At 65.9% G+C, this 115,343-nt stretch carries 101 protein-coding genes and 2 pseudogenes (2 of these 103 cut by a window edge); 52 read left to right on the forward strand and 51 right to left on the reverse strand.

Annotated features, from left to right (window positions below; all coding sequences use genetic code 11):
- On the reverse strand, positions 1 to 128 hold the start of the coding sequence (locus DB708_RS12015) for an AMP-binding protein (protein ID WP_108922126.1). It extends 1,354 nt beyond the left edge of the window; only the first 128 of its 1,482 coding nucleotides appear in the window; it begins with the start codon at positions 126 to 128; the stop codon falls past the left edge of the window.
- Entirely contained in the window at positions 121 to 1,101 is a 981-nt protein-coding gene (locus DB708_RS12020; RefSeq protein WP_108922127.1) for a phosphotriesterase family protein, read from the reverse strand. The genes DB708_RS12015 and DB708_RS12020 overlap by 8 nt, the downstream gene beginning before the upstream one ends.
- A gap of 165 nt (positions 1,102 to 1,266) precedes the next feature.
- On the opposite strand from DB708_RS12020, the gene DB708_RS12025 reads away from it, so the two are divergent.
- The gene (locus DB708_RS12025) at positions 1,267 to 2,967 is read left to right on the forward strand and encodes an acyl-CoA dehydrogenase (RefSeq protein ID WP_108922128.1); all 1,701 of its coding nucleotides are present in this window, start codon (positions 1,267 to 1,269) and stop codon (positions 2,965 to 2,967) included.
- 25 nt (positions 2,968 to 2,992) lie between these two features.
- On the opposite strand, the gene DB708_RS28070 is transcribed toward DB708_RS12025, so the two are convergent.
- Together DB708_RS28070 and DB708_RS28075 are read right to left on the reverse strand one after the other, a co-directional pair.
- A complete protein-coding gene (locus DB708_RS28070) occupies positions 2,993 to 4,207 on the reverse strand; it encodes a PPE family protein (RefSeq protein ID WP_108922129.1) in 1,215 nt (404 codons plus the stop codon).
- Positions 4,208 to 4,335: 128 nt separating this feature from the next.
- On the reverse strand, positions 4,336 to 6,939 hold the full coding sequence (locus DB708_RS28075) for a helix-turn-helix transcriptional regulator (protein ID WP_108922130.1): 2,604 nt from the start codon (positions 6,937 to 6,939) through the stop codon (positions 4,336 to 4,338).
- A 128-nt stretch (positions 6,940 to 7,067) separates the two neighbouring features.
- On the opposite strand from DB708_RS28075, the gene DB708_RS12040 reads away from it, so the two are divergent.
- Positions 7,068 to 7,757 (forward strand): TetR/AcrR family transcriptional regulator, encoded by a 690-nt coding sequence (locus DB708_RS12040; RefSeq protein WP_108922131.1) that lies wholly within the window; start codon positions 7,068 to 7,070, stop codon positions 7,755 to 7,757.
- Positions 7,754 to 8,689 (forward strand): R2-like ligand-binding oxidase, encoded by a 936-nt coding sequence (locus DB708_RS12045; RefSeq protein ID WP_108922132.1) that lies wholly within the window; start codon positions 7,754 to 7,756, stop codon positions 8,687 to 8,689. The genes DB708_RS12040 and DB708_RS12045 overlap by 4 nt, the downstream gene beginning before the upstream one ends.
- 15 nt (positions 8,690 to 8,704) lie before the next feature.
- Here the strand turns inward: DB708_RS12045 and DB708_RS12050 are convergent, their stop codons facing one another.
- Positions 8,705 to 10,081: an NADP-dependent succinic semialdehyde dehydrogenase gene (locus DB708_RS12050; RefSeq protein ID WP_108922133.1), complete on the reverse strand. Its 1,377-nt coding sequence runs from the start codon at positions 10,079 to 10,081 to the stop codon at positions 8,705 to 8,707.
- An 81-nt stretch (positions 10,082 to 10,162) separates the two neighbouring features.
- Between DB708_RS12050 and DB708_RS12055 the strand changes: the two genes are divergently transcribed.
- The 3 genes from DB708_RS12055 (at position 10,163) to DB708_RS12065 (ending at position 13,990) form a co-directional block, all read left to right on the forward strand.
- Positions 10,163 to 11,809: an acetolactate synthase large subunit gene (locus DB708_RS12055; protein WP_108922134.1), complete on the forward strand. Its 1,647-nt coding sequence runs from the start codon at positions 10,163 to 10,165 to the stop codon at positions 11,807 to 11,809.
- Between the two features lie 5 nt (positions 11,810 to 11,814).
- Positions 11,815 to 12,723, forward strand: coding sequence for a LysR family transcriptional regulator (locus tag DB708_RS12060; RefSeq protein ID WP_108922135.1), 909 nt, complete (start codon positions 11,815 to 11,817; stop codon positions 12,721 to 12,723).
- Between the two features lie 112 nt (positions 12,724 to 12,835).
- Positions 12,836 to 13,990, forward strand: coding sequence for an NAD-dependent formate dehydrogenase (locus DB708_RS12065; RefSeq protein ID WP_108922283.1), 1,155 nt, complete (start codon positions 12,836 to 12,838; stop codon positions 13,988 to 13,990).
- A 10-nt stretch (positions 13,991 to 14,000) separates the two neighbouring features.
- On the opposite strand, the gene DB708_RS12070 is transcribed toward DB708_RS12065, so the two are convergent.
- On the reverse strand, positions 14,001 to 14,942 hold the full coding sequence (locus DB708_RS12070) for a R2-like ligand-binding oxidase (RefSeq protein WP_108922136.1): 942 nt from the start codon (positions 14,940 to 14,942) through the stop codon (positions 14,001 to 14,003).
- 307 nt (positions 14,943 to 15,249) lie between these two features.
- Between DB708_RS12070 and DB708_RS12075 the strand changes: the two genes are divergently transcribed.
- The 3 genes from DB708_RS12075 to DB708_RS12085 all read left to right on the forward strand — a co-directional run bounded on the left by DB708_RS12075 (position 15,250) and on the right by DB708_RS12085 (position 20,280).
- Complete coding sequence (locus tag DB708_RS12075) at positions 15,250 to 18,504, forward strand: helix-turn-helix transcriptional regulator (protein ID WP_201263499.1); 3,255 nt, start codon at positions 15,250 to 15,252, stop codon at positions 18,502 to 18,504.
- 85 nt (positions 18,505 to 18,589) lie between these two features.
- The gene (locus DB708_RS12080) at positions 18,590 to 19,807 is read left to right on the forward strand and encodes a cytochrome P450 (RefSeq protein ID WP_165839809.1); all 1,218 of its coding nucleotides are present in this window, start codon (positions 18,590 to 18,592) and stop codon (positions 19,805 to 19,807) included.
- Positions 19,804 to 20,280 carry a PaaI family thioesterase gene (locus DB708_RS12085; protein WP_108922138.1) on the forward strand — a complete coding sequence of 159 codons (477 nt, stop codon included), beginning with the start codon at positions 19,804 to 19,806 and terminating at the stop codon, positions 20,278 to 20,280. The genes DB708_RS12080 and DB708_RS12085 overlap by 4 nt, the downstream gene beginning before the upstream one ends.
- Here the strand turns inward: DB708_RS12085 and DB708_RS12090 are convergent.
- The 5 genes from DB708_RS12090 to DB708_RS12110 form a co-directional block, all read right to left on the reverse strand.
- Positions 20,273 to 21,697: a lipase maturation factor family protein gene (locus DB708_RS12090; protein WP_108922285.1), complete on the reverse strand. Its 1,425-nt coding sequence runs from the start codon at positions 21,695 to 21,697 to the stop codon at positions 20,273 to 20,275. The two genes, DB708_RS12085 and DB708_RS12090, sit on opposite strands and share 8 nt — an antisense overlap.
- 85 nt (positions 21,698 to 21,782) lie before the next feature.
- Complete coding sequence (locus tag DB708_RS12095; RefSeq protein WP_108922139.1) at positions 21,783 to 25,991, reverse strand: alpha-(1->3)-arabinofuranosyltransferase; 4,209 nt, start codon at positions 25,989 to 25,991, stop codon at positions 21,783 to 21,785.
- Between the two features lie 79 nt (positions 25,992 to 26,070).
- Entirely contained in the window at positions 26,071 to 26,244 is a 174-nt protein-coding gene (locus DB708_RS12100; RefSeq protein ID WP_007769006.1) for a DUF2613 domain-containing protein, read from the reverse strand.
- An 88-nt stretch (positions 26,245 to 26,332) separates the two neighbouring features.
- The gene (locus DB708_RS12105; protein WP_108922140.1) at positions 26,333 to 26,539 is read right to left on the reverse strand and encodes a DUF2613 family protein; all 207 of its coding nucleotides are present in this window, start codon (positions 26,537 to 26,539) and stop codon (positions 26,333 to 26,335) included.
- A gap of 94 nt (positions 26,540 to 26,633) precedes the next feature.
- The gene (locus tag DB708_RS12110) at positions 26,634 to 26,894 is read right to left on the reverse strand and encodes a DUF2613 family protein (RefSeq protein ID WP_108922141.1); all 261 of its coding nucleotides are present in this window, start codon (positions 26,892 to 26,894) and stop codon (positions 26,634 to 26,636) included.
- 157 nt (positions 26,895 to 27,051) lie between these two features.
- Here DB708_RS12110 and DB708_RS12115 point away from each other — a divergent pair, with 157 nt between their 5' ends.
- The 3 genes from DB708_RS12115 to DB708_RS12125 are packed head-to-tail and all read left to right on the forward strand — an operon-like array spanning position 27,052 to position 30,191.
- Positions 27,052 to 28,206, forward strand: coding sequence for a glycoside hydrolase family 3 N-terminal domain-containing protein (locus DB708_RS12115; protein WP_108922142.1), 1,155 nt, complete (start codon positions 27,052 to 27,054; stop codon positions 28,204 to 28,206).
- A 51-nt stretch (positions 28,207 to 28,257) separates the two neighbouring features.
- Positions 28,258 to 28,887: a TetR/AcrR family transcriptional regulator gene (locus DB708_RS12120; protein WP_108922143.1), complete on the forward strand. Its 630-nt coding sequence runs from the start codon at positions 28,258 to 28,260 to the stop codon at positions 28,885 to 28,887.
- A gap of 44 nt (positions 28,888 to 28,931) precedes the next feature.
- Complete coding sequence (locus DB708_RS12125) at positions 28,932 to 30,191, forward strand: chloride channel protein (protein ID WP_108922144.1); 1,260 nt, start codon at positions 28,932 to 28,934, stop codon at positions 30,189 to 30,191.
- An 8-nt stretch (positions 30,192 to 30,199) separates the two neighbouring features.
- Here the strand turns inward: DB708_RS12125 and DB708_RS12130 are convergent, their stop codons facing one another.
- Together DB708_RS12130 and DB708_RS12135 are read right to left on the reverse strand one after the other, a co-directional pair.
- Entirely contained in the window at positions 30,200 to 31,045 is an 846-nt protein-coding gene (locus DB708_RS12130; RefSeq protein WP_108922145.1) for a MaoC/PaaZ C-terminal domain-containing protein, read from the reverse strand.
- A gap of 16 nt (positions 31,046 to 31,061) precedes the next feature.
- Positions 31,062 to 32,426, reverse strand: a complete 1,365-nt coding sequence (locus DB708_RS12135; RefSeq protein ID WP_108922146.1) for a 3-oxoacyl-ACP reductase — start codon at positions 32,424 to 32,426, stop codon at positions 31,062 to 31,064.
- A 123-nt stretch (positions 32,427 to 32,549) separates the two neighbouring features.
- On the opposite strand from DB708_RS12135, the gene DB708_RS12140 reads away from it, so the two are divergent.
- Positions 32,550 to 33,902, forward strand: coding sequence for an acetyl-CoA C-acetyltransferase (locus DB708_RS12140; protein ID WP_409347590.1), 1,353 nt, complete (start codon positions 32,550 to 32,552; stop codon positions 33,900 to 33,902).
- Positions 33,903 to 34,206: 304 nt separating this feature from the next.
- Here DB708_RS12140 and DB708_RS12145 read toward each other — a convergent pair whose 3' ends face one another.
- Positions 34,207 to 36,042, reverse strand: a complete 1,836-nt coding sequence (locus tag DB708_RS12145; protein WP_108922147.1) for an acyl-CoA dehydrogenase — start codon at positions 36,040 to 36,042, stop codon at positions 34,207 to 34,209.
- Between the two features lie 211 nt (positions 36,043 to 36,253).
- Here DB708_RS12145 and DB708_RS12150 point away from each other — a divergent pair, with 211 nt between their 5' ends.
- Together DB708_RS12150 and DB708_RS12155 are read left to right on the forward strand one after the other, a co-directional pair.
- Positions 36,254 to 37,309: an isopenicillin N synthase family dioxygenase gene (locus DB708_RS12150; protein ID WP_108922148.1), complete on the forward strand. Its 1,056-nt coding sequence runs from the start codon at positions 36,254 to 36,256 to the stop codon at positions 37,307 to 37,309.
- Positions 37,306 to 37,794: a flavin reductase family protein gene (locus DB708_RS12155; protein WP_108922149.1), complete on the forward strand. Its 489-nt coding sequence runs from the start codon at positions 37,306 to 37,308 to the stop codon at positions 37,792 to 37,794. Before DB708_RS12150 ends, DB708_RS12155 begins: the two co-directional genes overlap by 4 nt.
- Positions 37,795 to 37,817: 23 nt before the next feature.
- On the opposite strand, the gene DB708_RS12160 is transcribed toward DB708_RS12155, so the two are convergent.
- From DB708_RS12160 to DB708_RS12175, 4 genes are all read right to left on the reverse strand, one after another.
- Positions 37,818 to 38,564: a succinate dehydrogenase/fumarate reductase iron-sulfur subunit gene (locus DB708_RS12160; RefSeq protein WP_108922150.1), complete on the reverse strand. Its 747-nt coding sequence runs from the start codon at positions 38,562 to 38,564 to the stop codon at positions 37,818 to 37,820.
- Positions 38,564 to 40,480 carry a fumarate reductase/succinate dehydrogenase flavoprotein subunit gene (locus tag DB708_RS12165; RefSeq protein ID WP_108922151.1) on the reverse strand — a complete coding sequence of 639 codons (1,917 nt, stop codon included), beginning with the start codon at positions 40,478 to 40,480 and terminating at the stop codon, positions 38,564 to 38,566. The genes DB708_RS12160 and DB708_RS12165 overlap by 1 nt, the downstream gene beginning before the upstream one ends.
- A gap of 43 nt (positions 40,481 to 40,523) precedes the next feature.
- Positions 40,524 to 41,351, reverse strand: a complete 828-nt coding sequence (locus DB708_RS12170) for a hypothetical protein (protein WP_108922152.1) — start codon at positions 41,349 to 41,351, stop codon at positions 40,524 to 40,526.
- A 90-nt stretch (positions 41,352 to 41,441) separates the two neighbouring features.
- Positions 41,442 to 41,738, reverse strand: a complete 297-nt coding sequence (locus tag DB708_RS12175) for a hypothetical protein (RefSeq protein WP_108922287.1) — start codon at positions 41,736 to 41,738, stop codon at positions 41,442 to 41,444.
- A gap of 113 nt (positions 41,739 to 41,851) precedes the next feature.
- Between DB708_RS12175 and DB708_RS12180 the strand changes: the two genes are divergently transcribed.
- A complete protein-coding gene (locus DB708_RS12180; protein WP_108922153.1) occupies positions 41,852 to 42,613 on the forward strand; it encodes an isocitrate lyase/PEP mutase family protein in 762 nt (253 codons plus the stop codon).
- Positions 42,614 to 42,617: 4 nt separating this feature from the next.
- On the opposite strand, the gene DB708_RS12185 is transcribed toward DB708_RS12180, so the two are convergent.
- Positions 42,618 to 43,115 (reverse strand): winged helix-turn-helix transcriptional regulator, encoded by a 498-nt coding sequence (locus DB708_RS12185; protein ID WP_108922154.1) that lies wholly within the window; start codon positions 43,113 to 43,115, stop codon positions 42,618 to 42,620.
- Positions 43,116 to 43,234: 119 nt separating this feature from the next.
- Here DB708_RS12185 and DB708_RS12190 point away from each other — a divergent pair, with 119 nt between their 5' ends.
- Positions 43,235 to 43,771 (forward strand): DUF302 domain-containing protein, encoded by a 537-nt coding sequence (locus tag DB708_RS12190; protein WP_108922155.1) that lies wholly within the window; start codon positions 43,235 to 43,237, stop codon positions 43,769 to 43,771.
- Between the two features lie 58 nt (positions 43,772 to 43,829).
- On the opposite strand, the gene DB708_RS12195 is transcribed toward DB708_RS12190, so the two are convergent.
- Positions 43,830 to 44,270 (reverse strand): Hsp20/alpha crystallin family protein, encoded by a 441-nt coding sequence (locus DB708_RS12195; RefSeq protein WP_108922156.1) that lies wholly within the window; start codon positions 44,268 to 44,270, stop codon positions 43,830 to 43,832.
- A gap of 225 nt (positions 44,271 to 44,495) precedes the next feature.
- On the opposite strand from DB708_RS12195, the pseudogene nirB reads away from it, so the two are divergent.
- Positions 44,496 to 47,026, forward strand: a pseudogene (gene nirB / locus DB708_RS12200) (nitrite reductase large subunit NirB).
- Positions 47,027 to 47,040: 14 nt separating this feature from the next.
- A complete protein-coding gene (gene nirD / locus DB708_RS12205) occupies positions 47,041 to 47,397 on the forward strand; it encodes a nitrite reductase small subunit NirD (RefSeq protein WP_108922288.1) in 357 nt (118 codons plus the stop codon).
- On the opposite strand, the gene DB708_RS12210 is transcribed toward nirD, so the two are convergent.
- From DB708_RS12210 to DB708_RS12255, 11 genes are all read right to left on the reverse strand, one after another.
- Positions 47,394 to 47,843, reverse strand: a complete 450-nt coding sequence (locus tag DB708_RS12210; RefSeq protein WP_108922157.1) for a TetR/AcrR family transcriptional regulator — start codon at positions 47,841 to 47,843, stop codon at positions 47,394 to 47,396. The two genes, nirD and DB708_RS12210, sit on opposite strands and share 4 nt — an antisense overlap.
- 24 nt (positions 47,844 to 47,867) lie before the next feature.
- Positions 47,868 to 48,605, reverse strand: a complete 738-nt coding sequence (locus DB708_RS12215; protein ID WP_108922158.1) for a sirohydrochlorin chelatase — start codon at positions 48,603 to 48,605, stop codon at positions 47,868 to 47,870.
- Positions 48,602 to 49,747 (reverse strand): uroporphyrinogen-III synthase, encoded by a 1,146-nt coding sequence (locus DB708_RS12220; RefSeq protein ID WP_108922159.1) that lies wholly within the window; start codon positions 49,745 to 49,747, stop codon positions 48,602 to 48,604. The genes DB708_RS12215 and DB708_RS12220 overlap by 4 nt, the downstream gene beginning before the upstream one ends.
- A 77-nt stretch (positions 49,748 to 49,824) precedes the next feature.
- On the reverse strand, positions 49,825 to 51,228 hold the full coding sequence (locus DB708_RS12225; RefSeq protein ID WP_108922160.1) for a nitrate/nitrite transporter: 1,404 nt from the start codon (positions 51,226 to 51,228) through the stop codon (positions 49,825 to 49,827).
- A gap of 438 nt (positions 51,229 to 51,666) precedes the next feature.
- Entirely contained in the window at positions 51,667 to 53,076 is a 1,410-nt protein-coding gene (locus DB708_RS12230) for a nitrate/nitrite transporter (RefSeq protein ID WP_108922289.1), read from the reverse strand.
- A gap of 248 nt (positions 53,077 to 53,324) precedes the next feature.
- The gene (locus tag DB708_RS12235; RefSeq protein ID WP_108922161.1) at positions 53,325 to 53,888 is read right to left on the reverse strand and encodes a GNAT family N-acetyltransferase; all 564 of its coding nucleotides are present in this window, start codon (positions 53,886 to 53,888) and stop codon (positions 53,325 to 53,327) included.
- 61 nt (positions 53,889 to 53,949) lie between these two features.
- Positions 53,950 to 54,831 (reverse strand): 5-oxoprolinase/urea amidolyase family protein, encoded by an 882-nt coding sequence (locus DB708_RS12240; RefSeq protein ID WP_108922162.1) that lies wholly within the window; start codon positions 54,829 to 54,831, stop codon positions 53,950 to 53,952.
- A 14-nt stretch (positions 54,832 to 54,845) separates the two neighbouring features.
- A complete protein-coding gene (locus tag DB708_RS12245; RefSeq protein WP_108922163.1) occupies positions 54,846 to 55,508 on the reverse strand; it encodes a 5-oxoprolinase subunit B family protein in 663 nt (220 codons plus the stop codon).
- A gap of 102 nt (positions 55,509 to 55,610) precedes the next feature.
- Positions 55,611 to 56,609: an ABC transporter substrate-binding protein gene (locus tag DB708_RS12250; RefSeq protein ID WP_108922164.1), complete on the reverse strand. Its 999-nt coding sequence runs from the start codon at positions 56,607 to 56,609 to the stop codon at positions 55,611 to 55,613.
- A gap of 56 nt (positions 56,610 to 56,665) precedes the next feature.
- The gene (locus DB708_RS27670; RefSeq protein ID WP_235616735.1) at positions 56,666 to 56,830 is read right to left on the reverse strand and encodes a hypothetical protein; all 165 of its coding nucleotides are present in this window, start codon (positions 56,828 to 56,830) and stop codon (positions 56,666 to 56,668) included.
- Between the two features lie 49 nt (positions 56,831 to 56,879).
- Complete coding sequence (locus DB708_RS12255) at positions 56,880 to 58,160, reverse strand: DNA polymerase domain-containing protein (protein WP_108922165.1); 1,281 nt, start codon at positions 58,158 to 58,160, stop codon at positions 56,880 to 56,882.
- A gap of 59 nt (positions 58,161 to 58,219) precedes the next feature.
- Here DB708_RS12255 and fadD2 point away from each other — a divergent pair, with 59 nt between their 5' ends.
- Positions 58,220 to 59,899, forward strand: a complete 1,680-nt coding sequence (gene fadD2 / locus DB708_RS12260; protein ID WP_108922166.1) for a long-chain-fatty-acid--CoA ligase FadD2 — start codon at positions 58,220 to 58,222, stop codon at positions 59,897 to 59,899.
- Between the two features lie 23 nt (positions 59,900 to 59,922).
- Here the strand turns inward: fadD2 and DB708_RS12265 are convergent, their stop codons facing one another.
- Entirely contained in the window at positions 59,923 to 61,263 is a 1,341-nt protein-coding gene (locus DB708_RS12265; protein WP_108922167.1) for an FAD-dependent oxidoreductase, read from the reverse strand.
- 363 nt (positions 61,264 to 61,626) lie between these two features.
- On the reverse strand, positions 61,627 to 62,013 hold the full coding sequence (locus DB708_RS12270; RefSeq protein ID WP_108922168.1) for an ATPase: 387 nt from the start codon (positions 62,011 to 62,013) through the stop codon (positions 61,627 to 61,629).
- A gap of 613 nt (positions 62,014 to 62,626) precedes the next feature.
- On the opposite strand from DB708_RS12270, the gene DB708_RS12275 reads away from it, so the two are divergent.
- Positions 62,627 to 62,941: a hypothetical protein gene (locus DB708_RS12275; RefSeq protein WP_108922290.1), complete on the forward strand. Its 315-nt coding sequence runs from the start codon at positions 62,627 to 62,629 to the stop codon at positions 62,939 to 62,941.
- 171 nt (positions 62,942 to 63,112) lie between these two features.
- Here DB708_RS12275 and DB708_RS12280 read toward each other — a convergent pair whose 3' ends face one another.
- From DB708_RS12280 to DB708_RS12295, 4 genes are read right to left on the reverse strand one after another with little or no spacing between them, the layout of a single operon-like run.
- Entirely contained in the window at positions 63,113 to 65,287 is a 2,175-nt protein-coding gene (locus DB708_RS12280; protein ID WP_108922169.1) for an acyl-CoA dehydrogenase, read from the reverse strand.
- A 51-nt stretch (positions 65,288 to 65,338) separates the two neighbouring features.
- Positions 65,339 to 66,310 carry a 2-hydroxyacid dehydrogenase gene (locus tag DB708_RS12285; RefSeq protein WP_235616736.1) on the reverse strand — a complete coding sequence of 324 codons (972 nt, stop codon included), beginning with the start codon at positions 66,308 to 66,310 and terminating at the stop codon, positions 65,339 to 65,341.
- Complete coding sequence (locus tag DB708_RS12290) at positions 66,286 to 67,419, reverse strand: alpha/beta hydrolase (RefSeq protein ID WP_108922170.1); 1,134 nt, start codon at positions 67,417 to 67,419, stop codon at positions 66,286 to 66,288. The genes DB708_RS12285 and DB708_RS12290 overlap by 25 nt, the downstream gene beginning before the upstream one ends.
- A 1-nt stretch (position 67,420) precedes the next feature.
- Positions 67,421 to 68,059 carry a TetR/AcrR family transcriptional regulator gene (locus DB708_RS12295; RefSeq protein WP_108922171.1) on the reverse strand — a complete coding sequence of 213 codons (639 nt, stop codon included), beginning with the start codon at positions 68,057 to 68,059 and terminating at the stop codon, positions 67,421 to 67,423.
- Between the two features lie 93 nt (positions 68,060 to 68,152).
- On the opposite strand from DB708_RS12295, the gene DB708_RS12300 reads away from it, so the two are divergent.
- Positions 68,153 to 68,734, forward strand: a complete 582-nt coding sequence (locus DB708_RS12300; RefSeq protein WP_108922172.1) for a VOC family protein — start codon at positions 68,153 to 68,155, stop codon at positions 68,732 to 68,734.
- A 35-nt stretch (positions 68,735 to 68,769) separates the two neighbouring features.
- Positions 68,770 to 69,318, forward strand: a complete 549-nt coding sequence (locus tag DB708_RS12305) for a hypothetical protein (protein WP_108922173.1) — start codon at positions 68,770 to 68,772, stop codon at positions 69,316 to 69,318.
- Here DB708_RS12305 and DB708_RS12310 read toward each other — a convergent pair.
- Positions 69,251 to 69,955 (reverse strand): TetR/AcrR family transcriptional regulator, encoded by a 705-nt coding sequence (locus DB708_RS12310; protein ID WP_108922292.1) that lies wholly within the window; start codon positions 69,953 to 69,955, stop codon positions 69,251 to 69,253. The two genes, DB708_RS12305 and DB708_RS12310, sit on opposite strands and share 68 nt — an antisense overlap.
- Positions 69,956 to 70,037: 82 nt before the next feature.
- Between DB708_RS12310 and DB708_RS12315 the strand changes: the two genes are divergently transcribed.
- The 14 genes from DB708_RS12315 (at position 70,038) to eccE (ending at position 88,967) form a co-directional block, all read left to right on the forward strand.
- Complete coding sequence (locus tag DB708_RS12315; protein ID WP_108922174.1) at positions 70,038 to 70,946, forward strand: oxygenase MpaB family protein; 909 nt, start codon at positions 70,038 to 70,040, stop codon at positions 70,944 to 70,946.
- 98 nt (positions 70,947 to 71,044) lie between these two features.
- Positions 71,045 to 72,610 (forward strand): PPE family protein, encoded by a 1,566-nt coding sequence (locus DB708_RS12320; RefSeq protein WP_108922175.1) that lies wholly within the window; start codon positions 71,045 to 71,047, stop codon positions 72,608 to 72,610.
- 24 nt (positions 72,611 to 72,634) lie between these two features.
- Entirely contained in the window at positions 72,635 to 73,540 is a 906-nt protein-coding gene (locus DB708_RS12325) for a class I SAM-dependent methyltransferase (protein ID WP_108922176.1), read from the forward strand.
- 679 nt (positions 73,541 to 74,219) lie between these two features.
- On the forward strand, positions 74,220 to 76,073 hold the full coding sequence (eccA, locus tag DB708_RS12330; protein WP_108922177.1) for a type VII secretion AAA-ATPase EccA: 1,854 nt from the start codon (positions 74,220 to 74,222) through the stop codon (positions 76,071 to 76,073).
- Complete coding sequence (gene eccB, locus DB708_RS12335) at positions 76,070 to 77,677, forward strand: type VII secretion protein EccB (RefSeq protein ID WP_108922178.1); 1,608 nt, start codon at positions 76,070 to 76,072, stop codon at positions 77,675 to 77,677. The genes eccA and eccB overlap by 4 nt, the downstream gene beginning before the upstream one ends.
- Positions 77,674 to 81,666 carry a type VII secretion protein EccCa gene (eccCa, locus tag DB708_RS12340; RefSeq protein WP_108922179.1) on the forward strand — a complete coding sequence of 1,331 codons (3,993 nt, stop codon included), beginning with the start codon at positions 77,674 to 77,676 and terminating at the stop codon, positions 81,664 to 81,666. Before eccB ends, eccCa begins: the two co-directional genes overlap by 4 nt.
- Before the next feature lie 46 nt (positions 81,667 to 81,712).
- The gene (locus DB708_RS12345) at positions 81,713 to 82,021 is read left to right on the forward strand and encodes a PE family protein (protein ID WP_108922180.1); all 309 of its coding nucleotides are present in this window, start codon (positions 81,713 to 81,715) and stop codon (positions 82,019 to 82,021) included.
- A 2-nt stretch (positions 82,022 to 82,023) separates the two neighbouring features.
- A complete protein-coding gene (locus DB708_RS12350; RefSeq protein WP_201263500.1) occupies positions 82,024 to 83,484 on the forward strand; it encodes a PPE family protein in 1,461 nt (486 codons plus the stop codon).
- Between the two features lie 66 nt (positions 83,485 to 83,550).
- Entirely contained in the window at positions 83,551 to 83,844 is a 294-nt protein-coding gene (locus DB708_RS12355) for a WXG100 family type VII secretion target (RefSeq protein ID WP_108922181.1), read from the forward strand.
- Positions 83,845 to 83,876: 32 nt separating this feature from the next.
- The gene (locus tag DB708_RS12360) at positions 83,877 to 84,167 is read left to right on the forward strand and encodes a WXG100 family type VII secretion target (RefSeq protein ID WP_108922182.1); all 291 of its coding nucleotides are present in this window, start codon (positions 83,877 to 83,879) and stop codon (positions 84,165 to 84,167) included.
- A 10-nt stretch (positions 84,168 to 84,177) separates the two neighbouring features.
- On the forward strand, positions 84,178 to 85,056 hold the full coding sequence (locus tag DB708_RS12365; protein ID WP_108922183.1) for an ESX secretion-associated protein EspG: 879 nt from the start codon (positions 84,178 to 84,180) through the stop codon (positions 85,054 to 85,056).
- An 82-nt stretch (positions 85,057 to 85,138) separates the two neighbouring features.
- Entirely contained in the window at positions 85,139 to 86,554 is a 1,416-nt protein-coding gene (gene eccD / locus DB708_RS12370) for a type VII secretion integral membrane protein EccD (protein WP_108922294.1), read from the forward strand.
- Positions 86,551 to 87,960, forward strand: coding sequence for a type VII secretion-associated serine protease mycosin (gene mycP, locus DB708_RS12375; protein WP_108922184.1), 1,410 nt, complete (start codon positions 86,551 to 86,553; stop codon positions 87,958 to 87,960). The genes eccD and mycP overlap by 4 nt, the downstream gene beginning before the upstream one ends.
- Positions 87,957 to 88,967, forward strand: coding sequence for a type VII secretion protein EccE (gene eccE, locus DB708_RS12380; protein ID WP_108922185.1), 1,011 nt, complete (start codon positions 87,957 to 87,959; stop codon positions 88,965 to 88,967). The genes mycP and eccE overlap by 4 nt, the downstream gene beginning before the upstream one ends.
- Here eccE and DB708_RS12385 read toward each other — a convergent pair.
- Positions 88,954 to 90,156: an alpha/beta hydrolase family protein gene (locus DB708_RS12385; RefSeq protein WP_235616737.1), complete on the reverse strand. Its 1,203-nt coding sequence runs from the start codon at positions 90,154 to 90,156 to the stop codon at positions 88,954 to 88,956. The genes eccE and DB708_RS12385 overlap by 14 nt on opposite strands.
- Positions 90,157 to 90,313: 157 nt before the next feature.
- Between DB708_RS12385 and DB708_RS12390 the strand changes: the two genes are divergently transcribed.
- Positions 90,314 to 91,099, forward strand: coding sequence for a trans-aconitate 2-methyltransferase (locus DB708_RS12390; protein WP_108922295.1), 786 nt, complete (start codon positions 90,314 to 90,316; stop codon positions 91,097 to 91,099).
- 5 nt (positions 91,100 to 91,104) lie between these two features.
- Here the strand turns inward: DB708_RS12390 and DB708_RS12395 are convergent, their stop codons facing one another.
- Together DB708_RS12395 and bluB are read right to left on the reverse strand one after the other, a co-directional pair.
- Positions 91,105 to 92,466 (reverse strand): sulfatase family protein, encoded by a 1,362-nt coding sequence (locus DB708_RS12395; protein ID WP_409347591.1) that lies wholly within the window; start codon positions 92,464 to 92,466, stop codon positions 91,105 to 91,107.
- A gap of 150 nt (positions 92,467 to 92,616) precedes the next feature.
- Positions 92,617 to 93,321 (reverse strand): 5,6-dimethylbenzimidazole synthase, encoded by a 705-nt coding sequence (gene bluB, locus DB708_RS12400; protein ID WP_108922188.1) that lies wholly within the window; start codon positions 93,319 to 93,321, stop codon positions 92,617 to 92,619.
- Between the two features lie 40 nt (positions 93,322 to 93,361).
- Between bluB and DB708_RS12405 the strand changes: the two genes are divergently transcribed.
- Positions 93,362 to 93,646, forward strand: a complete 285-nt coding sequence (locus DB708_RS12405; RefSeq protein ID WP_108922189.1) for a hypothetical protein — start codon at positions 93,362 to 93,364, stop codon at positions 93,644 to 93,646.
- Here the strand turns inward: DB708_RS12405 and DB708_RS12410 are convergent.
- On the reverse strand, positions 93,630 to 94,112 hold the full coding sequence (locus DB708_RS12410) for a hypothetical protein (protein ID WP_108922190.1): 483 nt from the start codon (positions 94,110 to 94,112) through the stop codon (positions 93,630 to 93,632). The genes DB708_RS12405 and DB708_RS12410 overlap by 17 nt on opposite strands.
- A gap of 68 nt (positions 94,113 to 94,180) precedes the next feature.
- Here DB708_RS12410 and DB708_RS12415 point away from each other — a divergent pair, with 68 nt between their 5' ends.
- Entirely contained in the window at positions 94,181 to 94,864 is a 684-nt protein-coding gene (locus DB708_RS12415; RefSeq protein ID WP_108922191.1) for a phosphatase PAP2 family protein, read from the forward strand.
- A 38-nt stretch (positions 94,865 to 94,902) separates the two neighbouring features.
- Positions 94,903 to 95,583 (forward strand): L,D-transpeptidase family protein, encoded by a 681-nt coding sequence (locus tag DB708_RS12420; RefSeq protein ID WP_108922192.1) that lies wholly within the window; start codon positions 94,903 to 94,905, stop codon positions 95,581 to 95,583.
- Between the two features lie 3 nt (positions 95,584 to 95,586).
- On the opposite strand, the gene DB708_RS12425 is transcribed toward DB708_RS12420, so the two are convergent.
- Entirely contained in the window at positions 95,587 to 96,066 is a 480-nt protein-coding gene (locus DB708_RS12425; protein ID WP_201263501.1) for a nuclear transport factor 2 family protein, read from the reverse strand.
- Positions 96,067 to 96,070: 4 nt separating this feature from the next.
- Complete coding sequence (locus DB708_RS12430; RefSeq protein WP_108922194.1) at positions 96,071 to 96,691, reverse strand: TetR/AcrR family transcriptional regulator; 621 nt, start codon at positions 96,689 to 96,691, stop codon at positions 96,071 to 96,073.
- 38 nt (positions 96,692 to 96,729) lie between these two features.
- Here DB708_RS12430 and DB708_RS12435 point away from each other — a divergent pair, with 38 nt between their 5' ends.
- The 4 genes from DB708_RS12435 (at position 96,730) to DB708_RS12450 (ending at position 103,763) form a co-directional block, all read left to right on the forward strand.
- Positions 96,730 to 97,959: a hypothetical protein gene (locus tag DB708_RS12435; protein ID WP_108922195.1), complete on the forward strand. Its 1,230-nt coding sequence runs from the start codon at positions 96,730 to 96,732 to the stop codon at positions 97,957 to 97,959.
- Between the two features lie 154 nt (positions 97,960 to 98,113).
- Positions 98,114 to 100,063, forward strand: a complete 1,950-nt coding sequence (locus tag DB708_RS12440) for an Hsp70 family protein (protein WP_108922196.1) — start codon at positions 98,114 to 98,116, stop codon at positions 100,061 to 100,063.
- Positions 100,064 to 100,154: 91 nt separating this feature from the next.
- Positions 100,155 to 100,541: a hypothetical protein gene (locus DB708_RS12445; RefSeq protein ID WP_108922197.1), complete on the forward strand. Its 387-nt coding sequence runs from the start codon at positions 100,155 to 100,157 to the stop codon at positions 100,539 to 100,541.
- 51 nt (positions 100,542 to 100,592) lie between these two features.
- Positions 100,593 to 103,763 carry an ATP-binding protein gene (locus DB708_RS12450; RefSeq protein WP_261859486.1) on the forward strand — a complete coding sequence of 1,057 codons (3,171 nt, stop codon included), beginning with the start codon at positions 100,593 to 100,595 and terminating at the stop codon, positions 103,761 to 103,763.
- A gap of 6 nt (positions 103,764 to 103,769) precedes the next feature.
- Here DB708_RS12450 and DB708_RS12455 read toward each other — a convergent pair whose 3' ends face one another.
- Complete coding sequence (locus DB708_RS12455; RefSeq protein ID WP_108922199.1) at positions 103,770 to 104,480, reverse strand: DUF3060 domain-containing protein; 711 nt, start codon at positions 104,478 to 104,480, stop codon at positions 103,770 to 103,772.
- Between the two features lie 47 nt (positions 104,481 to 104,527).
- Here DB708_RS12455 and DB708_RS12460 point away from each other — a divergent pair, with 47 nt between their 5' ends.
- The gene (locus tag DB708_RS12460) at positions 104,528 to 105,544 is read left to right on the forward strand and encodes an NADP-dependent oxidoreductase (RefSeq protein ID WP_108922296.1); all 1,017 of its coding nucleotides are present in this window, start codon (positions 104,528 to 104,530) and stop codon (positions 105,542 to 105,544) included.
- 19 nt (positions 105,545 to 105,563) lie between these two features.
- Here DB708_RS12460 and DB708_RS12465 read toward each other — a convergent pair whose 3' ends face one another.
- Positions 105,564 to 106,199, reverse strand: a complete 636-nt coding sequence (locus DB708_RS12465) for a hypothetical protein (protein ID WP_108922200.1) — start codon at positions 106,197 to 106,199, stop codon at positions 105,564 to 105,566.
- A 117-nt stretch (positions 106,200 to 106,316) separates the two neighbouring features.
- On the opposite strand from DB708_RS12465, the gene DB708_RS12470 reads away from it, so the two are divergent.
- From DB708_RS12470 to DB708_RS12480, 3 genes are all read left to right on the forward strand, one after another.
- Complete coding sequence (locus tag DB708_RS12470; RefSeq protein ID WP_108922201.1) at positions 106,317 to 106,736, forward strand: MarR family winged helix-turn-helix transcriptional regulator; 420 nt, start codon at positions 106,317 to 106,319, stop codon at positions 106,734 to 106,736.
- Between the two features lie 12 nt (positions 106,737 to 106,748).
- Complete coding sequence (locus tag DB708_RS12475) at positions 106,749 to 107,576, forward strand: glycoside hydrolase family 16 protein (protein ID WP_108922202.1); 828 nt, start codon at positions 106,749 to 106,751, stop codon at positions 107,574 to 107,576.
- A gap of 125 nt (positions 107,577 to 107,701) precedes the next feature.
- Positions 107,702 to 108,532 (forward strand): glycoside hydrolase family 16 protein, encoded by an 831-nt coding sequence (locus DB708_RS12480; RefSeq protein WP_108922203.1) that lies wholly within the window; start codon positions 107,702 to 107,704, stop codon positions 108,530 to 108,532.
- Here the strand turns inward: DB708_RS12480 and DB708_RS12485 are convergent, their stop codons facing one another.
- Entirely contained in the window at positions 108,533 to 110,035 is a 1,503-nt protein-coding gene (locus tag DB708_RS12485) for a glycosyltransferase family 39 protein (RefSeq protein ID WP_235616738.1), read from the reverse strand.
- Between the two features lie 47 nt (positions 110,036 to 110,082).
- The gene (locus tag DB708_RS12490; protein WP_108922205.1) at positions 110,083 to 110,310 is read right to left on the reverse strand and encodes a hypothetical protein; all 228 of its coding nucleotides are present in this window, start codon (positions 110,308 to 110,310) and stop codon (positions 110,083 to 110,085) included.
- A gap of 119 nt (positions 110,311 to 110,429) precedes the next feature.
- Between DB708_RS12490 and DB708_RS12495 the strand changes: the two genes are divergently transcribed.
- The gene (locus DB708_RS12495) at positions 110,430 to 110,735 is read left to right on the forward strand and encodes a hypothetical protein (protein ID WP_108922206.1); all 306 of its coding nucleotides are present in this window, start codon (positions 110,430 to 110,432) and stop codon (positions 110,733 to 110,735) included.
- 4 nt (positions 110,736 to 110,739) lie between these two features.
- Here DB708_RS12495 and DB708_RS12500 read toward each other — a convergent pair whose 3' ends face one another.
- Positions 110,740 to 112,134: an amidohydrolase family protein gene (locus DB708_RS12500; RefSeq protein WP_108922207.1), complete on the reverse strand. Its 1,395-nt coding sequence runs from the start codon at positions 112,132 to 112,134 to the stop codon at positions 110,740 to 110,742.
- Between the two features lie 123 nt (positions 112,135 to 112,257).
- On the opposite strand from DB708_RS12500, the pseudogene DB708_RS12505 reads away from it, so the two are divergent.
- Positions 112,258 to 112,948 (forward strand): annotated as a pseudogene (locus tag DB708_RS12505) (GAP family protein).
- Here DB708_RS12505 and DB708_RS12510 read toward each other — a convergent pair.
- A complete protein-coding gene (locus DB708_RS12510) occupies positions 112,943 to 113,725 on the reverse strand; it encodes a hypothetical protein (protein ID WP_235616739.1) in 783 nt (260 codons plus the stop codon). The pseudogene DB708_RS12505 and the gene DB708_RS12510 sit on opposite strands and share 6 nt — an antisense overlap.
- Before the next feature lie 60 nt (positions 113,726 to 113,785).
- Between DB708_RS12510 and DB708_RS12515 the strand changes: the two genes are divergently transcribed.
- Entirely contained in the window at positions 113,786 to 115,276 is a 1,491-nt protein-coding gene (locus DB708_RS12515; RefSeq protein WP_108922209.1) for a bifunctional phosphatase PAP2/diacylglycerol kinase family protein, read from the forward strand.
- 9 nt (positions 115,277 to 115,285) lie between these two features.
- Here the strand turns inward: DB708_RS12515 and DB708_RS12520 are convergent, their stop codons facing one another.
- A protein-coding gene (locus DB708_RS12520; RefSeq protein ID WP_108922210.1) for a TetR/AcrR family transcriptional regulator crosses the window boundary here: on the reverse strand, positions 115,286 to 115,343 show its 3' portion. The gene runs 668 nt beyond the window's last position; the window shows 58 of its 726 coding nt (coding positions 669–726); its start codon lies off the right edge, out of view; it ends in the stop codon at positions 115,286 to 115,288.

The following is a 115,343-nucleotide window of genomic DNA, read 5'->3' on the forward strand; positions in this document are numbered from 1 at the left end:
CGGTTCGTCGAGAGGTCGAGCTCGGCGCGCGTGATGGTCAAGCCGTCGCAGGTAACCGCCGGCTCGTCGGGGGCGAGCTCGGCCAGCGCCGAGATCTGCGTACCGATCGGCGGGATCGGTTCACTCATATGCGCCCTGTCGCTCGAAGATGCGCCGCGGATTGTCCACCAGCATGGTGTGCAGTTGCTCGTCGGTGACGCCGCGCTCTTTCAGCGCAGGGATCACGTCGTTGTGGATGTGCAGGTAGTTCCAGTTCGGCATCATCTGCGGCACCAGCTCTTCGGGCAGCGCATCGAAATAGCAGTTGGCGTCGTGCGAGAGCACCATCTTGTCGGCGTGCCCGCGTTCGCACATCTGCGCAACCGTGTTCACTCGGTCCTCGAACGGCAGGTAGGCGTCGATGCCGAACCGGTCCATTCCGATAAAGGATCCGGGTGCGATGAGTTCCTCGAGATATCCGATGTCGGTGCTGTCGCCGGAATGTCCGATGATTACCCGGCTTAGGTCGACGCCCTCCTCTTCGAAGATGCGTTGCTGTTCCAGCCCGCGGCGCAGCCCGGCGTGAGTGTGCGTGGAGATCGGCACTCCGGTCCGTTTGTGCGCCTGCGCGACGGCGCGCAGCACTCGCTCGACGCCGGGGGTGACGCCGGGTTCGTCGGTCGCGCATTTGAGGATTCCAGCCTTAATTCCGGTGTCGGCGATGCCCTCCTCGATGTCGCGGACGAACATGTCGGTCATGATCTCCGGGCCGCCCAGCAACCCGCCCGGGCCCTCGTAATGGAACCGCAGTGGCAGATCGTTATACGTGTAAAACCCAGTTGCCACAACGATATTCAGCTCGGTGGCCGCCGCGACGCGGGCGATTCGTGGGATGTAGCGGCCCAGTCCTATGACGGTGAGGTCGACGATGGTGTCCACGCCACGAGACTTGAGCTCGTTGAGCCGTTCGACGGCGTCGGCGACCCGTTTTTCCTCGTCGCCCCAGGCTTCCGGATAGTTCTGGGCGATCTCGGTAGTCATGATGAACACGTGCTCGTGCATGAGCGTCACGCCGAGATCGGCGGTATCGATGGATCCACGCGCAGTATTCAGTTCGGACACCTCGCTGATGCTAGGCCCGCCCGGCGGTCATTTAACAGAGGCAATTGCGGGGACAATTCGAATTTTCGCTGGCAACCATCCGATGAGTCCCAGATCGCCGGTTAGTGGCGTACCGTCGGCCGCGTCCGTTTCGCTCACCCGTTTGATCGCACCGGGAGTTTTGTCATGTTGCTCAATCCTAACCATCTGCAACGCCGCTACCCCGACCGTCGCTCGGGCGAGATCATGGCCGCCACCGTGGACTTCTTCGAGTCCCGGGGCAAGGCCCGGCTCAAGGCTGACGACCATGCGCGGGTCTGGTACTCCGACTTCTTGAACCACATCGGGCAGGAACGCATCTTCGCTTCCCTGCTCACGCCGTCGCAGTACGGGTCCTCGGACGACTGCCGTTGGGACACCTTCCGGATCAGTGAGTTCGCCGAGATCGTGGGCTTTTACGGGCTGAACTACTGGTACCCCTTCCAGGTCACCGCCCTTGGCCTGGGTCCGATTTGGATGAGCGACAACGAGGACGCCAAACGCAAGGCGGCGGCCCAGCTGGACTCCGGCGAGGTGTTCGGCTTCGGGCTGTCGGAGCAGACCCACGGCGCCGACGTCTACCAGACCGACATGATCCTCACGCCTCGCGAGGGTGGCTGGGTCGCCAACGGCGAGAAGTACTACATAGGCAACGCCAACGTCGCGCGGATGGTGTCGACCTTCGGCAAGATCGACGGCACCGACGAGTACGTGTTCTTCGTCGCCGACTCCCAGCACGACCGCTACGAGCTGATCAAGAACGTCGTCAACTCGCAGAACTACGTCGCCAACTACGGGTTGCGCGACTACCCGGTCACCGAGGCCGACCTGCTGCACCGCGGCCCCGAGGCCTTCCACGCCGCGCTGAACACCGTCAACGTGTGTAAGTACAACCTGGGGTGGGGTGCGGTCGGCATGTGTACGCACGCCATGTACGAGGCGGTCACGCACGCTTCCAACCGCTACCTGTACGGCACCGTCGTCACCGACTTCACCCATGTGCGGCGGCTGCTCACCGACGCCTACGCGCGACTGGTCGCGATGCGGCTGGTCGCCACCCGTGCCAGCGACTACATGCGCAGCGCATCGGCCGACGATCGTCGCTACCTGCTTTACAGCCCGCTCACCAAGGCGAAGATCACCAGCGAGGGCGAGCGGGTGATCACCGCGCTGTGGGATGTCATCGCCGCCAAGGGTGTGGAGAAGGACACCATCTTCGAGGGCATGGCCCGCGAGATCGGGCTGTTGCCCAGGCTGGAAGGCACCGTTCACATCAACATCGGGTTGCTGGCCAAGTTCATGCCCAACTACCTGTTCGCGCCGAACAGCGAGCTGCCGCTGATCGGGCGCCGCGACGACGCGGTCGACGACTCGTTCCTGTTCAACCAGGGCCCGACCGGGGGATTGGGCAAGGTGCGCTTCCACGATTGGCGTGCGCCATTCGAGGGCTTCGCGCACCTGCCCAACGTCGCCCTGCTGCGTGAGCAGATCGACGTGCTGGCCGAGATGCTGGCCAGTGCCACCCCGGATGCGTTGCAGCAGAAGGACATCGACTTCGCCTTCGGGGTTGGCCAGCTGTTCGCGACGGTGCCCTACGCCCAGCTCATCCTGGAGGAGGCGCCGCTGTCCGGGGCGGACGAGGCGCTGATCGACGAGATCTTCGGCGTGCTGGTCCGTGACTTCAACAGCTACGCCGTCGAGCTGGGCGACAAGTCCGCCACGACGGATGCGCAGGCCCGCTTTGCGATGCGGATGATCCGCCGCCCAGTGTTCGATCAGGCGCGCTACGACCAGGTCTGGAAGGAACACGTCCTGCCGATCAACGGCGCCTACCAAATGCGCCCCTAATTATGCTGTACCCCAACTAATTCCGTTACCCGGCAGCGACGGCTAGCGTGTCCATGAGTGCGTCGAGGTTGAGTTGGGGTTGGATTCCCGCGGTTCCCGCCAGGCCAGACGCGGGGGCCGCCGCGGGTGCCGCGGCCAATGCGCTCGACGAGCTGGAGACGACGGGGGCGACGGAGGCGGGGAAGACGTAGGGGGTGGCGGTGACGGGGCCGGTGATGACCGTGCCCGCGTTGATGGCGGTGACCATGCCCGTGCTGGCGTTGATGGTGACCTCGACGCCGGTGCTGCCGGCGGTGACGGCGCCGCTGGAGACGGTGAACCCGCCTGACCCGAAAAACGGGCTGTTGACGGTGAATGAGCCGCCCGTGATCAGGTAATGGTCGATGAAGACGAACGTCCCGCCGGCTCGGGAGCTGCCCGATGCTCCGAAGTCAAGGTTTACCCAGGTGATGCCGTTTGGGCCCGCGGTGAGCGTGCCGCCAGAGGTGTTGGCGACGGGGTAGCCCGGGGTGATGGTGACGGTAGTGCCGGGCTCGAGGGTGGCGCCGCCGGGTGCGATGTTGGCGGTGGCGCCGTTTGGCAGGGGCGGGTCGACGAGGTTGCCCTGCTGAGTGGCGAGGTTTTGCGTCATCTGAACCAGGTATTGGGTGCGGGTGGCGGTGTTGTTGGCGGTGCTTTGGGCCACCGAGCGCGTCTGGGCATCCTCCCCGGCTTCGTTGGTGGTCTGCGGTGGTTCGTCAAACGGGGCGATGGCGCTCGCGGCGGCCGAATCCGCCGCGTAGGCGTACATGGCGGCCGCGTCCTGGACCCACATCTGCAGGTATTCGGCCTCGGTGGCCGCGATCGCCGCGGTGTTCTGGCCGAAAAAGTTGGTGGCGATTAACGCCATCAGTAGCGCCCGGTTGGCCGCGATCACCGGCGGTGGCACCGTCATCGCGAACGCCGCCTCATAGGCCGCGGCCGCCGCATACGCCTGCGTGGCCGTGATGCCGGCCTGGGCCGCCGCGGCCTGCAACCACGCCACATACGGTGCGGCCGCACCCGACATGGCCAGCGACGACGGCCCCAACCAGGCCAGTCCGGTCAGGTCAGACACCGACGCGGAGTAGCCCGCGGCACCGGATTCCAGCTCGGCGGCCACCGCATCCCAGGCCGCCGCGGCAGCCAGCAGCGGCCCCGACCCCGGCCCGGCATACATCAACCCAGAGTTGACTTCTGGAGGCAGTAGCCCGAAATCCATTCCGATCTTGCTTTCGTCGCGACATATGGCCTGCGCGGTCGTCGACCATCGTTTACCGCAACGACAACGAAACGTTCCGGGACGGACTACTGCACTTTTCGCCCGCAACAGCGAACGACTACTGCATTTCAGCCGGCCGCGCCGCCGACGACGCCGGCCAGACCCGTGCGTCCGGCCACGCCGGCCTTGCTGCACGCGCGATAGATGTGGCTTTCGACGGTGCGCACCGACAGCGACACCGCGTCGGCGATCTCACGGTTGGACAGGCCCTGGGCAACCAATACCGCGATTTCGCGTTCTCGGTTGGTGAACGGCAGTGCGAAAGAAGCAGCCTGGATGGCCGGGCTGGTCGCGCCGTTACACGCTTTCGCCAGGCGGCGCGTGCGTTCCGCTGCCGTCATCGCGCTCCCTGCGCGGCCCGCGCGCCGGTGCGACGTGGCGGCTTGCCCCGCGGCGTCGGCGGCCGCGAGAAGGTCGCCCATCGCCTCGAATTCGGCTGACACAGTGTCGAGTTCGACGGCGTTGTCAGCATGCACCGCCGCCGCGTAGCGCGCCGCGACCGCAACACGCGGACCTTCGACGCGCATCGCAAGCTCCGCGAGTCGCTCGGCCGCGTCGCTGTCGTCGAATTGCACGGCGGTCTGCAGACACCAGACCTCTCGGGCGAGTTGATCGTGGTCGCGCGCGAACTCCGCCGCCTGGCGGGCCAGCCGGCGTGCCTCGGTGTACCGCCAGCGCACCGCCGCCAGCCAGGCTTCGGTCAGCAGTTCGGTGGACGTGACGTACACGTAGGCCGGATGCCGATGTGCGCGAGCGGTATTCAGCGCGGCAGCCGCCGCATCAGCGTCGCCGGATCGGGCGAGCGCCTGCGCGCGCAGCAGCTGGAACCGGTAGAAGCTGTTCACGACGTGGAAGCTGTTCGCCATCTCGGGGTCGACTTCTTCCGGCAGATATCGCAGCGCCGCGTCGAGGTCACCGGCGGCCAACTTCACCATGCCGAGGATCTCCGCCGCCACCGCGCGTACGTCCGCGGGCTCCCCGCGGTGGGTGCGGCGGTGGTGTTCGGCCACGTCGACGGCTTCGGCAATGCGTCCCGCCGCCACCAACGCGAAGGTGTGAAACTCGGCCACCGTCTGACGAAGGAATTTGCCCTGCTCGCTCGACGTGAGTGCAGCGTCGGCCTCCACGGCGTTTGCCACGGCCTGATCGGGTTGACCGAGTTCGCCGTAGGCCATGCTCTCGGCGCCATAAGCCATCGCCGCCCCGTACGGGTCGAGGTCCTCGTAAGCGACCTCGGCCATCGTCGCGAGGACCTCATTCGGCTTCGCGGCCAGCGCGAGCTGATTGGCGCGGAACACGCGCACTTGGTGTCGCCGCGCACCGTGCGACGCCTTGAGCGCATCGTCGATGAGCCGCCAGGACCGCTCGGGTGATCGCATGCCCCACATAAGATTTGAGGCACGCATCACCACGTCGTTGATGAACGCCGATTCCGTCGCGTCGTCGACCTCCACGCCGTCGAGTACCTCCAGGGCAAGCTCGCCCTTCTCCAGCATGAACAGCGAGTAGGCCAGCGGTATCCGGGCCTGCGCCCCGATCCCGGTGTCGGCGGCGGCGCGAAAGAGTCGCTCCGCGGTCTCGAAGTCCAAAAGCGAACTCGCCGCGGTGGCCGCCGACAGCAGCACGTCAGGCTCGGGCGGAAGGTCCGACTCCAACCAGAGCAGACCCCGCTTCATCACCTTCGCGGCGCCCCCGCCGTCCTTCATCGCGGTCGCGACCTGGCCGCGCAAGCGTCGCAACCGCGCGGAGCCGCAGCGATTCAGGCGCACCTCGGCGAACATCGGATGGCCGACGTACACCTCGTCGCCGGACAACCGGATCAGTTCGCGCTGCTCGGCATCCTCGATGGTGTCCTGCTCGGCGAGCAGTCGCAAGCACTGCCAGTCGACGGGTTCGGAAACGGCTACCAGATCGACGACGTCGCGCACATCGTCGGGAATGGCGCCGATCTGCGCATCCACCAGCTCGGCGAGGGAACCCGCCAGTCCGAGGTTTCCCTGCCACCGCAGAATTCCGTTGTCGTTCAACAAGTTTCCCGTATGGAGCCCCTGTTCGACCAACTGTCGCAGGAACAACACGTTTCCGCGCGTGAGACGCCACAGTTCGTCGCCGCACCGCGGATCTGGTGGGTATCCCGTCACCGCCAATAACAGTTCGTCGATCTGGCCGCGGGTCAACGGCTCGACCTCGCGCCGGACCACCAGCCCGTCTTTCCAGAGCGCCGTCACTGCCGCCGGAGCCGTCTCGCCCGTACGGATCGTGACGATCACCGTCGCGGCCTGCAACTGCACGAGCTGATGGAGCACCAGGGCTGACAGGTCATCGAGCAGGTGGGCATCGTCGACGAAGACCACGAGGCGATCCGGTTGGGTACCGGCGGTCATTGCGTCAGCGACCCGGCGCGCCATCGCGTGTGGCGCGCCCTCGATGTCGTCGGTCCAGGTGGCGAAGGCGCCCAGCGGAATCGGGCGGCTGGTAACGGTGGCGGCGGTGCTGCGGACGGTCCACCCCGCATCGGCGGCCGCCTGCACGGCCTCGCGGGCCAACCGCGACTTGCCGACCCCGGCCCTGCCCGCCAAGGCGACACCTCGCGGCCCATCGGTGGCGGCGAACAGGCGGCTAACCTCGTCGATCTCCCTGCTCCTGCCGACAATGGGCCAGTGGTCGAGCACCAGCAAATATTAGCTAGCAGCTTCACTTTGCACGCGGGATTTGCCTTGCCGAGCCCGCGACCGCCACCCCTTGACTGTGGCGTGGCTCACAGTAAGATGACCAGTGGTCATTGATGCAAGGAGGCTTCATGCCGACTGTGACGTGGGCGCGGGTCGACCCCGCTCGTCGCGAAGCGATCATGGAGGCCGCAGAGGCCGAATTCGGGGCGCACGGATTCTCCGGCGGCAGCCTGAACGTCATAGCGCGGCGGGCCGGCGTGGCCAAGGGCAGCCTCTTCCAGTACTTCGCCGACAAGCGCGACCTGTTTGCGTTCATCGCGGACATCGCCAGCCAGCGGGTGCGTGCCTACATGGAGGACCGCATCCGCGAGCTCGACCCGAGCCGGCCCTTCTTCGACTTCCTCACCGACTGGCTGGACTTGTGGGTGGCCTATTTTGCGGACCACCCGCACGAGCGCGCGTTGCACGCCGCGGCGACCCTGGAAGTCGACACCGAAGCCCGCGTCAGCGTGCAGAACGTCATTCACCGTCACTACCTGGAAGTGATGCGCCCGCTCGTCCGCGACGCGCACATCCGCGGCGACCTGCGCGCGGAATCCGATACCGACGCGCTGCTGTCGCTGCTGCTGCTGATCTTTCCGCACCTGGCCCTGGCTCCCTACCTGCGCGGCCTGGATCCCGTCCTGGGGCTCGACGAGCCCAGCCCCGAGCAGCCGGCGCTGGCCGTGCGCCGGCTCATCGCGGTGCTGGCCGCCGCGTTCGCGGCATCGAATACTTCTGTTCGCTCAGCCCCAATGCGATCTGAGGAGGTCACATGAACCGAAACCGAATTGCCTCAATGTCCCAAGGCGGACTCAATTGGGATAGCTTGCCGCTCAAGCTGTTTGCGGGCGGCAATGCGAAGTTCTGGAATCCGGCCGACATCGACTTCTCCCGCGATCGGGAGGACTGGGAACGCCTCAACGACGACGAACGCAGTTACGCGACCCGGTTGTGCGCCGAATTCATCGCCGGCGAGGAATCGGTGACCCAGGACATCCAGCCGTTCATGGCCGCGATGCGCGCCGAAGGCCGGCTCGGCGACGAGATGTACCTGACGCAGTTCGCCTTCGAGGAAGCCAAGCATGTCCAGGTCTTCCGGATGTGGCTCGACGCGGTCGGCATCACCGAGGACCTGCACTATTTTCTCGACGACGTCCCGACCTACCGCACGATCTTCTACGAAGAGCTGCCGGCGTGCCTCAGCGCGTTGACAATCGACCCGTCACCGGCCGCCCAGGTGCGGGCGTCGGTCACTTACAACCACATGGTCGAAGGCATGCTGGCGCTGACCGGCTACTTCGGTTGGCACAAGATCTGTGTGGAGCGCGGCATCCTGCCCGGCATGCAGGAGCTGGTGCGGCGCATCGGTGACGACGAGCGACGCCACATGGCGTGGGGAACCTTCACCTGCCGGCGCCACGTCGCCGCCGACGACGCCAACTGGGGTGTCTTCGAGGCGCGGATGAACGAGCTGATGCCGCTCGGGCTGCGCCTGATCGAAGAGGGCTTCGCCCTGTACGACCCGATGCCCTTTGGTCTGTCGGTCGACGAGTTCATGCAGTACGCCTCGGACAAGGGCATGCGGCGGTTCGGCACCATCTCCAGCGCGCGCGGGCGCCCGCTCGGCGAGATCGACCTCGACTACTCGCCGCTACAGCTCGAAGACACCTTCGCCGAGGAGGACGAGCGGGCGCTGGCAAGCGTCTGACCGAAGGGCGAACGGCTAGCCCACCCAGACGGTCTTGGCGTTGCAGAACTCCCGGATGCCCAGACCCGCCAACTCGCGGCCGTAGCCGGACCGCTTGACGCCGCCGAAGCCCAACTCGGGGTAGGACACCGTCATCCCGTTGATGAAGACCTGGCCCGCCTCGATCTCGTCGATGAAGCGCTGCTGTTCGGCCTCGTCGTTGGTCCAGGCGTTGGACCCCAGCCCGAAGGTGGTGGCGTTGGCGATCTCGATGGCCTCGTCGATGCCCTCGGCGCGGTACATCGACGCGACCGGACCGAAGATCTCTTCGGTGTAGAGCGCCATGTCTTTGGTGATGTCGGTGACCACCGTCGGCGGGTAGAACCATCCCGGCCGGTCGGGAGTCTTTCCACCGCAACGGATTTTGGCGCCGGCCGCGGCGGCGTCGTCGACCTGCTTGGCGATCTCGTCGCGGCCCGACTCGGTGGCCAGCGGGCCCACGTCGGTGTCCGGGTCGGTGGGGTCGCCGACTTTCAGCGCCTGCATGCTCTCGATGAACTTGTCGACGAACGCGTCGTAGATGTCGGTGTGCACGATGAACCGCTTGGCGGCGATACAGGACTGGCCGTTGTTCTGGGTGCGGCCGGTGACCGCGGTCTTGACGGCCTCGTCGAGGTCCACCGACGGCATCACGATGAACGGGTCACTGCCGCCGAGCTCGAGCACGGTGGGCTTGATCTCGTCGCCGCAGATCGCCGCGACGGACTGGCCGGCCGGCTCGCTGCCGGTCAGGGTGGCCGCCACCACCCGTGGGTCGCGCAAAATACCCTCGACCGCGCCCGACGAAATGAGCAGCGTCTGGAAGCAGTCCGCCGGGAAACCGCCGCGGGCGATGACGTCAGAGAGGTAGAGCGCCGACTGCGGCACATTTGAGGCGTGCTTGAGCAGCCCGACGTTGCCGGCCATCAACGCTGGCGCGGCGAACCGCACCGCCTGCCAGAGCGGGAAGTTCCACGGCATCACCGCCAGCACCACGCCGAGCGGCTGGTACCGGATGTAGGCCTTTTTCGCGCCTACCTTGCTGGCGTCCGCCGGCTCGTTGGCCAACAGCCGCTCGGCGTTCTCGGCGTAGTAGCGAAAACCCTTGGCGCACTTGAGTGCTTCGGCCTTGGCCGAGCGCAACGTTTTGCCCATTTCCAGCGTCATCATCGCCGCGACCTCGTCGGCCTCTTTTTCCAGCAGGTCGGCGGTGGCGTTGGCCCACTGCGCGCGCTGGGCGAAGGTGGTGTTGTGCCGGTAGTCGAGGAACCGTGCATGCGCACGCGCGATCGCGGCATCGACTTCCGCGTCGGTTGCCGGGGTGAAGGTTTTGACTGTCTCGCCGGTGGCCGGGTTTATGGTCGCGATCGACACGCTGACTTCCTCTGCTCGCGGTGGGTTGATAAAACGTCCAACTCACAGCCTGCCACTATCGTTCCAGTAGGGAGGTGGCGGATGAGTACAGCCGCACGGCTGATGGTCCAGTGCCTGGAAAATGAGGGCGTTTCCGTGGTCTTCGGGCTGCCCGGTGAGGAGAACATCCGGTTCGTGCAGGCGCTGGCGTCCTCGCGGATCCGCTTTGTGCTGACCCGCCACGAGCAGGCCGCGGCATTCATGGCCGAGATGTATGGACGCGTCACCGGCCGGGCCGCGGTCGTCTCAGCGACCTTGGGACCGGGTGCGATCAACATGCAGCTCGGGGTCGCCGACGCCACCACCAACAGCACGCCGCTGGTCGCGATCTCCGCGCAGGTCGGCGAGGATCGCGAGTACAAAGAGTCGCACCAATACGTCGACCTGGTCTCGATGTTCGCCCCGATCACCCGGTGGGCCGACGGCGTGCCCACCGCGCGCGCCATCCCGGAGATGTTCCGCAAGGCGTTCAAGGTCGCCGAGGCAGAGCGCCCGGCCGCGGTGTATCTGGCCGTGCCCGAGCACATCGATGCCGACCAGACCGACTACGACCTGAGCCCGTTGCCCCGTAACGTGGTCCACGCCGAGGCGCCGGCGGCCGGTCAGGTGGCCCGCGCGGTCGATATCCTGCGTAACGCCAAACGCCCGGTGGTGCTGGCCGGGCACGGCGCCGCCCGCGCCGACGCCACCGAGGCACTGATCCGGTTCTCCGAGGAATTCGGCATCCAGGTCGCCAACACCTTCCACGGCAAGGGCGTCATGCCCGACGATCACCCCAACAGCATCGGGACCATCGGGTTCATGCGACACGACTACGTCAACTTCGGGTTCGACCACGCCGATGTTGTCATCGCGGTCGGATACGAACTTCAGGAATTCGACCCCGTCCGGATCAACCCGCAAGCCGACAAGAAGATCATCCACATTCACCGTTTCCCGGCCGAGGTCGACATGCACTACCCGGTCGGCGTCGGGATCATCGGCGACATCAGCGATTCACTCAATGCGGTGACCGACGCACTGGCCGGTCACCGCATCAACCCTACCGACGAAGTACCGGGCGCCGGTTTGCTTGCTGAGGAATTCGCTCGGGGGCAACAGGATTCGCGATACCCGCTGGCGCCACAGCGGATCGTCGCCGATATCCGGGCCGCGCTGGGGCGCAGCGATGTCGTGCTGGTGGACACCGGCGCGACCAAGATGTGGATGGCACGGCTCTACCCGACTTACGAACGCAACACCTGCCTGGTCTCCAATGGCTTGTCCACGATGAGTTTCGCGCTGCCGGGTGCGCTCGGCGTCAAGCTGGCACGGCCCGAGTCGAAGGTGCTCGCGGTGGTGGGCGACGGCGCGTTCCTGATGAACTCGCAGGAAATCGAGACCGCCGTCCGGGAGGAGATCCCGCTGGTCGTGTTGATCTGGGACGATGGCGGTTACGGCCTGATCGAATGGAAGATGGACCTCGAGCTCGGGGATCACTACTACGTGAAGTTCGGCAACCCCGACATCGTGAAGTACGCCGAGAGCTTTGGCGCCAAAGGTTATCGGATCTCTCATGCCGAGGAGCTGCTGCCGACGCTGCGGGCCGCGCTCGACGACGACGGGGTCTCGCTGATCTGTTGCCCGGTGGACTACTCCGAGAATCTGCGGCTCACCGACCGGCTCGGTGAGCTGGACGAAACACTTTAGCTTTCATGCTGTTTCGTCAGCTGGAGTACTTCGTAGCGCTGGCCCGGGAGCGTCATTTCGCGCACGCGGCGGATGCCTGTCATGTATCCCAGCCGGCGTTGTCGGAAGCAATCCGCAAGCTCGAACACGAGCTGAAGGTCCCGTTGGTCCGGCGCGGCCAGAAATTCGAAGGTCTGACGCCCGAGGGCGAACGGCTGGTGCACTGGGCGCGGCGGATCCTGGCCGACTGCGACGCCCTCAAGCTGGAAGTCACGGCATTGCAGACCGGCCTCGTCGGCGAGCTGCGCTTGGGGGTGGTCCCCAACGCCGCCACTACCGTTGCGCTGCTGACAGATTCGTTTTGCACTGCGCACCCGCTGGTGCGGGTACAGCTGGAGACCAATCTGCGCTCGGCCGGGATCATCGAACGAATCCAGCGGTTCGAATTGGACGCGGGGATTCTGTACCCGGACCGTCACGACACCGGCGAACTGTTGGTCACCCCGCTGTATCAGGAGCATCAGCTGCTGATCGTGGGCGGCGACCTGTTGCCCGGCAAGACCGAATCCATCAGTTGGTCGGATGCTCTGGCGCTGCCGCTGTGTCTGCTCACCGTCGGGATGCGCGGCCGCCGGGTGATCGACGACGCGCTGGCCACTCAGGGACTTGCGGTGGCTCCGCAACTCGAAACAGATTCCGTTGCCACACTATTCGCGCATGTCGGTACCGGGCGTTGGGCGAGCATTGTGCCGCACACCTGGATCCGCGCCCTTGGTGTCCCGGCGGGGGCCTGTGTGCTGCGGCTGCACGATCCGGTGGTCACCGCCCCGATGGTGCTTGTCACCAGCGCCGCTGAACCCGGCTCGGTGGTGACCCGCGCGCTGATAGAGATCGCACGCGACGCGGCCATCGGTGAGGTATTCGGCCGGCTTTGAGTTTGATAGGCCAGACCTATCGGCCGGTCGGAACCACGTCTTGGACACCTTCGGTGACATCGGCGAAAGCTGGGACACATCAACTACCGAAGTGCTCAGCGAGGAGAAACCGATGGCCAAGTGTGTGATGGTGCTCTACCCGGACCCCGTCAACAAGTACCCGCCCTCGTATGCCCGCGACAGCATCCCGACGATCCGGAGTTACCCCGATGGCAGCACCGTGCCGACTCCGTCGAACGTCGACTTCACCCCCGGCGAGCTACTCGGATGTGTCTCGGGTGCGCTCGGGTTGCGTAAGTTCTTCGAAGACGCAGGCCACGAGTTGGTGGTGACGTCGGACAAGGAAGGGCCGGACTCGGAGTTCGAACGCGAGCTGCCCGACGCCGACATCGTTATCTCCCAGCCATTTTGGCCGGCATACCTGACCAAGGAGCGTATTGCGAAGGCGCCCAGACTCAAGCTGGCGCTCACTGCGGGCATCGGCTCGGACCATGTGGATCTGGACGCGGCGAAAGAACGCGACATCACCGTCGCCGAGGTGACCTACAGCAACAGCATCAGTGTCGCCGAGCACGCGGTGATGCAGATCTTGACGCTGGTGCGCAACTTCGTGCCGTCGCATCGGTGGGCGGCCGAAGGCGGCTGGAACATCGCCGACTGTGTCGAGCGTGCCTACGACCTGGAGGGCATGGATGTCGGTGTGATCGCCGCCGGCCGGATTGGGCGCGCGGTGCTGAGCCGGCTGGCGCCGTTCGACGTCAACCTGCAGTACACCGACACGCGACGGCTCGCGCCCGAGGTCGAGAAGGCCCTCAATGTCACCTACCACGCGGGAGTCGAGTCGCTGGTGCGCTCAGTCGATGTGGTGTCGGTGCACTCGCCACTGTATGACGCGACGCGTCAGATGTTCAACGAGCGGCTGCTGGGCACGATGCGCCGCGGCTCCTACATCGTCAACACCGCCCGCGGCGAAGAAACCGTCCCCGAGGCCATAGCGGCCGCGCTGCGCAGTGGCCAGCTCGCCGGCTATGCCGGCGACGTCTGGTTCCCGCAACCGCCGCCAGTCGACCACCCGTGGCGGACCATGCCGAACAACGCGATGACACCTCATGTTTCGGGGACCACCCTGTCTGCCCAGGCCCGTTACGCCGCCGGCACCAGGGAGATCCTGGAGAGCTGGTTTGCCGACCAGCCAATCCGCCAGGAGTACCTGATTGTCGAGGGTGGCAAGCTCGCCGGAACGGGAGCCCTGTCCTACCAGAAGTAAGGCTCAGCGGTTATCCCGTGGCCGCCAGGGCTCTCTCGTCCTCCGCGGCGAAGGTGTCCTCGAGCTGTACCGGCGAGTAGTCGACGTCGATCTCGCCGAGCGGTCGCCCGCGGGCGCTGGAGATGGTGCCGAACCGTCGTATCCCCTTGTCGGAGGCATACTGTCGTGACTCGTCCATGCACAGGCCGAACGGGATCGGGTCGGTATACATCGAATAGCTTTGCTCGGTGGCTTGCAGCACCAGCGGGATGAGCTCGTTCATCCGCGTTTCGAAGACGTCCCAATTGGCGTCGTCGGCGGCGACGTGGCGCCGGCAGGTGAAGGTGCCCCACGCCATATGGCGCCGCTCGTCGTCGCCGATGCGGCCGACCAACTCCCGCATGCCGGGCAGAATGTTGCGGCCACTACAGATTTTGTGCCAGGAGTGGTAACCAGTCAGCGCCATCATGCCCTCGACCACGTGGTTGTAGGTCACGGATGCCCGGACCTGGGCTGCCGGTGAGGGATCGGTTATCAATGCGCCCAAGCAGTTTGGCAGCTCGTCGTAAAATATCTGCCGGTACGCCGACAGGGGTTCGAGGTAGCCGTGCAGATCGTCGGTCATGCCGACGGCGTCGAGCCACATGCGAAACACCGCGGTGTGCTTGGCTTCTTCGAAAGCGAACTGCGTCAAATACATCTCGTCGCCCAGCCGGCCTTCAGCCCGCATGGCCGCGATGAACGGCGCAATATCTTCAGTCACCGCCTCTTCCCCCGCGATGAACTGAGCGCACAATCGGGTCGCCAGGTCGCGTTCGCCGTCGGTAAGCTGCTCCCAGTCCGCGCGGTCACGGGAAAAGTCGATGTCGGCAGGATCCCAGAACTTGGCATTTCCCCCGGCAAATAGCCGCAGCGGCAAGCTATCCCAATTGAGTCCGCCTGCACTCAGCGATCCGGCACCTGTGTTTTGCATCTGAAAGACCTCCTCGATTGGCGGGACGTGACCGCAATGATTCGATGGTGACGTTAACTCGGGAATGTGGCCAACCGCATGGACAGAATGCGCACGAGTTGGTCCGCAAAACGCAAGCGCGACGTCGTCCCTGGTGTCAAGGCCGCGGGGCCAGACCTTGTCCTATTACATCTAGGACCTAGCCCCGGGCCTGGGAATATAGGCGATTTGGCTGATGTTCCCTTTGCGACTGGCGATGAACATGTCGAGTATGAGAGGTGCCGATGGGCGAGTGTGCGACTCGCTATCAGAATGCTTCAATCTTGAGGTGGGGGAGTTGGTCCCGACCGGAACAGTGACGCTGCTGCTGGCAGATGTGGAGGCGTCGACCCGGCTGTGGGATTTGACCCCAGGCGAAATGGCAGCTGCGATAGGCGTCCTCGACCGAGCACTGTCCGAAGCGGTTGCGGCGCATCGTGGTGTTCGCCCGGTCGAACAGGGCGAGGGCGACAGCTTCGTGGTGGCGTTCGCCAGGGCCAGTGACGCTGTCGCGTGTGCGTTAACACTGCAGATTGCGCCACTGGCGCCTATCCGGCTGCGCATCGGCGTTCATACCGGCGAGGCGCAACTGCGCGGTGACGCCAACTACGTCGGACCCACCATCAACCGGGCGGCACGCGTGCGTGATCTGGCGCATGGCGGTCAGACTGTGCTCTCCGGCACCACGGCAGACCTGGTTGTCGACCATCTTCCCGCTGATGCCTGGCTGACCGATCTCGGCAGACACCATTTGCGCGATCTGCCTCGGCCCGAACGGGTGGTGCAACTGTGCCATCCCGACCTGCCCAACGAGTTCCCGCCGCTGCGCACAACGAATGCCGATGTGGTCCATGGTCTTCCAGTGCAGCAGACAAGTTTTGTGGGACGTTCCCAGGAACTCAGCGATGTCCGGCAGCTGCTGGCGAACAGCCGGATCATCACGCTTACCGGAGCTGGAGGGATCGGTAAAACACGTCTGGCGCAAAAGCTTTCGGCTGAGCTGGCGGCTGAGTTCTGTGACGGGGTGTGGTATGTCGACCTCGCTCCTATCAGCGCCGCCGACATTGTCGCCGCGACCGTAGTCCGGGTGCTTGGTCTAGCCGACCAGCCCGGCCGCGCCGGGATTGACCACCTAGCTGGTTTGGTGGGCAGTCGGCACATGTTGATCGTGCTGGACAATTGTGAACATCTGCTCGATGCGTGTGCGGCGCTCGTCGACGCCCTGCTGCCCGCCTGTCCCAGAATGACATTGCTTGCCACCAGTCGTGAACCCCTCGGCGTCACCGGTGAGGTCATCTCCCGGGTGCCGTCGCTGCAGATCGCTGACGAGGCCCAAGAGTTGTTCGCCGACCGTGCGGCGCTGGCCAGACCGGACTTTCGCATCAATGACGACAACGTCGCGGACGTGGTTGAGATCTGCCGGCGCCTCGATGGAATTGCCTTGGCGATCGAGCTGGCCGCGGCCCGGGTGCGAGCGATGTCGCTGGCCGAAATCCTCGACGGTCTGCATGACCGCTTCCGTCTCTTGACTGGCGGGGCACGCACCGCCGTGCGGCGCCAGCAGACCTTGCGCGCCTCTGTGGATTGGTCGCACGCACTGCTGACCCAGCCGGAGCAAGTGCTGTTTCGGCGGCTGGCAGTGTTCCTGGGCGGATTCAATCTCGATGCCGCCCAACTGGTCGCGGGCGCCGGCGAACTCGAGCGTCATCAGGTTCTGGATCAGCTGAGCCTGTTGGTGGACAAGTCGCTGGTAGTCGCCGAGGATCATCGGCGCCGTACCCGATACCGACTGCTGGAGACGGTGCGGCAGTACGCCCAGGAAAGGCTAGCCGACTCGGGCGAAGCCGATGCCATTGGCTCGCGTCACCGCGATTACTATAGCTCGCTTGCGGCCGAGTTCAATATCGCAGCGCCCACTGAACTTGAGAGGAACGCCGACCAAGCCGAGCTCGAAATCGACAATATGCGAGCAGCTTTCGGCTGGGCCCTCGATCACCACGACCCGGAGGCGGCGCTGGCCCTTGCGTCGTTTTTGCAGCCGCTCTGGCGTCGGCGAGGCCGGATTAAGGAAGGGCTCACCTGGATCGATGTCGCGCTGGCCGGTGCCGAATCGCAAGGCATCGATATCGCCCCCGCCACCCGGATCCGCGCGCTCACCGACCGGATCATGCTCACCGTGTCGGTGGTGGATCCCGGGAGCAAAGATGTGCCCGCGGAGGCGCTCGCGCTCGCCCGTGAGATGGGTGAGCCGGCCTTATTACTGAAGGCACTGACCGCATGGTGCTGTGTCTCGGCCTACAGCGGGCAGGCTGCCACGGAGTCCTTCACCGAGGCTGTCGACCTTGCCCGGTCGCTGGGAGACCTGCCGTCCTTGAGTCAGATCTTGCTATTCCGTGCTTTTGCGGCCCTCTTCGCGGGTGACGCTGGTGCAGAGCGGGCGGCCGCGCAGGAGGGCCTCGAGATCGCCGAGGCGATCGGTGACGAGTTCCTTGCGCGTCACTGTCGCTGGAACCTCGGAATGGCACTGCTGCATGCCGGTGATCTTGACGGTGCCGCTTGGCAATTCGGTGAAGTGATCGCCGGCGCCGACGAGTGCCAGGATCCGGTTTTCAGCTTCGCCGGGCGATATGGCCGCAGTATGGCGTTGGCATTTCGAGGCGAAAGTGCCGCGGCCCGTGATACCGCCGCAGCCGTCGTCGAGCTAGCAACCGAACTCGGTGGCTTTATGGAAGGCTTCAGCAATGCCGCGCTGGCGGTGGCCACCCTCGCCGCCGGCGATCTCGCAGTGGCGATCGAAGCCAATGATATTGCGCGACAGCAGCTCAGCCAACGACAGGAATTTCTGTCGCTATACGCCAACCCCAGCGCGGAGGTGGCGCTTGCTCATGGTGATTTGGCGGCGGCCCGCCGCCACGCCGACGAAGCTGTTCGCGCGACCAGCGGTTGGAATGCCGCCATGGCGCTGACCGTCCGGGCCCGCATCGCGGCCGCCCAAGGCGACTTTGTCCGGGCCGAGCATGACGCCCACGATGCACTGGCCTGCGTGTCCCGGTCCGACGCGGAGTTGGGTGTCGCAGGCACCTTGGAGTGCCTTGGCGCCGTGCTGTGTGAAAACGGCAGCGGTCGGGAAGCTACCCGACTGCTGGGCTCGGCTGACGCGCTAAGAGACCGGACCGGCGAAGTGCGCTTCGCGGTCTACGAGTCCTCCTATCAAGCATCGGTAGCGGTGCTACGTGACATGTTGGGAGACAACGATTTTACCGACGCTTGGGCCGAAGGTGCGGCGCTGACCACCGAGGAAGCGATCGCGTATGCACAACGAGGTCGTGGCGGACGAAAGCGTCCGTCCAGCGGCTGGGCCGCCGTGACGCCCACGGAGCGCGAAGTTGTGAAACTTGTCAGCGACGGACTAGCCAATAAGGACATCGCGAAGAAGCTGTTCATCTCGCCCCGCACCGTACAAGTCCACCTCAACCATGTGTACCGGAAGCTGGGGCTGTCTTCGCGTGTGCAACTCGCCAAAGACGCCGCACGACAACTCTAATCACGCAAAGCCAGCGCAGGCCCGGCCATCGCTTTGGCCTGTGTGTTCGGTGTATCCGCATCGATAAAGAATGGAAATTGAGGCCATGGACATGCTGCCAACCGTAGATCTGACCGGAAGTCTGGCCGGCGACTTGCATGGTGTGCTGCGAGAGGCCGCGCGCCGCGGCCCGCTGGCCAGAGACGAGATGACGGGGGCTTACGTCGCGCTGCGACAGCGCGACGTCGAACGGCTGGTGCACGATCAGCGGCTGAACGGGATCGGATTGACACTGTTCGACATGATGGGTATTACCATCGGCCCATTGCGTGATTGGTACGGCCGGTTGATGTTCACAACCGAGGGCGATTATCACCGGCGAATGCGAGCGCTTGTCTCGCGTGCCTTCACGCCGCGTGCTGTTGCCGCGCTGCAGAAATCCGCCACCGGGATGGCGGTTGCTGCGATCACGTCGGCCGGGCAGCGCGGGGATCTGGCTCCCGCCGGCGCGACAGTGGCCGCGCGGTTGACTTGCCGTCTTCTCGGAGTTCCGGATAGCGATGTTGCGGTGTTCGCGAAATGGGCTGATGCCTTGAGCCCCGTCTTCTACGTAATGACCCCGGATCAAATCGACAATGCAACGCGCGCCGTCACGGAATTGCAGAGCTACGTTGACGACCTCACCCGGCGACGCAGTGCCGACCCCGGATCGGACCTGATCACCAGCCTGCTCGCCGTCGAGGCCGGCGAAGACCGCCTAACCCACGACGAGACCGTCACTATGATCTCCAACCTCCTTGTCGCAGGCCACGATACGACCGGAAGTCAAATTCCCTGCAGTATTCTCACTGTCCTGCGGCACCGCGACCACCTGGACGGAAGTCGACAGGATAGGGCCTACCTTTCTCGAGTCGCCGCCGAGACGATGCGGCTGGAACCCAGCGTCCCACTGATCCCTCGAACCGCCATCGCACCGATCGAGCTGTATGACACGACGATTCCCGCCGGCTCAATGGTGTTTCCCTGTATCGCCGCGGCTTGCCGTGACGGGTTGGTGTGGCAGGATCCCGATCGGTTTGATCCCGATCGGTTCATCCGCGAAGACTCGCCGAGACTGCTGAATTTCGGTGCGGGAAACCACTATTGCGTGGGGACCGCGCTGGCCAAGCTGGCCGTGGAAGAGTGCATAGGCGCGGTACTGGCCGAAGTTCCACCACTGGATCTGACCGAGGATCCGGCTGATATACCGTGGCTGCAGGTTCTCGGCCGCAGGCCGGCGCGACTGGTGGTGAGTTCCGGCCGGCAGCCCAACGGGAAGGAGTGAGCACCGTGGATATCAGCGGCTATCTCGGCCTGTTCGGCGAACCCGGCGCGGCGCTCACCGACGCGCAGTGGGTCGCGCACGCGAACAAGCACCTGACACCGAACCTCGCGACACTGAATGCGAAGTATCTCGAGGGGAACCGCCAGGAGCGGTGGCTACGCATGTCCTATGAACCTGGCTCCGGCGCTTTCAATTTCGCGCAGCTCAGTGGTGGATCCATGGCCGAGATGCTGGATCAGACTGCCACGCATTGTGGATCGTTGGTGACGGGTTGGCCCTGCCCAACACTGAGCATGACGGTGACAATCCTGCGGGCCGGAACCGCGAAAAGCTATGTGGCGACGGGGTGGGTTCTCAAGTTGACGAAGACGAACGCGGTGCTGGGTGCGGACCTCGACGATGACACGGGCCGCCGAATCGCTACGGTCACGGTGGTGTCCCAGCTGATTACGGATGTCAGCAGGCTTACCTGAGTGTCATCGGCGAAACATACTGGCCCACCAGCGCGCGATGCCACCACACCCGGTCGCGTCGCAATTCCGCCGGCGTGGTGAAGCGGTACTCGTACAGCTGCGCACGCACATAGTGTGGCGGCGAGACGGGGAATGGGTTGTGCCGCAACAACCGCAGCGTGGCACGGTCGCTAGCCAGCAGCCGCTGCAAGAACGAGTTCAGCCATGGCTGGGCATAGCCCGGCGAGATCGCGGCGAACCACATCAGCCAGTCCAGCCGCAGATGGTAGGGGGCCCATTGGCGTGGCACCCGGCGCAGCATGCCGGGTTTGCCCTTGAATTCGTATTCCTTCCATACCGTCTGTGCGGTAATCCGGCGTTCGTCGGTACCCTCGATCACCACCTCCCGGCGGGTACGCCCGACGCTGCCGAATGCACCGTAGCTATTGACTAGGTGAAATGAGTTGAACGACGTGTTCATTCGCTGATGTGAGGACAGCATGTTGCGCACCGGCCAGTACGTCAGGAATAGCACCCCGCCGGTGACCGCGAACACCAGGCCGACAAACCACAGCGGGGGCGTCGACAGGGCTGGATGTCCGGGTATCGGTAGCAGCAGCCCCGCGGCGTCGTCGTCGATAGCGCTGAACGCCAGAACGATCGTCAGCCAATTGAGCCAGGCGAAGTTTCCGGACAGCACCAGCCACAGCTGGGTGGCCATGATGATCGCCGCAGCCACGCTAGCCACCGGCTGGGGTGCGAACAACCCGAATGGCACGACAAGTTGCGCGAAATGGTTGCCTGCCACCTCAATTCGATGCAGTGGTTTGGGCAGGTGATGGAAGAACCAGCTCAGCGGCCCCGGCATCGGCTGGGTCTCATGGTGGTAGTACAGGCAGGTCAGGTCGCGCCAGCACGGGTCGCCACGCATCTTGATAAGGCCGGCGCCGAACTCGACCCGGAACAGCAGCAGGCGCGTCATCCACAATGTCAGCACCGGGGGCGCCGCCCGATCGTTGCCGAGGAAGATCATCAGGAATCCAGTTTCCAGCAGCAAGGATTCCCAGCCGAACGAATACCACGCCTGCCCAACATTGACGATCGAAAGGTATAGCACCCAGATCGCCAGCCACATCGGCATTGCGGCCCATAGTGGTACCAGATCGGCTGCGCCGACGACGACCGCCGCCGACAGCGCCGCGCCGAACCAGGCCACAACCGCGAACAGCCGATCGGAGTAGCGCAGGTGAAAAATGCTCGGCGCCCGCCACACTGTCTGCCGCGCCAAAAATCTTGGCACCGGCAGGATTCCGTGCTCACCGATGAGTGCGCGGAACTGCAGAGCAGCGGCCACGAACGCGATCAGGTAGATGGCGGCCACGCCGCGCTCGAGCACGAATCTGCCCAACCAGTAGTCGGGCGCAGAAAACCATCCCATGGCCATAACTCCTCGGACGGTGGCGGTCACACCATTGCGCGTATCCAGTCAACCAGCCGATTAACGGCTAGCCAACGCCGAATAGCTATTCGTCGTGCGCCGCGGGCCCGCGATCGGGCATCACGACCACCGATGCGGCCACCGCGGCAAGCGAAATCAGTGCCAGCAGTTGCACATTCGCGGAATGCCCGGCGTAACCGTCGACGGACCGCCAGGGATGCCGCGATAGCGCCGCTCCGGCCAGGATCAGTCCGCCTGCGCTGGTTGCGATGGTGGCGCGGTCGCACAACTGCTCGCGATGACGCAGTGCGTATCGCATGCCGAGGGCGCCGCCGATCAGCACGACACCGGCCACCCCGGCGATCACCGCCCCGGCGGTCAGCACCGGGACGGCCGCCCAGGGCCCGGGCGTCCACGGCGGCGCGGCAGCGTCGTCGCAACGCCCGCGCCGACGCCATAACGCGAGCATCGCCAACAGCGGTAGCAGGGCCAAGCCCACCACCAGGCCAACCCGGTACAGCGAATTGGACGCGAACCGCAGCGTGATCGTGCCCGGATCTCCCGCAGGCACCAGCCAGCCCTGCTGCCACCCGTTGACGGCCACCGGTGTCAGCCGGGCCCCGGTGCTGGTGCGCGCCACCCAGCCCGGGTTGATGCTTTCGGGGATGACGAGTACCCGGGGGGCGGCCGAGGCCGGGGCCCGCACCTCGCGACGGTCGGGACCCCATGCGCCGGTCGCGGCGGGAACCGGAGAAATGCCTGTGGCACTGGGTAACTCGGGGGAGTTCGCGGTCGACAACTGTGCTCCGTCCACGACGAACTGGGTGCCGGGGCTGATCAACAGTTCCTGTTGCCCCGTCGGCAGCGCGACCGGCGTGCGATCGCATGCGCTGACGGGAACGGGCTCGCCGGCCAGCAGCGCGCCCGCCGTGGTCCGGATTGAGGTGTGCACGAACCGTCCCGCGACCGCGATGACTGGTCCGTGGTCGCAATCCACGACGATCTCGCGCCCGCGGTTGCGGGCGGCGTCGGCGGGGGCGATCGGGTTGCCGTCGGTGCCCAGTGCCGCGACTTCGGCCAGCCCCGGCGCCTTGAGCTGGTCGAAGCCCAACGCGTTGCGGTCGATGATGTCTTGCCAGTCCAGCAAGCTGATGGTGACCGTGTCGGTCACTCGGGGCCGCAGCGACAGAATTTGTGGCTGTGCGGCTCCCGCGTCGCTTGGCTGGACCTTTCGTACCTGCGGTCCGTCGCCGAGGTTGACGGCCACCATCGTCGGCTGGGCGGGCAACACCGAGCGGCTCGGCATCAGGCGCAGGCCGGCGACCTCGGTGGGCCGCGGCAGCACCAGCGTCAGCGTTGGCGCGGTCTTGTGTTGCACCACCCGCTGCGGCGCCGTCCAGGCGGTCGCCGGGTCGCCGTCGGTGGCGGCGTAGGCCGAGCCAAGGATGTCAACCGTGTCGGAATCACCTTGGGCCCGAGTGGTATTCGGCTCAGCGACCAGATCGGCCAGCTGGGGTCCCTGCCGTGGCCGCACCCACACCCGCGGGGTCACCAACACCGGCGCCGCAACGGTCAGGGTGCGGCTGAAATTCACCGGTTCCTCGGGAGCCAACGCCATCGCCGGCGCGCAGTGCATGCCGTCGGTCGCCGTGGCGCACCCGGGCCGGCCCAGCAATTCCGAGCCCAGGTCCCAGCCCGCGATCGCCGAGCCCGGCGGCGGCCCGGGCACTCGCACGGTGTGGCGCAGGTCGACCGGGTGCGCGAAGCCGGAGGCGTCGTACTGGGTGATCGACAGGTCGGTCATGTCGAACTGCACCCCGCTGGATCCGTCGTCGGTGCCGGCGGCGGTGATGCGCACCCACGGCGTTTCGCCGTAGGGCAGTGCCGCGGTCAACGGCTTACCGGGCTGATCGAACCGCAGCGTGGTGCTGCCGGCGGCGGTATCGATGGCGATGCGGCGGACCTGGGAACCGACGGCGGTCGCGCTGGGTGTCAGGGTGATCGTCGCGTTGGTCACCGGGTGATCGAAATTGACCTGCAGCCATTGCCCGACGGCGGCCTGCAGGGCGTTGGTCACCCACGCCGTTGCCGGGTCGCCGTCGATAGCGGCGGCGGGCGAGGTCGCTGGAGCGACGTCGGGCATGGCGGTGGAATCCGACGACGAACTCGACACGGTGATCCGCCCGCCGTTCCAGGCGCCGTACACCGGGTCGGCACCGGGCACCGGGTAGTCGGGCACCCGGTTGAACGTGTGCCTGGTGTCGCCGTCGGCCCGGATCGCCGACGAATGCTCGTCAACCCGGCCGTAGTCGGTCTCCCGGGCTACCGGGGTGTCGGTCACGGTCACGACGGGTGCCGGCAGGCCGGCAGCTCGGGCGTCGGCGGTCATCAGCACCGGGCCCAGTGGCGGCTGGCCCAGTAGCCGGCGCCGCTCGTCGAGACGCAGCAGCACTTCGGGCCCGCCGTCGACGCGTGCCAACGGCTCGACGTCGGCGAAGTAGGGCGCGCCGGGATTGCCACCACCGGGGGAGCCCACCCGGTAGATTTCGACGGCCGGATAGCGCGGGCGCAGCCCGCTGTCGGCGACGAACCCCGGCAACGCGCCGGGCCCCGCCGGCTCGCCGAACTGCGCCGCCTTCTCTAGTCGCGGTGACCCTTCGATCGCGCGGTGTACCAGGATCGGGCGCGCCGAGCGTGACGACTCGGGATCCAGGTCGTTGCGCACCACCACATACGAAATGCCTTGGCGGGCAAGGGTATCAGCAAGACCGGTCGAAGGAATGCCGGCGGCGAACAGGCGCTGCACGGAATCCAGCGCCCGGATGGTCTGAGGTGGGGTCAACGGGATGGAGTCGCGCACGCCCCACGGGCTGCTGCCGAGCACTTGGAGCGGCTCGTCGTGGGTGGTCCCCCACGTCTGCGTCGCGAACGGAGCTCCGGGAGCCACCAGCACTCGTCCCGGGGTGGGCGTCCCGGTGTTGTGCGCGCTCAGCCAGTCGGCGGCGTCGTGCCAGTATCGGGGGATCGCGCTGAACGTGCCCGGCGGGGTGAGTCGGGCGCTCCACGCCAGCGAGGTGCTGACGGTCAGCGCGGTCAGTAGCACCACCGTCGCGGCGACCCGCTTGTCGCGTTCGGGGTGGGCGAATGCGTGCAGCCACTGCGCCCTGGGCGCGCTGCCCGGTAGCGGGACCCGGCCCAGCAGCTGCGCGATCCCCAGCACGATCGGAATCCGGATGACCGACTCCAGCTTGTGCACGTTGCGCAGCGGTGCGCCCGCGGCGTCCATGAACAGCTGCACCTGATGCGCCAGCGGCGAGCCCAGCCCGCCGCTGTAGCCGGCCGCCATCAACACCACGCCGACCAGCAGCATCGTCACCAGCCGTCCGCGGGCCGGCATCCCGCGGCTGGCCAGCCCGGCCAGCCCGGCCGCGGCGACCAGACAGGTCGCCAGGATGGCCGCCGATCCGGTCACCAGCGGCGCCCCCGCGGTCGCGGTCGGAGCCACGAACGGAGTCCAGCTGTCGGTGCCGCGCAGCATCTCGACCAGCGATGCCCACTGTGTTGTCACACCCGAGGATTCGATGAAGTCCAGGAATGGCGGACTGACGTTGCGCAGCAGCACCAGCGCCACGACCCACCACAGCATCGCCAGCACGAGGCTGAGCAGCCACCACGCGGTGTAGCGCCGCCACAACCGATTCGGCCGATGACATGCCCACCAGATCACCGCCGGCAGGCAACCCGCCAGCGTGGCAATGGCGTTGACCGCGCCCATCAGCGCGACCGCCAGCCCGGCCTGGCCGGCCAGTGCGCGCACCGATCTGTCGGTCGTGCCACGCAAAGCCAGGATCGTCGGCAGCAGCACCCACGGCGCCAGCATGATCGGCAAGGTCTCCGACGAGATCGATCCGAGCGTGGTCAGCACCCGCGGTGACAGTGCGAACGCGGTCGCGGCGAGCAGCCGCGACGACGGGCTGCCGATCCCCAGCGTCTCGGCGATCCGCAGCAATCCCCAGAAGCCGACCGTGACCAGCAACGCCCACCACAGCCGCTGCGTGACCCAGCCGGGCATGCCGAGCAGGTGGCCGATCAAGAAGAAGGTGCCGTGCGGAAACAGGTAGCCGTAGGCCTGGTTCTGCGTCTGGCCGAACGGCAGTTCGCTGTTCCACAGGCTGGTCGCGCGGGCCAGGAAGCGCAACGGGTTGGCGGTGAGGTCGAGCTTGGTGTCGGGGGAGACCTGCCCCGGGGATTGCGCGAACGTCAGCGCCAGGGCGATCGCGCCAACCACAACCAGCCAGCGCCGCGAGAGTGGATCAGCCGAGCAGCCCGAGGCCGAATCCGAAGGCGCCGCCGACGGAGTCGTCGCCGCCGAGCTAGCTACGGTTGCCGTATTCGACCCGGTTGAGCACTGACGACTGAGGATCGCCCCCGGGAAGTGGCGGCTTCGTGTCCTGTTGCACCATCAGGGTGATTCCGAAGATCGCGGCCGCGCCCAGCAACAAACCAACCACCACGCTCGCGGCGGCGGGCGCAACGATCCGGTTCATCGGTGACTCCTTGGGGTTTCGCGGTCGTCACTGAGGACAACCCAGGGCCAACTTAGCAGAACGATTCCCACCTGCCGGTGACCGTGAGTCATGGCCACGGGATGCAGTGACCGCGCCAACACCGGTCGCCGTACTGCACCGGGTACGGCACGGAAAGGCTCCGCGCGGCCGGCTGGGTCTGCACCGGTGCGCGGCTGTGGTCTTCGACGGTGAGTGTGACGCCGACGGTCGCCGCGGCACCGATCGCCAGCCCCGCCGCGACGCCGGCGATGGCAGCCAGCGCGAACCCCGTCATCGCCGGCTCCTCCCTTGCCAGTCAATTGGGTCTACGGCCAACCTAACCGGATCGGCGGCGCGGCGCCGCCGGGCGCGCGCGTGGGTGGGTCGAGTCAGGGCTGCAGGTCCGGCGGCAGGTCCGGCACTGGCGGCAACTGGTTCAAGCAGTCGTCGGGACTGTCGCACGGCAGGCAATAGCCGCCGATGCACCGGTCGCCGTACTGCACCAGGTAGGGCGAGGACGGGCTGGACGGGGCCCGGGCCGGGACCACGGTGTGGTCTTCGGCGGCGAGCGTGAGGCCGACGGTCGCGACCGCACCGATGGCCAGACCCGCCGCGATCCCCGCCGCGGCGGCCAGAGTGAAGGCAGTCATCGCTGGCTCCTCCCTTGCCCGAGGTACTGGGCGTACCGATAAGTTAACCGCCCGCGCGATGGCTGTGCGTGATTAATCGTCGTTCGCCTCCAATTTGCTGGGCGGATCGCCCGGTGCGGCCGCGCCGAGGTGACCGCCCTCGTGACACCATGTCCCGATGCCTTTTCCGCGCACCCTGGCCGTGCTGGCCGCCGCCACGGCGCTCGTCGTGGCGTGTGGCCACGACGCCGCCCGGCCCCCCGCGTCGACCTCGACCAGCAAGGCGGTTGCCGCACCTGCGGCGCCGCCGGTTTGCGCCGACCCGACAACCCTGCCGGCCAAGTTGTCGACCCGCGACAAGCTGGCCCAGCTGCTGATGGTGGGTGTGAAAAACGCCGACGATGCCCGCGCCGCGGTCAACGGCTTCCACGTCGGTGGCATCTTTATCGGCAGCTGGACGGACCTGGAGATCTTCAAGGGCCCGCTGGCCGACATCGCGGGCAAGGCTGGGCCATTGCCGCTCGCGGTCAGCGTCGACGAGGAGGGTGGCCGGGTTTCCCGGTTGAAGTCGCTGATCGGCACCTCACCCTCGCCCCGGGAACTGGCCAAGAGTCAGACCGTCGAGCAGGTGCACGACCTCGCGGCGCAGCGCGGCAAGAAGATGCGCGATCTGGGCATCACCGTCGACTTCGCGCCGGTGGTTGACGTTTCCGACGAGCCCGACGACAGCGTGATCGGCGACCGTTCGTTCGGCAACGACCCTGCCACGGTGACCGCGTACGCCGGGGCCTATGCGCAGGGTTTGCGGGACGCCGGGGTGTTGCCGGTGCTCAAGCATTTCCCGGGCCACGGGCACGGGTCCGGTGATTCGCACAAGGGCGGGGTCGTCACGCCGCCCTTGAGCGAGCTGCAGAACGTCGACCTGGTGCCGTACCGGACGCTGGTCACCGCGACCCCGGTCGCCGTCATGGTGGGTCACCTGCAGGTCCCCGGGCTGACCGGTGACGACCCGGCCAGCTTGAGCCGCCCGGCGGTGCAGTTGCTGCGCGACGGCATCGGCTACGGGGCCCCGCCGTTCAACGGCCCGGTGTTCAGCGACGACCTGTCCAGCATGGCGGCGATCTCCGATCGGTTCGGCGTGGCCGAAGCGGCGCTGCGGGCCTTGCGGGCGGGTAGCGACGTCGCGCTGTGGGTCACCACCGACGAGGTTCCCGCGGTGCTGGATCGGCTCGAAAAGGCCCTAGCCGCAGGTGAATTGGCGCTATCGGCGGTGGATCAATCGTTGGTGCGGGTGGCGACGATGAAGGGCCCCAGCAGGGCTTGCGGACACTAATCGGCCCGTCGATCGTTACCCTGGAGTCAGATGGCTTGAAAGGGCGCAGCGATGGCAGGTGGTACCAAGCGGCTACCGCGCGCTGTCCGCGAACAGCAGATGCTCGACGCCGCGGTGCAGATGTTCTCGGTCAACGGCTACCACGAGACCTCGATGGACACCATCGCCGCCGCGGCGGAGATCTCCAAGCCGATGCTGTACCTGTACTACGGCTCCAAAGAGGACTTGTTCGGCGCCTGCCTGAACCGTGAGCTGAGCAGGTTCATCGACGCGGTGCGCGCCGACATCGACTTCACCCAGAGCCCCCGGGACCTGCTGCAGAACACCATCGGGGCATTCTTGCGCTACATCGACGCCAACCGGGCGTCCTGGATCGTGATGTACGCCCAGGCGATCAGCTCGCAGGCCTTCGCCCACACCGTGCGGGAAGGACGTGAACAGATCATCGAGCTGGTTGCCGGCCTGGTGCGGGAGAACAGTCGCAGACCGCGCACCGACGCCGAGCACCAGATGATGGCGGTGGCGTTGGTGGGTGCCGGTGAGGCGATGGCCAATCAGCTGTCCACCGGAGACATCGACGTCGACGAGGCGGCCGAGCTGATGATCGATCTGTTCTGGCACGGTCTGCGCGGCGTGCCCGTGGAACAAGACGCCGGCCCCGCCCAGCGGCCCGCGTCCTAGGCGCCCCAGCCTCGGGTGCGGGCTAGATTCGTGCAGTGCCCCGCGTGCGTGCTTGGACCTCGGGCCGCAATTTCGAGTTCTTCTGTGCGGTCATCATTGTGGGACTGCTGGCCGGCATCGCCGGGCTGTCGACCACCTTCGTGCTGCGCTTCGTACAGCATCTGACGTACAACTACAGTTTCGGCACGCTGCTGGCCGGGGTCACCGGCAGCAGCCCGGTGCGCCGGGTGCTGGGGCCAATGGTCGGCGCCGCACTGGCCGCGCTGGGCTGGTGGATCCTGCGGCGCCGGGCCGAGGTGCCACCGCTGGCCGGCACCATCGCCCGCCATGAGCCGATACCGCGGCTGTCCTGGAGCATCGACGCCATGCTGCAGGTGTTGCTGGTTGGCTCGGGGGCATCGCTTGGCAGGGAGGGCGCCCCACGCCAATTCGCCGCTGCGCTCGGCGATTTGGCGACCGGATGGCTCAAACGGCTGTCGAGTCGCGACCGCGAGATCCTGCTGGCCTGCGCGGCCGGGGCCGGGTTGGGCGCGGTGTACGCCGTGCCGTTGGCCGGCGCGTTGTTCTCCGTGCGGATCATGCTCAACACCTGGCATCCGAGGGCGCTGGGCGCGGCGTTTCTCACCTCTAGCCTGGCCGTCGCGATCGGTTCGGCCATCACGCGCGATCAGCCCAACCTGGATTGGCCGATCGGGGAGTCCACGTATCTGCTCACCGCGCACGGGCTGCTGATGGCCCCGGTTGCGCTCGCGGTGGGCCTGGCGTTCAACCGGTTGATGGCGGCGGCACGTCCCGCGCGCCAGATCCGGAGCTGGGTGCTGATCCCGGCGCTCGCCGGCGCCGGGTTGGTGATGGGGATCTGCTCGCATTGGTGGCCCGAGCTACCCGGCAACGGTCGCAGCGTCCTGACCGTCAGCTTGGCCAGCGGGCTGACGTTGTCGGCGGCGGCCGCGATCCTGTTGTTGAAGCCGCTGCTGACCGCGTTGTTCCTGCGCGCCGGCGGTGCCGGCGGGATGCTCACACCGTCGCTGGCCACCGGTGCGGCGGCGGGCGCGCTGCTGGTGCTGACTATCAATTGGATTGCCGGGATACACCTGCACGTGCCGACTGTCTCGCTGACCGGTGCCGCCGGGGTGCTCGCGGTCACCCAGGGGTCGCCGATCTGGGCCGCGATCTTCGTCTGGGAACTCGCCCGCCCGCCGCTGTGGCTGTTCGGAGTTTTTCTGCTGACCGCGACCGGTGCCCACGGACTGAAAAGGCTGCTGAGCATTCGGGCACAGAGGCACGACGAACGGGCCGGCTGAGCCGGCAGCTATAGCGGGCGGACGCTGCCGGTCAGATGCGGATAGCCCTTGGCGATATTGCGTAACGAAAGATCCCAGCTGCCCCGGTCGTTTTCGTCGATATACAGGCCGGTGGTCGCGGGCAGGATCACCGGTTTACCGAACCGCACCGAGTACCGCACCTGGTCGGGAAGGCGGGCTTCGATATTAGCCAATACCGCTGCGGCGCTGAACATTCCGTGCGCGATGACGGTCGGGAACCCGAACAGCTTGGCGGCGATCGGGTTGGTGTGGATTGGGTTGTGGTCGCCGCCGACGACGGCGTAGCGTCGGATCTGGGCGGGCGTCACGCGCAACACCGTGCTGGGCGGCGGGAGCTTGGGCTGCTTTTGCGGTGGCGGTTTGGGTTCGTCGGATAAGCTGGTGCGCTGCTGATGCAGGAAGGTCGTCACTTGGTGCCACGCGGTCTCGGTGCCGACGCTGACGTCGGTCACCAGATCGACCAGCAGACCCTTGCGGTGCTCACGGAGATTTTCGGCATGCACCTGCACCCCGACGGTGTCGGTGACCGCGATCGGGCGGTACTGCGTAATGCGGTTCTCGGTATGCACCGAACCCATTGCGGCGAAAGGGAAGTCAAACCCCGTCACCAACGACATCAGCGCCGGAAAAGTCAGGGCGAACGGGTAGGTGATCGGCACGTTGTTGCCGTAGCGCAGACCGGTGATCGCGGCGTACTCCGCCACGTTCGTCTGGCCGATCGGCAGTTCCTCGACGGTCACCGTGCGGCTGGGCAGCTGGTCGGTTCGGGACACCAGGGGCAGCGCCCCGGCCGCCGCTCGCAGCATGTTCCGCAGGCCGCTTGGTTGATTCATCGCGCTCTCCTTGGACCTAGGCGCCCAGCATCGCCTGGCCGCAGACGCGAATAACGTTGCCGGTCACCGCATTTGACGCTGGGCTGGCGAAGTAGGCGATAGCTTCGGCGACATCGACCGGCTGCCCGCCCTGCAACAGCGAATTCATCCGGCGGCCCACCTCGCGAGTGGCCAGCGGAATCGCCGCCGTCATCTGGGTTTCGATGAATCCCGGTGCCACGGCGTTGATCGTGATGCCCTTCTCGTGTAGCTCGGGGGCCAGCGCCTGGGTGAGGCCGATCATCCCCGCCTTCGTGGTGGCGTAGTTCGTCTGCCCGCGATTGCCCGCGATGCCGGCCATCGAGGACAAGCCGATCACGCGGCCGCCTTGGCCGATGCTGCCGTTTGCGATCAGTCCCTCGGTAAGTCGTTGCGGGGCAAGAAGATTGACAGCCAGTACGGCATCCCAGCGGGCATCGTCCATGTTGGCCAGCAGCTTGTCACGCGTGATACCGGCGTTGTTGACCAGGACGTCGGCGTGCCCGGCGTAGTGTTCGCGCAGGTGCTCGGTGATCAAGGCGACAGCATCCTCGGCGGTCACGTCGAGCCACAGTGCAGTACCTCCCACCCGGCTGGCGGTCTCGGCCAGCGTCTCGGCGGCCGACTCCATGTCGATCGCGACGACGCGGGCGCCGTCACGGGCGAACACTTCGGCGATCGTCGCGCCGATGCCGCGGGCGGCGCCGGTCACGATGGCGACCTTGTCATCCAGCGGCCGGTCCCAGTCCGCCGGTGGGGTGGCGTCGTCGGCGCCGAGGTAGAAGACCTGGCCGTCGACGTACGCCGATTTGGCCGAAAGGATAAATCGCAGAGTCGATTCCAGGCCCGTCGCGGCCGGTTTGGCGTCCGGCGACAGGTAGACCAGCGACGCGGTCGTGCCGTTGCGCAGCTCCTTGCCCAGCGACCGGGTGAAGCCTTCCAGCGCGCGCTGTGCGATCCGCTCGTCGCTGCTGGCGGCGGCGTCGGGTGTGGTGCCGACCACCACAACGCGCGCGCAGTGGCCCAGGTTGCGCAGCAGCGGCGTGAAGAAGTCATGCAGTGCCTTCAGTCCCGCGGGCGCGGTGATGCCGGTGGCATCGAACACCAGACCGCCGAATCGGTCGGCCCAACGACCACCCAGGTTGTTGCCGACCAGGTCGTAGTCGCTGTCCAGCGCCGCCCGCAGCGGCTCGACGATCCGGCCTTCGCCGCCGATCAGCAGGGAGCCGGACAGCGGCGCGGCACCGGCGGAGTAGCGGCGCAGGTTCTCGGGTTGCGGAACACCAAGTTGCCTGGCCACAAAGGATCCGGGGCCGGAATTGACAACCTGCGAGAACAGATCGGACGAACGATTGGGAGCCACTGAGCTGCCTTCCGTTTCTTGAGTGCCGTACAAGCCAACCGTATCGGGGACGAACTTACTGCAGAGTAAGAACCGTGGGTAGTATGGGTCCCAACGGCCAATCCCCCAAACTGAAAACTGGAGATGAACGTGGCCCCTGCAAGTTCTGAGGCAATTGATCAGGCTGCTCAGACGAGTTTGAAGTCCCGTCGACGCGTCGCCGTGTTGGGCGGTAATCGCCTTCCCTTCGCACGGTCGGACGGTGCCTATGCCGAGGCGTCCAATCAGGACATGTTTACCGCGGCCCTGGGCGGGCTGGTGGACCGATTCGGTCTGAGCGGCGAGCGGCTGGGCGTGGTCGTCGGCGGTGCCGTGCTCAAACACAGCCGAGACTTCAACCTGATGCGTGAGTGTGTGCTTGGCTCTGAATTGTCTTCGTATACACCGGCATTCGATATTCAGCAGGCCTGCGGCACCGGACTGCAAGCGGCCATCGCCGCGGCCGACGGCATCGCGTCGGGTCGCTATGACGTCGCCGCCGCCGGCGGGGTGGACACCACGTCCGACCCGCCGATCGGCCTGGGGAACAACCTGCGCCGCACCCTGCTGAAGTTGCGCCGGGCCAAATCCAACCTGCAACGGCTGAAGCTGGTGGGCACGCTGCCCGCCACCCTGGGTGTCGAAATCCCGGCCAACAGCGAGCCGCGCACCGGGCTGTCGATGGGCGAGCATGCCGCCATTACCGCCAAGCAGCTGGGGATCAAGCGGGTCGACCAGGACGAGTTGGCCGTCGCCAGCCACCGCAACATGGCCGCCGCCTACGACCGAGGCTTTTTCGATGACCTCGTCACACCTTTCCTAGGGCTGTACCGCGACGACAATCTGCGAGCCAAGTCCAGCGTGGAGAAGCTCGCTACGCTGCGCCCGGTATTCGGCGTGAAGGCCGGTGACGCGACGATGACGGCAGGCAACTCGACGCCGTTGACCGACGGCGCCTCGGTCGCCCTGCTGGCAACCGAACAGTGGGCGGCCGATCACTCATTGCCCGCGCTGGCATTCCTGGTGGATGCGGAGACCGCCGCGGTCGACTACGTCAACGGGCGTGACGGGCTGCTGATGGCGCCGACCTATGCGGTGCCCAGGCTGCTGGCTCGCAACGGGCTCAGCCTGCAGGATTTTGACTTCTACGAGATCCATGAGGCCTTTGCTTCGGTGGTGCTGGCGCATCTGCAGGCGTGGGAGTCCGAGGAGTACTGCAAGGAGCGGCTGGGTCTGGACGCCGCTCTCGGCTCGATTGACCGCTCCAAGCTCAACGTCAACGGCTCGTCCTTGGCCGCCGGCCATCCGTTCGCGGCTACCGGCGGCCGGATTCTCGCCCAGGCCGCTAAGCAGCTTGCCGAGAAGAAGGCGGAGCGCAAAGGCGAGGGACCGGTCCGCGCGCTGATCTCGATCTGTGCGGCCGGCGGCCAGGGCGTGGCCGCCATTTTAGAGGCTTGACCTGCGCATCCGCTGCGGCGGTCTAGCCCACGCAGCGACGAATGAAGTTCGTCACAGCGGATTAGTAACGCCGGGGGATGGGTAACCGATGTCCGGATTGCCTTGTGTTGTGGTCTGACCCCCGACTCCGACTGCAGCACGAGCCATCCCCGATGCCGCGCCTGGATGAAAAGACGGGCGTACGAAAAGGGCCGCCGCTGGAGTGAGGGGATCCAGCGGCGGCCTTTTTGGTATCGCGCCCCAAAGACCCAAAATCCCCCGCTTCAGCGTGGAAGCGGGGGATTTTGCGTGTAGTCCAGCCGGCTTAGAAGGCGGCCTCGTCGAGCTCCATGATGTCGTTGTCCAGTGTCTCGATCACCTCGCGGGTGCTGGCCAACAGCGGCAGGAAGTTCTTCGCGAAGAACGACGCCACCGCGACCTTGCCCTCGTAGAAGGACCGCTCGGTGCCGCTGGCGCCGGCGTCGAGTGCGGCGACGGCCACCGCGGCCTGACGCTGCAGCAGCCAGCCGATGACCAGGTCGCCAACGCTCATCAGGAAGCGCACCGAACCCAGGCCCACCTTGTAAAGGCTGGTGACGTCCTGCTGTGCCTCCATCAGGTAGCCGGTCAGCGTGGCCGCCATCGATTGGACGTCAGCCAAGGCCTTGGCCAGGTGTTCCCGTTCGGTCTTCAGCCGCCCGTTACCGGCCTCGCTGTCGACGAACTCCTGAATCTGCTCGGATACGTGCGCCAGGGCCTGACCCTTGTCGCGCACGATCTTGCGGAAGAAGAAGTCCTGCGCCTGGATGGCCGTGGTGCCCTCATAGAGCGAGTCGATCTTCGCGTCGCGGATGTACTGCTCGATCGGGTAGTCCTGCAGGAAGCCGGACCCGCCGAACGTCTGCAGGCTCTCGGTCAGCTTCGCGTAGGCCTGCTCGGAGCCCACACCCTTGACCACCGGAAGCATCAGGTCGTTGACCCGGACAGCCAGGTTGGCGTCCACACCGTGCAGCGCCTCGGCGACCGCGGCGTCCTGGTAGGTCGCGGTGAACAGATACAGCGTACGCAGACCCTCGGCGTAGGCCTTCTGAGTCATCAGCGAACGGCGTACGTCCGGGTGGTGCGTGATGGTCACGCGCGGCGCGGCCTTGTCGGTCATCTGGGTCATGTCGGCGCCCTGCACCCGCTCCTTGGCGTAGTCCAGCGCGTTCAGGTACCCGGTCGACAGGGTGGCGATCGCCTTGGTACCGACCATCATGCGGGCCTGCTCGATGACCTCGAACATCTGCGCGATGCCGTGGTGCACCTCGCCGACCAGCCATCCCTTCGCGGGCACGCCGTGCTGACCGAAGGTCAATTCGCAGGTCGCGGAGACCTTGAGGCCCATCTTGTGCTCGACGTTGGTGACGAAAGCGCCGTTGCGCTCGCCGATGGCACCGGTCTCGAAGTCGAACAGGAACTTGGGCACGAAGAACAGCGACAGACCCTTGGTACCGGGACCAGCGCCCTCCGGACGGGCCAGCACCAGGTGGAAGATGTTCTCGAACAGGTCGCCGGAGTCGGCCGAGGTGATGAACCTCTTGACCCCGTCGATGTGCCAGGAACCGTCTTCCTGCTGCACCGCTTTGGTCCGGCCGGCACCGACGTCCGAGCCGGCGTCCGGCTCGGTGAGCACCATGGTCGAACCCCAGCCGCGCTCAGCGCACAGCACGGCCCATTTCTTCTGCTCCTCGGTGCCGAGGTGGTACAGGATGTTGGCGAAACCGGCGCCGCCGGCATACATCCACACCGCCGGGTTGGCGCCGAGGATGTGCTCGTGCAGGGCCCACAGCAGTGACTTGGGCGCGGGCACGCCGCCGAGGGCCTCGTCGAGGCCGACCTTGTCCCAGCCGCCATCTTGGACCGCACGAACCGACTTCTTGAATGACTCGGGCAGGCTCACCGAGTGAGCCTCGGGGTCGAAGACCGGCGGGTTGCGGTCACCCTCGACGAACGAGTCCGCGATCGGCCCTTCGGCCAGTCGGCTGACCTCGTTCAACATTTCCCGGGCGGTGTCGGCGTCCAGGTCGGTGTATTCACCTTCACCTAGCATCTTGTCGACTCCCAGCACCTCAAAGAGGTTGAATACCTGGTCGCGGACGTTGCTCTTGTAGTGGCTCACTACTCTCCTCCTCGTTGAGAATGCCACGCTGTGGTTGGGTACTTGGCTAAGTTACCCACCAGTAACTCCGCTAAAAATATATCGGGCTGTGACATCAGCGCAAGTGACTGTGATCTAGATTTCACTGCCTAATTAACCAACCGGTTGGGATGGCCCAGCTCACGCCTTCGACAGGCGATCTACCTGCGGCGATAATTGAAGCGTGACTGGTGTGAAGAGCGTCACCGCCTTACCCGTTGTCGATCTCGCGGCCCCTACCGGCGTGTTGCGCGAGGGTCTGCGCGAGGCCGCCCACGAGGTGGGCTTCTTCTATCTGACCGGCCACGACGTACCGCAGACGCTGGTGGCCCGGGTGTTCGAGGTGGCCCGCAAGTTGTTCGCGCTGCCGCAGGCCGACAAGGACGCCGTGGCGATGGTGCGCAGCCCGCATTTCCGTGGTTACACGCGGCTTGGTGGCGAGCGGACCCTGGGCGAGGTGGATTGGCGCGAGCAGATTGATATTGGACCCGAACGCTCGCCGATCGGCGGTCCGGGCGAGCCCGACTACCTGTGGCTGCAGGGCCCCAATCAGTGGCCGGCGTCGCTGCCCGAGCTCCCGGCGATCATCGCGGAGTGGGATGCCGCCCTATCGCGGGTGGCCCGCACCCTGCTGCGGCACTGGGCGGCATCGCTGGGCAGTCCGCCTGACGTGTTCGACGACGCCTTCGCCGAGACCCCGGCCACCCTGATCAAGGTCATCCGCTATCCCGCCCGCGCGGCCAGCCCACAGGGTGTGGGTGCGCACCGGGACTCCGGGGTGCTCACGCTGTTGCTGGCCGAGCCGGAAAGCAAGGGCCTGCAGGTGCGACGGGGCAGCGATCTGGCGCAGGACGGCTGGGTTGATGTGGCGCCGCTGGACGGGGCCTTCATCGTCAATATCGGCGAACTGCTCGAGGTCGCGACCGGCGGCTACTTGCGCGCCACCGAGCACCGGGTCAACCTGCGGGAACCGGCGGCCGAGCGGATTTCGGTGCCGTTCTTCTTCAATCCCCGGCTGGACGCGCAGATACCGGTGCTGTCGCTGCCCGGCGAACTCGCGGCGCGCACCGATAAATACTGGACGCCGACCGAGAATCCGTGCGACCCGATCTTCTCGGTCTACGGTCGAAATGCCTGGAAGAGCAGGCTGCGAGCACACCCTGATGTGGCCGAGGCGCACGGATACTCGGCAGGTAGGGTCAGACAGGCGAAACCGTCGTCGGCTCAAGGGGCGAATGAAGTCCAGTGAATGCACCGAACAACCTGACTCCATCCACACTGCGTGATGCCTTCGGCCACTTCCCATCCGGTGTGGTGGCGATCGCGGCGGAGGTTTCGGGAACCCGGGTGGGACTGGCCGCCAGTACCTTCGTCCCCGTCTCGCTGGACCCGCCGTTGGTGTCATTCTGCGTGCAGAACACGTCGACCACCTGGCCCAAGCTCAAAGACCTGCCGATGCTGGGCATCAGCGTGCTCGGCGAGTCCCACGACGAGGCCGCGCGCACCCTGGCCGCCAAGACCGGCGACAGGTTCGCCGGTATGGACACGGTGTCGTATGACTCCGGCGCGGTCTTCATCAAGGGCACCGGACTATGGCTGGAGAGTGCGATCGAGCAACTGATTCCGGCCGGGGACCACACGATCGTGGTGCTACGGGTCAGCGAGGTGACCGTGGATGCTGGCGTGGCACCAATTATCTTCCACCGCAGCACGTTTCGCCGCCTCGGTATCTGATCACCCGCCAACACCACCCTCGGTCAGCGGCGGAACAGCTTGTTGCCCAGCCAGACGATCGGGTCGTATTTGCGGTCGGCAACCCGCTCTTTCATCGGGATCAGTGCGTTGTCGGTGATCTTGATGTGTTCCGGGCACACCTCGGTGCAGCACTTGGTGATGTTGCAGAAGCCCAGGCCGTGTTCTTCCTGCGCGTCGTTGCGGCGGTCCCGGGTATCCAACGGGTGCATCTCGAGTTCGGCGATGCGCATCAAGAAGCGGGGCCCGGCGAACGACTCCTTGTTTTCCTCGTGGTCGCGGACCACGTGGCAGACGTTTTGGCACAGGAAGCACTCGATGCACTTGCGGAATTCCTGCGAGCGCGCGACGTCGACCTGCGCCATCCGGTATTCCCCGGGCTGCAGGTCCTTGGGCGGCGTGAAAGATGGGATCTCACGGGCCTTTTCGTAGTTGAACGAGACGTCGGTGACCAGATCGCGAATCACCGGGAAGGTCCGCAGCGGCGTCACCGTCACGACCTCGTCCTCCTCGAAGGTGGACATCCGGGTCATGCACATCAGCTTCGGCTTGCCATTGATCTCGGCCGAGCACGATCCGCACTTGCCGGCCTTGCAGTTCCACCGCACCGCGAGGTCGGGCGTCTGGGTCGCCTGCAGGCGATGGATGATGTCGAGCACCACCTCGCCCTCGTTGACCTCGACCGTGAAGTTCTCCAGCGAGCCGCCGGCTTCGTCGCCGCGCCAGACCCGCATTGTCGCGTCGTAGCTCATTAGCCTCTCCGTCCTGGGTGGTCGGCCAGCTCTTCGTCGGTGAAGTACTTCTCCAGCTCGGAGACCTCAAAGAGCTCCATCAGATCGGACCGCATCGGCACCTGGTCCTCGCGGGTGACGGTGACGTCGGGAATCACGTCGTCGCCGCCGGCGGCGCGGCACACCAGCAACACCTTGCGCCAGGTCGAGTCCATTCCCGGATGGTCGTCGCGGGTGTGTCCGCCGCGGCTCTCGGTGCGTTGCAGTGCGGCCTTGGCCACGCATTCGCTGATCAACAGCATGTTGCGCAAGTCGATGGCCAGGTTCCAGCCGGGGTTGTACCGCCGATTGCCCTCGACGTGGATGTGCTTGAACCGCTCGCGCAGTGTGGTGAGTCGTTGCAGGGCCTCGGAGATCTCCTCCGATTTACGGATGATGCCGACCAGGTCGTTCATCGACTGCTGCAGTTCCTGTTGCAGCGTGTACGGGTTCTCGGCGGCGTCACCGTTCGTCGGTCCTGCGAAGGGTGCCAGCGCCCGCTTCGCGGCTTCCTCGACGGCATCCTCGTGCACGGTCGGGCGGCTGGCCAGAGCGCGGGCGTAGTCGGCGGCGCCCAGCCCGGCACGCCGGCCGAAAACCAGCAGGTCTGACAGCGAGTTGCCGCCCAGCCGGTTGGAGCCGTGCATGCCGCCGGAACACTCGCCCGCGGCGAATAGGCCGGCAACGGTGGCCGCACCGGTGTCGGGGTCGACCTCGACACCGCCCATCACGTAGTGACAGGTGGGCCCGACTTCCATTGGCTCCTTGGTGATGTCGACGCCGGCCAGCTCCATGAACTGGTGGTACATCGACGGCAGCCGCCGCTTGATCTCCTCGCGCGTCAACCGCGAGGCGATGTCGAGGTACACGCCGCCGTGCGGGGTACCGCGGCCGGCCTTGACCTCCGAGTTGATCGCGCGGGCGACCTCATCGCGGGGCAGCAGGTCCGGGGTGCGGCGGGCCGAGTCGTTGTCTTTGAGCCACTGGTCGGCCTCTTGCTCGGATTCCGCGTACTGGCCCTTGAACACCGGGGGGATGTAGTCGAACATGAAGCGCTTGCTGTCGGAGTTCTTCAACACTCCGCCGTCGCCGCGCACACCCTCGGTGACCAGGATCCCCTTCACACTCGGCGGCCACACCATGCCCGTCGGGTGGAACTGGATGAACTCCATGTTGATCAGCGTCGCGCCGGCCCGCAGCGCCAGTGCGTGCCCGTCGCCGGTGTACTCCCAGGAGTTCGACGTGACCTTGAAGGACTTGCCGATCCCGCCGGTGGCCAGTACCACCGCGGGCGCCTCGAAGACGACGAACTTGCCGCTCTCCCGCCAGTAGCCGAACGCCCCGGAGATCGCGTCGCCGTCCTTGAGCAACTCGGTGATCGTGCATTCGGCGAATACCTTGATCCGCGCCTCGTAGTCACCGAGCTCGGCGAAATCCTCCTGCTGCAGCGAGACGATCTTCTGCTGCATGGTGCGGATCAGCTCCAGGCCGGTGCGGTCACCGACGTGCGCCAGCCGTGGGTAGGTGTGCCCACCGAAGTTGCGCTGGCTGATCTTGCCGTCCTTGAGGCGGTCGAAGAGTGCGCCGTAGGTTTCCAGCTCCCAGACCCGGTCCGGTGCCTCCTTGGCGTGCAGTTCGGCCATCCGCCAGTTGTTCAGAAACTTGCCACCGCGCATCGTGTCGCCGAAGTGGGTCGACCAGTTGTCCTTGGGGTTAGTGTTGCCCATGGAAGCCGCGCAGCCGCCCTCGGCCATCACCGTGTGGGCTTTGCCGAACAACGACTTGGACACCACCGCGACCTTGAGACCGCGTTCCCGCGCTTCGATGACCGCGCGCAAACCCGCGCCGCCGGCACCGATCACGACCACGTCGTAGGAGTGCCGTTCGACCTCAGACATAAATCCCTCGCTAGCTAAATTTTGGTTTTTTCCAAATGGCGATTCAGCCAACAAATCTCAGGTCAGAAATTGCGCCGCTGGCCACCAGCGCGACGTAAAAGTCGGTAAGCATCAGCGTGCCCAGCGTGATCCAGGCGAACATCTTGTGTCGGGTGTTAATAACGCTGACCTGGGTCCAGATCCAATAACGCACCGGGTGCTTGGAGAAGTGCTTGAGCCGCCCGCCGGTGACATGCCGGCACGAATGGCACGACAGCGTGTAGATCCACAGCATGATGACGTTGCCGAGCAGGATTACGTTGCCCAAACCGAAGCCGAATCCGCCCGGTCCCTTGTCGGAGTGGAACGCGACGATCGCGTCGTAGGTGTTGATCACCGAGATGACGCCGGCGATGTAGAAGAAGTACCGGTGGGTGTTCTGGATGATCAGCGGGAGCTTGGTCTCGCCGGTGTAGTGGACGCGGGGTTCGGCCACACCGCACGCGGTGGGCGATTGCCACACCGTTCGGTAGTAGGCGCCACGGTAGTAGTAGCAGGTGAGCCGGAACAGCAGCAGGAACGGCAGCGTCAGCGCCGCATACGGCACAAACCACCAGTTCGGCAGGATCTGCGGCCAGAATTCGCTGGCCTCACCGCATGCCTTCGCCATGCACGGCGAGTAGAACGGCGTCAGGTAGTGGTACTGCGGGACGTAGAAGTAGTCCTTCTGCAACCCGCGCGCCGTCGCGTAGATAAGGAATGCGGCGAATCCCAGGTCGATCCGTAACGGCGACATCCACCACCGGTCGGTGCGTAGGGTCCGTTGCTGGATGCGGGCGCGGGTAGGTGAAAAGACACCGGACGCAGGACGGTTCGCAGTGGGAGCGCTCATCAAGTGTTCCTCTTCGAACGGGCTGTTGAACGAAGCTTTGGTCGAAAGGGTACACAGAGAGGGCCCCCGAATTTTCGGGGGGCTTGGCTGTCAGGACCTGTTGTGACCTCCGACACCCTCGTCGTCGACATCGCGCCAGAAATCGGTGTCGTATTGGGTGTCGGGAATGGTGATCTTTTCGCCGGAGTGCTGCACAGTTGCGCGCGCCAAGTCCAATTCCGAAACATCGGTGTCGGGTAATTCGACGTCGCTGATGATCCGGTCGGCGTCGATAACGATGCGGCGCATGGCCGGGCTGTCGCCGTAGCGCGACTTCAAGGAGCTCACGCACCGCCGCAAGCCGCCGATGAGGTCGTGTAGTTCGGCGAGTTCAGTGGTGGTGGACAAGAGATCTCCTTGGGCCGAGGGTGGCACGAATCACAGTATGACTTTCGATACTATCCACCGGACCCGACTGATGTCGGAGTAAACGACTCGGCCAGATCGCGGAGCAAACAGCCATGACAGGTCAGAACAACGCCGCGCTGCGCGCGTCGGCACTGCTCGAATTGCACCAGCCAGGCAATCCCGTAGTGCTGCCGACCGTATGGGATGCCTGGTCGGCACGCCTTGCCACGGATGCCGGATTCGTCGCCCTGACCGTGGGCAGCCATCCGATGGCCGGCTCGATCGGCAAACCTGACAACGAGGGTATGTCGTTCGACGATGTACTCACCCGGGTTGCCCAGATCACGGCGGCGGTCGACGTCCCGGTGTCGGTGGACGTCGAGTCCGGCTACGGTCAGCCGCCCCGGCGCCTGATCGAAGGCCTGCTGAGTGTGGGCGCCGTCGGGCTGAACATCGAGGACACCGTGCACTCCGAGAACAAGCGCCTGCGGTCCGCCGGTGAGCACGCGGAATTAGTAGGTGCGTTGCGGTCGGCGGCCGACGCCGCCGGGGTGCACGTCGTGATCAACGCCCGTACCGATCTTTTCGTGCGCAAGGACGGTGATGACTCCGACCGCGTCGAGCGGGCGGTGGCGCGATTGACGGAGGCGGCCGACGCCGGCGCCGATGTGCTCTACCCGGTGGGCCGCCACAGCCCGGAGACCCTGCGGCGGTTGGCCACGGAGCTGCCGCTGCCTGTCAACGCGATCGCGCTGCCCGACCAGGACGACCCGGCGTCGTTCGGTCCGCTCGGTGTCGCCCGGATCAGTTTCGGACCGTACCTGCAGGCCGCGCTGTCCCCGCGGGTCAAGGAGCTGCTGGCGCGCTGGGCCTGAGGGGCTAGATCGGCTCCAGCATCCGGTGCGGTCGCCGAAGCGCCACAGTGACCGAGTCGTCGCGATTCGGATTACGCGGGCCCCGCGGCGGGTGCACAATCAGGTCGGCGACGTCAGGGATCTGATCGCAACGCCCGCAGCGGCGATCCTGCCCGATCGCACCGCCACACTCCGCGTGCAAATAGGTTCGCCTGCTCGGCTTTTCGAGATAGTTCTCGTTGCCCCAACTGATCATTGACCAGATCATCGGCCACAACTGAGCGCCCTTGGCGGTCAATTCGTACTCGCTGTCCGCCTTGGCCAGCACTTCCTCCTTGACGAGGAAGGTGAGTCGGTCGGCCAGGACGGCTTTCGGGATGCCGAGATGGTTGCGAAAGTCGCTGAAGCGCCGAACCCCGAAGAAGGCGTCGCGCATGATCAACAGGGTCCAGCGCTCGCCGACGATCTCCAGAGACCGGGCGATGGGGCAGCTTTCGCTGGGGTATTCGCGGGGGAGAGCCACGGCCTCGATGATACGCCTTGATAGTTCATTCACCGAACCGTATAGTTCAGTTACTTAGTTCATTCACCGAACCACTAGGGTGAGCGCGCAATGAAGGTCGATCAATCTTGAGGAGTGCCATGACAAGCAGCGTCAAAACAGCAGAATTCACCGTGGCCTCGCACACCGTGAACCGAATCGACATCGCCACCGGCATCGAATTCGACCAATTCATAGCGGCTTTCGAGAAAGCCGCGCCGCCGGTCGACCGGGCCGTGGTGGCCGAGATCGCCGAGCGCGGCGGCAGCTGGGACGACGTCCTTGCGGCCGCGGCGACCAACGCGCCGAACGGTCTGATGGTCTACGGCAAGATCGACGGACTGGCTTTTTTCAGGCTGGCCGGTCATGCCACCAAATCGGTGGAGTATCTGCTCGGCAATCACACGATCGCCGAGACGATGTTCCGCCATGACCCGAAAGCCTTGCTGTATGCGCCATTACGTCTTCTGATCCACGCCGACGCCGATGGCAACGCGATCTTTTCGATGGACCAGCCCAGCGCTGCGTTCGGCAGCCTCGGCATCGACGAGGTGACGAAGGTCGGCGAGAGTCTGGATCGCAAGGTAGTAAACCTGTTGCGAGTCATCGGAATTGACGCCGCTCAAGCGTTCCGCTGATAGGTACGGCAAGAGCCGGCGAGGCTGGTGGCTCCGCCGGCTTTGGCCGTCTGCGAAATTACTTGGTGATGTCGATGCGCTGCGCCTGGGTTCCGGCGTAAGCGCTGGTGACCCGCACGGTTAACACACCGGCATCGTAGGAAGCCTTGATGGCTTCACCGGTGACGTGCGCGGGCAGCTGGAACGACCGACGGAACGATCCGTAGCGGATTTCCCGCAGGATACGGCCATCCGTCTCCTGGTCGAACTGGTCGCGGTGTTCGCCGTGGACTACCAGGCGGCCCTTGTCGACCTCGACGTTGACATCCTTCTCGACATCAACACCAGGCAGTTCCAGGCGTACCACCGCGTCGTCGCCGTCCTTCACGATCTCGGCCGCAGGGTTGAAACCGCTGGTCACTGGCTTGTACCAGTCCGCCGTCGCGGCCGGGCCGAAAAAGTCGCGCAACCACCGGTCGGTGTCCCAGGCCGAACGCGACCACAACGCGAGATTGCTCATGTCGTCTCCTCTTTGCTTCCTTGAACTTCATTGTGAGTTTGCTGTGACCGGCGCATTGTCGGCCGGCTACAGATAAAAACTTGAGTTGACCCCGCTTAAGTTCCACCTACTCGTTCGCCCGCAGCGAACACACATCACACAGGAACTTGTGAGGTGTGAGACCCACGTCATACGAGCGATACATTGGGCGATTTTTCCTTAATTTCTGACCCCTAATCTCGTGGCATGACCCCGACCCCCGACTCGCGTGCGCAGTGTGCTGCCCGTCACTTGGTTGTGGTCGGGCACGGCATGGTCGGCCACCGTTTGGTCGAGGCGCTCCGTGCCCGCGACGCCGACGGATCTTGGCAGATCACCGTTTTGGCCGAAGAGTCCGATGCCGCCTACGACCGCGTTGGCCTGACCTCGTACACCGAAAGCTGGGACCGGGGCCTGCTGGCACTGCCCGGTAACGACTACGCCGGTGATCAGCGGGTGCGGCTGCTGCTCAACGCCCGGGTCGCCGAAATCGACCGCGCGACAAAGTCAGTGGTGACCGCCGACGGCGAACGGCACCGCTACGACGCCCTTGTCTTAGCCACCGGCTCTTACGCGTTTGTGCCGCCGGTGCCCGGGCACGATCTGCCCGCGTGCCACGTGTATCGGACACTGGGCGACCTCGACGCCATCCGCGCCGCGGCCGAGAGTGCCCGTGACGGCGGTCACAATCCGGCCGGTGTTGTGATCGGTGGCGGTCTGCTCGGGCTCGAAGCCGCCAATGCGTTGCGGCAATTCGGGTTGGAAACACACGTCATTGAGATGATGCCGAGGTTGATGGCCCAGCAGATCGACGAGGCCGGCGGCGCGCTGCTGGCCCGGATGATCGGCGAGCTCGGGATCGCGGTGCATGTCGGCACGGGCACCCAATCCATTGAATCCGCCTCGCGCGCAGACGGTTCGACGTCGACGACGGTACGGCTGACCGACGGCCAGGAGATTGACGCCGGCCCGGTGATCTTCGCGGCCGGCATCCGGCCTCGCGACGAGCTCGCTGCAGCGGCTGGGCTGACGCTCGCTGAGCGCGGCGGCGTACTTACCGACTTATCGTGCCGGACAAGCGATCCCGACATATATGCGATCGGCGAGGTCGCCGCGATCGACGGACGGTGCTACGGCCTGGTCGCACCGGGCTACACCTCCGCCGAAGTCGTGGTGGACCGGCTGCTGGATGGCGCCGCGGAGTTCCCCGAGGCGGACCTGTCCACCAAGCTCAAGTTGCTCGGCGTCGACGTCGCCAGCTTCGGCGACGCGATGGGAACGACCGAGAACTGCCTCGAGGTCGCCATCAACGACGCGGTGAACCGGACCTACGCCAAGCTGGTGCTGTCCGACGACGCCAAGACCCTGCTCGGTGGGGTGCTCGTCGGCGACGCTTCGACCTACGGCGTGCTGCGGCCGATGGTCGGCAGCGAGCTGCCGGGCGACCCGCTCGCGCTGATCGCGCCGGAGGGAGCCGGCGGAGGCGCTTCGGCATTGGGCGTCGGCGCGCTGCCGGATTCGGCACAGATCTGCTCCTGCAACAACGTCACCAAGGGTGATCTGAAGTGTGCGATCGCTGATGGCTGCGGTGACGTCGCATCGCTGAAATCGTGCACCGCGGCCGGTACATCGTGTGGGTCGTGCGTGCCGCTGCTGGAAGCCGAGGGCGTGGAACAGTCCAAGGCGTTGTGCGAGCACTTCGGCCAGTCTCGCGCGGAGCTTTTCGAAATCATCTCGGCCACCGAGATCCGTACCTTCTCCGGTTTGCTGGAGCGGTTTGGTCGCGGAAGGGGTTGCGACATCTGCAAACCCGTGGTCGCCTCCATCCTCGCCTCGACCGGCTCCGATCACATCCTCGAAGGTGAGCAGGCCTCCTGGCCAACATTCAGAAGAACGGCAGCTACTCGGTGGTGCCGCGGGTTCCCGGCGGCGACATCAAGCCCGAGCACCTGATTCTGATCGGCCAGATCGCCCAGGACTTCGGGCTTTACACGAAGATCACCGGTGGCCAGCGGATCGACCTGTTCGGCGCGCGGGTGGATCAGTTGCCGCAGATCTGGCAACGGCTGGTGGACGGCGGCATGGAATCCGGCCACGCCTACGGCAAGTCATTGCGCACCGTGAAGAGCTGCGTGGGCACCGACTGGTGTCGCTAAGGCCAGCAGGATTCGGTGCAACTTGCCATCGACCTGGAGCTGCGCTATCGCGGCTTGCGGGCGCCGCACAAGATCAAGATGGGCGTCTCGGGTTGCGCGCGGGAGTGCGCCGAGGCACGCGGCAAGGACGTCGGCGTCATCGCCACGGAAAAGGGCTGGAACCTCTACGTCGGCGGCAACGGGGGCATGACTCCCAAGCATGCCCAGCTGCTGGCGAGTGACCTCGACACCGAAACGCTGGTTCGCTACGTCGACCGGTTCCTCATGTACTACATCCGCACTGCCGACCGGCTGCAGCGCACCGCGCCGTGGGTCGACTCCCTATACGGCGGTCTCGATCACCTGCGCGAGGTCGTGTGCGAGGACTCCCTGGGCCTGGCCGAGGAATTCGAGGCCGCGATGGAGCGGCACGTGGACAACTACCAGTGCGAGTGGAAGGGCGTACTCGAAGATCCGGACAAGCTCTCGCGGTTTGTCTCCTTCGTCAACGCGCCGGAAGAAATCGATTCGACAGTCACATTCACCGAGAACGCCGGACGCAAAATCCCTGTGTCCATTGGCATGCCAAAAGTCCGTTCGTGAATTCAGGAGGCAGCGTGACAATTCTCAACGACATCGAGGTGTGGACCACCGCGTGCACCTATGACCACCTCATCCCGGGTCGTGGAGTCGGCGTGCTGCTCGACGACGGTTCCCAAGCGGCGCTGTTCCGTCTGGACGATGGCTCGCTGCACGCGCTCGGCAATGTCGACCCGTTCTCCGGTGCGGCCGTGATATCCCGTGGGATCGTCGGCGACCGCGGCGGTCGTGCAACCGTCCAATCACCCATCCTCAAGCAGGCTTTCGCGTTCGACGACGGTTGCTGCCTGGACGATCCCCGGGTGTCGGTTCCGGTGTACCAGGTGCGCGTGAACGATGACGGAGAAATCCAGATCGCGCGATTGGCTGCTTAGCCGATATCGCCGGCCAGGTATCGCTGCATCGTCGGCCCGATCGCGTCGACGAGCGCGTCGACCGACATGGAGTGCAGCGGCTCGGAGCGCACCCCGTAGCGCATGATGCCGAGGCCGACCAGCTGTGAGGCGCACAACGAGGCCCGCACCGCGGCTTTGTCGGCACCCAGCATTTTCAGCATCGGGCCGAAAACCGGTCCGATGAACATGCTTTGCACCACTTCGGCCGTCTTCGCCATGCCCGTGGAGGCGACCGCGCTGGCCGCAAACGGTCCACCGCCGGCGGCGTCCCACGTGGTAATCAGCATGTAGAGGGTTTGCCGTCCTACCTGGTTGACCCCACCGGTGATGATCCGATCGATGAATTCCGGTGTGCCGAATGGCAACCGCAGCATCTTCGCGACTGGATCAAGGAGCCCACGCGATGGCTCTTCGCGACGGGGCATGCTGCCAGGATCACTCCTGCGTGATCAAAGATCAAGCATTGCCGGCGTCGGCGCGCCCGGCCGGTAATGGCGCACCGGGTGCCGGGCCGCCACCGGTACCGCCCTGCGGAATCGGCTCGCGATCAACCGGGCCAGCTGCGGGTGAGTCCCCAGCGGCCGGGTGATCAGGTCGGCGCCGCACCCGCGCAGCCTTTCCTGAAACAGGCCGTCGGCGAGCAGGTAGGAGGCGACCGCGACGCGACGCGCACCGTCGGCCCTGGCCATCCGAACGGCCTCGTCGATATGCGGATCGCCAATGGCCGCAAACCCCAAGCTGACTCGTGACCCGGTGAGCGCGGACAGCAGTGTCGCGGTGGTGTGCAGGTCGGCGCGGGCAATGGGGTCCGATGTTCCGGCGGCTCCGAGGATCACCGAATCACCGGGGCGCCAACCGGAATTCATCAGCTGGTCGGCGACGATCCGGGCGATCTCCCCACCCGGACCCAAAGCCGGAGTGACGATGACGTTGGGATGTCCGCTCGCCGCGACATGGGCAGGGACATCCGTGCGGACGTGGTAGCCGCGGGACAAGAACGCGGGTACCACGATGGCCTGGTGGCCACCGGCCGCGGAAAGTACTTCGCTCGGTGTGGGTCCCAGGACGTCGACGAAGGCAACCCGCACCGGGCGGCCGAGATGCCGGCTCACCTGTGCGGCCAGGTCGCCGATCATCGCGACACCGCCCGGCCGGCGGGTACCGTGCGCGGCAAGGATCAGGCTCACGACGATACCGCCGGTTCGTCGATCGCGAGCCGGTAGCCACGCTTGACCACGGTCGCGACAATGTTCTTGTCGCCCAAGGCTGTTCGTAGTCGTAGCACGGCGGTGTCGACGGCGTGCGGGTCGTTGCTGTTGCCGGGCAGTACCCGCAGCAGATCACCGCGGGCGACGACATCGCCGGGCCGGAGTGCCAGCGCGCGCAGCACCGACATCCCGGATCCGGACAGCGATTGGACCGAACCATCGACCAGCACGCAGTTTCCGCGGATCTCGATCGCGTGGCCCGCGGCCGTCACGCTGCTCGATCCGAGCAGCGGAAGTTTCTGGGCGATATGGCGAGCCAGGGCCCCCAGCCGCATTCGCTCGGGCGCTGTCGTCGGAATCCCCTTACGGTGCAACGGTTGTGCTGTTACCGGGCCGACACACATCGCGTGCACACCGGTGCGCAGCGCCTCGATCACCTGGTCTTCGAGATTCAGGTCGCGGCTGCGTTCCAGCACCGCGGCCGCAGCGGGTGCAGAGGTGAAGCTGACCGCATCGAATTGGCGTCGCGCGATTCCGGTGACCAGCTGGTCGAAGTTGCCGCCCATCGCGGTGGACTTCCATCGGTACACCCGGATGGGCACCACGTCGGCACCGGCGGCACTTAACCCGCCGACGAATTCGGGGAACGGATCCCAGGCGTCGGCGGCGCCATGCAGTTGCACGGCGATGCGCGTGCCGGAGACCCCCGATTCGAGCAGGTACTTGAGGAGCTCTTGGGAGGACTCGGATTTCGGCGACCACTCTTCGTGCAGACCGGCGGCGCGAAGCGCGCCGGTCGCTTTCGGTCCGCGGGCCAGGACCCGCGCCTTGGACAGTGATGTGAGGAGTTGGTTGGACAGGCCCCAACCCTCGGCCGCGGCCACCCAGCCGCGGAAACCGATGCCGGTGTGGGCGACCAGGATGTCGGGCGGGTCGGCGATCACGGCTTCGGTATTGCTCTGCAGTTCGTCGTCTTCGGGCAGCGCGATCATGGTGATCGCGGCGGCGCTGGAGACCTCCGCGCCTTGACGACTCAGCAACGCGCACAGCTCCTCGGAACGGCGCGCCGACGTCACCGCTATCCGGTATCCGGTAAGCGGTGACGAGCCGGGCTGGTCCATACGACCTGTGTATTCCTGTGACATTTCGGCGGCGTTACCTGACGATTGCTGACGCATTGCCCGTATTGCGGCGGTCGTCACACACTGGCGGTTTCGGTTTCGGTTTCGAGGACCGGGCTGGGCGCGTGGCGTGCCGACGCCGGGCGGCGCACGTACATCGCCCACGTCAGGATCGCCGCGACGAGGTAGGAGGCCAGGAACAGCCAGTACGCACCCGTCTCGGTACCGCTGCGCAGGTACGACTCGCGCAGCACCAGATTGATGCCGACGCCGCCGAACGCGCCGACCGCGGAGCAGATACCGATCAGCGATCCCGACTTCACGCGCGACCACTGCCGGCGCTCTGCCTCGCCGGCCTCCAACGCGCGACTGCGCGCCTCGAAGACCGACGGGATGAGCTTGAACACCGAGCCGTTGCCCATCCCCGACAGCACGAACAGAACGATGAACCCGATGACGTACCCGAGGACCGCGGTGGACGACGTCGTACCGCTGCGGTCCTCGACCGTGCTGATGCCCACCAGCAATCCGGCGCCCACAATCATGCCCACAAACACGCCCAGGGTGACGCGGCCGCCGCTGCGGCGGTCCGCCAGCCTGCCGCCGTAGATCCGTGCCAGCGAGCCCAATAGCGGCCCGACGAAGGCGATTTCGGCGGCGTGCAGCGACGCGTGCCTGACGCTTTCTCCGTTGGCCATGAAATTGACCTCCAGCACCTGGGCGAAGGCGAAGGAAAATCCGATCCAGGAGCCGAAAGTGCAGATGTAGAGCAGCGAGATCACCCAGGCGTCGCGGTCGAACAGGATCGACCGCATGTGGTTGAGCTCGAGGCCGTGGTCGAGATTGTCCATGAACAGCGCCGCGGCGATTCCGACCGCCGTGAGCAGCACTAGGTAAACCGCGCACACCCAGTACGGCGCCTGGTGGCCCGCGGTGGCCAGCGCCAGCAGCCCGGTCAATTGGATCCCCGCGACACCGAGGTTGCCGACACCGGCGTTGATTGCCAGTGCGGTGCCTTTGAGTCGCTGCGGATAAAACGCGTTGACGTTGGCCAGCGATGCCGCGTAGTTGCCGCCGCCCAGTCCGGTCAGCCCCGCGCACGCCACGTAGGGCCATAACGGCAGCCCGGGGTTGGCCAGCAACACGATGGTGCCGACGGTCGGGATCAGCAGCACGAACGCGGAGAACGTGGTCCAGTTGCGGCCGCCGAACTTCGCGATGCCCAGGGTGTAGGGGATTCGCGCGCAGCCGCCGGTCAGCGCCGCAACGGCGCCCAGTAGCAACTTGTCGCTGGCATTGAAGCCGTAGACCGACATCGGCATGAACAGCGCCATCACCGACCAGAGGGTCCAGATCGAAAAGGCGACGTGATCACCCGCCACAGTGCACAGCAGATTGCGGCGGGCGATCTTGTTGTTGCCGGCCTCCCAGGCCCCGGTGTCTTCCGGGTTCCACTCCGTGATGCGGTGGTTGCGGCCCATGCGATCTGTACCTTTCAACGAAATCCCGTGGGCGCGTGGAGAAGCCGCCCGTCTGAACCGCGCACCGACCTCGTGCCGGCGCCAATCGGCCCGACCCGCAAGCGAGCGGGACGAGCTGTTGTGAGTCTGGACTTCAATGCCCCTGTGGGCGCCTCGAATTGAGAGGCATGCCCTGCCGCAGTTCCGATGCTCACATTCAGAACAGAACTGCGTCAACTCAATCCGACCCATATCGCCTGTAAGTTGAATCCCAATTATCTGGTAGGTCGCTGAGGGGTTATCCGAGTCGGCATAACCACAGCTCAGCCCGGACGTTACACCCAATCGTCACAGCCAAAGATCATAAATACTCGACGGTTCCAGCGCGCCTGGGGAATTCGGTGTGAGGTGGAATACATTTCGTGCTACGCGGCTATCGGTACGGCACGCATATCGGGCCTATACGTGAGCCAGTCGGGCGGGCGATGCGGCCTGTGCAGCCGCCGGGGCGGTGACCTCGAGTGGGCGGCGTATGTACACCGCCCAGGTCAGCACCGAGGCAGCCAGGTAGCACACCGTGAAGGCCCAGAACGCCGACGTCGCCGTGCCGCTGTGTATATACGACTGGCGCAGCGCCAGATTGACGCCCACGCCACCGAGGGCGCCGACCGCACCGGCGAGTCCGATCAGTGCCCCAGACATGGAACGTGACCACTGCCGGCGCTCCATCTCGCCGACCTGCAGGGAGTAACTGCGCGCCTCGAAGATCGACGGAATCATCTTGTACACCGACCCGTTGCCGATGCCGGACAGGACGAACAGGGCAACGAACCCGATCACATAGCCGACCATCGTCGCGGTGGAAATGTGACCCGTGCCGCGGCGACCGAAAGTGCTTGCGCTGATCAAGATTCCGGCAGCCAGGATCATCGAGCAAAAGACGGCGAGGGTGACTCGGCCGCCGCCGATGCGGTCGGCAAGCTTGCCGCCGTATACCCGCGACATCGATCCCAATAGCGGCCCCAGGAAAGCGATCTGGGCGGCATGCAGCGATGCCTGCGCGGTGTTCTCGCCGCTGGCAGAAAAGTTCATCTGCAGCACCTGGCCAAACGCGAACGAGAATCCGATGAACGAGCCGAAGGTGCCGATGTACAGCAGCGCGATCACCCAGCTGTGCGGTTCGCGCAGCACCGCGCGCATGGTGTCCATCTCGATGCGGTACTGCGGCAGGTTGTCCATGTACACCGCGGCGCCGATACCGGCGATCGCCAGCAGCACAAGGTAAATCGCGCAGATCCAGTACGGCTGCCGGTTGCCTGCGGCCGCGATCACCAGCAGGCCGACCAGCTGGATCACCGGCACGCCGAGGTTGCCGCCGCCGGCGTTGACCGCTAACGCCCAGCCCTTCAGGCGTTGCGGGTAAAACGCATTGATGTTCGTCATCGACGACGCGAAGTTGCCCCCGCCCAGGCCGGCCAGGGCCGCGCACACCAGGTAGGGCCACAGCGGCAGGCCGGGGTGGGCCAGTAGCAGGATGGTGGCGACGGTCGGGATCAGCAGCACCAGTGCGGAGAACACCGTCCAGTTGCGCCCGCCGAACTTGGCGGTGGCAAACGTGTAGGGGAATCGCAGGCAAGCCCCGACCAGTGTGGCGGTAGCGCCGAGCAAGAATTTGTCCCCGGCGGAAAAGCCGTACACCGACGCAGGCATGAACAGCACCATCACCGACCAAATCGACCAGATCGAGAAGCCGATGTGTTCGGCGGCCACCGACCAGATCAGGTTGCGGCGGGCGATCTTTTTGTTGCCGGCTTCCCACGCCTGGATGTCTTCGGGGTCCCAGTCCGAAAGGACATGTGAACGGCCCAGCGGTAATTTCATGGGACTCCAATCGCCATCACTCTTGGCGATAACGCTAGGAATTCATTGTTGCCCGGGCGCTGCCCGCAATGACCCGGGCGTGAATTTCCGCTCACCTTTGCACGGCCGGCAGTGTGAGGGCTGTCAATCAGTGTGGCGTGCACCACAATTACGGGATTGAGCGCCGCATCAGCTCACATCGTAGCCGACGGGGCTGTGATGAATCACGCTGATATGGAAGAGATTTCGCAGCACGCCTACCACGCGTCGCCGGCGCGCCAATCGCATATCAGCTCCGCGGACGTGTCCAAGCCGACTACGACCGGGAAGACGAAGATCGATCCGTCGTCGTCGGGCGTGCGAATGGGGCCGGTCGGGGCCAGCACCGACGTCGGGCCAAGCCAGGGCACCCAGCCGCGCGCCGAATAGACGCCGCGGGCGCGGACCGAGGAACTCAGCGCCCCCATCTGATAAGCGCCACGCATCACCTGCTCGACTCCATCCAGCAGCGCGTGCACCAGCCCCTGGCCGCGGTGGTCCTCGCGTACCGCGACGCCTTCGACGTATCCACAGCGCAGCGCATTGCCTTGATAGAACAAACGCCGCTGCACCACGGCGGCATGCGCGATGATCGCGCCGTGATGCCAGATCAGGGCGTGCATGCCGCCCAGGGCATGCTCCCAGTCGTTCTCGGTGAAATCACCCGCGAAGGCGTCGGTGACCATCTCGTGGACACGTTGCCGGGTATCGCTGTCGAGATCGGCAGTGTGGACCAAGCGGGCGGTGTGGACCTGGCGTGTGGTGTGGACCTGAGTGGACACACGTCCTGTCTACAACTTTGTGGCCGGAATCGCATCTGGACAACACCCGATATCAGTTTGACTAAGCGCCTGCCGGGGATCGTGGCCGCGCCCAGTGCAGCCGTACCTGCTGACCCGCCCGCACCTGAGCGACCTTGTCGATGTCCTCGTCGATCACCACGCCGACGACCGGGTAACCGCCGGTGATCGGATGGTCGGGGCCCAGGATCACCGGTAATCCGTTGGGCGGCACCTGAATCGCTCCGCGGGTGGCGCCCTCACTGGGCAGCTGCCGGTCGGGGAAGCGGTACTGCAGCGGGCGGCCGACCAATCGCATCCCGACTCGGTCGCTACGGTCGGATGCCACCCAGTCGGTGTGCACCAGGACATCGGGGTCGACGAACCAGTCGTCGCGTGGTCCGGGCACCACCAACAGCTCGACCGCCTCGAGGCTGATGGCGGCCACCGGCGCCTGGTCGAGCTCGGGGTACTCGTCGGTGTGCGCGCCGACCGGCAGCTGGTCCCCGGGGGCCAGCGGCGACGGCCCGATCGCCGACATCACGTCGTAGCTTCGCGAACCCAGCACCGGTTCCACGGAAATGCCGCCGCGCACCGCCAGGTAGGTCCTCAAACCCGCCCGCGGGGTGCCCAGCGAAATCACCTGGCCGTCGCGGACATGATGAATGCTGTTGGTGCCGAACTTGATTCCGTTGACCGACGGATCGGTATCGGCGCCAGTCACCGCGATGTCGACATCGCCGCCGTGCACCCGGGCCGCGAAGCCACCGAAGGTCACTTCGACGGTGGCACGGTCGTCGGGATTGGCGACCAGCCGGTTGGCGAGCTTGTGCGAGCGGCGGTCGGCGGCGCCGGACCGGCCGACGCCGAGGCGGGCCTGCCCGACCCGGCCGAGGTCCTGGACAATGGCGAGTGGTCCGGTGCGCAGGATTTCCAGGGTTGTCACTACATGCTCCTTGGTTACGCGGCCCGGAATTGAACCCACATGCCCTGCGTCAGCAACGCCGGTTCGGATCGCACCAGGTCCCACAGGACTGCGTCGGTGTGACCGATGAGTTGCCAGCCGCCGGGGGATCGGCGTGGATATATCGCGCTGAATTCACCCGCGAGCGCTACTGAGCCGGCCGGTACCGCGGTCCGTGGTTCGGATCGGCGCGGCACCCGCAGGCGCGGGTCGCCGTCGACCAGGTATGCGAAACCCGGTGCGAATCCGCTGAACCCGACTCGCCACATCGTGGACGTGTGTGCGTTGATGACCTGTGCGGTCGTCAGCCCGGTGTGGCTGGCGACCTCGGCGAGGTCTGGGCCGTCGTACACGACGTCGATCACCACGTCGGCGGTGCGCTCGGCGTAGCCGGCCGTATCGGCGGTGACCCGAAGTTTCCGCAGCCGCTGACGGATGACGCCCTGATATCGAGGGCCATCGAGCTTGACCAGCACCGTGCCGACTGCGGGAACGATGTCAAGCACACCGGGCAGCGCCGCCGCATGCAGCGCATCCGCCCATGCCAGTACCTCGGCGGTGCTCCCACATTGCACCAACAGGGCCTGGTCGCCGTAATCCAGAACGACATTGCCGACCAGTTCGGTCGACACGTCCGCGGGGAGATCCGTCACGCTCATTACTGAACGGTAACCTCGGAATCGGGCCAGGCGGGAGGGGGCGGCGCGAGATTTTCGAGCACTGCCAGAGGTGCCTTAGCGAACGCTCAAAGAGACCGGGATCTAACCGAGGATTTTTCCGATCAGCGGGGGCAGCTGATCGGCGACCATGGGGTAGCTCAGCACCGACCCGAAGGCGATCGCACCCGCCTGGTCCTTGGTGGTGAACACGTGGCGGTTCTGCACGGTCGCCTGCGATCCCGCTATCTCGGGGTCGGCCAGCAGCGCCTTCTGCTGGTCCGGATTCTCGGTCGTCCAGATCACCACGTCGGCGGCATCGAGCACCGTTTTGATCTGATCGCGGGGGATGACGGCGCGGTGATCGGTGACGAAAGGCTTGATGCTGTCGGCGATCACCAGACCCATCTGGTTTAGGAAGTCGGTTCGCCAGCCCGCCGCGGTAGCGACCACGGTGCCCCCAGAAAGGGTGCCCTGCATCAGCAACGCCTTTTTGGTCCTCCACTGCGGATGATTCTGGGCGACGGCGACGAACTGCTTGTCGACGGCGTCGATCAGCGCGTTCATCTGGTCAGCCTGAAATACCGCCTGTCCGATCGTAATGGCCTGGTCCTTCCACGGCTCGAAGAAGGCGTCACCACCGGACTGCGCGACGGTCGGTGCGATCGCGGACAGCTTCTGGTAGGTGTCGGCGTCTACGCCGGCGTTGATCGCCACGATCAAATCGGGTTTCAGGCCGGCGATCTGGTCGACGGGAATTCCGCTGTCCAGGTTCAACACCACAGGTTGGGCGCCGCCGAGCTTGGACTGGGCCCACGGCCACACCGCGAACGGCTGGTCACCGAACCAGTTGGTTACCGCGATCGGCACGATGCCGACCGCGAGCAGATCGTCTTGCTCGGTGTAGCCCGCGCTGACCACACGTTTGGGCGGAGCCTTGATGACGGTCTGACCGAAAAGATGGGTGATCGTCACGCCTTCGCCGGCGGGGGCGTTCGACGTAGGTTTGGGCGACGAGCACCCCGATGAGGCCCCGGCGGCCGCGGTGACCGCGGCGGCACCGGCGAGCTGCAGGAACCCCCGCCGATTCCATCCGTGTCGCATCGCGTGAGAGTATCGCGTCGCCGACTCTGACCTGCATCGCCGCGCGGTTTCGCGGCTCAGCCCAGCGGCATGCCGGCATCCACCAAGTCCACCGGGCGATAGGTCGTCTCAGCCGTTCGCGGCGCGCTGCCGAGCACCGCGATCATGGCGCCGGTCAGCGCACCGGCGAACGCTCGGGCTTCGAAATCGTCTGTGGAACAGTCGATTCGGCGCCCGGTCAACTCGGCGACGGCGTTGACGGTGCGGCCGCACTCGTCGTACCTGGCCGCTTTAAGTTCCGGCGGCGCCCGGCCGGGAAGCGGGCGGTGTGTATCCCTGCCCCCCTTGTTTCCAAGGGCTGTAATCGGCGATCAACTCCTCCTGCGGCGGGCGCTGGTCGACCGCGACGTGCTGCAGGTTGATCCGGATCCGGTACCAGATCGAGCTCGGCCCGCGCATGCCGTCGACCAGCACGTCGGCCGGCCGCAACCGCTCGGCGACGGCAGGGTGGCGGTCACGCCAGGTGTCCAGCGCGGCCATCGCTTCGTCCTTGGTCTTGGTCCGGGCGATCTCGATCAGCGGCATCGACGACAGGCGCCGGCCCTCGGCACGCTTCCCGGAGCCGCGCGGCGCCCGCTCCGGCGGGCCCAGTTCCTCGGCCAGCATCAGCAGCCGGTCCAGCCCGCCGACCGCGTCGTCCATGCCCGCCCACGGGTCGCCGATATCGGCGAAACGCCCGGGGACGGTGGCAATCGTGAACGACTCCGGCCGGCAGCCGGCGACCTCGTCCCAATGCAGCGGCGTCGACACCCGGGCATCCGCAGTGGCTCGCACCGAGTAGGCCGACGCGACCGTGCGGTCCTTGGCGTTCTGGTTGAAGTCGACGAACACGCCCTCGCGCTCTTCCTTCCACCAGCGGCTGGTCGCCGCTTCGGGCACCCGTCGCTCGACCTCGCGCGCAACGGTCTGGGCGGCCAGCCGGACCTGACGGAACTCCCAGTGCGGAGCGATCCGGGCGTAGATATGAAAGCCCCGCGATCCGGATGTCTTCGGCCACCCGGTCAGGCCGTAGTCCTCGAGCACTTCGCGGGCCACCAATGCCACGTCGACGATCCGCTGCCAGGAGACCCCGGGCATCGGGTCCAGATCGACGCGCAGCTCGTCGGGATGGTCGAGGTCGTCGGCGAGCACCGGGTGCGGGTTGAGGTCCACGCACCCCAGGTTGATGGCCCACGCCAGGCCGGCGGCGTCGTGGATGACGGCCTCCGCCGCAGAAGTGCCGCGTGCGTAGTGGAGTTCAGCAACGTCGACCCAGTCCGGCCGCTTGGTCGGTGCCCGCTTCTGGAAGACGGCCTCTTGCGCTATCCCCTTGACAAAGCGCTTCAAGATCATCGGCCGGCCTGCTACCCCCCGCAACGCTCCGTCGGCGACCGAAAGGTAATAGCGGACCAGGTCGAGCTTGGTGTAAGGCCCTGTGTCACCGCGGGCTTCGAAGACGACCTTGTCGGGGTGGCTGATGGCGACCTGGTGCCCGGCAACCTCCAATGACGCCGGGCCGGTCATGGGATTCATCGTAATTCCGCGAAAATTTTCTGGCCGCGTTGCGACCCTCGTCACATAGGGTGAGGTTTATGCCTAATCTTCCTGGCCTGCCCGGGCAAGCCGTTTCCAAGATCCAGCAGTACGTCGAACGCGGCTCGGCCGAGTTGCACTACGTCCGGAAGATCTTCGAGGCGGGCGCGTTTCGGCTGGAGCCGCCGCAGAACTACACGGGGCTGGCCGCCGACATCGTCAAGTGGGGCGAGTTCGGCATGCTGCCCTCACACAACGCGAGACGCACCCCCGACCGCGCGGCGCTGATCGACGAAGACGGCGAGTTGAGCTATCGGGAACTCGACGAAGCCGCCCACGCAGTGGCCAACGGCCTGATCGAGAAGGGTGTCAAGGGCGGCGACGGTGTCGCGATCTTGGCCCGCAACCACCGCTGGTTCATGATCGCCAACTACGGCGCGGCCCGGGTCGGCGCCCGCATCATCCTGCTCAACAGCGAATTCTCCGGCCCGCAGATCAAAGAGGTCTCCGAGCGCGAGGGCGCCAAGATCATCATCTACGACGACGAGTACACCAAGGCCGTCAGCCAAGCCGAGCCGGAGCTGGGCAAGTTGCGGGCGTTAGGCGTCAACCCGGACAGCGACGAGCCGTCGGGCAGCACCGACGAGACGCTGGCCGAGCTGATCGAGCGCAGCAGCTCCGAGCCCGCACCCAAGGCGACCAAACACGCCTCGATCATCATCCTGACCAGCGGGACCACCGGAACGCCCAAGGGTGCGAACCGCAGCACCCCGCCAACTTTGGCGCCCGTCGGCGGCATCCTGTCGCACGTTCCGTTCAAGGCGAACGAGATCACGTCGCTGCCGGCGCCGATGTTCCACGCACTGGGTTATCTGCACGCCACCATCGCGATGTTCCTGGGTTCGACGCTGGTTCTGCGTCGCAAGTTCAAGCCGCCGCTGGTGCTGGAAGACATCGAGAAGCACAAGGTGACGGCCATGGTCGTGGTGCCGGTGATGTTGTCCCGGATCCTGGACGCGCTGGAAAAGATGGACTCCAAGCCCGACCTGTCCAGCCTGAAGATCATTTTCGTGTCCGGTTCGCAATTAGGCGCCGAGCTGGCCAACCGCGCGCTCAAGGACGTCGGTCCGGTGATCTACAACATGTACGGATCGACGGAGATCGCGTTCGCGACCATCGCCCGGCCCCAGGACCTGGAGAAGAACGCCTCGACGGTCGGGCCGGTCGTCAAGGGTGTGAAAGTCAAGATCCTCGACGACAACGGCAACGAGCTGCCGCAGGGCGACGTCGGACGCATCTTCGTCGGCAATGCCTTCCCGTTCGAGGGCTACACCGGTGGCGGGCACAAGCAGATCATCGATGGCCTGATGTCGTCCGGCGACGTCGGCTACTTCGACGAGGACGGTCTGCTGTACGTCAGCGGCCGCGACGACGAGATGATCGTCTCCGGCGGCGAGAACGTCTTCCCGGCCGAGGTCGAGGATCTGATCAGCGGACACGAAGCCGTGGTGGAGGCCACCGCGATCGGTGTCGAAGACAAGGAGTGGGGCCACCGCCTGCGTGCCTTCGTGGTGAAGAAGGAAGGCGCCGACGTCGACGAGGACACCATCAAGCACTACGTGCGCGACCACCTGGCCCGCTATAAGGTGCCGCGCGAAGTGGTCTTCCTTGAAGAGCTGCCGCGCAACCCGACAGGCAAGGTCCTCAAGCGTGAGCTGCGCGAAATGGAGATCGACTAGCGGGCCGGCGGCTTACGCGAGTCTCAGGTCCGCCCAGCGCTGATCATTTCTCGGCGAGGCACGACCTTGATGCGCTCGCGACCTCGCGCTTTGCCCAACGCCATCTCGTGTAGGTCAAGGCGTTCCCATTCCTCCCAGGTTGTGTAGTCGATGCCGTTCTGCGAGAGACACGCCAGGATCGCGTCGCGGTCGGATACGACGGGTGGGCGCAGACCCGGGAGGTCGGCCAGCAGGCTCGCGATTGTTTCGGCGGCATCGGATTTGGTGTGACCGATGAGCCCCACCGGGCCGCGCTTGATCCACCCTGTTACGTACACGGAGTCGATCATGGCGCCGTCCATGTCGAGCACTCGACCGGCATCATGCGGCACGATACCGGCGTGGTGGTCAAAGGGGAGATCAGCCAAGTGCGACGAAAGGTAGCCGACCGCGCGGTATACAGCCTGCACTGGCCAGTCGGTGAAATCGCCTGTCCCCCCGACCGTTCCGTTACCCAATAGTTCGGTTCTCTCGGTACGCAACCCCTCAACGTGTTCGGTTCCGAGGATCGCCACAGGTGCCTGGCATAAGTGGATATGGATTCGGCGCGAAGCGTCGGTCGGATCCATCTCCATGTACCGGAATAAGGTGTCGACCACGAGTCGCGTCGACTTGTTCGAGTTGATCGCTCGTTGACTGGCGTCGTCGATCTCGAAGCCGTCTGGATGCACGACCACATCGACGTTTGGCGAGTGCGACAACTCGCGAAACTCCATTGGGGTGAACTTGATCTGAGCTGGGCCGCGGCGGGCGAAGACGTGCACGTCGGTGGCGTGGTTGCCGGCGAGTCCGCGATAGACGTTGTCCGGTATCTCCGTGGTGAGCTGTTCGTCAGCTGGTTTCGCTAGTACACGGGCAATATCGAGAGCGACATTGCCCGCGCCCAGCACCGCGACATTCTTCGCGTTGAGGGGCCACTCACGCGGGACATCGGGATGGCCGTCGTACCAGGAAACGAACTCGGCGGCCCCATAACTCCCTGGCAAATCGATGCCCGGGATATCGAGATTTCGATCGGCCCGTGCGCCGGTGGCGAAGATGATCGCGTCGTAATGGTGCCGGAGATCGGAGAGCTTGATGTCAGTTCCATAATGGACATTGCCGATGAAGCGAAGCTCCGTCCGTGTAAGGACTCGCCGCAGCGCCTTGATGATCTCTTTAATGCGTGGATGATCTGGTGCAACGCCGTACCGTACAAGTCCGAAAGGCGTAGGGAGGCGGTCGAATACGTCCACCTGAGCATGTCTGTATTCGTTTGCGAGAATATCGGCGGCATAAATGCCCGCTGGACCCGCACCGACAACCGCAACCCTGATCTGCCGCATTTCCACCTTCCCTAGTTAGGTTAGGCAACCCTAAAATACTGTGAGGATGCGTCCAAGCTCAGCGGACGAGATTCCTGTCACATCGCCCGCCAAGCAACGGCCTTGGCGTCGCGGCCACAGCGAACGGGTTCTCTATCTTGAGGGCCGTTGACATCGGTTCGCGGGCTCAATCAGCTTCAACCCGAACAGGTTCCAGTGACTCACGGCTGCTGAACCAGCACCTCGCCGGTCAGTAGGTTTCGGTTCAGGGCGGATGCAGGCCGTCACACAATCTGGTGTCGTCGAACCGCCGGGACGGCGCTACGCGCGGGTGCGGGTTTGATCCGGTCAATGCGTGCACGCCGCGCCGGACACACCGCTGCGCTAGCGCCGGTCCTGGATAGACCGGATGATCTGGGTTGCGAGTTTGGGATCGGCCAGAAGTTGGTCGATCAGCGCGGTCAACACCTCTTGTCCGGTCACCCGGGCGACACCCAGGCGGTCGGCGGCTTCGCGCTGCCAGATGTCGAGGGCCCGGTGGGTGGCGGCCGGCAGGTCGACGGTGCGACGGGTCCGTTGGATGCGCGGCGCCTGCTCGCCTCCGGATCGTGATCGGGAATCTGCCGGCTCGGCGACTACTCGTTGAGGACGCGGCTGCCGAAAACCGGTGAGACGCTCGGTTGGTGTTGCGTCTCCGGAGGGTGACGTGGCGGACATCTGCGCGCGAAACGCGCTGGCATCGGGCCCGGCGTGGTCGGGGTTGAAGCTCACTGAGGCGACCGTCCCTCCCGCGGGTGCAAATCAGTAAATCAGTACTTACGTTCGCACGTTATCTACTGATTGTCTCACTGACACCAGCGTAAGTCGCGGCGCACAACGTCGGGTGTCACCGCCCGACCGTACTCGGCGTGGGTGTGCCTGGCGCTGACCTGGGGCTCTACCAGGAGAAATTCATGGCATTTGCTATAGATAAATAGATGCATGCGCGTCGGGCCATGCTATCTCTAGCATTAACTTGCCAGTATTCGTCACAAAAAGTGGCAATCAATCATTAATTAAGTGATTGCAGCGACGTGCAAATGCGGATCTACTGAAGCGCAATAATGCGTATCTCAGTACTTCAGTATAGCTAGTACATGCAGTACAAATGCTGGCTTCAGCGGACACTGATCTCAGTATTGGCAGATATTCTGAATGCCACAAGTAAGTACTTCTGGATATGCGATCCGGCGATACGCGAATATGACAGTCAGTTTTGACAGATCTACGCCGCCTGACATCAAATTCACAGCACGAATTAGCCCTACTTCTATTGTTTGCCTAGTTATTTATGCGTAGCGTTCGAGATGTCGGGGAAATGAGGTCTCGGAAGGAGCTCACCAAGATGAATTCACTGCGATCGATCCGCGGCGCGGTGGCCGGCGCACTGCTGTTCGGCGGCGCCCCTGCGGCGCAGGCCGCGCCGGCGCCCGCTCTCACTACAGGTTTCGCAACTGCCGGACCGCACGGCGACGTGCCGCTCGGTCCTGGCGTCCTTCCGGACCGGCCCGGTTGGGGCCACGGAGGCTGGGGTCACGGTGGCCGGGGCCACGGCGGCGGCTGGGGCCGCGGCTGGGGTCACCACGGTTGGGGTCACCACGGTTGGGGTCGCGGTGGCTGGGGCTGGGGCCACGGAGGCTTCTGGCGCCCGTGGTTCTGAGCCGCCATAGGCGCGGGATCGGCCAGCCTCGTCCTGCCAGAGTTACTGGCTGGCCGGCCCGCTGTTAAGGGGGGTGAACCACGCCGGTCTGACAATCTCAGGCCGGCGTGGCCCCCACTCCACAAACATCCATGCCGACCCGGGACCGGCCCCGGGTCGGCATGGATTTGTTTACGGGTCGCGGGGCAGGCCCAGCAATCGCTCGGCGATGATGTTGAGCTGTACTTCCGAGGTGCCGCCATAGATGGTGGTGGCCCGGCTGGCCAGCAGGTACTCGCCCCACTTGCCGGCCAACTGATCGGGGTCTCCGATCGCGGCGTCGGTGCCGAACGACGACACCGCGAATTCCGCGTAGCCCTGGCCGGTGCGCATCGACAACAGCTTCGAGATCGCCGCCGACGGCATGGCGTCACCGCCGGCCAGCGTCAACAGCGTCGAGCGCAGGTTCAGCACCTTGGCGGCATGCCCCTCGGCGATCAACTGTCCGGCCCGGTGTTGGGAGACCTGATCGAACTGGCCGTCGCGAACGAACTCGACGAATTGGGGAAGAGTGGCCAGGAAATTCGCGTCGCTGCTGCCGATCGACACCCGCTCGGCGGTCAGCGTGTTGCGGCTGACCTCCCAGCCGCGGTTGACCTCGCCCAGCACGCACTCGTCGGGCACAAACACGTCGTCGATGTAGACGGTGTTGAACATCGCGTTCCCGGTGAGCTCACGCAGCGGCTTGACCGTCACACCTTCGCTGCGCATGTCGAGCAGGAAGTAGGTGATGCCGTTGTGCTTGGGAGCCGACGGGTCCGTCCGGGCCAGCAGCGCACCCCACTGCGAGTACTGCGCGGCGGTGGTCCAAATCTTCTGGCCGGTAATGCGCCAGCCGCCGTCGGCCCGGGTTGCCTTCGTGCTCAGCCCGGCCAGATCCGAGCCGGCGCCGGGCTCGGAGAACAGCTGGCACCAGATCATCTCGCCGCGCAAGGTCGGCGGCAGGAAACGTTGCTTTTGCTCCTCTGTTCCGAACGCGACGATGGACGGGATGATCCAGGCGGCGATGCCGACCTGCGGCCGCTTGACCCGGCCGGTGGCGAACTCCTGGGCGATAATGATCTGCTCGATCGGGTTCGCCGCCCGGCCCCACGGTTTGGGTAGATATGGCAGCCCCCACCCGGCTTCGGCGATCGCGATCGTGCGCTGCTCGCGTTCCATGGCCTTGAGGGCCGCGACCTCGGCCCGGATCTCGGCCCGCAGCTCTTCGGTTTCGGGATCCAGGTCGATGTCCACCGCCCGCATCCCGGTGGTGGTCGCGGTGTTGACCACCTTCTGCGGGTAGTCGGCGCCGCGACCGAAGCAGGCGGCCAGCATCAGCGCCCGGCGGTAGTAGACGCCTGTGTCGTGCTCCCAGGTGTAACCGATGCCGCCGTGCACCTGGATGCAGTCCTGTGTGCATCGCTGGGCGGCGGCCGGTGCCAGCGTCGCGGCCACCGCGGCGGCGAACTCCACGTCCGGCGACGCCTCGTCGATCGCACGCGCCGCGTCCCACACCGCCGCGGTTGCCCGCTCGGTATCGGCGATCATCTCCGCGCACTTGTGCTTGATGGCCTGGAACTGACCGATCGGCCTGCCGAACTGTTCCCTGATCTTGGCGTACTCCGACGCCGTATCGGTCGCCCAGCGGGCCACACCGATCGCCTCGGCGGACAGCAGCGTCGACATCAACGCGTAGGCGGTGGTCACGGTCAGGCTGCTCAGCAGGGCATCGTCGCCGACCTCGACGGCGTCGGCCCGCACGTGCGCGATGGGCCGCAGCGGGTCCAGGCTTTTCACCGGCTCGATCTCGAGCTGGTCGGCGCGCAGCACCACCCACTCGTCGCCGCTGTCGATCGCCACCGGGAGCACCAACACCGAGGCCTGTGCCGCGGCGGGGACCGCACGAACCTCGCCACGGATCACCAGCGCGTCGCCCTTGCGGGTGGCGGTCAATCCGGAGTCCAGGGCATAGGCGGCTATGGCCCCGCCCGACGCCAGCTCGGCGAGCACCTTGGCCTGCGGGTCATGCGCGGCGATCAGCGCACTGGCGATCGCCGACGGCACGAACGGCCCGGGTACGGCGCCGTAGCCGAACTCGGCCAGCACGATGGACAGCTCGAGGAGGCCGAAGCCCTGCCCGCCGACGGATTCGGACAGGTGAACGCCCTGCAGACCCTGTTCGGCGGCCGCCTGCCAGTATGGCGGCGGGTTCTCGATCGGGGTCTCCATGGCCGCGTGTAGCACCTCTGACGGCGAGACACGCGCCACCAGGGACCGCACTGAGTCCGCTAGGTCTTGATGCTCAGGATTTATTGCGATCGGCATTGGTCGCCTTCCCATGCGTTCGGGGCTTGTTTCGGCCAAGCACTGATCAATCTAATAACCGGTGGGTTGGTTGACCACATTGGCCAGGGGCTCGCCGTCGTGCAGGCGCCGGCAGTTACCGATGGCCTCGACCAGATAGCGCCGCATCGTGTCGGCCGTGTACCAGGTGACGTGCGGTGTCAGCACCACGTTGTCCAGATCGAACAGCGGATTGTCCGGCGCCACCGGCTCGACCTCGAATACGTCGAGCCCCGCTGCCGCCAGCCTCCCGTCGCGCAGCGCGACGAACAGTGCGCTTTCATTGACGACGGGTCCACGTGACGTATTGACCAGCACTGCGCTGGGCTTCATCAAGGCGATCGCATCCCGATTGAGCAGATGATGGGTGTTGGCTGTCAACGGTAGGTGCAGCGAGACTATGTCGCTAACGGCCAGCAGTTCGGGCAGCGGCACCCAGCCGGGAAGCCCGTCGTCGCGGGTGCTGGTGTGCACCACGGTGGCTCCCATCGCGCCGACGAAGGCGGCGACCCGCTTGGCGATATTCCCGTAGCCCACCAGGCCGACGGTGCAGCCGCCGATGTCGCGGACCGTCTCACCAAGTCCGGGATCCGACGGCCAGCCGCGCCCCTGCCGGGTGGCGCGATCCAGCGCCGGCAGCCTGCGCAGCGCGGCGAGCATCAACAGCACCGTTCCCTCGGCCACCGACGGCGCATTGGCGCCCGGCATGTTGGCGACAGCGATGCCGCGTTCCGTCGCCGCCTCGATGTCGACGGTGTTCACTCCGGCCCCGAGTTTGTGCACCAGCCGCAGCCGTTTGCCACGGCGAAGGTCCGCGCCTGACAACGGTCGTAGTACGTGCCAAATCACGTCGGCTTCGGGCAATTCACGGTAGAAGTCGGTGTCGTCATCGGCGGCACACCATCGAATGTCAAGCCAATTTGCTTCGGCAGCAAGGAAATCGAGGACTTTGTCGCCGGGGACGAAGTGGGCGAGAACTCTCAGTGCCACCGCTTGCTGATCCACCTGGCGATGGTATCCGCCTGCTCGCTGCGCGCGCCCGGGGTGGTGAAGTAGTGGTCGCTGTCGATCGATACCTGTGACTTGTCGGTGCCGGCGAGTGCGTCGTGGATGCGTTGGGCGTCAGATGGAAAAACTCCGGTGTCGGCCTCGGCGTTGATCACCAGGGCCGGGCAGCTGATCCGGCTCAGGTGTGGCTCGGCCCGGGTTTGCGCCGTCCGCAAACTCCACATACCCAGCCAGCTCCGCAGGGTGCAGAATGCGGCGATGCCCTGCGCGGAGCGGTTGGCCTTCGCCGGCACGCCCGCGTAGCACTGGTTGGCTGCGCGCTTGGTGGGCTCGATGCTGGGATCGACCATGCGGGGGTCGGCCCAGGTTCGCATGACCGAGAACGGGCGGTCGGAAAACCCCGCAGCGCGAACACGTTTGAGCTCCGTCTCGGCCCAGTCGGTAATGGCGTGGTTGCGTGCGGTCTGCGCCGCGCGGTAGCGCGCGACGAAGTCCGGCGAATACGGCGGACCATTGACCTCGTCGAACAGATCGAGGTCGGGATCGGTAGCGACGGGATCGTTTTCGTCGACGACGGACGCGTCCATCCAAGCCGTCAGCACCTCCGGGCGTCCGGGATGAGCCGCGGTGGCGACATAGCCGTCGGCAGGGAGCAACTCCGTCAGCCCGGCCGCCGGGCGCATGCCCTGCAGCGGGGTCACATTCGGGTCGACGGCCTGCGAGTGATAGGCGGCCATCAACGAACCTCCTCCTGAATTACCCAGCAGCACAACGGTATCGACACCCTGAACTTCGCGCAGCCAGCGCACCCCGACGCCGATGTCGACCAGCGCGTGGTCGAGCAGGAAGTTGGATTCGAAGCCGCGGAACCTGGTGTTCCAGCCGAGAAATCCGATGCCCCGGATGGCCATGTAGTCGGCGAGATAGTGCTCGGAGAAGTCGATTTGATAATGCGCGGCGATCATCGCCACCTTCGGCTTGCGTCCCACGCCGCGGTGGTACAGCCCCTGGCACGGATGCCCGCCGGCGCCAGCCCGCTCGGCAGTGCGCGACGGCAAGCCGACGAACTCGCGGACAACGCCGGTACTGCCGCTATTCGGCGTCAATTCAGCGACCTTCCTTCGTGTAGATCGCCCGGTAGTAGATGTTGGCGAGGGTTTGGATGCACGCCTGGTCGTCGAGCTCGTCTGTCCCGGCCCGGCTGACCTGGATGTAGCAGAACTGGTTGAACATCGCCACGATCGCCTCGGCGATCAGCTGCGGGTCGTCGCCGGAGCAAAACCCTTTGGTTTGGGCGCGCCGGACCGTCTCTGCAATGAAAGAGATTGGGATTTCGCAGATTTCGGCCCAATACTGCGCGAAGTCGTCGTTGACCATCGCCAGCTGAGAAACGCTGGTCACCTCGGCGAGCCGGTTGCGGTAGGTGTGCCAGTGCGCGGTCGCCGCCTCATGGGCGCGTTGCCGGTTGGACAAACCGTGGCCGGTGACTGAGCGTGCGCGCTCATTGGCCTCGTCGCGGAAGCGCAGTGCCCACTGGCGGACCATCGCCTCTTTGGAGTCGTAATAGTTGTAGAAGGATGCCGGCGAGCGGCCCGCTTCCGCGGCGATGTCGGCGATGGTCGTCGCCAGGATTCCCTTGCGCGCGATGACCGTTCGCGCCGCTGCGTCGATCGCTGCCTGCGTGCGCCTGCCGCGGTGGGTCGGGAACTCGGCCGGTCGGCCGTTGGACTCCGCCGCGATCGACATCTGAGCATTCCTCACCCTGGAGCAAAACTGAATCTGATGTTAGATTCAGTTTTGCATCTTGGCCAGGCCCAAACGGTCGATCGGAGCTGCAACGTGATCAAGCCGAACAACACCAACTCCGAGTTCGAACTGGGCGGCATCAACCATGTTGCGCTGGTGTGTTCCGACATGGCCCGCACCGTGGACTTCTACAGCAACATCCTCGGCATGCCGTTGATCAAATCGCTTGATATGCCGGGCGGTGCGGGGCAGCACTTCTTCTTCGATGCCGGCAACGGGGACTGTGTCGCGTTCTTCTGGTTCGCCGACGCGCCCGACCGGGTGCCCGGTATCTCGTCGCCGGCGGCGATCCCGGGCATCGGGGACATCACCAGTGCGGTCAGCACGATGAACCATCTCGCCTTTCACGTGCCGGCCGAGAAGTTCGACGCCTACCGACAGCGCCTCAAGGACAAGGGTGTGCGCGTCGGCCCGATCCTCAATCACGACGAGAGCGAGATGCAGGTTTCCGCGACGGTGCACCCCGGTGTGTATGTGCGCTCATTCTATTTCCTGGACCCGGACGGCGTCACACTCGAGTTTGCCTGCTGGGTAAAGGAATTCGGTGCGAGTGATGCCCAGGCTGTGCCCAGGACGTCGGCCGATCGGCGACCGAAGGCGCACGCCGTAACCTAATCGGCACAAGGGTGGCCGAGCCGGGGGAGTCCGTGATGACCGACGGCATTTTGACCGATGAGCAGATCGCGGCGTTGACGCCCGCGCAGCGGCGAGACCTGATCACGCGACTAGAGGCACCGCTGCACGAGGTGATCGATCCGATGCTGCTGGCGCGGATGCGGCGCATCCGATTGGGCTTGATGATCGGGGGCTCGATCGCGATGGTCCCCTGGCTGGTCTATCTCTCGCTGACGCTGCCGGACAATTACGTTGCGCGCAATTGGGGTCTGACCTGGGTGGGCTTCGACATCTTGCTGGCCGGATTTATGGTGGCGACAGCGATTTTCGGTTATCTGCGGCGCCAAATACTGCTGTTCGCGGCGTTCACCTCCGGCGTGCTGCTGATCTGCGACGCGTGGTTCGACCTGATGACCGCGGGGCCCGACGACATCTGGCTGTCGGTCATCACGGCGCTGGGGATCGAAGTGCCACTCGCGATTTTCATGATCCGCGGCGCGCAGCGGATCATGCGGCTCACGATGTTGCGTCTGTGGCTCCTGGATCCCGGCATGCGGTTGTGGCAGCTGCCGTTGTTTCCGTGAGGCCGTACAGCCTCGGATGAGCGAGTTCGTCGAGCAGTACCGCGAGCTGATCGACGAGCTGGTCGGGCTCTAGCCCTACGTCGCCGGCCAGCCAGGCGCTGATCATCTGCCCGACGCCGCCCACCGCGAAGTGCGCGCCCGCTTTCATGCTGTTGTTTGCCGGCATCCGCAGCATGTCGGCGCCATGCTGGCCCAGCAACATGGCGAACAACGCGGTCGATTCGGCGCGTTTGCGCACGATAACGGCATCGGCAAGTGCAGTGCTGAACAGCAGCCGCCCGACCCGGGGGTCACCGGCGATGCTCCGCACGATGTTGGCCATACCCGCGCGGGCTTGTTCGTCTATCGGCACCGCCGCGACCGCGGCCTGGGTGGTGGCGGCCAGCTCGGCTATCACCCAGTCGAAGACCGCACCGACGAATCCGTCTCTGTCGCTGAAGCTTTCGTAGAAATAGCGAGGGGTCAGGCCGGCCCGCCCGCAGACGGCGCGAACCGTCAGCGCGGAGGCATCCTGCTCGCCCGCGCCCAGCAGGTCCAGCCCGGCAGTCAGCAGCCGCCCGCGTCGTTCGGCCTGTCGCCGGGCGGCCTCGACGCCGCGGTAGGGGCGCATGCTTGGGGTCTGGGCCATGACCACCATCTTGACACCGACGCGCTGCGGCGACAATATCAGGAAACGAACGTTGTCACATTTTTGGCGCGAACGGCGGAGAGGTGTTCGGATGGCGATCCACGAGGCGGTTCACCGGCTCATTCCACATGTCGAGCGCCCGATGGCCGACCCGCCGCGCCCCCAGGCGAGCCGCCGGCGACGCCGGGCTGCCGGCGACTATGGGCTGATGGGCGTGGCGCTATTGGCCGGCCCGGCCAACGTGATCATGGAGCTGTCGCGTCCCGGCGTCGGCCACGGTGTGGCGGAGAGCCGCGTCGAGAGCGGCCGCATCGACCGCCATCCGATCAAGCGGGCGCGCACTACCTTTACCTACATCGCGGTCGCCAATGCCGGGACCGACGAGCAGAAGGCCGCCTACCGCCGCGCGGTCAACCGGTCGCACGCGCAGGTCTACTCGAGGCCCGACGACCCGGTGCAATACAACGCGTTTGATCCCGAGTTGCAGCTGTGGGTGGCGGCCTGTATCTACAAGGGCGGCATCGACATCTACCGCACATTTGTCGGCGAGATGGACGAGGCGGACGCCGATCGCTTGTACCGCGAGGGCATGACCCTGGGCACCACGTTGCAGGTGCCGGCTCAGATGTGGCCACCGGACCGCGCTGCTTTCGACGAGTACTGGCAGGAGTCGCTGGCCAAGGTGCACATCGACGACACGGTTCGCGAATTCTTGTATCCGATCGCCGCGGGCCGCTCACGGTTAGTGGTGCTGCCGGCGCGACTGCAGCGCATGTCCGACAACTTCGGCCTGTTGATCACCACCGGCTTTCTGCCGCAACGATTTCGCGACCAGATGCGGTTGCCCTGGGATGGCGCCAAGCAACGGCGCTTCGACCAGTTGATGGCGGTATTGGGGGCGGTGAACCGGATGCTGCCGCGGGTTATCCGGCAGTTCCCGTTCAACCTGATGCTGTGGGATCTTGACCGCCGGATCAGGACCGGGCGCCCGTTGGTCTAGCGCGCCGCACCCGGGGCTCGGCCTCACATTGATAATGATAATCATTTTCAGTAAGCTCTCGGCAGTCTTGCAAAAACGCTGCAGCCCGAGGGGTACAAATGACCGCACCGATGTGGATGGCTTCTCCGCCGGAGGTGCATTCGGCGTTGCTGGGCAGCGGTCCCGGGCCGGCGTCGCTGTTTGCCGCGGCGGCCGCGTGGAGCGCGATGAGCGCCGAATACGCCGCGGCAGCAGCAGAACTCAGCAGCGTGCTGGCGTCGACGCAGGCCGGGGCATGGCAGGGCCCCAGCGCCGAGTCCTACGTGGCCGCACACGCCCCCTACCTGGCGTGGTTGACGCAAGCCAGCGCGCACAGCGCCGCTGCGGCCGCCCAGCACGAAACGGCCGCAACCGCCTACACCGCGGCGCTGGCGGCGATGCCGACCCTGCCCGAGCTGGCCGCCAACCACGCCGTACACGGCGCACTGATGGCGACGAATTTCTTTGGCGTCAATACGATTCCGATTGCTGTCAACGAGGCCGACTATGCGCGGATGTGGGCCCAGGCCGCCGGCACCATGACGACTTACCAAGCCGTTTCCACCGCGGCCCTGGCGGCCAACCCACAAACCGACCCGGCGCCGCAGATCCTGAAATCCGACACCGCCGTCCAGCAACAGGCCGCCGATGACGGCGACGACGACGAGTTCCCCGACCCCACCGTGGACAACTGGTTCAACCAACTTATTGCGAAGATCCTGCGACTGTTCGGGATTGACTGGAATCCCGCAAAGGGCACTGTCAACGGGTTGCCCTACGACTCCTATGCGAATCCGGGTCAGCTGATCTTTTGGGTGGTTCGCGCCCTGGAACTTCTCGAGGATTTCGAGCAGTTCGCCGTGTACATGAAGACAAATCCGGCGTTGGCGTGGCAGTACATCGCCTTCCTCGCGTCGGTGGATTGGCCCACTCACATCGCCGAGATCGCTAGCTGGTTGTCGAGTTCTCCTACATTGCTGCTGGTCCCGATCGTCGCGGCGACGGCCCCTCTCGGGGCGCTCGGCGGCTTCGCCGGGCTGGCCGGGCTGGCGCACGCCCCGGCGCCGGTGGCGGCGGTGCCCCCGCCCGCCGCGCCCGCGCCCGGCCTGCCGGCCGCCCTCGGGACGGCCCCCATCGCCGCGCCGGCTGCGGCGCCCGCGACCGCACCGGCACCCGCGTCAACTCTCACGGCGAGCGCCGTGGTCAGTTCGGCTCCGCCCGCGCCACCGGCCGCGGCCGGGCCCGGCTTCGTGCCGCCGTACGTCGTTGCGCCGCCCGGGATCGGGTTTGGCTCGGCAATGAGCGCCAGCGCGGCGGCGGGTGCGAAAAAGAAGGCACCAGAGCCGGATTCGGCGGCAGCGGCCGGCGCGCGAGAAGAGGCTCGGGCTCGGCGCCGGCAACGGGCTCGGCGGCGCGGGTATGGCGACGAGTACATGGACATGAACGTCGACGTCGACCCGGACTGGGATGAGCCGGCGACGATGGCGTCAGATCGGGGTGCCGGGGATCTCGGATTCGCCGGCACGGCACGCACCCGGACCGCCGTCGCGGCGGGCTTGACCACTCTGACCGGCGACGAGTTCGGCAATGGGCCCAGCATGCCGATGATCCCAGGCACCTGGCACCCGGACGCCAGCGACGGCTAAGGCTGTTGCCGTATTGTCGGCCCGATGCGGAGCGAAGGTGATACCTGGGACATCACAACAAGTGTCGGTTCGACCGCGTTGTTCGTAGCGACCGCGCGGGCGCTGGAGGCGCAGAAGCCCAACCCGCTGGTCGTCGATCAGTACGCGGAGGTCTTCTTTCGTGCCGTCGGTGGGTCGGCGGCCGACGTTCTCGACGGCAAGGATTGCGACCACCATCTCAAGAGCGCCGACTTCGGCGACCACTTCGTCAACTTCCAGGCTGCGCGCACGAAGTACTTCGACGAGTACTTCCTGCGGGCCGCCCAAGCCGGCGTGCGGCAGGTTGTCATTGTTGCGGCCGGACTCGACTCGCGCGCCTACCGTCTGGACTGGCCCGCCGCGACGACGATCTTCGAGTTGGATCGCCCGCAGGTCCTTGATTTCAAGCGTGAGGTGCTCGCCGGCCACGGCGACCAGCCGCGCGCTGAGCGCCGCGAGGTCGCCGTCGATCTGCGTGACGATTGGCCACAGGCGTTGCGGGACAGCGGGTTCGATCCCGCGATGCCCTCGGCGTGGATCGCCGAGGGTTTGCTGGTGTATCTGCCGGCCGCCGCGCAGGAGCAGTTGTTCACCGGCATCGACGGCCTGGCCGGACATGGCAGCCATGTCGCCGTCGAGGACGGTGCGCCGCTGCAGGCCGACGAATTCGAAGCCGCCGTCGAGGAAGAACGTGCGGCCGCCAGGCAGGGCGACGGACGGCTGTTCTTCCAGTTGGTCTACAACGAGCAACATGCCCCGGCCGCCGACTGGTTCGGCCAGCACGGCTGGAACGCGGTCGGCACTCCTTTGGCGGACTACCTGCGCGAGGTTGGCCGTCCGGTCCCGGGGCTGGAGATCGAGGCCGGGCCGATGATTGCCCGCAATACCTTGGTCAGCGCCGTCCGGGCCTGAGCTTCACCGCCACCGTTGTGGGACCGGACCCTGAAACCCCTATGCATTCCGACCCGATCCCTGGGATTGAGAGCAATTCGGTCGTAACGTCTGAACGCGGGGCGGGGGCCCCCTCGGCTTCGCAGTGCCCGAGATGTGGCACCGCGACTCGTCAGGAGTTCGGTGACGGGAGTCAGAAGTGAGGACCTTGTCCGGACCCTCATGGGTGCCGCGCAAAGCGGGTAAACCGTTGGCCGTACCGGCGTGCCGGGGAACTTTTCCGGCTCGACGGCCGACTAAATACTTGCGTGCTCGCTGAGCCGTCCGTGTTCACGGCGGTCGTTAAGCCACCCGATTGGTAAGGAGTTGCTGCTATGGCCGCGCGGATGCGGATACCACGCCGCGAGGCGGGTACCCGATTGCGCGCCGAGCCGTCAGCTTCCGCTGGATGCCTACAACCAGACACGTGCACGTTTGCTAATGAAAATCATTTTCACTAAGCTTTGCCGCCAAGGGAGTGAGGCCAACGCCACAACTGGAGAGGTGAACCGGTGATAACGCAGAATGCCGAGCTCAGAGGCCCTGCGGAAGCCGGCGGACGACGAGTTGGACGGGTCCGGGAACCTCGACAGTTAGCTTATGCAATGCTAACTTCAGCAAATTAAGTTAGGGGAGACTATCTTCATGGAAAATTGCGGCCGTGGAACGCGGTGAGAGTGGTGTACTCGCAGTCCAGCCGGGCACTTCTCGGTTGGACAGCAGGGTCGATGGCGACGTCGTCAGCCGGTTTGCTACGTGCTGCCGGGCGTTAGGTGTCGCGGTCTATCAACGCCAGCGTCCGGCCGATTTGGCCGCCGCCCGCTCGGGTTTCACCGCGCTGACCCGCGTCGCCCATGACCAGTGCGACGCCTGGACCGGGCTAGCCGCCGCCGGCGATGCGTCATTCCGCGTTCTCGAGGCGGTTTCGCGCACCGCGGCCACCTCCGGCGTGTTGCAGCGACAGGTTGACCTGGCGCCCGCCGCCCTGGGCTTCCGCTACGACAGCGGACTGTATCTACAGTTTCGCGCCAGCAACCCCGACGACTTCCATCTCGCCTATGCGGCGGCGTTGGCAACGGCCGGCCGGTTTGCCGAGGCGGATGAAATCGTCACCGGGCTCAGCGCGCGCCGCCCGAGTTGGCGCGAGGCGCGGTGGATCTCCGTCGTCATCAATTTCCGCGCCGAGCGGTGGTCCGACGTCGTGAAGCTGCTGACCCCGATCGTCAACGACTCCGACCTCGATGAGGCCTACGCGCACGCGGCCAAGATCGCCCTGGGCACCGCGCTGGCCCGGCTGGGCATGTTCGCCCCCGCGCTGTCCTATCTCGAGGAGCCCGAAGGTCCGGTCACGGTGGCCGCCGTCGATGGGGCGCTGGCCAAGGCGCTCGTCCTGCGCGTGCACGTCGACGAGGAGTCGGCGAGCGAGGTGTTGCAGGACTTGTACGCCGCGCACCCGGAGAACGAGCAGGTCGAACAGGCCTTGTCCGACACCAGTTTTGGGCTTGTTACCACCAACGCGGCCCGCATCGAGGCTCGTAAAGATCCGTGGGATCCGGACACCGAGCCCAGCGCGGAGGATTTTGTCGACCCCGCCGCCCATGAACGCAAGGCCGTACTGCTGCACGAGGCCGAACGCCAGCTGACCGAATTCATCGGACTGGAAGAAGTGAAGAATCAGGTATCGCGCCTGAAGAGCTCGGTGGCCATGGAGCTGGTCCGCAAGCAGCGCGGGCTTCAGGTTGCGCAGCGCGCGCACCACTTGGTGTTCGCCGGGCCGCCCGGAACGGGTAAGACCACCATCGCGCGTGTGGTCGCCAAAATCTATTGCGGCCTGGGCCTGTTGAAGCGCGAGAACATCCGCGAGGTGCACCGCGCCGACCTGATCGGTCAGCACATCGGTGAGACCGAGGCCAAGACCAACGCGATCATCGACAGCGCGCTGGACGGCGTGCTGTTCCTCGACGAGGCCTACGCCCTGGTGGCCACCGGCGCCAAGAACGACTTCGGGCTGGTCGCCATCGACACGCTGCTGGCCCGCATGGAAAACGACCGCGACCGGCTGGTGGTGATCATCGCCGGTTACCGGGCGGACCTGGACAAGTTCCTGGACACCAACGAGGGTCTACGGTCGCGGTTCACTCGCAATATCACCTTCCCGTCGTACAACTCTCACGAGTTGGTGGAGATCGCGCACAAGATGGCCGAACAGCGCGACAGCATCTTCGAGCAATCCGCGCTCGACCACATGGATGCCCTGTTCGCGAGTTTGGCGACGTCCTCGACACCAGACTCCAATGGAGTCGAACGGCGCAGCCTCGACATTGCGGGTAACGGCCGTTTCGTCCGAAACATCGTCGAGCGTTCCGAAGAAGAGCGCGAATTCCGGTTGGACCATTCAGAACAGGCGGGTACCGGTGCGTTCACCGATGAGGAGCTGATGACGATCACCGACCGAGATGTCAGTAATTCAGTAGAGCCGCTGCTGCGCGGCCTGGGCCTCTCGGTGCCGTCATGACCAACCCGGAGCCCCAGGACGAACGACGCTCGTTTTCCTCACGGACCCCTGTCAACGACAATCCTGACCAGGTGGTCTACCGGCGCGGATTCGTCACCCGGCATCAGGTGACCGGCTGGCGCTTCGTGATGCGCCGCATCGCCTCCGGAATTGCGTTGCACGACACCAGAATGCTGGTCGACCCGCTGCGTACCCAGTCGCGTGCGGTGCTGATGGGCGCCCTGATTCTGATCACCGGCCTAGCGGGTTGCTTCGTGTTCTCGATGATCCGGCCCAACGGTCAGGCGGGCAGCAACGCGGTGCTCGCCGATCGGGAGTCCGCCGCACTGTATGTGCGGATCGGTGACGACTTGCACCCGGTGTTGAACCTGACCTCGGCGCGGCTGATCGTCGGCAAGCCGGTCAACCCTGCCACGGTGAAGAGCAGTGAGCTGGACCGGTTTCCGCTCGGAAACCTGATCGGCATACCTGGTGCACCAGAACGTATGGTGCAGAACGCATCTCATGACGCGCGCTGGACGGTGTGCGATGCCGTCAACGAGGCTGCCGAGGGTTCGCATGCTGTGCATAGCACCGGTGTCACCGTGATCGCGGGTACGCCCGACGGCAGCGGCGCGCGTGCCGCCACGATCGCGCCCGGCCAGGCGATCCTGGTCGAGTTCAACGGCGACAAGGGCTCCAGCACCTGGCTGCTGTGGGATGGCAAGCGCAGCCAGATCGACCTGACCAATCACGCGGTCACCAACGCGTTGGGTCTGGGTGTCGACCTGCCCGCGCCGCGACCCATCGCGGAGGGGCTGTTCAATGCGATTCCAGAAGCGCCCGCGCTGACCGCGCCGGGCATCCCGAACGCCGGCACCCCGGCGAACTACGCAGTCCCGGCACCGATCGGGGGCGTCGTGACGTCCTATGCCGTCGACCCGGGCAGCTTGCGGCACTACGCGGTGCTGCCGGATGGCCTGCAACCGATCTCGCCGGTGCTCGCCGCGATCCTGCGTAACACCAATTCCTATGGCCTGGAACAACCTCCGCGGCTCGGCGCCGACGAGGTAGCCAAGCTGCCGGTGTCACGGATGCTGGACACCACGCGCTTTCCCGACCACCAGGTCGCCCTGGTCGACGCGGCCAAGGACCCCGTCGCCTGCGCCTACTGGAGCAAGCCGGCCGGGGCTGCAAGCAGCTCGCTGAGCCTGCTGGCCGGTTCGGCGCTGCCGGTTCCCGACGCGGTTCGCACCGTGAACCTGATCGGTGGTGGCTCCCAAGGAATCGCCACCCGTGTCGCCCTGGCGCCGGGCACCGGATACTTCGCTCAGTCCATCGGTGGCGGCGCGACTTCACCGGGAAGCGGGTCGCTGTTCTGGGTGTCCGACACCGGAGTCCGCTACGGCATCGACAACGAAGCTGACAACGGCGCTGCCGGGCACGGCAAAACCGTTGAGGCTCTGGGCTTAACCCCACCCCCCGTTCCTATTCCCTGGTCGATACTGTCGCTGTTCGCGACGGGCCCGACGCTATCTCGCGCCGACGCGTTGCTCGCACACGACGGCTTGGCGCCCGATAGCAAGCCCGGACGTCCGGTGTCGGCCGAAGGAGGACCCCGATGAGCCGTCTGATCTTCGAAGCACGCCGGCGCCTGGCGCCGCCGAGCACCCGCCAGGGCACCATCACGATCGAGGCGCCCCCCGAGCTGCCCCGGGTGATTCCGCCGTCGTTCCTGCGTCGTGCGATGCCCTACGTGCTGGTGATCCTGATCGTCGGCATGATCGTCGCGCTGGTCGCCACCGGGATGAAGGTGATTTCGCCGCAGACGCTGTTCTTCCCGTTCGTGTTGCTGCTGGCGGCAACCGCGCTCTATCGGGGCAACGACAACAAGATGCGCACCGAGGAGGTCGACGCCGAGCGCGCCGACTACCTGCGCTACCTGTCGGTGGTTCGGGACAACATCCGCACCCAGGCCGCCCAGCAGCGCGCCGCCGCGCAGTGGTCGCATCCCGAGCCGTCGGCGCTGGCGACGGTGCCCGGATCTCGCCGTCAGTGGGAACGTGACCCGCACGACCCCGACTTCCTGGTGTTGCGGGCTGGGCGTCACCAGGTTCCGCTGGCGACGGCGGTGCGGGTGCAAGACACCGCCGACGAAATCGACCTGGAACCGGTGTCACACAGCGCATTACGTAGCCTGCTCGACACTCAGCGCACGGTTCGCGATGTGCCCACCGGAATCGATTTGGCCAAAGTCTCCCGGATCACCGTCTTCGGTGAACCAGACGACGTGCAAGGCGCAGTGCGTGCCTGGATCGCTCAGGCAGTGACCTGGCACGACCCGACGGTGTTGGGGGTAGCGCTGGCCACCCGCGATCTGGAGAACCACGACTGGTCCTGGCTGAAGTGGTTGCCCCACATCGACATTCCCGGCGAGGTGGACGGCGTCGGGCCAGCCCGCTTCCTGTCCACCAACCCCGACGAGCTGATCGCCCTGCTGGGGCCGGCGCTGGCTGACCGCCCGTCATTCACCGGCGATCCGGCCGATGCGCTGCGGCATCTGCTGATCATCATCGACGATCCCGACTACGACGTGAACGCGTCGGCGCTGGCGATCGGCCGGGCCGGAGTCACCGTCGTGCACCGCACCACCACACCGCCCAACCGCGAACAGTATTCGGATCCGGAAAAGCCGATTCTGCGTGTCATCGGGCGGGACGGCGGGGGCAGCCGGGACGGGGCCATCGAACGCTGGCAGACCGGCGGCTGGCAGCGCTACATCGACAATGCCGATCAACTCGGCGTCGACGAGGTCGCACACCTGGCCCGTCAGCTGTCGCGCTGGGATTCCAACCCGACCCACACCGGGCTGCGCTCGGCGGCAACGCGTGGCGCCACGTTCACGACGCTGCTGGGTGTTCCGGACGCGTCGCAGCTGGACGTGCCGACACTGTGGGGACCGCGGCGCCGCGACGACGAGTTGCGGGTGCCGATCGGTGTCACCGCGACCGGCGAGCCGCTGTTCTTCGACCTCAAGGACGAAGCCGAGGGCGGGATGGGCCCGCACGGCCTGATGATCGGTATGACCGGTTCTGGCAAGTCGCAGACCCTGATGTCGATTCTGTTGTCGCTGTTGACAACTCATTCGGCTGACCGGCTCATCGTGATCTATGCCGACTTCAAGGGTGAGGCCGGCGCCGACAGCTTCCGGGACTTCCCGCAGGTCGTCGCGGTGATCTCGAACATGGCCGAGAAGAAGTCGCTGGCCGACCGGTTCGCCGACACGCTGCGTGGTGAGGTCGCACGTCGCGAGACGCTGCTCCGCGAGGCCGGCCGCCAGGTTCAGGGCAGTGCGTTCAACTCGGTGGTCGAGTACGAGAACGCCATCGCCGCCGGGCACGAGCTGCCGCCGATCCCGACGCTGTTCGTGGTCGCCGACGAGTTCACGCTGATGCTGGCCGACTACCCGGAGTACGCGGAACTGTTCGACTACGTGGCTCGCAAGGGTCGCTCGTTCCGTATCCACATTCTGTTCGCGTCCCAGACGCTGGATGTCGGCAAGATCAAGGACATCGACAAGAACACCTCGTACCGCATCGGGTTGAAGGTGGCCAGTCCCAGCGTTTCTCGCCAGATCATCGGCGTGGACGACGCGTACCACATCGAGTCGGGCAAAGAGCACAAGGGCGTGGGCTTCCTGGTGCCCGCCCCGGGTGCCGCGCCGATCAAGTTCCGCAGCACCTACGTCGACGGCATCTACGAGCCGCCGCAGCCTGCTAAAACCCTTGTGGTGCAGTCTGTCCCGCAGCCAAAGCTGTTCACGGCGGGCAGGGTGGAGCCGGATCAGGGCACGGTGATCATCGGAGCGGACCAAGACGAGTTTGTCGGACCGCCGCGCAAGCTGATCGCGACCATTGGCGAGCAACTCGCGAGCTGCGGGCCGCGGGCACCGCAGCTGTGGCTGCCGCCGCTGGACGAGCCGATCCCGCTGACGTCGGTGCTGGCTCGCGCCGGGCTGCCCGAACGGCAGTGGCGCTGGCCGCTCGGCGAGATCGACAAGCCATTCGAGATGCGCCGCGATCCGCTGTTGTTCGACGCCACTTCGGCTGCTGGCAACGTGGTGATCCACGGGGGCGCCAAGTCCGGCAAATCGTCTGCGCTGCAAACATTTATGTTGTCCGCAGCCAGCCTGCATTCGCCGCGCGATGTCACGTTCTACTGCTTGGACTACGGCGGTGGGCAGCTGCGGGCGCTGGAAGATCTTGCGCACATCGGCAGCATCGCGTCGCCGCTGGAACCCGAGCGCATCCGCCGCACCTTCGGCGAGCTGGAGCAGCTGCTGATTTCCCGGCAGCAGCAAGAAGCCTTCCGGGACAAGAACGGTTCGACTCACGACGACGGCTTCGGAGAGGTTTTCCTGGTCATCGACAACCTCTACGCCTTCGCCCGGGACAACACCGACCAGTTCAACACACGTAATCCTTTGCTGGCCAAGGTGACTGAACTCGTCAACGTCGGTCTTGCGTACGGCATCCACGTGATCATCACCACGCCGAGCTGGCTGGAGGTACCGCTGGCGATGCGCGACGGTTTGGGGCTGCGTCTCGAGCTCAAGCTGCACGACGCGCGGGACAGCAACGTGCGAGTGGTTGGGGCGCTGCGCCGCCCGGCCGACGCCGTGCCGGCCGACCAGCCGGGTCGCGGGTTGACGATGGCCGCCGAGCACTTCTTGTTCGCGGCTCCGGAATTGGACCAGGTGGCCGCGATCAACGCCCGCTACCCGGGTGTGGCCGCACCGCCGGTTCGGCTGTTGCCGAGCAACCTGGCACCCGATGCCCTCGGGCCGCTGTATCGGGGATCCGAACAAGTCGTCATCGGTCAGCGCGAAGAGGACCTGGCGCCGGTCGTGCTCGACTTCACCGAGAACCCGTTGCTGATGGTGTTCGGTGACAGCAAGGCGGGCAAGACCACGCTGTTGCGCCACATCATCCGTACCGTCCGGGAGCATTCCACCGCGGACCAGGTGGCTTTCACGGTGCTGGATCGGCGGCTGCATCTGGTCGAAGAGCCGCTTTTCCCGGACAACGAATACACGGCCAACATCGACCGGGTCCTCCCGGCGATGCTCGGGCTGTCCAACATCATCGCGTCGCGGCGCCCGCCGGCCGGCTTGTCGGCAGCGGAGTTGGCCCGGTGGAGCTACCAGGGCCACACCCACTATCTGATCATCGACGACGTTGACCAGATTCCGGATACACCGGCGATGAGTGGGCCGTACATTGGACAGCGGCCATGGACCAGCCTGATCTCCGAACTCAGCCAGGCCGCCGATCTGGGACTGCGGGTGATCGTCACGGCGCGGGCCACCGGCTCGGGGCATGCGCTGATGACCAGTCCGTTGCTGCGCCGCTTCAACGATTTGCAGGCAACCACGTTGATGCTGGCGGGCAACCCGCAGGACAGCGGCAAGATCCGCGGCCAGCGATTTGGCCGGTTGCCTGCCGGACGGGCAATTCTGTTGGGAGACAGCGAAAGCCCGACGTACGTGCAATTGGTCAACCCGTTGGTTGGCGAGTCTGTGGTAGGGGGAGCCGACGAAGGTTTCGCCCGATGATGGTGGTTAGTGAAAGCGCAACAGCAGGACCTGAAAAGGAGCAGTTATGACGTTGCGAGTAGTTCCCGAAGGCTTGGCGGCGACGAGCGCGGCGGTGGAGGCGCTGACGGCGCGGCTGGCGAGCGCGCACGCGGCGGCCGCTCCGGCGATCACCGCCGTGGTGCCGCCCGCGGCGGATCCGGTGTCGTTGACGACGGCTGCCGGGTTCAGTGCCCAGGGGCAGATGCACTCCGTGGTGGCCGCCGAGGGTGTGGAGGAGCTGGGCCGCGCCGGTGTGGGCGTGGGCGAAGGTGGGACAAGCTATCTCGTGGGTGACACCGCGGCGGCCGCTACCTACGGAGTGGGCGGCGTCTGACAATGACGGCGCCTATCTGGATGGCTGCTCCGCCGGAGGTGCATTCGGCGTTGCTGACCGCGGGTCCGGGACCGGGGCCGCTGTTGGCGGCTGCCGGTGCGTGGACCGCGCTCAGCACCGAATATGCCGACGCGGCAGCCGAACTCAGTGGGCTACTGGGGGAAGTGCAAGCCGGCGCCTGGGAAGGGCCCAGCGCCGAACAGTATGCGGCCGCACATGTGCCGTATCTGGCGTGGCTGATCCAGTCCAGCGTCAACAGTGCGGGTGTGGCCGCCCAGCATGAGGTCGCGGCGGCGGCCTACACCGGCGCCCTGGCGGCAATGCCGACGCTAGGGGAGCTGGCCGCCAACCACACCGTGCACGGAGTGCTGGTAGGGACGAATTTCTTTGGGATCAATACGATTCCGATTGCGGTCAACGAGGCCGACTATGCGCGGATGTGGGTCCAGGCCGCCACCACGATGAGCACCTACCAGGTCGTCTCCGGTGCCGCGCTGGCGTCGGCGCCACAACCGGACCCGGCGCCTGACGTGCTGCGTCCCGGTGCCGAGGCCAACAACTTCTCGACGCTGGCAGCGCCGAACGAATCCGACTCCGGCAACTGGCTGGAGAATCTGCTCAGGCAGATCGCGCAGTTCTTTCAGAACCTCATGCAGGCGCTGGGGCCGTTCCTGGTGGCCTACGGACCATTGCTGTTCTTCATCGCCTACGAGGCGTTTTTCATTCCATTCGGTTATACGTTCTGGACCTTGCTGTTGGTGTCCCCGCTCTTGATCCCGCTGGTCATCGGGATTGGCGCCTACTTGTACCTGCAATCTCCCGAGGATGTACCGGATGAGCTGCCCGCGGTGGTCCCACCGGTGCAGGCGTCTCAAGCTTCGATGCCGCCCGTGGCCGCGATTGCCCCACCCGCCCCGGCGCCCGCTTCGGCTCCGGCGCCCGCGCCCGCCTCGGCTGCCACTGCGGCGACCGCGCCGGCACCGGCCCCGGCCGCCGGAACTTTCGGCTACTTGGTCTACGGCGGCGGCGATCCGGAAACCGGCTTCGGCCCGACGTTGGGTGGCCGCGGTGGAGTAAAGGCACCGGCCGCGACCATCCCGGCTGCCGCGGCGGCGGTGCCGGGCCGGGCGGCCGCGGCACGGCGTCGTAGGCGAGCCGCCATGCGCGATCACGGCGACGAGTTTCTGGATATGAACGTCGACGTCGACCCGGTTTGGGGCGGCGCGCCCAATGAAGAAGAGCTATTGGCTGCCGCGATGGCTTCGGGAAGTGGGGCCGGACGGCTGGGGTTCGCCGGCACTGCGCGAAAAGACGCGGATCTGCGAGCTTCCGGATTGACCGAGCTGGTCGGTGATGAATTCGGCAGCGGCCCGCGGATGCCGATGGTGCCGGGCACCTGGGATCACAACGGCGAAGGCCCGGGTGATCCCGATGAAGCGGGGGGAGGGGGCTCCGAAAGTTAGCAAGACAGTTAGCCACTCGTCAGCCAATAATCGAAATCGTAAGGGACGGAAGAGAAAGGAATCGTTATGAGTCTTCTAGATGCTCACATCCCGCAGTTGGTGGCCTCGCAATCGGTGTTCAGCGGCAAGGCGGCCCTGATGCGCAGCACGATCAGCCAGGCCGAGCAGGAGGCAATGTCTGCCCAGGCGTTCAACCAGGGTGAGGCCTCGGCGGCATTCCAGGCCGCGCATGCCCGGTTCGTGGAGATGGCCGCGCGGGTCAACACCCTGCTGGATATCGCCCAGGCCAACCTCGGTGATGCGGCGAGCACCTACGTAGCCGCCGACGCCGCTGCCGCGTCCGGCTACACCTCGTTCTGAGCCGACCACCAATAACCGCGAAAGGACTTGTGATGTCGCAGATTATGTACAACTACCCGGCGATGTTGAGCCACGCCGCCGATATGTCGGCCTACGCCGGCACGATGCGGGCGTTGGGTGTCGATATCTCCACCGAGCAGGCCGCACTGCAGAACGCCTGGCAGGGTGACACCGGTATGACCTACCAGCTTTGGCAGGTCCAGTGGAACCAGGCCATGGAGGCGTTGGTGCAGTCTTACCGGGCGATGGCCGGCACGCACGAAAACAACACCTTGGCCATGTTTGCCCGCGATACGGCCGAGGCCGCCAAGTGGGGCGGCTAGCCCTACCTCGATGAGTGTCGAGCCCAACGCCGTCGAGCTGACGGTCGAAAACGCGTGGTTCATCGCGGAAACCATTGGAGCAGGTAGCTTCCCGTGGGTTCTGGCGATCACGACGCCATATCGCGACGCCGCGCAACGAGCCGCGTTCTTCGAAGGTCAGAAGGACGAGCTGACCCGGATGGGTCTGATGTCGCCAGAGGGTGTCGTGAATCCGGCGGTCGCCGACTGGATCAAAGTGGTGTGTTTTCCCGACCAATGGCTCGATCTGCGCTACGTGGGTTCCGGCGCGGTCAGCGGTGCCGGCGAGTTATTGCGCGGCGTTGTCGCGCGGCGCGCCGGTACCACCGGCAGGTCGTCGGTGACCGTCGTCGCGCTGCGCAGCGCGCAGTTGGTCACGTTTACCGCTATGAGTATCGACGACGTACGGGCGCTGATTCCGGTCCTCGGTGTCGGCTTGGGTCAGCGGCCGCCGGCGCAGTTCGCGGAGTTCAGCATGCCGGCGCGGGTCGGAGCCCGCGCCGACGAGCGGCTGCGCTCCGGGGCGGAACTGGTGGAAGTCCTTGACTACCTGGGTATTCCAGAATCGGCACGAACGGTGGTGGCATCCGTCTTCACGGGTCCGCGTACCTACGTCGAAATCGTCGCCGGCTGCCATCGCGACGGGCAGCATGCCACCACCGAAGTTGGAATGAGCATTGTGGACACCACCGCGGGCCGGATCCTGGTCAGTCCGTCCCGCGCGTTCGACGGCGAATGGGTCTCGACCTTCGCGCCCGGAACGCCGTTTGCAATCGCTGTCGCGATCGAACACTTGACCGCGTGTCTGCCCGATGGCCACTGGTTCCCCAATCAGCGGCTGTCCCGAGATTTGTCCACCCAATACGCGTAATCACAACGAGATAGAGAGAGAGCATGATGTCCCAGGAACGGCCCCAGCCTAATTCGAGGGTCCGGTGACCTCCGGCGCCGTCATGCCGATCGTTCGCGTGGCGATCCTCGCGCACAGCCGGCTGACAGAAATTGCCCTGCCCGCCGAACTGCCGCTGCGCGAAATCCTGCCCGCGGTACAGCGATTGGTAGTCCCGGCGGCCCAGAACGGCGATGGTGGCGGCCCCGACGATGCAACGCGCGCCGGCGCGGTTTCCCATCTGAGCCTGGCACCCATCGGGGGAGCGCCGTTCAGTCTGGACGCCAGCCTGGACACCGTCGGAGTCGTCGACGGGGATCTGCTTGCGCTGCAGCCGGTTCCGACCGGCCCGGCTGCGCCCGGCATCGTCGAGGACATCGCCGACGCCGCGATGATCTTCTCGACATCCCGGCTCAAGCCCTGGGGCACAGCTCAGATCCAGCGCGCGGCGCTGGCCGCGGCGATCTTGGTTGCCTTCCTGGCCACCGGACTGGGAGTCGGTTACCGCGTGGCAACCGGCGGGCTGGCCGGACTTGTCGCGGTCAGCGTGATCGCCGCGGTGACGGCGATCGCCGGTCTGTTCGTCACGCTGCGTTCCGAACGCACCGGGATGGCACTGTCGATGGCAGCGCTGGTTCCCATTGGCGCCGCGTGCGAGTTGGCAGTACCCGGGAGGTTCGGGGCGGCACAGCTGGTGCTGGCCGCTGCCGGTGTCACCGCGTGGTCGTTGATCGTCCTGATGGTGCCGAGTACCGAGCGTGAGCGGATCGTCGGCTTTTTCACCGCGACCGCGGTGGTCGGGGCCGGGGTATTGTTGGCCGCCGGTGCTGAATTGCTCTGGCAACTACCGATACTGACCATCGGTGCCGGCCTGGTTGTGGTGGCTCTGCTGGTGACCATCGAGGCGCCGCAGCTTTCCGCGCTGTGGGCGCGCTTCCCGCTGCCGGTCATTCCGGCACCCGGTGACCCGACTCCGTCGGCGCCGGTGCTTCGGGTGCTCGAGGATCTGCCCCGGCGGGTGCGCATCGGCGACGCTCACCAGAGTGGTTTCATCGCCGGCGCCGTGCTGCTCGGTGTGCTGGGATCGGTGACGATCGCGTTGCGCCCCGAGTCGTTGAGCGGTTGGGGTTGGTACGTGGTGGCGGCAATCGCGGCCACTTCCGTCCTGCGTGCCCGCGTGTGGGATTCGGCCGCGTGCAAGGCGTGGCTGCTGGCTCAACCGTTTCTGGTTGCCGGTGCCCTGCTGGTGTTCTACGCGTCGACCGGACGTTTCCTCGCCGCGCTGATCGCGGCAGTGGTGCTCGTCGTGTTGGCGCTGGCGTGGGCCGTGGTGGCACTGAACCCGAGTATCGGCTCGCCGGAAACGTACTCGCTGCCGCTGCGCCGGCTGTTGGGCTTTGTCGCGACCGGTCTGGATGCTTCGCTGATTCCCGTCATCGCCTACCTGGTCGGTCTGTTCGCCTGGGTGCTCAATCGATGAATCGTGCCGGATTCGCCTGCCTGAGCGCGGTGCTGGTCTTTTCACAGGCCGTTATGCCGTGGGCCTGTCCGCCGGCGTCCGCGATCAGCCAGCCGGTGGTCGACCCGGGCGTGCAACCGCCCAGCGGAGCGGCCGGCCCGGTGCAGCCGATGGAGCAGCGCGGGCCCTGCAGCGTCACCGGTGTGATCGCCGGCAGCGATCCGGCGGCGGTGACACCCAGTCAGGCAATGCTGAACCTTCCTGCGGCATGGCAGTTTTCCCGCGGTGAGGGTCAGCTGGTGGCGGTGCTCGACACCGGAGTGCGGCCGGGGCCCCGGCTGCCCAATGTCGATGCCGGCGGCGATTTCGTCGAGACGACCGACGGCCTGACCGACTGCGACGGGCACGGCACGCTGGTGGCCGGCATCGTCGCCGGGCAGCCATCCGCTGAGGACGGCTTCTCCGGCGTCGCACCCGCGGCACGTGTGTTGTCCATCCGGACCGGGTCCGGCAAGTTCTCGCCGCGAACGCCGGGCGGCGATCCGGCAGTGGCGCGGGTCTCCCTCGCGGTCACGACGCTGGGCCGGGCGATCGTGCACGCTGCCGATCTCGGGGCTCGGGTGATCGACATCTCGGAAGTCACCTGCATGGCTGTCGATCGGCCTGTCGACCAGGCTGCACTCGGTGCGGCAATCCGCTACGCGGCGGTGGACAAGGACGCGGTGATCGTGGCGGCCGCGGGTAACACCGGGTCGACCGGATCGGTCGGCGGCGGAATGTCCTGTGAGTCAAACCCGCTCACCGATCTGAGCCGGCCGGATGATGCGCGCAACTGGGCCGGTGTCACATCGGTCTCCATTCCTTCGTGGTGGCAGCCGTACGTGCTGTCGGCAGCTTCCCTGGCACCGGATGGACAGCCGTCGAAATTCACCATGTCCGGTCCGTGGGTGGGAATCGCGGCCCCGGGCGAACACATTGTGTCGGTGAGCAATCGCGACGGCGGCGGACTGGCCAACGGCCTGCCCGACGATCATCAGCAACTCAGCGCGCTCAGCGGCACCAGCTACGCGGCCGGCTACGTGTCGGGTGTCGCAGCGCTGGTGCGCAGCAAGTACCCCAAGCTGGCCGCCGCCGAGGTGGTGCGCCGGATCACCGCGACCGCACACAACGGCGCCCGGGTGCAGTCCAACATCGTGGGCTCCGGCAGCGTCGACGCACTGGCAGCCCTGACTTGGGAACTGCCCGCTAGCACCGGGCCGGCCGGGACGCCGGCCAAACCAGTTGCCGTGCCTGCGGCACCGGCACCGAAAGACAACACCGGCCGAACCGTTGCGTTCGCCGGGACGGCCGCGCTGGCGTTGATCGTCGCGGCTGTTGGTGCCGCGGCAGCGATCGCCGCGCGTAGACGGAAGGAGACCACCTCGTGAGCTCGATCCCGATCCCGGGGAGCGCCCGAATCACCCTGGCCGCGTTGGCAATAGTGCCCGCAGCATTGGCCTACTCCTGGCACTCGAGTCGTGACTACTGGCTGCTCGGTATCGCCGGCGTCGCGCTGATCGTGTTGTTCGGCTGGTGGCGTGGATTGCATTTCACCACGATCCTGGGGCGCCGGCTTTCCATCATGAGCCGCCGTTCCAACCCAACCAGCGAGCCGGACACTCAATCACCGGTTGCCGCAAAGACAACCGCCTTGGTGCGGATCGGCCCGCCCACGGCCGACGGTGCGGTGTTCCCCCTGGAGCTGATCGCCGGCTACCTGGACCGCTACGGCATCCGCGCCGACAAGGTCCGTATCACTAGCCGCGACAACGCATCTGACGCTTCGCGACGCGAGACGTGGATAGGTATCACAGTGTCGGCGGCCGACAATCTGCCTGCTTTGCAGGCACGTTCGTCGCGCATCCCGCTGTATGAGACCGCCGAGGTCGCCGCGCGGCGGCTTGCCGACCACCTTCGGGAGATTGGATGGGAAGCCAACACGGTCGCAGCCGACGACGTGCCCCGCTGGCTGACGGCCAAAGCCCGCGAGACGTGGCGCGCGGTACAGCGCGGCACCTCGGATTATGTTGCGGCATACCAGATCACCGTCGACTCGGCGCTGCCCGAGACGCTGGAGGCCATCCGGTCGCAGTCCGCCCGCGAGACGTGCATAGCTCTCGAGATCGGCGGGCCGCGATCGGCAGACCAGAACACGGTCGCGGCCGCGTGTGCCTTCCTCGCCGACGGGCCGCCCGAAGGTGCGCCGCCGGTGGCCGGACTCATTCCGCAGCGCGGCAACCAAGGGCCGGCGCTGGCGGCACTGGATCTGTTGTCCACGCAACGCCTTGACGGACACACCGACGTACCTGCCGACTTGCTGGCGACGCTGGACTGGCCGACGCCGATCGCCGGAGCCCATCGGACGGCGCGAACAGAGGCGGCTAGTCCAGCATAAGACCCTGCAAGAAGCCGGTCATCCTGCGCAGATAGTCAAGCTGACTGATATGCAACACATGACTGCCGGGAAACCAGTGCAGCGCACAGTGATCCCAGTGCTCCCAGAGCATGACGGCTTGTCCCGGAGGCGCCATCCGGTCGGCGAGGCCGGTGATGATCATCCGCCGGTCCTTGGAAAGCAGCGGCTGGTAGTTCAGCGGGCAGTGGTAGGCCAGCCCGGCGTTCAGCTCGTCGCGGTTGATGCTGGACAACGCAAGTCCCAGGCCGACCAGCTTGTTGGCCGGGAACCACTGGTCGAACATCGTCGCCGGTGTGACGACCGGGCAGTTGGGGATGACGGCATCCAGCCGGTCGTCGACCGAGGCCACCAGCGCGGAGGTGTAGCCGCCCAGCGAAATACCAGTCAGTGCAATGCGGTCAACGCCGGTGTGGCGCAGATAGTCGATGATGGACCGGAAGTCGTGCGCGGCCTGGGCCATCGATTCGGCGAAGCCGCTGAGCCCGCCGGAAAAGTAGCCGAAACCACTGAAAGGCGAAAGCTTTTCGGCGCGCTGGCCGTGAAACGGCAACGTGTACAACAGGACGTCGTAGCCGGACCGGTAGTACCACGGCAACGAGAAGAAGCGGCCGTTGGCCAGATACGACGACCCCATGAAGCCGTGGATGACGCACAGCGTGGGCCGCGGACCGTCGTTGTGGCGCCAATGCTGAGCGCGCACGATGTTATTGGATCCCCAGGCATTCCAGCGCTGGCGCAGCGCGGGATTGATCGCCGTGAAGCTGCTGGGGAACGAGATGTTCTCGACGGTGCCGCGCGCGATCCAGTTCGCGAGCGGACCCGCCGGCCGCGACGATACCCGTGGCAGCTCGGTGGGAGCTGGAAACGACTTCGCCGGGTCACGGTCGGCCGCCAGCTCGGCGTAGAAGTTCAGGTTGCTGCGCTCGCTACTGGATTTGGTGTGGCGCAACGAGGTGGCGACAACGACCGGTGCCGCCGTCGCGGCCAGCAGCGACGACACCCAGGTGCGCAATGCGACGTCGCCGAGGGCGGAAGCCGCGACCACCCTGCGTTCGCGCGGCGACAGCTCCGAGAGCGGGGGCAATCCGTCGGCGCCGGGCGGCACATCGGCGCCTGGAACGTCAGGAACTGGAATGGGCGGATCGATGGGATCTGTGTCGGGCGCCACGAACGCCGATGCTATCCCGCCACGGTGGCAAATCCTGGGCGTTTTATGAGTTCCGATGCAGAATTCCGGGCCCACTCGGGGCGCGCGGGGGCACCATACGGTAATACGGTTTGGTCTAGATGGCCGAATGGCCGCGGTGTTGATCAGGAGGACCGACATGTGGGATCCAGACGTCTACCTGGCATTTGCAGACCATCGCAGCCGCCCGTTCTACGACTTGCTTTCGAGAGTGGGGGCCGAGCGGGCGCGCCGGGTCGTCGACCTGGGCTGCGGACCCGGCAACCTGACGAAGTACCTGGAGAAGCGCTGGCCGGGCTCGGTCATCGAGGCGATGGACACCTCGCCGGAGATGGTGGCAGCGGCCCGGGAACGTGGCATCGATGCCTCGGTCAGCGACTTGCGCGAGTGGAAGCCGAAACCCGACACCGACTTAGTGGTCAGCAATGCGGCCCTGCATTGGGTACCCGAGCATGCCGACCTGCTGGTCCGGTGGGCCGGCCAACTGCCGGATCGATCATGGATCGCGGTCCAGATTCCGGGTAACTTCGAAACTCCGTCGCATGCCGCGGTGCGGGCGGTCGCGCGCCGCGAACATTACGCAAAGACGCTGAAAGACATACCTTTCCGGGTGGGTGCGGTGGTCCAGCCGCCGGCGCATTACGCCAATTTGCTGATGGATGCGGGCTGCCGGGTCGATGCTTGGGAGACGACGTATCTGCACCAGCTGACCGGGGAACACCCAGTGCTGGAATGGATTACCGGTACCGCGCTGGTTCCGGTGCGTGAGCGGCTTGACGACGCGGGCTGGGAGAAGTTCCGCGAGGAGCTGATCCCGCTGCTGGACGACGCCTACCCGGCCCGCGCCGACGGCACGACGATCTTCCCGTTCCGGCGGGTGTTCATCGTCGCCGAGGTCGGCGGTGCCCGCCGCACCGACGGATAGGGTGCTTACTCCTCGACGCCGCGGTCGGCGGCGATCGCCGATCGGCTGGTCGGCGTCGTGTGATGGATTTGTAGATACGTTTCGGTATAACGCATCGCGATGCGGCTGCCGGCGAAGTCCGACGGAATCACGTCTCCGGTGCGCTGGCGCCAATCATTAAGGCGAACAGCCAGATCGGCGGCGATTGCGTCCATGCCCGAATCGCCCTCGGTCAGCAGATTGGTGGTCTCGGTGGGATCGGTTCGCAGATCGTAGAGTTCGCGTTCCGGCCGCGGCGACTTGACGAACGGCGCGACCGCCAAACCGGATGGGCTCTCCTCGATGTCCCAGGGCAGGTCCAGTAGCGGGCGTGGCACGTAGTTCTCGATGTAGCTGTATTCCTTTGTGCGGATTGCCCGAATCGGATCGAACGAGTCGTGATAGGTCTTCATCGTGTACACCTGCTCACGCACCGGATCGGCCGCGGTATCGGCCGCGATCAGGGCGTGGGCGTGCGAGATGCCCTCGATATCGGCCGGCGCGTCGAGGCCGAGCAATTCCAGCAACGTCGGGACTAGATCGACACCGCTGAACAGCTCGTCGTAGACCCGGGGTGGGATCGCCCGGCCGGTCGGCGGGCGGATCAACAGGGCGACGCCGGTTCCAGCGTCGTACAGCGTGGATTTCGCGCGCGGCAAGGCCGGGCCGTGATCGGTGAAGAACACCACCCAGGTGTTGGCATCCAGGCCGGTTTCGGTCAGCGTGTCGATAATCCGGCCAACCGCGGCGTCGGCCGTGGTGATGGCGCCGTAGAAGTCGGCGAGATCGCCGCGTACCTCCGGGGTGTCGGGCAGGTAATCGGGCAGCTCGACGGTCGCGCTGTCGGCCGGCTGGTAGCGGTCCCGCGGGTAGGGGCGGTGGGTTTCGAAAAATCCCGCGGTCAGCAAGAACGGTTGCTCACCGCGCTGCGGGGCGTCGTTGTGCAGCCAATCCTGGACTTTGTCCACCACGTAGTCGCAGTAGGAGTTTGACACGTCGAACTCGTCGAAGCCCAGGCGTTTCGGATAGGACGTCTCGTGTTGCATACCGAAAAGTGCTGAGTACCAGCCTGATTCAGAGAGTATCTGGGGCAGCGTGTGGACTCCGGCGCGGTATTCCCAGCCGTGATGGGCGAGGCCGACCAGCCCGTTGCTTTGCGGGTAGCGGCCGGTGAAGAACGACCCCCGCGACGGCGTGCACAGCGGCGCGGTGGCGTGGGCGCGGGTGAACAGGATGGAATCGGTGGCGAACTGGTCCAATCGCGGGCTGTCGACGTCCGGGTGACCGTAGGCGCCGAGGTAGCGCCCGAGATCGTGCCAGTGCACGATCAGTACATTGTCGCCCGTCACGGCCACCTCCCTACCATGCCTTGCCGACCGGCGACGATACCGCAGCCACTCCGACCCCCTTCGCCGAACGTGCTCTGAGGGCGGGTTTTCGGCGATTTCCCAGCCCGGAGCGCACGTTCGATGCGGGGTAGTGCCAGCTACGCGCGTGCGTCACACGGGCCGGGTGTCCGGCGGCTGAGACCATCGGTTTTCGGAGACGAACTCCGACAGGGGTCGTGCGTGGGTCCACCCGTCGAGCTCCAGCGCCGGCCGATCGGGAAACTCGGGCACTGGGCCCACGCACAGGATGGCCACCGGCTCGGCATCCGACGGCATGCCCAGCAGCTCGGCCAGCGGTTGCGGGTCGAACAGCGAGACCCAACCGACGCCAAGCCCTTCGGCCCGGGCGGCCAGCCACAGGTTCTGGATCGCGCAGGAGACCGACGCGAGATCCATCTGCGGTAGCGTGCGCCGGCCGAAGATGTGGACGTCGCGTTTGTCGGCCAGCGCCACCACGAGGAGCTCGGCGCACTCGAGTATGCCCTCGACCTTCAGTCGCAGGAATTCCCCGCCCCGCGGTCCCAGCGCTTGCGCGGTGCGTGGGCGTTCTTCGTCGACGAGGGCATGGATGTCGCGGCGCACCGCGTTGTCGGTGATCCGGATGAAACGCCACGGCTGCATCAGCCCGACGCTGGGCGCGGCGTGCGCGGCCTGCAGCAAGCGGGCCAGCACCTCTTCGGACACCGCGCTGCCGGGCACGAACCGGCGCATGTCCCGCCGTTCGGCGATCACCCGATAGACGACGCGGCGGTCTTGTGGGCTGAACGCGTGTTCGCTCACAGCGCCATCGGGGGACTCGCCGGGGGAGAATGGCATTAGCGTCAAATCTATCAACGGCAAGCCAAGGGAGCGTGCAGTGAAGTATTCCGACGTGCTCAACCAGCTGCCCATCGACCGCGGCGCCCGGCGCGTCTACGGCGAGCCCTACGAGACCGCCGACGGCGTCACTGTGATCCTGGCGGAAAGGCCACTCGGCGTCTTCGTCATCCACCAGGGCAAGGCGACCTGGGTGCCCGCCGTCGACGCGAATCGCGTCGCACTGATCGGAGTGCTCACCGGCCTGCTCGCGGCGGTCATCGGCAGCCTGGCCGTGCTCCGGCAGCCGCCGTGGCCGCGGATGACGATCACGGAGAATAGGTAACGCCGACCGCCCGGACGACGCAGTCCGGCGTCATGTCAAAAGTCAACGATCGCAGCGGCAGTCCGCTCAGCACATCTGCCGGGATAGCGGCCTTGTACTGCAGCGAGAGCTCGCCGCTGAACCTCTCGTCAACCTGCGCGACGTCGACGTTGACCTCCAGCCCCTCCGACGCGATCTCGGCTGTGGCCGCGCCGGCCTGTGCCGCGTCCCAGGGCACGTCGACGGTGACGCCGGCCAGCTTCGGCAGCATCGACAGCGTGGCGAGCACCCGTTGCCGGGTGAGCACCAGCGAGCCGGTGTAGTAGGCGACGCTGTGCGGCAACCGCACACCCGGGATGACGCCGCCGAACCGCCTGGTCACCGCGACAAAATCGGCAAGATAGAGCAGGCCCTCCGCCTCGACCTGAGCATGCAGATCGTCGGGTAGCTTGCCGATGCCGAGCAACCTGCGGACAAAGACCGCCATGACGCCAGTATGACGCGGAACCGGGAGGGGGTCACCAATCCGTCTGGTGCTCCTGGTATCGCTTAGGGATGACCCGCAGCCGGACCGCCATGGCCGTTTACCTCGCTGTGCTGGCCGTGGTGGTCTACGTGTTGATGTGGGTGGGCTACTCCCGAAATTGGGGCTGGCTGCATTGGATCGATTGGTCGTCGCTGAACGCCTCGCACGACGTCGCGGTCAAGCATCCGGCGTGGGTGCGGTTCTGGGATGCGGTGTCGTTCTGGCTGGGGCCGGACCCACTGCGGCTGCTGGACACGGTGGCGGCGGTGGTGGCGTTGCTGCGACGCAACGTCCGCGCGGCGCTGCTGTTGGTGGCTTGCGGCATGCTGAACGGGTTTGTGTCGCTGGCGGCCAAGGGGCTGGCGAATCGTCCGCGACCGTCGACCATGCTGGTGCCCGTGCCCCAGACGTCGTTTCCGTCGGGGCACGCGTTCGAGACGATGGCCGGCTGGCTCGCGCTGCTGGCCTTCGTGGTGCCAATGATGAGCTGGGCGATGCGTCGCGCCGCAATCGCGGTGGGCGCGCTCTGCGTGGTGTTGGTCGGGATCTCGCGGGTCACGTTGAACGTGCATTACCCGTCCGACGTGGTGGCCGGCTGGGCGCTGGGATATCTGTATGTGTTGGTGTGCTTGGCGGTGCTTCGGCCTAAGCCCGTGGCGCGCTGGGTCTTTCATTGGTCACAGCGCCGTGACCCAACCGGGGCTAAAGCTTGACTTGACCCTGAGGTTGGCGTCACCTGACGATGGAGTGTATGCACCGATTGCTAGCTCCGCTGTGCGCTATAGCGTGCTTCGTTTGGGTATCGCTTGTGCTCGCACCAATGGGAAGTGCCGCCCCGGCAGTCACCTCGGCCGGGACTCCGTGGTTTGCGAACGCGGTTGGCAATGCCACACAGGTGGTTTCGGTCGTCAGCACCGGCGGCTCGAACGCGACAATGGACATCTACCAACGCTCCGCCGCCGGTTGGCAGGCGCTGCGCACCGGCGTTCCGACGCATGTCGGCTCGGCGGGCATGGCGCCGCAGGCGCGCAGTGGCGTTCCCGCCACGCCGATGGGCGTTTACAGCCTCGACTCCGCATTCGGCACAGCGCCGAATCCCGGTACCGGGCTGCAATACACCCAAGTCTCCGGATCCAACTACTGGTGGAGCGGCGACGACCACAGCCCCACCTTCAACTCGATGCAGGTGTGCCAGAAGGCGCAGTGCCCGTTCAACACGGCTGACAGCGAGAACCTGCAGATCCCGCAGTACAAGCACGCGGTCGTGATGGGCGTCAACAAGAACAAGACCCCGGGCGGCGGTGCCGCGTTCTTCTTCCACACCACCGACGGCCAGCCCACCGAGGGTTGCGTTGCGGTCGACGATGCTCAGCTTGTGTCGATCATGAAATGGCTGCGGCCCGGCGCAGTCATCGCGATCACCAACAAATAGCTATCAACTGGCGCCCGCGATGGCGCGACCGGGCTTGAGCGTGAAGTTCATGCCCTCCAACGACATTGTGGCGTCGTAGGTTCGGTCGTAGCCGGTGCCGCTGATCTTCCAGCCGCCGTCGGTGCGCCGGTAGGTGTCGCGGTAGAAGGCCGCACCGATCAGCATGAAATTGAGCTCGGCGAGCATCACGCGGTCCTGTAGATACCAACTGCCCGTTGCGGTGTCGCCGTCGACGGTGATGTCGGGATGGGTGACGCGGTGTTCGGTGATGACGTTCGCGGGCAGCGAGGTGCGCATGAACTCGACCAAGTCGGCACGGTTGGTGAAGTGCAACTCGTTACCGATCGACGGCCCGTAGTCGGCCTTGATGTCCTCGGCCATGGTGTCGGTGAAGTCGTCCCAGTGCTTGGTGTCCAGTGCGCGCAGATAGCGGTATTTGACTTGCTTGATGGCTTCGATGTCGGCCAGATCGTCGAGGGTCATCTCGTCATTGCAGCACACGGGTGACCATGTCGATCAGGGCCCGTCGCTCCAGGCTCCAATCGATGGCCGTTCCGGTGACCATCTGGGCCAGCACCACACCCCGCAGTGTGGACCAAATCACCTCGGCCACACCGGCATTCGCTGGATCCGTAGTGATCAGCCGGCCGAGCTGGGCGATCGCGGAGTTCATTTCGAGCAGGTGCCGTCGCGACGACTGGCCCAGGCTGCCGCGGGTGGCTCGCAGGATCTCGAAGGCGGCCATCGACGTCGGGCTGCTGTAGCAACTCCATGCAGTGTCGATGACGACCTCGATGCGCTGTTGCGGCGGTAACGTGCTGACGTCTGCCGACGACAGGCTCTCGATCAGTCTGTCCACTCCATCGTCGACAACGGCCATCAGCAGGCCGTTGCGATCCCCGAAGTGGTATTGGATGACACCCCAGGTGACGCCGGCACGTTCGGCCACGTGCTTGGCGGTGGCGGCGGCGAAACCCTCCTCCTGGATGCAGCGGACCGTCTCGTCGATGATCTTCGCCCGGGTGTCGTCGCCACGCTTGCGCGGCGCACTGGTACGCCGGGTCGGACTGACGGAGCGCCCGGGTGTCTGGCCTGCAGCAATGGACATTGTTGACTTTATAACATAGACAGATCTATTTTTGTAGCGTGAGCAGCCCCTCGCGCTACGCGCAGTTGTCCCGTGCAGAGCTGGCCGTCCTGGTACCCGAGCTACTGCTGATCGGCCAGCTGATCGACCGATCCGGGATGGCCTGGTGTATTTCCTCGTTCGGTCGCGAGGAGATGGTGCAGATCGCCATCGAGGAATGGGCGGGCGCCAGCCCCATTTACACCAGGCGCATGCAGCAAGCGCTCAACTACGTGGGCAATGATGTGCCCACCATCTTCAAGGGCCTGCAGCTCGACATCGGCGCCCCACCGCAATTCATGGATTTCCGCTACACCGTGCACGACCGATGGAATGGCGAATTCCACCTCGACCACTGCGGCGCCCTGCTCGACGTGGAGCCGATGGGCGAGCAGTACGTGTTCGGGATGTGCCACACCATCGAGGATCCGACTTTCGACGCCACCGCGATAGCGACCAACGCGCGCGCTCAGGTGCGACCGCTGCACCGGCCGCCGCGGACCCCGGCGGACCGGAAGCCGCACTGTGCGTGGACCGTCATCATCGACGAGTCCTATCCCGAAGCCCAAAGCATCCCGGCCCTGCACATCGTTGGCCAAACCCGGGCTGCGACATGGGAACTCGATGCCATCGACCGCTCGGACGAGGGGCAGGCGGATTACTCGGGTCCGTTGCTCTCCGATTTCGACTTTGCCGCCTTCTCGCATTCGGCCCTGGTCCGGATGGCCGACGAGGTCTGCCTGCAGATGCACCTGCTCTATCTGTCGTTCGCGATCGCGGTGCGAGCGCGTGCCGCCGACGAGGCCGAAGCTCTCGGGGTCTGCACCCGCGGCCTGATCGGCATCGCGGGCCTGGCCGCCGAACGCATTCACCACGCCCTGAAACTTCCCGGAGGGATCCAAGGAGTGTGCCGCGTCCTCGAGCTGCATCCGCTGCTGAATCCCGTGGGCTACGTTGCCGCAGAGGTGGAGTCGAACCGCCTGCACGTCACGCCGTCGCCGGCGCACGACGACGCTTCGTGGATCTCGTTGTGCTCACCCCGAACCGTTGCGCCGCTACAAGCGATCGCCACTGCGGTGGAACCCCACATCGAAGTCCGAGTTAGCGGAACGGCCACCGACTGGACTGCGGAGCTGATCGAAACTGACACGCGCGCCGAGGAACTGCCAGAGGTTTCCGTGGTCAGAGTCAGCGGCGGGGCGACATTCCAGTTCGAACCGAGGCGTTCGCTGCCGCTCACCGTGGTCTGATACGCGGCTTTTTGTCAAGGGGTCTGCGGTACCACTTCGATGACGCAACCGCATCGAGCGGATACCAATGGCATTGCGAAGCATCGGCTTTGCGCGTGTCCGCGGCTATCGTTAACGCTGGCCACCGACCCCTATAGACGGAAGTATTCGCTCTATGTACGACCCACTTGGGTTGTCGATCGGAACCACGAACCTGGTCGCAGCGCGTAGCGAAAGCCCGCCGGTTTCACGTCGTGCGGTGCTGACGCTGTACCCGCACTGCGCGCCGAAAGTTGGTCTCCCCGACGAGAATCCGAACCTTACTGAGCCCGGCATGTTGATGAGCGGGTTCGTCGACCGCGTCGGCGACTCGGTAGCGCTGGTGTCCGGCGACGGCTCCGCGCACGACCCCGACCTGTTGATGGTCGAGGCACTGGACGCGATGGTGTTGGCAGCAGGTGCTGACGCGGGTTCCTCGGAGATCTCGATCGCCGTCCCGTCGTACTGGAAACCCGCTACTACACAGGCATTACGCAACGGATTGCGGACACATCTGGGCTTCGTCCGAAGCGGTATGGCACCGCGCCTGGTGTCGGATGCGATCGCATCGTTGACCGCGGCTAACGCCGAGCTGTGCCTTGCCGCAACCGGTGTCGTCGGATTGCTTGATTTCGGCGGCTCAGGCACGTCAGTGACCCTGGTTGACCTCGCGGGTGATTTCAAACCGATCAGCGCCACAATGCGTTACACCGACTTCTCCGGTGACGAGATCGACCAGGCGCTGTTGCTCTGCGTATTCGAGGAGCTGGGGCACGGCAGCGGCATCGACCCGGCCAGCACCGCCGCGGTCGGGCAGCTCGCCAGGCTGCGCGAGCAGTGCCGTACCGCCAAAGAGCAGTTATCCACCGAGCGAACAACGGAATTCGCGGCAGAACTCGGCGGTCGCCGGGCCACCATGAAGTTCAGCCGTGACGAGCTGGGCGACCTGATCCAGGACCGGCTTACCGGACTCATCTACGCGTTCGACGATATGTTGTGCCGGCACCGCAAGGGCTGGCCCGATCTTTCCGCGGTAATCACTGTCGGCGGCGGTGCCAGCATTCCTCTTGTAAACGAACGACTTTCGGTGCACTGCCGCCGACCGGTCATGTCGCCGTCGCTACCCGCATCCGCGGCCGCTGCCGGCGCGCTGTTGCTGGCCGCGCGCGGTGAAGAAGTCGACCTGCGCACCCGCACGTCTGTCGGCTTGCTTGCCGCGTCTTCGGGCAGCGACGTCATCGAACTGCCCGCCGGTGACCTGTTGGTGATCGACCAGGAAGCCCTCACCGATCGCGAGTTGGCCTGGTCGCAAACCGAATACCCCGGAGATATCCGGGTGCCTTACACACCGGAGGCGTTCGACGAAGAAAGTAATCCCGGTGGCTGGTCGATGCGCTTGAACGTGATCGACGCACCCCGGGGACGGGCATGGCGGCGAGTGCGGCTGTCGCAGTTGGTCGTCGGGATGTTCGCCCTGGTCGCCATGACCGCGGTCGGCGGTGTCGCATACACGTTGACGGGGATTGAAAACCGCCAGGCTCCTCCGGCGCCCTCCGTCGCACCGATGCCGCTGCCACCGGTCAGCTCGCTGGTGCCCAGTCCGGCTCCGCCGCCTCCGACGGCGGTGCCGCCGCCGCCGACTGCCGCGCCGATTCCCAGCTCGGTGCCGCCGCCACCACCACCGCCTCCGTCGCCACCGCCACCGCCCCCGCCGGTAGTGGTGACCACGCAGCCGCCGCCGGTCTACACCACACACCGTCCGCCGCCACCACCACCTCAGACGACGACTCCTCCGCCGCCGCCCACGACGGCAATGACGACTCCGACCACCGAGCCGCCTCCGCCGCCGCCCACGACGACACCGACCACCACGACGACGGTGCCGATGACCACACAGTGGATCCACGTTCCGCTGCTGCCGGTGCCGATCCCGATCCAGGTGCCGGCGACTCAGGCGCCCGCGAACCCGGCTCCGCAGTATCCGGCCCAGCAATATCCCGGGGAGTACCCGGGTGGCGGATATCCGGGTGGCGGATATCCCGGCGGCGGGTACTCGCAGAACCCATTCTTGGGGCCCGGCTACTAGCGGGTGCGGTTCGGCCGCGAGCAAACTTCGTGGCGGATCGCCGCGCGCGGGCGCACACTGGGCTTAACGCTACGAGCTGCAAGGAGGCCACGTGGGCGAGCATGGAGCGTTCGGATTTGATCCCGAGGAGTTCGATCGGGTGATCAGGGAGGGCGGCGAGGGGCTGCGCGACGTGTTCCAGCGGATCAGCAGGTTCGCGGTCGCTCCAGGCGCCGGGACGGGCTGGTCGGCGTTTTTCGACGACTTGGCACGGCGGCCCCGCTCCGGACCGGAAACCGCCGGTGAGGCCGGCGACGGCGTCTGGGCGATCTACACCCTGGACGCCACGGGTGGTGCCCACGTCGAACAGGTATACCCGAGCGAGCTCGACGCGTTGCGGGCTAACAAGAACAATGTCGATCCGAAGCGCAAGGTGCGTTTCCTGCCGTATGGCATCGCGGTCGGCGTGCTCGACGACGATTCGGACGAGCAAACTTAGTGGCCTTTTCGGGCGTTCCCACCAGCAGGGATAACGCCTAGGGTTTCAAACGTGACGCCAGCATCGCCGGTGTGCCAGGTGTGCGGCTCTGTGCCGCGTCAAGGCGCGCGCTTCTGCGATTCCTGCGGCGCCCCGCTGGCACCCAACGTCGAGACGGCCGAATACAAGCAGGTGACCGTTCTCTTCGCGGACGTGGTGCGGTCGATGGACATCGCCGCGTCGTTGGGCCCCGAGCGGCTGCGCGAGGTGATGACCGAGCTGGTCAATCAGTCGGCATCGGTGGTCCAGCGCTACGGCGGCACCGTCGACAAGTTCACCGGCGACGGCATCATGGCGCTTTTCGGCGCACCAATCACCTTGGAGGATCACGCTTTTCGTGCGTGCCTGGCGGCCCTCGGCATTCAGGAGGTGGTCCGCCAGCTGGCAGTCGAGGTGGGCCGCCGCGACGGGATCGACCTTCGCTTGCGGGTCGGGCTGAATTCGGGCCAGGTGATCGCCGGCGAGGTCGCGACCCACCTCGGGTACACCGCAGTCGGGGAACAGGTGGGCATGGCCCAGCGGATGGAATCGGTGGCACCGCCCGGCGGTGTCATGCTCAGCGAGTCGACAGCACGGCTCGTCGAGGACCGAACCGTGCTGGGCGAGCCTGAGACCGTGCACATCAAGGGTTTCGCCACTACCGTGCCGGCCCGGCGCCTGCTGGCCGCCGACGGTGAACACCGCAAGCCGCGCCGTCAGTCCCGTCTCGTCGGGCGGCAGCGGGAGAAGGACGCCGTCGCGCAACTGCTGGAACAGGCCAGCCGCGGTGCGGGAACCGTGATCACGGTGACCGGCCGCCCGGGCGTGGGCAAGACCCGGCTGGTCCGCGAGTCGTTAGCCGCAGCGCGCAATGCTGGATTCGAGGTGTCCTTCACCTATTGCGAATCCCACACCCGCGAGATTCCATTCCACGTGATCTCCCGGCTGCTGCGCGCGGTCTTCGGTCTCGGCGGACTCACCCTCGAAGTGGCGCGGGCGCGGGTGCGCACCGAAATCCCGGGGGCGGGTGTCGAGGATCTGGTGCTGCTCGACGACTTGCTCGGCATCCGGGACCCCGATATGCCGTGCCCGGATATCACCCCGGATGCCCGCCGTCGCCGGCTGGTCGACCTGATCAACACCATTTCGCTGGCCCGGCCCGAGTCCGCGATCTACGTCATCGATGATGCCCAGTGGATCGACAGCGTGAGCGAATCGCTGCTCGCCGAATTCGCGGCGGCGATACCCGGGATGCAGGCGACGCTGCTCGTCGCCTATCGGCCCGAATACTCGGGGCCGCTGTCCCGGATCCCGGGCGCTCATTCGTTCGCCCTTGAACCACTGGGTAATTCGTACATCACCGAACTGATCAACGAGCTGCTGGGGGCCGACCCTTCGGTGGCAGGATTGTCGACGGTGATTGCCGACCGGGCTGGCGGGCTGCCGTTCGCCGCCGAGGAGATCGTGCGTGACCTCGCCGAGCGGGGCGAGCTCGAGGGCGCGCCGGGCGCCTACGTGTGTGTGCGCGAAGTGCGCAGAATCCATGTTCCGGCCAGCCTGCAGGGCATCATCGGGGCGCGCATCGATCGGCTCAATGCCACGGCGAAGCGCACCCTGAACGCCGCCGCCGTCATCGGCGCGCAGTTCGACACCGAATTGCTGAAATGTCTGTTCGGAGCCGTCGATGTGGCCCCACTGGTCCAGGCGGCACTGGTCGAACAGGTCGGCTTCACACCACACGCGACGTACGCCTTCTGCCATCCGCTCATTCAGGCGGTGGCCTATGAATCGCAATTGAAGGCCGGCAGAGCGGAACTGCATCGCCGGGTGGCTGCGGTATTGCAGCGCACCTACGGCGAATTCACTGGCCAGGAGGCCTCGATCGTCGCCACGCAGTACGCGGCGGCCGGGGATTTGCGTCAAGCCTATGAGTGGTACATGCAGGCCGGGACCTGGTATGGCGGACGTGATATCCGCGCGGCCCGGGCCAGTTGGCAACAGGCCGAGCGGTTCGCGGACCGGCTCCCCGACGATCACCCAGACCGGCCAGCTATGCGCATCGCGCCGCGAGCCCTGCTGTGCGGCAGTGTGTTTCAGGTTGGCGGCACGCCCGACGAGACTGGTTTCGACGAATTGCGTGCTCTAACCACGCAGGGCGGCGACAAGAGGTCATTGGCCGTCGGCATGGCGGGCCATCTCACCACGCTGACGTTCAACTCCCAGCACCGGGAGGCGGCCGCCATGGCGATGGAGTTCGCCACGCTCGTCGAGTCGATCGGCGACCCGGCGATGACAGCCGGGCTGTTCTATGCCGCCGCCCAGGCCAAGTGGGAGGTCGGTGAGGCGACCGAATGCCTGCAGCTGGCGCAACGGATCATCGATGTCGCACACGGCGATCCCACCATGGGCAACTTCGTGATCGGCTCCCCGCTAGCCTGGGCGATCACGTTAAAGGGCGCTGCCGGAATGTTTTTGGGCCGGCCGGGCTGGCGGCAGGACCTCGAGGAGGGCATCGCACTGGCCCGCTCGTTCGACCCGACCACCCATCCGTTCGCGCAGCTGTACAAATATGCGGCCGCGGTGCAGAACGGCGGGTTGCTGCCTACGGCCGAAGACGTGGCGCAGACAGCCGAGTCACTGGACATCGCCCAACGTTCCGGCGACAACGCCGCATTGGCGTACGCACTGGTGAATCGGGCCACCGCGCTGATCCACGGCACTGAGGAAGGCGCAGCGGAAGGCTTCGAATATCTGGCCAAGGCTCGCGAGATATTCGTCGACGAGAAGCTGATCGTGGCGATCCGGCGAATGACCGACGTCGAAATCGCCTGTGGGCGTGCCCGATCCGGTGATGTGGACGGCGCGATCGACTTGGTCTCCCGGGTGCTCAACGCGCAGTTCGACGCCGGGACGATGATGTTCCGGGGCCCCGCCACCACCGCGCTTGTCGAGACATTGCTAGCGCGCGGCGGCCCCGGCGATATCGAGGCCGCGCAGCGCGCGATCGACAGACTCGAGGACGTCCCGACCGAACCGGGGTTCGTGCTACACGAAATTCCGGTGCTACGGCTGCGCGCGCTACTGGCCCGAGTCCATGGCGACGAGACCGGCTATCGGCAATACCTGCAACACTTTCGGGCTAGGGCGCGAGACGCTCAGTTCGAGGGCTATCTGGCGCTGGCCGACGCGATGGACAGCGACTGAAGCACCTCAACCCTGCGTGACGACGTTGTCGACACCCGAGTTGGAGATCTTCGGCGCGCCCGAGTGATACGTCACTTGGTTGTTCATGCCGGAGGCTTCGATGCTGTCGGCGGCATCGACGGTGACCGAGTTCTTCATGCCGGACACGGACACACTGGCGCAGTGGCCGGTGATCACGATCGTGTTGGAAATCCCGCTGACGGTGACCACGTTGTCGTTGCACGCGATCGTCTTGTTCTCGTCGATGCCGGACACGTCGAGTGGGGCGCCCTGCGCCGGCAACGGCGATGTCGAGGGGCTCGCGGTGCGGCTCGGCGGAGTGCTCGTCGACGACCTCGGGCTGCGCGTGGTTGTTCGCGGTGACGTCGTCACGGGCGTGGTGGTCACACCGGAGGAGTTGATGATCGACCGGACACCGGAAAGCTGGTGTGCGGCAAAGGCCGCGATGCCTCCCGCGAGAGCCAGCACGCCGATGACGGTGATCGTGCCGAGGATCCACCACATCCGGTTGCCGGACGGGGGTTTCGGCGCGGGCCCGCCATAAGGGCCGCCGTAGCCGTACATCGGCGGTGGCGGCGGTGGCACCGCGCCTGGGGGTGGTGGCGGGTAGGCCGGCGCGCCCTGCGGCACATCACTTAGCTCGGAAGCGCGTGCGGCATCAGCCAGCGGGCGCTCCAGGTCCCGAATCCGCTTTTCCGGGTCGTCCTGCGATTCCATGGACAGATGCTCCCACCGGACGGCCGGTAATGGGTAGTTTCAGCAGCGTGCCCGAGATGCCGAATCGCCAGATCCTGTTGCGTCGCCGCCCGACCGGGCTGGTTGCGCCCGACGACACCGAGCTGATCACCCGGCCGGCACCCGAGCCCGCCGACGGGGAAGCGCTGGTCCGGACCACCTACGTCGGGCTCGACGCGGCGGTCCGGACCTGGCTGAACGACCAGCCCGGCTACCTTCCGCCGGTGCAGCTCGGCGAGGTGATCCGGGCGGCCGGTATCGGCGAAGTCGTCGCGTCGCGGTGCGATGCGTACGCCGTCGGTGACGTGATCACCACGCTGACCGGTTTCCAGGAGTACGTGATCATCCGCGACGATGTGTTCAGCACGCCCATCCCGGGTGAGGACAATCAGCTGGCGATCATGTCGGTCTACGGGCCGACCGGTGCCACCGCCTACTTCGGCATGACCGACATCGGTAGGCCGAAGGAAGGGGAGACGGTGGTGGTCTCGGCGGCGGCGGGCGCCACCGGATCGGTGGCCGGGCAGATCGCCAAGATCGCCGGGGCCCGGGTGGTGGGCATCGCGGGCGGGCCGGACAAATGCCGGGCGGTGGTCGAAGACTTCGGATTCGACGGGTGCATCGACTACAAGAACGACGACGTGCCCGCCGCGCTCAAGGAGCACTGTCCGCGCCGCGTCGACGTCTACTTCGACAACGTCGGCGGCCCGATCCTCGACGCGGTGCTCGGCCGGCTGGCCGCCAACGCCCGCGTGGTGCTCTGCGGCGTCATCTCCAGCTACCTGACCGGTGAGCACCCCGGGCCCACCAACTACGTGAACCTGCTGTCGAAGACGGCGCTGATGCAGGGATTCAACTCGCTCGACCAATGGGGCCGTTTCGACGAAGCCTTTGCCGCACTGCGTCAATGGGAGGCCGAAGGCCGGCTCAAGCACCGCCAGACCATCTTTGACGGCATCGAGTCGTGCGTGGACGCCCTCAACGGATTGTTCACCGGCGCCAATATCGGCAAGACATTGGTGAAGGTCAGCGCGCCCACCAGGTAAACAGCCGACCGCGCCCTAGTCAGTCCTGCCCGAGAACGCGGTGTAGCGCCTTCTTGGCCTCGCGCAGCGCTTCGAGAACCCTGGTCCGCGCCTCGGCGAGCTGTTGCTTCTGCTCGTCGGTGCCCGTCCAGGTGATCGTGCGTGCCAGGCCCGCGATCTCGAACAGCTCCCGGCGGATCTTGAAGACATCGCCGAACTGACCCGCCCGCTTCAGAAACGCATGCGCGGTCTCGCTGCTGATGCCGCGCCAGGCCAGCAGGTTGTTGCCGAGCTCGGTCAAAGTAGCCACGCCGTTGTCGACCGTCACCACGCCGCGGCCGGCAAGCAGACCGATGGCCAGCTCGGCGATGTCCTGCGGAGGAGTCACCGCGCCGTCAGTCGCGTCAGACACCCGCTGGACAACTTGCGCGGCGTCGGCCGGCCCGTCGAGCAGCAGCGCCGCGGTCACAAAGGCCGCGCGCTTGAGCGGCGGTCGACCACCGGGACCGAATCCGCCCCCGAAACCGGGGCCGCCCGGCCCGCCATGACCCCAACCGTGTTTGCCCCAGCCGCCGAAGCCGCCGGGGCCGCCTCCGAAACCGGGCCCACCGAAGCCGCCGAACCCGAAGCCGCCCCCGAAACCACCCGGGCCGCCGAACAATCCGTCACCAGACATCCTTCATTCCTTTCCGCATCAGACCATCAACCTCCTTGATACCACCGACTCCGGCAATGTCAACAAAGTTGATGGTCCTGCCGTGCTGACCGACTGGCGCATGCCAGCATGTGGGGCATGAGTTCTTCTCACGATGAGCCGTTGGGGTTCCTGTTGTACCGAGTGATGGCGTCGTTGCGGCCCCAGGTTGCCGCGGAGCTCAAGCCGCTGGGGCTCGGGCTGCCGGAATTCGTGTGCATGCGAATCCTGGCCAAACACCCCGGACTTAGCAGTGCCGAGTTGGCCCGCGGTACCAACGTTTCGGCACAAGCGGCCAACCAAGTGCTGCGCGCACTCGAGGACCGCGGCGCGCTAAGGCGCCCGGCCTCGGCGCCGAGCGGTCGGGCGATGCCGGCGCGGCTGACGCGGCGTGGCAACGCCCTGCTGAAGCGCGCGGACACCGCTGTTGAGGTGGCCGAACAGCGAATTCTGACGCGGCTCACCGCAGAACAGCAAAGTCAGCTCAAAGAACTGCTCTATGCTGCGGGCACCCCTTGAACCGAAAGCGGTGTGCTGATGCTCGATCGTCGCCGCGCGATGATGCTGGCGGGATTCGGCGCGCTGGCCGCCGTCATCCCCACGCCGTCGTCCGGAGCCGCGCCGGCGCGGTCGGGCTCATACCTGTTTCACGATGAGTTCGATGGCCCGGCCGGCTCGGCTCCCGATCCGTCGAAATGGGTTGTGGCGAACCACCGTACCTCGATCAAGAACCCAACGGGGTTCGACCGTCCCGAATTTTTCGGGCAGTATCGCGACAGCCGCCAAAACGTGTTCGTCGACGGCAAATCCAACCTTGTCCTGCGTGCCACCCGAGATGACGGCAACTATTTCGGCGGCCTGGTGAGCGGCACCTGGCGCGGGGCCATCGGGGCGACCTGGGAAGCCCGCATCAAACTAAACTGCCTCACCGGCGGCTGCTGGCCGGCTTGGTGGTTGTCCAACGACGACCCGGGCCGTAGTGGGGAAGTCGACTTGATGGAGTGGTACGGCAACGGGCAGTGGCCCTCGGGTACCACCGTGCACGCAAACTCGGACGGCACGGCGTTCGAGACCCGCCCGATCGCGGTCGACGGCGGGTGGCACACCTGGCGAGTGACGTGGAATTCCGGCGGCATGTACTTCTGGGAGGACTATGCCGACGGCATGGAGCCCTACTTCAGCGTTCCGGCGACCGGCATCGAGGATCTCAACGACCCGGTCCGCATGTGGCCGTTCAACGACGTCGGCTACACGATGTTTCCGGTGCTCAACCTCGCGGTCGGTGGTTCAGGTGGCGGCGACCCCGCGGCGGGCGCCTACCCGGCGGAAATGCTGGTCGACTGGGTGCGCGCCTTTTAATGCGCCAGGGGCAGGATGCGTACCGTCGGCGCGCGTGGTTGTATAACACCGTTTGTGGGAGTTAGCCGCGGGGGGAACCGTGCCGAGTCGGAGGCCCCGGCTTTAGCGATTGGTGGTAGGTGGATATGGATCGTCGCCGCATGATGTTGACGACGGGGCTCGGCATGCTGGCGGCCGCGGCATCGATGCCTCTCCCGGAAGCCTTGGCGTCCCCGTCAGCGCCGCAGACGCCGCCGTCGGCTGGTGGTGGTGGGCCCTATATCTTCGCCGACGAGTTCGACGGACCCGCGGGCTCTCCGCCCGATCCGGGCAAGTGGACGATCCAGACCTGGCAGGACGACGTCTACCCGCCGGTCGCGGGGATTTATCGCGACGACCGCCGCAACGTGTTCCAGGACGGCAACTCCAACCTCGTCCTGTGTGCTACCAACGAATTCGGGACCTACTACACCGGCAAGCTGCGCGGCAATTTCCGCAGCATGATCAACCAGACGTGGGAGGCGCGGATCAAACTGGATTGTCTGACGCCTGGCCTGTGGCCCTCGTTCTGGGGCGTCAACGAGGACCCGCTGCCCGACGGCGAGGTGGACATTTTCGAGTGGTACGGCAACGGCCAATGGGCGCCGGGTACCACGGTCCACGCTGCATCCAACGGCAAGACCTGGGAAGGTAAATCGATCCCCGGCCTGGTCGATGGCGCCTGGCACACCTGGCGAATGCATTGGGGTGAGAAGGGTTTCGAATTCTCGCGGGACGGCTCCGAGTACTTCAAGGTCCCCAACAAACCCATTCACGTCGCCGGCGGCGCTCCCGACGATTTCCGTTGGCCGTTCAACATTCCCGGCTATTGGATGACGCCGATGTTCACGCTTGCTGTCGGCGGCGTTGGTGCCGGTGATCCTGCCGCGGGGGTGTTCCCGGCGTCCATGCTCGTCGACTACCTCCGCGTCTGGTGATCACCGCGTCGCTTTGAATACCTGAACAAGGTTGAACTGCCAGCGCTCGACAAGCCGGAAGCCCAGGTCGTGTGGTACCGCGAAAGCCGGTGTCGCCCCGTAGCGCGGGCCGGGTGGCAACGCCGAACCCTGCTCGTGGGCGGGCAGCGACTCGTCGCCCTGGGTGATTATCCATACGAAGTGGCAACCGCTGAGCGGTTTGGCGACAACCTCCGGAATGAGGTTGGTGTCGAAGACGTCCCTGCGTTCCGTTGCTCGTTGCCACAGGGTGAGGTCGATCAGCTTCCGGTAGGCGTCGGGGCGCGCGGCCACCAACGGCCGCATCGGTGCGGGCATAAACGTCACGGTGTCGTTAATCAGTAGACAATCGCCGGGCGCCGCCTCGGCGGTGATCAGATCGGCCACCTGGCTGTAGTCCATTCCGTACTTGGCGTACGGGCTACGTTGCACCCGAAGGTAATTCGGGGCCGCAGCAACAGCGAAAACGGTGACGAGTGCTGGCGCTACCCACGGTTTGGCCGCCAATGCGCCAATGCAGACGCCCAGCACCAGTGCCATCGCTGGCGCGGTGAAGCACAAGTAGCGCGGCGTGTAGATCGGATGGACCAAGGCCGACCACACCACGATCAGCGCGGTCGGTATCAGCAGCCACGCAATCGCCAAGGTCAGCAATTGCCGATCTGCCGCAACCAGTTTCACCGACGTCCAGCGCCACACGACGATGGCTGCCGCGATCACCACTGCCGACAACACCGCGAACGGTGGGCTCCGCTCGAAGTATTGCTGAACCATCACGTCTTCGATCGTTCGGTGCCCGATCGGTGCGACCCAACTGATCTGATGCACCTGCCCCGCGGCGGTGACCAAAAGCGGCGTCACCGCGCAACTCGCCAGAACAGACGTGACGACAAAGGAGACGACGACAGTTCGGGTGCGCAGGAAGGCGCACATGAACGCGAAGTGCACCAGCAACAGCAGCGCCAGGTATATATCGAACATGATCGAAACCGCTTGGGCGACACCGTAAGCCACCCAGACCCAAGTGGTGTGCCGACGCGTGGCCGAAACGAACAACACGGTCAGCCATACCGCGGCCATCATCGAGATCGCGTACGGGCGGGCTTCGATACCTGCCCACGTCGACCGCGGCAGCACCGCGCAGCTAAGCCCGGCGGCCAGTGCCACGGTACGAGAGGAGAACTGGTTGCCAAGCACCACCACGCCGGCCGCCGCACCCCCGACGGCCAGACCGCTTGGTGCCCGAGACCAGAATTCGGTGGGTTCGACGATGTGGAACCAGCCGTGCATCAGCAGGTAGTACAGGCCGTGGACGGCATCGACGTTGCTGAGCATCTGCCACAGCTGGCCGAGCGAACGACTGTAGGCGGCGGAAATGGTTGCGGCCTCGTCGTACCAGAAAGAGGGACGACCAGCGCCGGCCAGGCTTACCGCGGTGGCCAGTACTCCGACGATCAGCGGGTCCAGCACGCGACGCCCTGACACACCGTCATGGTGCCAGAAGCGATCCCGGACTCGGCCGGGCGCGCCTGCTAGTTGGTCAGGTACAGGTAATACAGGCCGTCGCCATGCTGGCGACAGTCCCAATGCGTGTACAGATGGTTGTCCTGGGTGATCTCGACATGCGGGCCGTCGGTTTCGCAGGCCGCCAGCGTCGAGTAGGAACCCTCGACCTGAACTTCGTCGGCGTTGGCCACGCCCACCGCAGTGGTCATCAGGCCGCCCAAGGCGAGTAAACCGGCAGCGATAACCCTGTTCATGCGGATCTCCCCTGTCGTTTCGGTCGTGCGAGGCGAACTATATCGATTTGCCGGGGCCGCTGAGGGGCAAATGGAACGAGTCCACTAGAGACTCCACTATTCGAACGTATGATCGAACAATGGGGCCGCTGGCGTCGATCGGATACAACGGGCAGCCGGTCCGCAGCCCGTTTCGGGTGGTGCGTCCGCCGATCGCGGTGCTGATCGATCTGACGGTGCTCTTCCCGCGCGAGCCGCACTGCTCGGGCAGGTACCAGCCCGATGGCCTGCAGCTGCACAAGGTCGTCGAGGGGTGGCTGAGCTGCTGGGGCCTTTGTGAGCAGGGCGACTGGTGGGGGTTGGTGACCTATCCAATCGTGTACGGCTCCAAGCGGAAAACCGTTACGCACTGGGTACCGGCCTGGACGCTGCGCAGGAAAAGCTAGGCAGTTACAGCCGGCGGCCCTGCACGTAGGTGCCGGCGATCGATGTCTCGCGGGTGCGCATCAGCAACCCGAACAGCGTCTGATCCCGGGCCATCGCCGGGTCGTCGCTGCGCACGCCCTCGGTGATCACCGCGTGCAGCGCCGGTGTGCGGTTCGGGTCGATGACGACGAAGTCCGCTTCCTTGCCGACGTCGAAGTTGCCGAAGCGATCCTCCATGTCCAGCGCGCGGGCGCCGCCGAGCGTACCGATGAACAGCATCTCGGCCGGATGCATGGACACGCCCGCATCGCCCGGCTCACCGATGTGCACCTTGAAGGCCGTGGCGAGCACCTGGGGAATCGGCCACTCGTCCCCGCCGCCGAAATCCGTTCCGGCAGAGATGTTTACCCCGGAGGCGACCGTGCGTCGCCACGGCATGGTGCCCGAGCCGAGGAATTGCTGCGAGACCGGACAGTGCGCGATGGACGTGCCTGTCTCCGACATCCGTTGCAGCTCGGCGTCCTGGCAGTGCACCGCGTGCGCCATGATGCTGCGCCGCCCGAGCATGCTCGGGCCGCCGGCCGTCGAGCCGGGCAGGAACTTGCCGTCATAGGTGTCCAGGTACGAGTCGACCTGATAGAGCTGCTTGGTCGTATCGACTTCACCGGTGCCCGGGCGGTTGTTCTCGTTGAGGTGAGTGTGGAAGTACACGCCCCGGTCTCTCACCGAATCGTATAATTCGCCAAGCCTTTTCAGTGTCTGTGTGGTTACCGCGATCGCGAATCGCGGTACCAGCGCCACGTGCAGCCGGGCGGTCTTCACATTGCCGGTGTCGGCCCCATGCCACTTGTTGATCTCTTCGCGAGCCAGCCGGATCGCATCGTCTTCCGACGTCATCAACGGCTTGGCCGCCGGTGGTCCGATGGTCTGGATGCCGCGGCCGCTGACGATCCGCAGACCGCGGCGTGCGGTTTCGGTGAACAATGCATCCTGGGCGTGCGGAAACGGGGATCCGAAGACCATGGCGGCCGTGGTTCCGCTCCCGATCCGCCGATCGCAGAACTCGACCGCCGCCCGCTGCGCGAAGTCCCGGTCGGCGAAGCGAGCTTCCGCGGGATAGATGCAGTGGTTCAGCCATTCCAGCAGCTGTCCACCGTTGTACGAATCGCCCGCATAGGTCTGCGGGAAATGAACGTGAGTATCGACGAACCCCGGCAGCAGGAAACCCGGCCGGTGATCTGTCGCGGGCGTTGATCGGTACTTGAGGGGCACGCCGGCGCGGTCTCCGCAGAAGGCGATCTTGCCGTCGTCCTCGACTACCAACGCGCCTTCTGGGATGGACACCAAGGCGTCGACGGCTTCGGAGACCAGCGGAGAGCCGGCGAGGTGGAAAATGTGCCCAAGGTGAATCCGAGCCACGCGTTCTTCCCCTAGTGTTTTCTTCGAAGGTTGCGCTGCAATCACATACAACCACCCAGGCGTGTTGAGCGACTGCCCGGACAGCGAGCACACACCGCGCTCGGTGGCACGGCGGCGGTCTCGATGAGAGGATTGCTGCCCGTGGCAGGAAGCTGGAGCTCGTTGTTACCCACGCTCATTCCGCTGGCGCTCGTCACCGCCGTCTCTTCGCTGTCGATCATTCCGGCTGTCCTGGTGCTGCACGCGCCGCAGCCACGGCCGGCCGTGGCTGGCCTTCCTGGGCGGGTGGTTGTTCGGGCTGGCGGCCCAGACCGTGCTGTTCGTCGCCGGCTCCGGTGGTCTCGGCGATATGCACAAGTCGACACCGACGTGGGCGTCCTGGTTGCGGGTGGTGCTCGGGTCCGCGCTGATCCTGTTCGGCATCTACCGGTGGGTGACTCGGCATAGGCACACCGAGTCGCCCGGCTGGATGCGTTCCTTTTCCACGATGCGCCCCAGGCGCGCGGCCATCACCGGGCTGGTGTTGACGGTGGTCCGGCTGGAGGTGCTGCTGATGAACTTGGCGGCCGGCTTGGCCATCGGTACCAGCCACCGCGACCATGTCGACAAACTGTCGGCCGGCATCGTCTTCGTCGCCGTATCCGCGTCAACGGTCGCGATCCCGATCCTGGCCTACGTGGCCGCGGGCCATCGCCTCGACGATTTCCTGGAACGCGTCAGAGACTGGATGGAGAAGAACAACGCCGCACTGATGGCGGCAATCCTGGTCTTGATCGGCCTAATGGTGCTCCACAACGGAATTCGCGCGCTATAGCGTCGGCAGGTAGCCGCCATCGGCCAGGCCGGCCTGCGCTTCGAGCCGGTTGGTCTTGCCAAACAGCCTGTCGCGGACCACTTCCCAGATGTAGGCAGTGATCATGCGCGTGTGGCCCTTGGCGGCCCACTGCTGGGAATGCAGCTCCTCGTGGTGCAGCACTCGGTCCAGCGCGAGAATGCTTTCCGACGGCCGGCCATTGCGGTCGGTGTACCACGCGTGCCCGGACTCGACGATTTGGCGGAGCCGTCGGGCGGGCCCGGTGGGGTCTTCGACGTCAACCGAGACATTGACCATGAAGATGTCACCCCACGCCGTGCCGCCCTGCTGGCTGAACAGCTGCTGGATCCGGTTGCCGCCGAGGCCCATCAGCATGCCGTTCGGGGTGGTGACGAGGCGCCCGCCGTTGCGGTACACCAGCCCGACGTCCTGGTCGTAGCTCCAGCTGTTCGCCTGCTGGCGAGCGATAATCCGCCGGACCTCGTCGGCGCCGTACGGCGTCTCGGGGAAATCCGTGCGCGGCCTCGTCGGGCCGCCATAGCCGGTGCCGGCGTTGAGGATGTAGGTCAACAGCGTCGCGTCGCGCGCCTCGTCGCCGGTGGTGCCCGGCGGAATCAGGAAGAACGACTTGCCGTGTGGGTCGTTGATCTCCGCCATCTTTTCGAGGACCCGAAAGCTGTCGCGCGTGATGCCGTGATGGCCGGCGATCGCGGCGGCGACCGTGCCCGCAACACCCAGACGTTCGGCATTGGCCAGCCACCTCTGGTGATAGTCCACTGCCGGCCGCCTGCTCATAGTGCGTCAATTCTTATCAGTCGCAACGTTAGGGTGTAGCGAATGAGCAGGCGGCCGTGGCAACGCGCGCGTGGAATCAAGCAGATCACCCGGGGTCTGGGCAGCCTCGATCGCGAGTTGTTCGAAGCGGTGGCCGAAACCCCCACGCCGCTGCTCGACACGGTGATGCCGCCGCTGACCCGGGCGGCCGACCATTCCAAGCTGTGGTTCGTCATCGCTGCCGGACTGCTTGCCACGCGGAAGCCCGCCGCGCAGCGCGGCGCCACCCGTGGACTCGCGACGCTCGGTGTCACGAGCCTGTTCACCAATCAGGTCGCCAAGCGAATCCGCCGGCGCCCGCGCCCGCTCCACGACTCGGTGCCGGTGGTCAGACGAGCTCGCCGCCGCCCGACGTCGAATTCGTTCCCGTCGGGGCACTCGGCCAGCGCCGCGGCGTTCGCCGTTGGTGTGGGACTGGAGAATCCACCGATGGGCTTCGGGCTGGCGCTGCTGGCCGGGCTGGTCGGGTTGTCGCGGGTGGCGACCGGCGCGCACTACCCCGGCGATGTCGTCGCCGGGTTGGGCATCGGCGCCGGGGTCGCCGTGCTGGGCGGCCGGCTGGTCCCGCCGGTCGTCGAAACCGCTCTGCCGCAATCGGAACCGCTGCGCATCGAGACGCCGGAACGGCCCGATGGCTCCGGCGTGGTCCTGGTCGTCAATCCGGCGTCGGGCAGCGGCACCGGCGCTCGCGTCATCGACGGGGTTCGTGCCGAGTTGCCGAAGGCCGAGATCGTGGAACTCGGTCCCGATGATGACCCCGAACAGGTAATGCGCAGCGCCGCCTCGCGGGCCGAGGTGCTCGCGGTGGGCGGCGGTGACGGAACCGTATCGACCGCCGCGGCCGTCGCCGTCGACGCGGGGCTGCCGCTGGCGGTCTTTCCCGCCGGCACGCTCAACCACTTCGCGAAGGACATCGGCTGCGACACCGTGGGCAAGACCGTGGCGGCGATCCGGCGCGGCCGTGTGGCTCGCGTTGATCTGGTGTGCCTCAACGAAAGTCAGTTGGTGATCAACACCGCCAGCATCGGCGCGTATCCGGCGTTCGTGCAGCAGCGCGAAAAGCTGGAGAAGCGCATCGGCAAGCCGCTGGCCGGCTTCTACGCGATGCTGCACACGCTTCGCAACGACCAACCCGTCCGTATCCGCTACGACAACAAGACGCTACTGACTTCGCTGTTCTTCCTTGGCAATTCGCTGTACCTGCCGACCGGATTCGCGCCGTCTCGTCGCAGTCGGATGGACGACGGCCTGATCGACGTGCGCATCCTCGAGACCGGTCGCCGGTTCGCCACCACCCGGATCCTGACCGCGCTCATTTTCGGACGGCTGCGACGCAGCGCGCTTTATCACGAGCTGCAGGTGCCCGAATTCAGTTTCGCGGCCGTGGATGAGCCGACGGTCGTCGCCCATGACGGTGAGGTCGGCGACGAATACCGTGATGCCAGCTTCACCGCGAAATATCGGATTTTGCCGGTGTTTCGCCCGCTGCACTGAGCGCCGGCGTTACGCGTGCGCCTGATCGGCCAGGCGGTCGAGCCACTCGGCCATCATCGTTTTTTCG

This window comes from Mycobacterium montefiorense (assembly GCF_003112775.1).
GTDB classification, from domain to species: Bacteria; Actinomycetota; Actinomycetes; order Mycobacteriales; family Mycobacteriaceae; genus Mycobacterium; species Mycobacterium montefiorense.

Excerpts from the sequence above, each read along its gene's own strand:
- DB708_RS12355 (WP_108922181.1), top strand. The coding sequence starts at position 83,551 with ATGAGTCTTCTAGATGCTCACATCCCGCAGTTGGTGGCCTCGCAATCG.
- DB708_RS12390 (WP_108922295.1), top strand. The coding sequence starts at position 90,314 with ATGTGGGATCCAGACGTCTACCTGGCATTTGCAGACCATCGCAGCCGC.
- DB708_RS12255 (WP_108922165.1), bottom strand. The coding sequence starts at position 58,160 with ATGAATCCCATGACCGGCCCGGCGTCATTGGAGGTTGCCGGGCACCAG.
- DB708_RS12315 (WP_108922174.1), top strand. The coding sequence starts at position 70,038 with ATGGCGATCCACGAGGCGGTTCACCGGCTCATTCCACATGTCGAGCGC.
- bluB (WP_108922188.1), bottom strand. The coding sequence starts at position 93,321 with ATGCCATTCTCCCCCGGCGAGTCCCCCGATGGCGCTGTGAGCGAACAC.
- DB708_RS12440 (WP_108922196.1), top strand. The coding sequence starts at position 98,114 with ATGTACGACCCACTTGGGTTGTCGATCGGAACCACGAACCTGGTCGCA.
- DB708_RS12280 (WP_108922169.1), bottom strand. The coding sequence starts at position 65,287 with ATGCCGATCGCAATAAATCCTGAGCATCAAGACCTAGCGGACTCAGTG.
- DB708_RS12325 (WP_108922176.1), top strand. The coding sequence starts at position 72,635 with ATGCGGAGCGAAGGTGATACCTGGGACATCACAACAAGTGTCGGTTCG.
- DB708_RS12090 (WP_108922285.1), bottom strand. The coding sequence starts at position 21,697 with ATGGGATGGTTTTCTGCGCCCGACTACTGGTTGGGCAGATTCGTGCTC.
- DB708_RS12060 (WP_108922135.1), top strand. The coding sequence starts at position 11,815 with ATGCTGTTTCGTCAGCTGGAGTACTTCGTAGCGCTGGCCCGGGAGCGT.
- DB708_RS12180 (WP_108922153.1), top strand. The coding sequence starts at position 41,852 with ATGACAGGTCAGAACAACGCCGCGCTGCGCGCGTCGGCACTGCTCGAA.
- DB708_RS12210 (WP_108922157.1), bottom strand. The coding sequence starts at position 47,843 with ATGCCCCGTCGCGAAGAGCCATCGCGTGGGCTCCTTGATCCAGTCGCG.
- DB708_RS12345 (WP_108922180.1), top strand. The coding sequence starts at position 81,713 with ATGACGTTGCGAGTAGTTCCCGAAGGCTTGGCGGCGACGAGCGCGGCG.
- DB708_RS12275 (WP_108922290.1), top strand. The coding sequence starts at position 62,627 with ATGAATTCACTGCGATCGATCCGCGGCGCGGTGGCCGGCGCACTGCTG.
- DB708_RS12295 (WP_108922171.1), bottom strand. The coding sequence starts at position 68,059 with ATGTCGATCGCGGCGGAGTCCAACGGCCGACCGGCCGAGTTCCCGACC.
- fadD2 (WP_108922166.1), top strand. The coding sequence starts at position 58,220 with ATGCCTAATCTTCCTGGCCTGCCCGGGCAAGCCGTTTCCAAGATCCAG.
- DB708_RS12140 (WP_409347590.1), top strand. The coding sequence starts at position 32,550 with ATGAACGTGGCCCCTGCAAGTTCTGAGGCAATTGATCAGGCTGCTCAG.
- eccB (WP_108922178.1), top strand. The coding sequence starts at position 76,070 with ATGACCAACCCGGAGCCCCAGGACGAACGACGCTCGTTTTCCTCACGG.
- DB708_RS12265 (WP_108922167.1), bottom strand. The coding sequence starts at position 61,263 with ATGCGGCAGATCAGGGTTGCGGTTGTCGGTGCGGGTCCAGCGGGCATT.
- DB708_RS12455 (WP_108922199.1), bottom strand. The coding sequence starts at position 104,480 with ATGGAATCGCAGGACGACCCGGAAAAGCGGATTCGGGACCTGGAGCGC.
- DB708_RS12070 (WP_108922136.1), bottom strand. The coding sequence starts at position 14,942 with ATGCAAAACACAGGTGCCGGATCGCTGAGTGCAGGCGGACTCAATTGG.
- DB708_RS12055 (WP_108922134.1), top strand. The coding sequence starts at position 10,163 with ATGAGTACAGCCGCACGGCTGATGGTCCAGTGCCTGGAAAATGAGGGC.
- DB708_RS12115 (WP_108922142.1), top strand. The coding sequence starts at position 27,052 with ATGCCTTTTCCGCGCACCCTGGCCGTGCTGGCCGCCGCCACGGCGCTC.
- eccD (WP_108922294.1), top strand. The coding sequence starts at position 85,139 with ATGCCGATCGTTCGCGTGGCGATCCTCGCGCACAGCCGGCTGACAGAA.
- DB708_RS12250 (WP_108922164.1), bottom strand. The coding sequence starts at position 56,609 with ATGCGACACGGATGGAATCGGCGGGGGTTCCTGCAGCTCGCCGGTGCC.
- DB708_RS12350 (WP_201263500.1), top strand. The coding sequence starts at position 82,024 with ATGACGGCGCCTATCTGGATGGCTGCTCCGCCGGAGGTGCATTCGGCG.
- DB708_RS12310 (WP_108922292.1), bottom strand. The coding sequence starts at position 69,955 with ATGGTGGTCATGGCCCAGACCCCAAGCATGCGCCCCTACCGCGGCGTC.
- DB708_RS12105 (WP_108922140.1), bottom strand. The coding sequence starts at position 26,539 with ATGACGGGGTTCGCGCTGGCTGCCATCGCCGGCGTCGCGGCGGGGCTG.
- DB708_RS28070 (WP_108922129.1), bottom strand. The coding sequence starts at position 4,207 with ATGGATTTCGGGCTACTGCCTCCAGAAGTCAACTCTGGGTTGATGTAT.
- DB708_RS12495 (WP_108922206.1), top strand. The coding sequence starts at position 110,430 with ATGGGGCCGCTGGCGTCGATCGGATACAACGGGCAGCCGGTCCGCAGC.
- DB708_RS12165 (WP_108922151.1), bottom strand. The coding sequence starts at position 40,480 with ATGTCTGAGGTCGAACGGCACTCCTACGACGTGGTCGTGATCGGTGCC.
- DB708_RS12515 (WP_108922209.1), top strand. The coding sequence starts at position 113,786 with ATGAGCAGGCGGCCGTGGCAACGCGCGCGTGGAATCAAGCAGATCACC.
- DB708_RS12425 (WP_201263501.1), bottom strand. The coding sequence starts at position 96,066 with ATGACCCTCGACGATCTGGCCGACATCGAAGCCATCAAGCAAGTCAAA.
- DB708_RS12065 (WP_108922283.1), top strand. The coding sequence starts at position 12,836 with ATGGCCAAGTGTGTGATGGTGCTCTACCCGGACCCCGTCAACAAGTAC.
- DB708_RS12480 (WP_108922203.1), top strand. The coding sequence starts at position 107,702 with ATGGATCGTCGCCGCATGATGTTGACGACGGGGCTCGGCATGCTGGCG.
- eccCa (WP_108922179.1), top strand. The coding sequence starts at position 77,674 with ATGAGCCGTCTGATCTTCGAAGCACGCCGGCGCCTGGCGCCGCCGAGC.
- DB708_RS12245 (WP_108922163.1), bottom strand. The coding sequence starts at position 55,508 with ATGAGCGTGACGGATCTCCCCGCGGACGTGTCGACCGAACTGGTCGGC.
- DB708_RS12420 (WP_108922192.1), top strand. The coding sequence starts at position 94,903 with ATGCACCGATTGCTAGCTCCGCTGTGCGCTATAGCGTGCTTCGTTTGG.
- DB708_RS12025 (WP_108922128.1), top strand. The coding sequence starts at position 1,267 with ATGTTGCTCAATCCTAACCATCTGCAACGCCGCTACCCCGACCGTCGC.
- DB708_RS12195 (WP_108922156.1), bottom strand. The coding sequence starts at position 44,270 with ATGAGCAATCTCGCGTTGTGGTCGCGTTCGGCCTGGGACACCGACCGG.
- DB708_RS12040 (WP_108922131.1), top strand. The coding sequence starts at position 7,068 with ATGCCGACTGTGACGTGGGCGCGGGTCGACCCCGCTCGTCGCGAAGCG.
- DB708_RS12080 (WP_165839809.1), top strand. The coding sequence starts at position 18,590 with ATGGACATGCTGCCAACCGTAGATCTGACCGGAAGTCTGGCCGGCGAC.
- DB708_RS12490 (WP_108922205.1), bottom strand. The coding sequence starts at position 110,310 with ATGAACAGGGTTATCGCTGCCGGTTTACTCGCCTTGGGCGGCCTGATG.
- DB708_RS12320 (WP_108922175.1), top strand. The coding sequence starts at position 71,045 with ATGACCGCACCGATGTGGATGGCTTCTCCGCCGGAGGTGCATTCGGCG.
- DB708_RS12365 (WP_108922183.1), top strand. The coding sequence starts at position 84,178 with ATGAGTGTCGAGCCCAACGCCGTCGAGCTGACGGTCGAAAACGCGTGG.
- DB708_RS12110 (WP_108922141.1), bottom strand. The coding sequence starts at position 26,894 with ATGACTGCCTTCACTCTGGCCGCCGCGGCGGGGATCGCGGCGGGTCTG.
- DB708_RS12410 (WP_108922190.1), bottom strand. The coding sequence starts at position 94,112 with ATGGCGGTCTTTGTCCGCAGGTTGCTCGGCATCGGCAAGCTACCCGAC.
- DB708_RS12130 (WP_108922145.1), bottom strand. The coding sequence starts at position 31,045 with ATGAATCAACCAAGCGGCCTGCGGAACATGCTGCGAGCGGCGGCCGGG.
- DB708_RS12305 (WP_108922173.1), top strand. The coding sequence starts at position 68,770 with ATGACCGACGGCATTTTGACCGATGAGCAGATCGCGGCGTTGACGCCC.
- DB708_RS12415 (WP_108922191.1), top strand. The coding sequence starts at position 94,181 with ATGACCCGCAGCCGGACCGCCATGGCCGTTTACCTCGCTGTGCTGGCC.
- DB708_RS12045 (WP_108922132.1), top strand. The coding sequence starts at position 7,754 with ATGAACCGAAACCGAATTGCCTCAATGTCCCAAGGCGGACTCAATTGG.
- DB708_RS12360 (WP_108922182.1), top strand. The coding sequence starts at position 83,877 with ATGTCGCAGATTATGTACAACTACCCGGCGATGTTGAGCCACGCCGCC.
- DB708_RS12120 (WP_108922143.1), top strand. The coding sequence starts at position 28,258 with ATGGCAGGTGGTACCAAGCGGCTACCGCGCGCTGTCCGCGAACAGCAG.
- DB708_RS12225 (WP_108922160.1), bottom strand. The coding sequence starts at position 51,228 with ATGGGCCGCAACCACCGCATCACGGAGTGGAACCCGGAAGACACCGGG.
- DB708_RS12190 (WP_108922155.1), top strand. The coding sequence starts at position 43,235 with ATGACAAGCAGCGTCAAAACAGCAGAATTCACCGTGGCCTCGCACACC.
- DB708_RS12100 (WP_007769006.1), bottom strand. The coding sequence starts at position 26,244 with ATGAACCGGATCGTTGCGCCCGCCGCCGCGAGCGTGGTGGTTGGTTTG.
- DB708_RS12430 (WP_108922194.1), bottom strand. The coding sequence starts at position 96,691 with ATGTCCATTGCTGCAGGCCAGACACCCGGGCGCTCCGTCAGTCCGACC.
- mycP (WP_108922184.1), top strand. The coding sequence starts at position 86,551 with ATGAATCGTGCCGGATTCGCCTGCCTGAGCGCGGTGCTGGTCTTTTCA.
- DB708_RS12465 (WP_108922200.1), bottom strand. The coding sequence starts at position 106,199 with ATGTCTGGTGACGGATTGTTCGGCGGCCCGGGTGGTTTCGGGGGCGGC.
- DB708_RS12160 (WP_108922150.1), bottom strand. The coding sequence starts at position 38,564 with ATGAGCTACGACGCGACAATGCGGGTCTGGCGCGGCGACGAAGCCGGC.
- DB708_RS12470 (WP_108922201.1), top strand. The coding sequence starts at position 106,317 with ATGAGTTCTTCTCACGATGAGCCGTTGGGGTTCCTGTTGTACCGAGTG.
- DB708_RS12170 (WP_108922152.1), bottom strand. The coding sequence starts at position 41,351 with ATGAGCGCTCCCACTGCGAACCGTCCTGCGTCCGGTGTCTTTTCACCT.
- DB708_RS12220 (WP_108922159.1), bottom strand. The coding sequence starts at position 49,747 with ATGGACCAGCCCGGCTCGTCACCGCTTACCGGATACCGGATAGCGGTG.